Annotated in this window: 62 protein-coding genes (1 of these 62 cut by a window edge); 35 read left to right on the top strand and 27 right to left on the bottom strand. The window is 72.9% G+C overall.

The features are described from left to right. Positions 1 to 982: TRAP transporter substrate-binding protein (locus AACH11_RS16970; RefSeq protein WP_341375440.1), on the top strand; the 982-nt coding region annotated here is incomplete at its 5' end. 1 nt (position 983) lies between these two features. Continuing rightward, positions 984 to 2,921, top strand: a complete 1,938-nt coding sequence (locus tag AACH11_RS16965) for a TRAP transporter large permease subunit (protein ID WP_341375439.1) — start codon at positions 984 to 986, stop codon at positions 2,919 to 2,921. A 139-nt stretch (positions 2,922 to 3,060) separates the two neighbouring features. Here AACH11_RS16965 and AACH11_RS16960 read toward each other — a convergent pair whose 3' ends face one another. Further along, entirely contained in the window at positions 3,061 to 4,632 is a 1,572-nt protein-coding gene (locus tag AACH11_RS16960) for a DUF1615 domain-containing protein (RefSeq protein ID WP_341375438.1), read from the bottom strand. Positions 4,633 to 4,709: 77 nt separating this feature from the next. Here AACH11_RS16960 and AACH11_RS16955 point away from each other — a divergent pair, with 77 nt between their 5' ends. Then, the gene (locus AACH11_RS16955; RefSeq protein ID WP_341375437.1) at positions 4,710 to 5,612 is read left to right on the top strand and encodes an SDR family NAD(P)-dependent oxidoreductase; all 903 of its coding nucleotides are present in this window, start codon (positions 4,710 to 4,712) and stop codon (positions 5,610 to 5,612) included. 149 nt (positions 5,613 to 5,761) lie between these two features. Beyond that, complete coding sequence (locus AACH11_RS16950; protein WP_341375436.1) at positions 5,762 to 7,891, top strand: TonB-dependent receptor; 2,130 nt, start codon at positions 5,762 to 5,764, stop codon at positions 7,889 to 7,891. Between the two features lie 86 nt (positions 7,892 to 7,977). Here the strand turns inward: AACH11_RS16950 and AACH11_RS16945 are convergent, their stop codons facing one another. The 3 genes from AACH11_RS16945 to AACH11_RS16935 all read right to left on the bottom strand — a co-directional run bounded on the left by AACH11_RS16945 (position 7,978) and on the right by AACH11_RS16935 (position 15,173). Then, positions 7,978 to 10,224 (bottom strand): putative bifunctional diguanylate cyclase/phosphodiesterase, encoded by a 2,247-nt coding sequence (locus tag AACH11_RS16945; protein ID WP_341375435.1) that lies wholly within the window; start codon positions 10,222 to 10,224, stop codon positions 7,978 to 7,980. A gap of 162 nt (positions 10,225 to 10,386) precedes the next feature. Then, positions 10,387 to 13,107, bottom strand: coding sequence for a hypothetical protein (locus tag AACH11_RS16940; protein WP_341375434.1), 2,721 nt, complete (start codon positions 13,105 to 13,107; stop codon positions 10,387 to 10,389). A 365-nt stretch (positions 13,108 to 13,472) separates the two neighbouring features. Continuing rightward, positions 13,473 to 15,173, bottom strand: a complete 1,701-nt coding sequence (locus AACH11_RS16935) for an AMP-binding protein (RefSeq protein WP_341375433.1) — start codon at positions 15,171 to 15,173, stop codon at positions 13,473 to 13,475. A gap of 128 nt (positions 15,174 to 15,301) precedes the next feature. Here AACH11_RS16935 and AACH11_RS16930 point away from each other — a divergent pair, with 128 nt between their 5' ends. Next, on the top strand, positions 15,302 to 16,480 hold the full coding sequence (locus AACH11_RS16930) for an AraC family transcriptional regulator (RefSeq protein WP_341375432.1): 1,179 nt from the start codon (positions 15,302 to 15,304) through the stop codon (positions 16,478 to 16,480). Between the two features lie 72 nt (positions 16,481 to 16,552). Here the strand turns inward: AACH11_RS16930 and AACH11_RS16925 are convergent, their stop codons facing one another. Continuing rightward, complete coding sequence (locus tag AACH11_RS16925; RefSeq protein ID WP_341375431.1) at positions 16,553 to 17,074, bottom strand: cyanophycin metabolism-associated DUF1854 family protein; 522 nt, start codon at positions 17,072 to 17,074, stop codon at positions 16,553 to 16,555. Continuing rightward, positions 17,071 to 19,287, bottom strand: coding sequence for a cyanophycin metabolism-associated ABC transporter (locus AACH11_RS16920; RefSeq protein ID WP_341375430.1), 2,217 nt, complete (start codon positions 19,285 to 19,287; stop codon positions 17,071 to 17,073). Before AACH11_RS16920 ends, AACH11_RS16925 begins: the two co-directional genes overlap by 4 nt. A 127-nt stretch (positions 19,288 to 19,414) precedes the next feature. Here AACH11_RS16920 and AACH11_RS16915 point away from each other — a divergent pair, with 127 nt between their 5' ends. The 3 genes from AACH11_RS16915 (at position 19,415) to AACH11_RS16905 (ending at position 24,506) form a co-directional block, all read left to right on the top strand. Continuing rightward, complete coding sequence (locus AACH11_RS16915; protein ID WP_341375429.1) at positions 19,415 to 21,568, top strand: cyanophycin synthetase; 2,154 nt, start codon at positions 19,415 to 19,417, stop codon at positions 21,566 to 21,568. 13 nt (positions 21,569 to 21,581) lie between these two features. Further along, a complete protein-coding gene (cphA, locus tag AACH11_RS16910) occupies positions 21,582 to 24,191 on the top strand; it encodes a cyanophycin synthetase (protein ID WP_341375428.1) in 2,610 nt (869 codons plus the stop codon). Between the two features lie 144 nt (positions 24,192 to 24,335). Further along, positions 24,336 to 24,506: a hypothetical protein gene (locus AACH11_RS16905; protein WP_341375427.1), complete on the top strand. Its 171-nt coding sequence runs from the start codon at positions 24,336 to 24,338 to the stop codon at positions 24,504 to 24,506. 64 nt (positions 24,507 to 24,570) lie between these two features. Here the strand turns inward: AACH11_RS16905 and AACH11_RS16900 are convergent, their stop codons facing one another. After that, positions 24,571 to 25,572: a LysR family transcriptional regulator gene (locus AACH11_RS16900; protein ID WP_341375426.1), complete on the bottom strand. Its 1,002-nt coding sequence runs from the start codon at positions 25,570 to 25,572 to the stop codon at positions 24,571 to 24,573. A gap of 199 nt (positions 25,573 to 25,771) precedes the next feature. Here AACH11_RS16900 and AACH11_RS16895 point away from each other — a divergent pair, with 199 nt between their 5' ends. The 5 genes from AACH11_RS16895 to AACH11_RS16875 all read left to right on the top strand — a co-directional run bounded on the left by AACH11_RS16895 (position 25,772) and on the right by AACH11_RS16875 (position 33,226). Continuing rightward, the gene (locus tag AACH11_RS16895) at positions 25,772 to 26,083 is read left to right on the top strand and encodes a 2Fe-2S iron-sulfur cluster-binding protein (protein WP_341375425.1); all 312 of its coding nucleotides are present in this window, start codon (positions 25,772 to 25,774) and stop codon (positions 26,081 to 26,083) included. Between the two features lie 134 nt (positions 26,084 to 26,217). Continuing rightward, the gene (locus tag AACH11_RS16890; protein WP_341375424.1) at positions 26,218 to 27,141 is read left to right on the top strand and encodes a catechol 2,3-dioxygenase; all 924 of its coding nucleotides are present in this window, start codon (positions 26,218 to 26,220) and stop codon (positions 27,139 to 27,141) included. A gap of 74 nt (positions 27,142 to 27,215) precedes the next feature. Beyond that, positions 27,216 to 28,670 (top strand): 2-hydroxymuconic semialdehyde dehydrogenase, encoded by a 1,455-nt coding sequence (locus AACH11_RS16885; protein WP_341375423.1) that lies wholly within the window; start codon positions 27,216 to 27,218, stop codon positions 28,668 to 28,670. Between the two features lie 109 nt (positions 28,671 to 28,779). Continuing rightward, complete coding sequence (locus AACH11_RS16880; protein ID WP_341375422.1) at positions 28,780 to 30,969, top strand: sigma-54-dependent Fis family transcriptional regulator; 2,190 nt, start codon at positions 28,780 to 28,782, stop codon at positions 30,967 to 30,969. Between the two features lie 445 nt (positions 30,970 to 31,414). Further along, a complete protein-coding gene (locus tag AACH11_RS16875) occupies positions 31,415 to 33,226 on the top strand; it encodes a flavin-containing monooxygenase (RefSeq protein ID WP_423228768.1) in 1,812 nt (603 codons plus the stop codon). A 26-nt stretch (positions 33,227 to 33,252) separates the two neighbouring features. On the opposite strand, the gene AACH11_RS16870 is transcribed toward AACH11_RS16875, so the two are convergent. The 4 genes from AACH11_RS16870 to AACH11_RS16855 form a co-directional block, all read right to left on the bottom strand. Continuing rightward, the gene (locus tag AACH11_RS16870) at positions 33,253 to 34,284 is read right to left on the bottom strand and encodes a TRAP transporter substrate-binding protein (RefSeq protein ID WP_341375420.1); all 1,032 of its coding nucleotides are present in this window, start codon (positions 34,282 to 34,284) and stop codon (positions 33,253 to 33,255) included. A gap of 108 nt (positions 34,285 to 34,392) precedes the next feature. After that, entirely contained in the window at positions 34,393 to 35,745 is a 1,353-nt protein-coding gene (locus tag AACH11_RS16865) for an NAD(P)H-dependent oxidoreductase (protein WP_341375419.1), read from the bottom strand. A 71-nt stretch (positions 35,746 to 35,816) separates the two neighbouring features. Beyond that, the gene (locus AACH11_RS16860; RefSeq protein WP_341375418.1) at positions 35,817 to 37,097 is read right to left on the bottom strand and encodes a TRAP transporter large permease; all 1,281 of its coding nucleotides are present in this window, start codon (positions 37,095 to 37,097) and stop codon (positions 35,817 to 35,819) included. Positions 37,098 to 37,106: 9 nt separating this feature from the next. After that, entirely contained in the window at positions 37,107 to 37,664 is a 558-nt protein-coding gene (locus AACH11_RS16855; RefSeq protein ID WP_341375417.1) for a TRAP transporter small permease, read from the bottom strand. A 139-nt stretch (positions 37,665 to 37,803) separates the two neighbouring features. Between AACH11_RS16855 and AACH11_RS16850 the strand changes: the two genes are divergently transcribed. After that, the gene (locus AACH11_RS16850; RefSeq protein WP_341375416.1) at positions 37,804 to 38,703 is read left to right on the top strand and encodes a LysR family transcriptional regulator; all 900 of its coding nucleotides are present in this window, start codon (positions 37,804 to 37,806) and stop codon (positions 38,701 to 38,703) included. A gap of 194 nt (positions 38,704 to 38,897) precedes the next feature. Here AACH11_RS16850 and AACH11_RS16845 read toward each other — a convergent pair whose 3' ends face one another. The 5 genes from AACH11_RS16845 to AACH11_RS16825 form a co-directional block, all read right to left on the bottom strand. After that, positions 38,898 to 39,986: a branched-chain amino acid ABC transporter permease gene (locus tag AACH11_RS16845; RefSeq protein ID WP_341375415.1), complete on the bottom strand. Its 1,089-nt coding sequence runs from the start codon at positions 39,984 to 39,986 to the stop codon at positions 38,898 to 38,900. Positions 39,987 to 40,070: 84 nt separating this feature from the next. Beyond that, the gene (locus tag AACH11_RS16840) at positions 40,071 to 40,928 is read right to left on the bottom strand and encodes a branched-chain amino acid ABC transporter permease (protein WP_341375414.1); all 858 of its coding nucleotides are present in this window, start codon (positions 40,926 to 40,928) and stop codon (positions 40,071 to 40,073) included. Between the two features lie 27 nt (positions 40,929 to 40,955). Further along, on the bottom strand, positions 40,956 to 41,663 hold the full coding sequence (locus tag AACH11_RS16835; protein ID WP_341375413.1) for an ABC transporter ATP-binding protein: 708 nt from the start codon (positions 41,661 to 41,663) through the stop codon (positions 40,956 to 40,958). Further along, entirely contained in the window at positions 41,660 to 42,391 is a 732-nt protein-coding gene (locus AACH11_RS16830; RefSeq protein ID WP_341375412.1) for an ABC transporter ATP-binding protein, read from the bottom strand. The genes AACH11_RS16835 and AACH11_RS16830 overlap by 4 nt, the downstream gene beginning before the upstream one ends. Further along, entirely contained in the window at positions 42,388 to 43,665 is a 1,278-nt protein-coding gene (locus AACH11_RS16825; protein WP_341375411.1) for an ABC transporter substrate-binding protein, read from the bottom strand. The genes AACH11_RS16830 and AACH11_RS16825 overlap by 4 nt, the downstream gene beginning before the upstream one ends. Before the next feature lie 151 nt (positions 43,666 to 43,816). Here AACH11_RS16825 and AACH11_RS16820 point away from each other — a divergent pair, with 151 nt between their 5' ends. From AACH11_RS16820 to dmpG, 7 genes are all read left to right on the top strand, one after another. Further along, a complete protein-coding gene (locus AACH11_RS16820) occupies positions 43,817 to 44,695 on the top strand; it encodes a LysR family transcriptional regulator (protein ID WP_341375410.1) in 879 nt (292 codons plus the stop codon). A 191-nt stretch (positions 44,696 to 44,886) separates the two neighbouring features. Then, positions 44,887 to 45,813 (top strand): catechol 2,3-dioxygenase, encoded by a 927-nt coding sequence (locus tag AACH11_RS16815; RefSeq protein ID WP_341375409.1) that lies wholly within the window; start codon positions 44,887 to 44,889, stop codon positions 45,811 to 45,813. Positions 45,814 to 45,875: 62 nt separating this feature from the next. After that, the gene (dmpE, locus tag AACH11_RS16810; RefSeq protein WP_341375408.1) at positions 45,876 to 46,664 is read left to right on the top strand and encodes a 2-oxopent-4-enoate hydratase; all 789 of its coding nucleotides are present in this window, start codon (positions 45,876 to 45,878) and stop codon (positions 46,662 to 46,664) included. A 48-nt stretch (positions 46,665 to 46,712) separates the two neighbouring features. Then, positions 46,713 to 47,501: a 2-oxo-3-hexenedioate decarboxylase gene (gene dmpH, locus AACH11_RS16805; RefSeq protein ID WP_341375407.1), complete on the top strand. Its 789-nt coding sequence runs from the start codon at positions 46,713 to 46,715 to the stop codon at positions 47,499 to 47,501. A 113-nt stretch (positions 47,502 to 47,614) separates the two neighbouring features. Beyond that, positions 47,615 to 47,806 carry a 2-hydroxymuconate tautomerase gene (locus AACH11_RS16800; protein WP_341375406.1) on the top strand — a complete coding sequence of 64 codons (192 nt, stop codon included), beginning with the start codon at positions 47,615 to 47,617 and terminating at the stop codon, positions 47,804 to 47,806. A 25-nt stretch (positions 47,807 to 47,831) separates the two neighbouring features. Continuing rightward, positions 47,832 to 48,767, top strand: a complete 936-nt coding sequence (locus tag AACH11_RS16795; RefSeq protein WP_341375405.1) for an acetaldehyde dehydrogenase (acetylating) — start codon at positions 47,832 to 47,834, stop codon at positions 48,765 to 48,767. 120 nt (positions 48,768 to 48,887) lie between these two features. Next, entirely contained in the window at positions 48,888 to 49,988 is a 1,101-nt protein-coding gene (gene dmpG, locus AACH11_RS16790; protein ID WP_341375404.1) for a 4-hydroxy-2-oxovalerate aldolase, read from the top strand. On the opposite strand, the gene glpK is transcribed toward dmpG, so the two are convergent. Then, positions 49,970 to 51,472, bottom strand: a complete 1,503-nt coding sequence (glpK, locus tag AACH11_RS16785; RefSeq protein ID WP_341375403.1) for a glycerol kinase GlpK — start codon at positions 51,470 to 51,472, stop codon at positions 49,970 to 49,972. The genes dmpG and glpK overlap by 19 nt on opposite strands. Positions 51,473 to 51,482: 10 nt before the next feature. Beyond that, positions 51,483 to 52,283, bottom strand: a complete 801-nt coding sequence (locus tag AACH11_RS16780; protein WP_341375402.1) for a DeoR/GlpR family DNA-binding transcription regulator — start codon at positions 52,281 to 52,283, stop codon at positions 51,483 to 51,485. Positions 52,284 to 52,544: 261 nt separating this feature from the next. Here AACH11_RS16780 and glpD point away from each other — a divergent pair, with 261 nt between their 5' ends. From glpD to AACH11_RS16745, 7 genes are all read left to right on the top strand, one after another. Then, a complete protein-coding gene (glpD, locus tag AACH11_RS16775) occupies positions 52,545 to 54,179 on the top strand; it encodes a glycerol-3-phosphate dehydrogenase (protein WP_341375401.1) in 1,635 nt (544 codons plus the stop codon). Positions 54,180 to 54,261: 82 nt separating this feature from the next. Further along, positions 54,262 to 55,233: a TRAP transporter substrate-binding protein gene (locus AACH11_RS16770; protein WP_341375400.1), complete on the top strand. Its 972-nt coding sequence runs from the start codon at positions 54,262 to 54,264 to the stop codon at positions 55,231 to 55,233. 25 nt (positions 55,234 to 55,258) lie between these two features. Next, positions 55,259 to 55,789: a TRAP transporter small permease gene (locus tag AACH11_RS16765; protein ID WP_341375399.1), complete on the top strand. Its 531-nt coding sequence runs from the start codon at positions 55,259 to 55,261 to the stop codon at positions 55,787 to 55,789. Then, the gene (locus AACH11_RS16760; RefSeq protein ID WP_341375398.1) at positions 55,786 to 57,090 is read left to right on the top strand and encodes a TRAP transporter large permease; all 1,305 of its coding nucleotides are present in this window, start codon (positions 55,786 to 55,788) and stop codon (positions 57,088 to 57,090) included. Before AACH11_RS16765 ends, AACH11_RS16760 begins: the two co-directional genes overlap by 4 nt. 115 nt (positions 57,091 to 57,205) lie before the next feature. Further along, positions 57,206 to 59,623: a glycoside hydrolase family 31 protein gene (locus AACH11_RS16755; RefSeq protein ID WP_341375397.1), complete on the top strand. Its 2,418-nt coding sequence runs from the start codon at positions 57,206 to 57,208 to the stop codon at positions 59,621 to 59,623. A 151-nt stretch (positions 59,624 to 59,774) separates the two neighbouring features. Next, a complete protein-coding gene (locus AACH11_RS16750) occupies positions 59,775 to 60,422 on the top strand; it encodes a hypothetical protein (RefSeq protein ID WP_341375396.1) in 648 nt (215 codons plus the stop codon). A gap of 184 nt (positions 60,423 to 60,606) precedes the next feature. Then, positions 60,607 to 61,473, top strand: coding sequence for a hypothetical protein (locus AACH11_RS16745; protein ID WP_341375395.1), 867 nt, complete (start codon positions 60,607 to 60,609; stop codon positions 61,471 to 61,473). Between the two features lie 19 nt (positions 61,474 to 61,492). On the opposite strand, the gene AACH11_RS16740 is transcribed toward AACH11_RS16745, so the two are convergent. Further along, positions 61,493 to 62,329 carry a hypothetical protein gene (locus AACH11_RS16740; RefSeq protein WP_341375394.1) on the bottom strand — a complete coding sequence of 279 codons (837 nt, stop codon included), beginning with the start codon at positions 62,327 to 62,329 and terminating at the stop codon, positions 61,493 to 61,495. Further along, positions 62,322 to 64,511: a putative bifunctional diguanylate cyclase/phosphodiesterase gene (locus AACH11_RS16735; protein WP_341375393.1), complete on the bottom strand. Its 2,190-nt coding sequence runs from the start codon at positions 64,509 to 64,511 to the stop codon at positions 62,322 to 62,324. Before AACH11_RS16735 ends, AACH11_RS16740 begins: the two co-directional genes overlap by 8 nt. A 174-nt stretch (positions 64,512 to 64,685) precedes the next feature. Between AACH11_RS16735 and AACH11_RS16730 the strand changes: the two genes are divergently transcribed. Then, positions 64,686 to 65,780, top strand: a complete 1,095-nt coding sequence (locus tag AACH11_RS16730; protein WP_341375392.1) for a helix-turn-helix domain-containing protein — start codon at positions 64,686 to 64,688, stop codon at positions 65,778 to 65,780. On the opposite strand, the gene AACH11_RS16725 is transcribed toward AACH11_RS16730, so the two are convergent. Beyond that, positions 65,713 to 66,204 (bottom strand): energy transducer TonB family protein, encoded by a 492-nt coding sequence (locus tag AACH11_RS16725; protein ID WP_341375391.1) that lies wholly within the window; start codon positions 66,202 to 66,204, stop codon positions 65,713 to 65,715. The two genes, AACH11_RS16730 and AACH11_RS16725, sit on opposite strands and share 68 nt — an antisense overlap. A 203-nt stretch (positions 66,205 to 66,407) precedes the next feature. Here AACH11_RS16725 and AACH11_RS16720 point away from each other — a divergent pair, with 203 nt between their 5' ends. Then, positions 66,408 to 67,412 (top strand): plasmid replication/partition related protein, encoded by a 1,005-nt coding sequence (locus AACH11_RS16720; protein ID WP_341375390.1) that lies wholly within the window; start codon positions 66,408 to 66,410, stop codon positions 67,410 to 67,412. A 61-nt stretch (positions 67,413 to 67,473) separates the two neighbouring features. Here AACH11_RS16720 and AACH11_RS16715 read toward each other — a convergent pair whose 3' ends face one another. The 5 genes from AACH11_RS16715 to AACH11_RS16695 form a co-directional block, all read right to left on the bottom strand. Beyond that, positions 67,474 to 68,433, bottom strand: coding sequence for an alpha/beta hydrolase family protein (locus AACH11_RS16715; RefSeq protein ID WP_341375389.1), 960 nt, complete (start codon positions 68,431 to 68,433; stop codon positions 67,474 to 67,476). Positions 68,434 to 68,792: 359 nt separating this feature from the next. Continuing rightward, the gene (locus AACH11_RS16710; protein WP_341375388.1) at positions 68,793 to 69,749 is read right to left on the bottom strand and encodes a sugar ABC transporter substrate-binding protein; all 957 of its coding nucleotides are present in this window, start codon (positions 69,747 to 69,749) and stop codon (positions 68,793 to 68,795) included. A 99-nt stretch (positions 69,750 to 69,848) separates the two neighbouring features. Further along, on the bottom strand, positions 69,849 to 71,258 hold the full coding sequence (locus AACH11_RS16705) for an NAD(P)/FAD-dependent oxidoreductase (protein ID WP_341375387.1): 1,410 nt from the start codon (positions 71,256 to 71,258) through the stop codon (positions 69,849 to 69,851). A 6-nt stretch (positions 71,259 to 71,264) separates the two neighbouring features. After that, a complete protein-coding gene (locus AACH11_RS16700) occupies positions 71,265 to 71,576 on the bottom strand; it encodes a MocE family 2Fe-2S type ferredoxin (RefSeq protein ID WP_341375386.1) in 312 nt (103 codons plus the stop codon). A gap of 87 nt (positions 71,577 to 71,663) precedes the next feature. Continuing rightward, positions 71,664 to 72,674, bottom strand: a complete 1,011-nt coding sequence (locus AACH11_RS16695; RefSeq protein WP_341375385.1) for a sterol desaturase family protein — start codon at positions 72,672 to 72,674, stop codon at positions 71,664 to 71,666. 323 nt (positions 72,675 to 72,997) lie between these two features. On the opposite strand from AACH11_RS16695, the gene AACH11_RS16690 reads away from it, so the two are divergent. From AACH11_RS16690 to AACH11_RS16670, 5 genes are all read left to right on the top strand, one after another. Beyond that, entirely contained in the window at positions 72,998 to 74,026 is a 1,029-nt protein-coding gene (locus AACH11_RS16690) for a LacI family DNA-binding transcriptional regulator (protein WP_341375384.1), read from the top strand. A 108-nt stretch (positions 74,027 to 74,134) separates the two neighbouring features. Then, the gene (locus AACH11_RS16685) at positions 74,135 to 75,697 is read left to right on the top strand and encodes a methyl-accepting chemotaxis protein (protein ID WP_341375383.1); all 1,563 of its coding nucleotides are present in this window, start codon (positions 74,135 to 74,137) and stop codon (positions 75,695 to 75,697) included. A 29-nt stretch (positions 75,698 to 75,726) separates the two neighbouring features. Continuing rightward, the gene (locus tag AACH11_RS16680; protein WP_341375382.1) at positions 75,727 to 78,114 is read left to right on the top strand and encodes an FUSC family protein; all 2,388 of its coding nucleotides are present in this window, start codon (positions 75,727 to 75,729) and stop codon (positions 78,112 to 78,114) included. A gap of 194 nt (positions 78,115 to 78,308) precedes the next feature. Continuing rightward, entirely contained in the window at positions 78,309 to 79,070 is a 762-nt protein-coding gene (locus AACH11_RS16675; RefSeq protein ID WP_341375381.1) for a L,D-transpeptidase family protein, read from the top strand. Between the two features lie 115 nt (positions 79,071 to 79,185). Then, positions 79,186 to 79,647, top strand: coding sequence for a hypothetical protein (locus tag AACH11_RS16670; protein ID WP_341375380.1), 462 nt, complete (start codon positions 79,186 to 79,188; stop codon positions 79,645 to 79,647). Positions 79,648 to 79,803: 156 nt separating this feature from the next. Here AACH11_RS16670 and AACH11_RS16665 read toward each other — a convergent pair whose 3' ends face one another. After that, positions 79,804 to 81,199 carry the 3' portion of a sensor histidine kinase gene (locus tag AACH11_RS16665; RefSeq protein WP_341375379.1) on the bottom strand. It continues 71 nt past the right edge of the window, so only the last 1,396 of its 1,467 coding nucleotides appear in the window; its start codon lies beyond the right edge, outside the window; its stop codon occupies positions 79,804 to 79,806.

Raw genomic sequence — 81,199 nt, 5'->3', positions numbered from 1 at the left:
CCTGGGCCTGCTGCAGGCCCTGCCGGCGCAGGCCCAGGCCGCCACGCTGCTGCGCATCGCCAGCGTGGTGCCGAAGAACTCGGTCTACCACCAGCAGCTGCAGCAGCTGGGCGAGGCCTGGCGCGCGGCCCAGGGCGAGGGCGCGCGCTACAGTGTGTTCACCGACGGCAGCCAGGGCGGTGAGGCCGAGATCGTGCGCCGCATGCGCATCGGCCAGCTGCAGGGCGCGCTGGTCTCGGTGGTCGGCCTGCGCGAGATCGAGCCCACGGTGGCCGCGCTGCAGAACCTGCCGCTGGCCTTCCGCAGCTGGGAGGAGCTGGACTTCGTGCGCGAGCGCATGCGTCCGGCGATGGACGCGCGCTTCGCCGAGCGCGGCTTCGTCATCCTGGGCTGGGGCGATGCCGGCTGGGTGCGCTTCTTCTCGCGCAAGCCGGCGCAGCGTCCCGCCGACTACAGGAGCATGAAGTTCTTCGCCTGGGGCGCCGAGCCCGAGCAGCAGGCCATCATGAAGAACCTGGGCTACACGCCGGTGCCGCTGGAGACGGCCGACATCCTGCCGTCGATCCAGACCGGCATGATCGACGTCGTGCCGTCCACGCCCTACTTCGCGCTGGCCAGCCAGATCCACGAGACGGCCGGCCACATGCTGGAGATCAACTGGGCGCCGATCGTCGGCGCGCTGGTGGTCACCCGCAAGGCCTGGGACGCGATGAGCCCGGCTGCCCAGGCCGCGCTGCGCAGCGGCGGCGAGCGCGCCAGCCAGGCCATGCGCACCCGCGCCCGGGCCGAGGTCGACGAGGCGGTGGAGGCCATGCGCAAGCGCGGCCTGCAGATCCACCGCCCCGACGCCGCCCAGCTGCGCGAATGGCAGGCGCTGGCCGACGAGCTCTATCCGCGCATCCGCGGCACGCTGGTGCCGGCGTCCACCTTCGACGAGGTGTTCGCGCTGCTGAAGACCTACCGCAGCGGCAAGGGCCGCTGAGATGGGCGCCCCGTCCGCCACAGGCTGGCGCGCCGCCCTGGCCGATGCCGACCGCGGCCTGGCCGTGGCCGCGCTGCTGGGCATGCTGCTGATCCCGCTGCTGGAGATCGCGCTGCGCCCGCTGCACGGCAGCGGCGTCGAGAACGCACCGGTGCTGGTGCAGCACCTGGGCCTGCTGATGGCGATGGCGGGCGCCCTGGCCGCCGCCCGCCACGGCCATCTGACCCGCCTGGGCGGCGAAGCCGACCCGCTGGCCGGTGGCCCCGACGGCACCCGGCGCGGCCAGCGGCTGCGCGCCCGCGTGCGGGGCACCGTGGCACGGGCCGCCGGCGGCCTGGCCTGTGGCGCGCTGGCCTGGGCGGCCTGGCTCTTCGTCGACAGTGAACGCGCGGCGGCCCAACCGCTGGCCTATGGGGTGCCCGTCTGGTGGCTGCAGGCGGCGATGCCGGCGGGCTTCGCGCTGCTGGGGCTGCGGCTGGCCGGGCACGGTCTGCAGACCCTGGTCTGGCCGCTGGCCGGCGCCTGGGCCGCGCATGCGCTCGACGGCCAGTTGCTGCCGCAGATCCCGGGCCTGCTGCTGACGCTGGCCGCGCTGCTGGCCGGCGCACCGATCGCCGTGGCCATGGGCCTGCTGGCGCTCACCTTGAGCCTGGGTCAGGGTCTGCCGCTGGCCTCGATCCCGCTGTCGCACTACCAGATCACGGTCAACCCCTCGCTGCCGGCGCTGCCGTTGTTCACGCTGGCCGGCGTGGTGCTGGCCCGCTCGGGCGCGGCGGCACGGCTGGGCACGGTCTTCGTCGCCGTCTTCGGCGGTGGCGTGCGCGGCACGGTGGTGGCCTCGGCCGCGCTGTGCTCGGCCTTCACCGCGCTGACCGGCGGCAGCGGCGTCACCATCCTGGCCCTCGGCGGTCTGCTGCTGCCGCTGCTGGTGCGCGCCGGCTACCCGCAGCCGCGCGGCATCGGTCTGGTCACCAGCGCCAGCGCGCTGGGCGTGCTGCTGGCGCCGTCGGTGCCGCTGATCATGGTGGCGGTGATCGCCCGCGTGCCGATCCACACGATGTTCCTGGCCGGGCTGCTGCCGGCGCTGGTGATGGTGGTCAGCCTGCTGCTGCTGGGCGGCTTCCTGAGGGGCACGGCGGCGCCAGCGGCCCGGCACCCACCGCGGACCGCTGGCCACACCCAGGTCACGGTGCCGGCCACGACCGGATCCGCGCCTGGCCGGGCCGTCCAGTGGCCAGCCGGCCCGACCCCGGCCACCGAGGCCCCTGAAGTGCCCCGTCTGGCCACCGCCCTGCGCGCGGCCTGGCTGGAGCTGCTGACGCCGCTGGTGGCCCTCGGCACGCTGGCCAGCGGCCTGGCCACGCCGACCGAGAGCGCGGCCGCCACCGCCGGCTGGGCGCTGCTGAGCCAGGGCCTGCTGCGGCGCGAGCTGGGCCTGCGCGCCACGCTGCGCGCCGTGGCCGACAGCGCGATGATCATCGGCGGCGTGATGCTGATCATGGGCCTGGCCCTGGCCATGACCAATGTGCTGATCGACGCCGGCATCCCCGACGCGCTGGCCGAGGGCGTGCGCGCGCAGGTGCCCGACCGCCACGTGTTCCTGCTGCTGCTGTGCCTGTTCCTGTTCGCCGCCGCGGCGCTGATGGAGATCTTCGCGGCCATCGTCGTGCTGGTGCCGCTGCTGCTGCCGCTGGCCAGCGCCTATGGCATCGACCCGGTGCACTTCGGCATCCTGTTCCTGGCGGCGATGGAGGTCGGCTTCCTGTGCCCGCCCGCCGGCATGAACCTGTACTTCGCCGCCGCCATGTTCCGCCGGCCGATCGCCGAGGTGGCCCGCGCCGTGGCCCCGGCCCTGCTGGCGATCTTCGTCGGCACGCTGCTGATCGCCTGGGTGCCGGGGTTGTCGACGGCCTTGCCGCAGGCGCTGCTGAACCGGTGAAGCCGGCTCGCGCCGCGCCACGGTCGATGCGCCGGCCGCACGCACCGTGGCGATGGCCGGCGGCTGAGCGCGCGGACGGTGGCGGGCTGCGGGCCGGGCGCCTTCAGGAACGCCGGGGACTCCAGGAACGCCAGGGCCTTCAGGGCGCCGGCAGCCGCGGCAGCGCCCCCGGCGCGCCGGCCGCGTCACCCGGCGGCTGGGCCACGGCCGAGGCGGCCGCGTCGCGCGCCAGGCAGGCGCGGTAGCGCATCTCGACGCGGTCGGCGAACCAGGCGGTGGTCAGCTTGCGCGTGATCTTGGGGCTGTCGAGAGCGATGTCGGGCAGGCGCTCGCGCTCGGCCGGCACGTTGCGCTGGGCGGCCAGCGCGTACAGCCGCTCGTAGGTCGCGGTGCGTTCGAAGGCGTGGCTCTTCTCCAGCATCAGGTCGGCTTCCAGGCGCGATTCACTCAGGCCGAGGGCCGGGCGCAGCGACAGCAGCGCGGTCCAGGCCTCGCTGGGCGAGCGGCGGGGCGACAGCGGCTGGCCCTTGGCATAACGCAGCAGGTCCCCGTCCGGCTCCAGCCGGCCGCCGGTCAGGCGCGACAGCAGCACCTGAACGGCGGCGTTGCGGCTGGCGTAACGCCCGGCGTTGAAGTCGGCGAAGCGGTAGATCATGCGCTGGTAGGACACCGGATAGTCCAGCAGCATGGACGCGCCGAAGTAGACGCCGCCGCGGCGCTTGAACACCTCCTGCCGCGCGGTGCCGGCGCGCGGCCACGGATAGGGCCGCTCGCGCATGTGCTGCGCGGCCCAGGCGATGCTGACCTGGGTGCTGCCGCCGGTGCGCACCGGGTTGCCGCCATCCAGCAGGCGCTCGCCGAAGGGGATCTCGCTGACGATGTCCTCGTAGAGGGCCGACAGCTCGCGCTCGGTGCGCAGCGTGTCCAGCCGGCGCTCGTAGCTGCGGCCGTCGGGCGAGGTCTTCTTCAGCGCCAGCGCGAACACCGGCTGCGGGATGCCGTAGGCCGCGCGCTTCTTCTCCAGCTCGCGGCGGGCGATGCGCGCCAGGCCGGTGACCGGCGGATCGGCCTGCCAGCCCGACTCCTGCTCGATGACGGCACTGATCGCGCAGACCTTGTGGGCCTGGGCCGGGATGCGCAGCGCAGCGAAGCTGGTGGCGATGTCGTCGGCCCAGCCGTTGCGCTCGCCGATGCGCGGCGGCAGCACGCGCAGCGCCACCGCCCGCACGTCGGCCGTGCGCACCGGCGGGGCGTCGGGCGGCACGGGCATGGGCACGGGCATGGCCGGGGGCGGCAGGACCGGCGCAGCGGAGGCGGCCGGGGTCGCGGACGCCGATGCCGCGGAGGCCGCCGCCTCCGGCCGTGGCGGGGTGCGCAGCGGCAGGGCCGCGGGCACCGGGCCGCTGCCCAGGCCGCCCGCCGGGCTGGCACTGCCCGCGCCCGCGGCCGCCGGCGGGCGCGCCGCCTGACCCGCGGGCGACGCGGCCACCTCGGGAGCGCGCGGCACCGGCGTCGACGCGGATGCCGCGCCGCTGCCATCGGCCGCGGGAAGACGCCGCTGCTCGACCGGCGCCGGCCCCTTGGGCACGGCCGAACAGCCGGCCAGCAGGACCGCCGCCAGCGCGCCGGACAGGATCGACGCCGACGGCCGCCGCGGCGACGACAGGGACCCGCAGCGGGCGACGGACGACAGGCAGGGCTTCAGGACCATCCGGAGGGCAGGCAGCAGACGTGGAACGGGCTCAGGGCGCGCAGTGTGCCCGAACAACGGCGCTAGGATCGCGGCCCATGCCCACACCCGATCTGAACGGCCGCGTCGCCGTGGTCACCGGCGCCGGTGCCGGTCTTGGTCGCGCCCATGCGCTGGCACTCGCCCGCCATGGCGCGCGTGTCGTCCTCAACGATCTGGCCGCGCCCGATGGCCGGCTGCCCGCGCAGGCGGTGGCCGACGAGATCACGGCCGCCGGCGGCCAGGCGCTGGCCCTGGCCGGCGATGTGCGCGACGCGGCGGCGATGGCCGATCTGGTGGCGCGCACCGTCGCCCACTGGGGCCGGCTGGACATCGTCGTCAACAACGCCGGCATCCTGCGCGACCGCAGCTTCGCCAAGATGGACCTGGCCGACTTCCGCAGCGTGCTGGACGTCCACCTGATGGGCGCGGTCAACCTGACGCACGCCGCCTGGCCGCAGATGATCGCCCAGCGCCACGGGCGGGTGATCTTCACCACCTCCTCATCCGGCCTGTATGGCAACTTCGGCCAGTCGAACTATGGCGCGGCCAAGATGGCGCTGGTCGGGCTGATGCAGACGCTGGCGCTGGAAGGCGCGAAGCACGGCATCCACGTCAACTGCCTGGCACCGACGGCCGCCACCGCCATGACGGCCGACCTGCTGCCCCCGGCGGCCCTGGCCGCGCTGACGGTCGAGCGCGTCAGCCCCGCGGTGGTGGTGCTGGCCAGCGACGCGGCGCCCACCCGCATGATCCTGGCGGCCGGTGCCGGCAGCTTCGAGAGCGCCCACGTCACGCTGACACCCGGCATCCATCTGCCGGACGGCCCGCAGATGGCCGAGGCGCTGCTGCTGCAGCTGCCCGCGGTGCTCGACCGCAGGGGCGAGCAGGTGCCGCGCCAGGGTTACGAGCAGGTGGCGCAGGCGCTGGGCAAGGCCGGCGTACCGCCGGCCGCCGCCTGAGCATGACCGCTGCCGCCGCGCCATCCGCAGTCGGGCTGAGGGCCTGACACGGCGGCGACGCCCGCGGCCCGGATACTGCCGGTCCGCCCCGACGACGGCCACGGCCCGGACCCTGCCCACGGGTGGCCGGCGTGGCCCGCACCCGCACCATGCCTGACCGCCGACCTGCTGCTCCCCCCCACCGGTTGACCCTGCTGGCCCGGATCACCCTGCTGACGCTCACGCTGAGCGGCCCCGGGCTGCCGTCCGCCCGCGCCCAGGCCACGGCCGAAGCGGCCGAAGCGGCTGGAACAACGGCAACGACCGCAACGCCCGAGACAGCCGCAGCCGCGGAAGCCACCCCCGCGCCCGCCGACCGGGTCACCGTGCGCGGCCAGGGCCTGCGCCCGACCGGTGCCGGCCAGCGCCAGGTGCCGGTCAGCGAACTGCAGCAGGTGCCCGGCGGCCTGGGCGATCCGCTGAAGGCACTGCAGTCCCTGCCGGGCATCACCAGCACCCACGACGGCTCCAGCCAGCCGGCGATCCGCGGCTCGCGGCCGGAGGACAACCGCTACGCGATCGACGGCCTGCCGGCCGGCAAGCTGTTCCACCTCGGCGGGCTGACCAGCACGCTGCACCCGGCGCTCGTCAGCCGCTTCGACCTGCAGGCGGCGGCCCATGCGGCGCCCTGGGGCAATGCCACCGGCGGCGTCATCGACGTGCGGCTCAAGGCCCCGCGCACCGACCGGCTGGCCGGCAGCCTGGACCTCGGCCTGCTGGGCGGCGATCTGGTGCTCGACGGGCCGGTGCAGCCCGGCAGCGCGGTCGGCGTGCAGCTGGCCGTGCGCCGCAGCTGGCTGGACTGGGTGGTCCGCCACGCCTCCCGCGGCGACGAGGACGGCAGTGACGGCACCGTCGTCGAGATGCCCGCCTACCGCGACTGGCTGGGCCGCCTGGTCTGGCAACCGCTGGCCGGCCACACGCTGACGCTGCACAGCCACGGCGCCGTCGACCGCCTGGACTACGAGGTGCCCGCCGGCTCGATCGCCGGCAGCCAGCAGCCGGCACTGATCGGCCCCGGCCGCGTGCGCGAGCGCGACCGCACCACGGCCCTGGTCTGGGAGCGACGCGGCCGCGGCGGCGACCAGCAGCGCGTGGCCCTCGGCCAGCGCGATGCCGACCAGGCCAGCCGCGCCGGCAGCGTGCTGGACCTGGATCTGGCCGCCCGCTTCCGCTTCCTGCAGATGGAATGGCGGCCGGCACCGCTGGGCCGCCACAGCCTGAGCCTGGGCCTGGAGCGCACCTGGGCGCGCTGGGACTACCGGATGAGCCTGCGCGATGTGCGCTGCACCGAGTTCGAGCCCGACTGCGACTACAGCAGCGCCGAGCCCGTGGCCGCCGACGACCATCTGCGCGACCGCCACCTCGCGCTGTGGGCGCAGGACCGCATCGCCCTCGGCGAGGACTGGACGCTGCGCGCCGGCTGGCACGCGATGCGCGATGCCTATCTGCAGCGCCAGGTCGGCGAGCCGCGGCTGGCGCTGGACTGGCAGGCCCGCCCGCGCACGCTGCTGAGCCTGGCCTGGGGCCGCCACCACCAGATCCCCGACGGCCTGCAGATCCTGCCGACCTACGGCAACCCGCAGCTGGACCTGCTGCGCGCCAGCCATCTGGCGCTGAGCCTGGCCGAGCAGGCCGACGCCGGCTGGCGCTGGCAGGTCGAGCTCTACCGCAAGCAGCTCGACGGCCTGGTGGTGGCCGATCCGACGACCCGCCAGTACGTCAACGGCGGCAGCGGCCAGGCCCACGGCCTGGAGCTGCTGGTCCAGCGCGAGGCGCGCGAGGCCTCGCCGTGGTCGGGCTGGCTGGCCGTGAGCTGGGCCGCCTCGCGCCGCCGCAACGACCTGACCGGCGTGTCCTTCCGCCACGACCAGGACCAGCCGCTGAACGTGCAGCTGCTGGCCCGCCACCGTCTGCCCTCGGGCTGGAGCCTGGGCGCCCGCTGGGCCTGGCACAGCGGCGCGCCGGACACCGCCGTCATCGGCACCACGACGCTGGCCGACGGCCGCATCCGGCCGGTCTACGGCGCGCTCAATGCCGACCGTCTGCCGTCCTACCACCGGCTGGACCTGCGGCTGGAGGGCCGGCTGCGGCCCGACCTCAGCCTCTACGCCGAGCTGATCAACGCCTACGGCCGCCGCAACGTGGCCGGCTGGGTCTACAGCGCCGACTACGGCCGCCGCACGGCGCAGACGCAGATGGGCCGCATCCCGTCGGCCGGGCTGAAGCTGGACTTCTGAGGCGATGCGGGCCGGGCGACGGGCGCCGGCTCGCCCGGACCGGCCGCCCGGATCAGCCGTCCACTTCGGGCGTGGACATCGGCCACTCAGTCGCGGATCGAGGCCGGCGCGGTGGCGGTGGTGGTGACCGGGGTGGTGGCGGTCACGGTGGCGGCCGCGGTGCACCCCGGACCGTCGACCGGCGGCCGGGCGACGGTCGCGGTGTCCGGCGCCGCGGTGGCGGCACGGCGCCGGGCCAGCCAGACCTGACGCGCATCGCGATCGGTCAGGTCCAGGGCGACCGGGGCATCGGCAGGGGCCTCGCCGCTGCTCGCCGGCATGGCCGTGCCGGCCGGCGCCAGCGCCAGCCGGCCGGCGAGCGTCTGCGCCGCGGCCTGCCGGTGCGGCAGCGCCAGCGCAGCCACCGGCCGGGCCAGCAGGAAGCCCTGCAGCTGGTCACAGCCCGCCTGCTGCAGCGCGGCCCGCTGCTCGGCCGTCTCCACGCCCTCGGCCAGCACCACCAGACCCATCTCGTGGGCCAGCCGGACGATGGCGCGCACGATCAGCGACACCTTGGGATCGGCGTCCATGTTCTTGACGAAACTGCGGTCGATCTTCACCTTGTCGAAGGGGAAGCGCCACAGGTAGGACAGGCTGGAATAGCCGGTGCCGAAGTCGTCCATCGCGATGCGCACGCCCATGCGCGAGAGCTGGCTGAGCACCTCGGCCACCGGCTCGTCCTGCGCGATCAGCAGCGACTCGGTGACCTCCAGCTCCAGCCGTCCGGGCGGCAGGCCGGTGCGCTGCAGCACGTCGGCGATGCGCGCCACCAGATCGCCGCGACGGAACTGGACCGGCGAGAGGTTGACGGCCACGCACAGCGGCGAGGGCCAGTGCGCGGCCTCGCGGCAGGACTCCAGCAGGGCCCAGTCGCCCAGATCGGCGATCAGGCCCGAGGCCTCGGCCAGCGGGATGAAGACCGCGGGCGAGACCATGCCGCGCTGCGGATGGTGCCAGCGCATCAGCGCCTCGTAGCCGATCAGCGTCTGGCCGTCGGCCGCGTACAGGCCCTGATAGTGCATCTGCAGCTGATGGCCGGGCAGTGCCTCGCGCAGGTCGCGGTGCAGCGCGCGCTGCTCCAGCAGCCGCTCATCGATGCGGGCGTCGAAGAAGTGGTGGCGGCCACGGCCCTCGGCCTTGGCCTGGTAGAGCGCCATGTCGGCCTGCTGCAGCAGCTCGCCGGCCGACTGCGGGCCTTCACCCTGCATCGTGATGCCGATGCTGGCCCCCACGCGCAGCGACAGGTGCTCGTGGACGTGCGGCTCCTGCAGCGTCTCGATCAGGCGCTGGGCCAGCGCCGCGGCCTCGGCCGGCGAGGCCACGTTGCGCTGCAGCAGCGCGAACTCGTCGCCGCCCAGGCGCGCCAGCAGGTCGCCGCGCCGCAGCTGCGCGCGCAGGCGGCGACAGACGCCCCGCAGCACCGCGTCACCGGCGGCATGGCCATGGCCGTCGTTGACGTCCTTGAAGCCGTCGAGGTCCAGGCAGTGGACGGCGACGCCGGACGCCTCGCCGCGCGGCTGGCGCACGGCCTCCTCGACCGCGGCCAGGAAGCGCGTGCGGTTGAGCGCACCGGTCAGCGGATCGTGGGCGGCCAGGTAGCGCGCCTGGGCATCGGCACGTGAACGCGCACGCATCTGCTGCCAGGCCCGCCACGCGGCCCAGATGCCCAGACCGATGACCAGCAGCGCCACCAGCGCGGTCAGCTGGGCGAAGGCCAGGCGCAGCGCGGCCGCGCGCTGGGTCTGGTCCAGCGTCAGGCGGGCCACGCCCAGCACTTCGCCGTACAGGCGCAGCGGCACCCAGGCGACGCTGTGCAGCTGTTCGCCATCGGCCGCGGCCTCGGCCTGCAGCTCGACGTGGGTGCGGCGCTCCTGCAGCACCTGCCGGGCCTGCGGCACCGCCGCGCCGTGTCCCAGCGGCCAGACCAGGGCCTCGCGCTGGTCGGGCGGCAGCAGCCGCGGGCTGATCAGCAGATGCCCGTTGCGGTCATAGACCTGCAGATCGGCCACATCCACCGCGTGGCCGAGCACGCGCAGCCGGCGCATGGTCAGGCCCTGGGCCAGCCCGCCGCGCAGCAGCGGGCCGAGCCCCGGCACGCTGGTGGCGGCGAAGCTGGCCCAGGCCTCGGCCTGCTGGCGGGCGTCCAGGCGCAGCTGCTGGCGGATCAGCGCATGGCTGGTCAGGCCGACCAGCCCGACCGCCAGCACCAGCGCGACCGGCCACAGCCAGCCCGGCCGGGCACGCCGGAGCCAACGCAGCAGGCGCGGCAGGAACGAGGGGGCGGAGGCAGGCATGACGGTGAGCGGACGCTGACGTCAGTCTGTCGTCCGTTCCCCCCCGCGCCTTGAGGCCGGCCGGGCCTGCGGGCGCCGCGCAGGTGGCCGGGGCGCGCAGGAAGTCGCGGCGCGGGCGGGCGCCGCACGGCCGCCGCCCTCAACAGTCCTCAGCCGCCAGGCTCAGCCGCCGTGCACCTGCTGGGCGTGGGCGGCCAGTTGCTCGGCGCCCGAGTGGCCGAGCCAGGTGCGCCAGTCGGCGGCCAGGCCACCGCTCAGCCCGTCGCCGACCCCAGCGGCATGGCTGCCGCGCCCGGTGCCGGCGTCGGCCGCCGTGCTGTCCGTGGCGACATCCGCACCGGCCACACAGCCGGCCGGCGCCGCGCCATCGGTCGCGGTCGTGGTCGTGGTCGCCACGGCGCTGTCCTGGTGGCTCAGCAGAAGATCCAGCGCCGCGTCATCGGCCAGGCCGCTGTCGGCCAGCGTGCCGGCGGTCTGGAACCAGACATCGGCCATCGCGTGGGTCTCCCCGTCGGCATCGGTCCACTGGCCGACCAGGCCCAGCGCATTGCCCTGGTCCTCGGCGCCGGAGGCCACGGCCGCCAGGTCCAGGCTGGCGATGCCGAGGGCGTCCAGGCCCTGCAGCTCGCCGTCGTCGCTGACGCCATCCGCGTCGGCATCGACCCAGATCACCAGCTCGGACCAGCGCGCATCGGCGGCGCTGATCAGGCCGTCGCCGTTGCTGTCGAGGTCGGCCAGCGCGGCATAGCCGTCGTCGGCCGTGCGGCCGTCGGCCAGGGTGGTGGCGCTGCCGAACAGCTCGGCGCCGCTGTCGATCCGGCCGTTGCCGTCGAGGTCGATCGCCAGCAGCCCGTCACCGCCGCTGACCCAGGCGGTGGTCTCGGCCTGGCCGTCGGCATCGAGGTCGAAGCCCACGCCGTCGGCCAGCGTCGTCGTCTCGATGCCGTCGCCGTCCAGGTCGAGCACCAGCGGCGTGGTCCAGCCCAGGCTGACCGTCTCGCCCGCGGCGCTGTCGAGCACCGCCCCCAGCGCGTCGGTCTCGACGCGCCAGACCGTCGCCTCGTAGGCCTGGTCGGTGGTGCCGCTGCCGGTGATCCACACCGTCTGGCCGGGCTCGACCCAGATCACGCCGTCGGCATCGGCCAGGATCTGCGTGCCATCGGCGGTGAACACCCGCTCGGTCACGCCATCGGCCGTCACCAGGCCGGTCAGCGCGATGCGGGTGAGCTCGCTGCCGTCGCTGTCGCTGGAGCTGCCGGCCACGCCGAAGCGGACCTGGTGCAGCGTGGTCTCGCCGCTGGCCGCCGCGCCGATCAGCGCGGTCGGCCAGCTGCCGAAGGCGCTGCCGGTCTCCAGGCTGACGACCGTCGAGGTGCTGAGCAAGGTCGCCGTCAGCGTGTCGACATCGGCCACCGGCGCGATGTCGATCTCCAGGGCACGGCTGACGACGGCCGCATCGCCGTCGCTGACCGAATAGTCGAAGGTGGCCGCGCCGTCGGACGCGCGGCCCGTCCGCGTGTCACCGCCGCTGGCCGACACCTCGGCCGCGGGCACGAAGCGCAGGCTGCCGGCGGCGATGTCGGCCGCGCTGATCTCCTGGCCGGCGCTGACCGTGGTCCAGGCGCCGTTGACCAGCAGCTGCAGGCTGCCGGCGCGCGGCAGCGTGTCGATGCTGACGGTGGCGCTGTCCTGGGCCTCGGCGGCCAGGCCGAAGGCGGCCAGGCCCAGCACCAGCGGCGTGTCCTCGGTGGCGCTGGCGGTGGTGGCCGTGCGCGGGTCGTCGTCGACGATCGTCAGGCTGGCCGTCACGGTGCTGGCCGCGGTGTCGGCCGTGGCGGCGACGGTGGCGCTCAGGGTCAGCGTCTCGTCGCCCTCGACCGTGCTGTCGTCCAGCGTCTGCACCCGCACCTGCACGACGCTGACCCCGGCCTGGAGCGTGAAGCGGCCGTCGGCGGCCACCGTCTCCCAGCCCTCGCCCTGGTTGATCTGCAGCGCGGAGACATCGGCCGCCTGCGTGCCCAGGCTCAGCGTGACGACGGTGTCGACCGTGCCGGCCTCGGCCCGCAGCACGAAGACGGCGGCATCGCCCTCGTCGACGCTGGCGGTGCGGCTGGCGTCGCGCTGGCGGCTGCCGCAGGCGGTGCCGGTGCCGGTGCCCGTGACCTGCAGGCTGTCCAGCGTGGCGGCCTGCGCGTCCAGGGCCAGGCTGGCGCTGTCGCTGCCGCTGGCCGTCACCGCACCGGTGGCGCGTTGCACCAGGCGGGCGCTGAGCGACAGCGCCTCGTCCGCGGTCTCGTCGACGGCGGTGCTGATGCTCAGGCTGCCGCGGGCGATGTCGCTGCGGGTCAGCGTCCAGCGGCGCTCCTGGCCGTCGGCATCGGTGACGATCAGCGTGTCGCCGGCCACCGCGCCGGTGGGCAGCGTGATGCTGGCGCGCAGGCGCCCGCCGGTGGCGGCCAGCTCGGCGCTGCTGATGTGGCCATCGTCGTCGCTGTCGGTCGACAGCCGGACCACCGGCGCGGCCAGGCTGCTGCTGGCCGCGGCGGCCACGCCCAGGCTGGCGCTGCCGCTGGCGGTGCTGCTGCCGTCATGGACCAGGCTGGCGCTCAGGCTGGCCGTGGTGGCGGCGGTGCCGGCCGTGGTGGCCAGGCTGTCGGTCCAGACGACGAGGCCCTGGCGGACCTGGGCGCTGCTCAGCACGATCTGGGTCTGCTGGCCGCTGGACGAGACCAGGGTCAGGACGTCACCGGCCACGGCGCCGGACGGCAGGCGGACCTGCCAGGACAGATGGCCGCCGGCGCGCAGCAGCTCCTGGGCGGACAGGCTGCCGTTGCGGTCGAGGTCGGCCAGGGCGGTGACGGTGGGAGCGGAGAGGACGGTCATGTCGGTCGGTACGGCGTACGGTCGAGGAAGATCCCCGGCGGTACGTGCATCACGACAGGACGCTGAAGTGGCACGTCATCTGCGCGCACCACCCACCGGAGAAGCCGCTGCGCAGTGTCGACACGGCGGTGCGCCGCACATCCTCACAAACCGCAAGATTGAGCGGTCCTGGCGGTGACAGGCGCAAGCAGATCTTGCAGCCGTGTCCGGCCGGTGAAGCGATGTGGCCGAACGGCGAACGGATGCAAGCGGATGCAGCCGCACGGACGACCCGCGGCACGCGCCGCGGCCACCCGGCGATCGCCCCCGCCGGCAGCCGGCCGGGCCGCCGCGCCGCGCTGCGCCGTGGCCCTGCCCGGCCCGCCTCAGCGCAGCGCGCGCCGCAGCACCTTGCCCACCGTCGTCTTCGGCAGGCTGTCGCGGAACTCGATGTGGCGCGGGCGCTTGTAGGGCGTCAGGCGCTCGTGGCACCAGGCGCGCACGGCCTCGGCCTGCAGCGCCGGATCGCGCCGCACGATGACCAGCTTGACCGCCTCGCCGCTGTGGGCGTCGGGCACGCCGGTGACGCCGCACTCGGCCACGCCGGGCATCTGCGCGACCACGTCCTCGACCTCGTTCGGATAGACGTTGAAGCCGCTGACCAGGATCATGTCCTTCTTGCGGTCGACGATGCGGAAGCGCCCGTCGGCCTCCATGACCCCGATGTCGCCGGTCAGGAACCAGCCGTCGGCGCGCAGCACCAGCGCCGTCTCGTCGGGCCGGCGCCAGTAGCCGGCCATCACCTGCGGGCCGCGCACCGCGATCTCGCCGGGCTGGCCCTGGGCCACCGGATTGCCCGCGTCGTCCAGGATGGCGACCTCGGTGCCCGGCAGCGGCAGGCCGATGGTGCCGTCGAAGTGGTCCATGTCCACCGGGTTGCAGCTGACCACCGGCGAGGTCTCCGACAGGCCGTAGCCCATGCGCATCGGATTGCCCGTCAGCACACGCCAGCGCTCGGCCGTGGCCTGCAGCACCGCCATGCCGCCGCCGATCGACAGCTTCAGGTGCCGCCAGTCGACCCGGGCCGCGTCCGGATGGTCGGCGATCGCCTGGTAGAGCGTGTTGACCGCCGGGAAGTAGTGGAAGACCTCCTTCGACAGCGTGGCCAGCAGGCCCTTGAGGTCGCGCGGATTGGGGATCAGCAGATTGCAGCCGCCCAGCCGCAGGCCGAGGAACATGCAGGAGGTGAAGGCGAAGACGTGGTAGAGCGGCAGCGCGCAGACGATGCGGAACTGGTGCGGACCGATGGTGCGCCGCGCCGGCTCGAACCAGGCCGCGGCCTGAGCCACGTTGGCCAGCAGGTTGCGGTGCAGCAGCATCGCGCCCTTGGCCACGCCGGTGGTGCCACCGGTGTACTGCAGCACGGCCAGCGTGTCGGCCGTCACCGGCGGGGGCTGCCAGCTCAGGCGCTCGCCTTCGCGCAGCGCCCGCATCAGCGGCACGGCCTGCGGCAGGTTCCAGGCCGGCACCTGCTTCTTGACGTGGCGCACCACGGCATTGACCAGCCAGCGCTTGACCCCGCCCAGCAGATCGCCGACGCCGGTCACCACCACCCGCTGCAGCGTGGGTGCCGGCGCCTGCTCCAGTGCCTGCTGCGCGACGTGGGCGAAGTTCTCCAGCACGATCAGCGTCGGCGCGTCGGCATCGATCAGCTGGTGCGCCAGCTCGGGCGCGGTGTAGAGCGGATTGACGTTGACCAGCACCAGGCCGGCCCGCAGGATGCCGGCCACCACCACCGGGTACTGCGGCACGTTGGGCAGCATCACCGCCACCCGCTCGCCGGGCCGCAGGCCTTGCGCCTGCAACCAGGCGGCGAAGGCGCGCGAGCGGTGGTCCAGCTCGGCGTAGCTCAGGTCCTGACCCATGAAGCGGAAGGCCGGCTGCGAGGCCTGCTGGCGGCAGGCCTCGTCCAGCAGGTCCAGCAGCGTGGCATGGCCGCGCAGGTCCGGCTCGGCCGGCACGCCGGACGGGTAGGCCTGCAGCCAGGGGCGCAGACGCAGCAGGGATTCGGCAGAGGACAGGCTCATCGGGTCGTCTCGTCGGCAGGGGTGCGGGCGGGGCGGATTGTGGGCAAGCCCGCATGGACCGTCTGGTCATTTCCAGCCAGCATCGGGTCATTGTCGGACACAAAACCGCCGTACACGGGTAACCGAGCATGCCGCAGACCCTGATCTCGCCGCTGATGGCCCAGGTGCCGGCCGGCCATCTGGCGGCCCTGGTGGCGCGGCTGCAGGCCCACGGACTGGGCACGGCCGTGGCCCGCGCGCTGGCCACGGCCGGCCTCGATGCGCAGGCCCTGGCCCAGCCCGAGGCCCGCCTGCCGCGCGAGCGCCAGAGCGCCGTGCTGCAGGCGCTGGCGCAGGCCACCGGCCGCGGCGATCTGGGCTTCGAGATGGGGCTGGCGGTGGGCATCGGCCGCCTGTCGCTGGCCGGCGCGTTGCTGGCCAGCGCGGCCAGCCTGGGCGAGGCGCTGCAGCGCCTGGCCCCCGGCTTCGCGCTGGTGACGCCCGGCGTGCGGCTGCAGGTCACGCGCAGCGCCGACGGCGGGCTGCAGGCCCGGCTCGACCCGGCCCAGCCCATGCCCTGGACCGAGGCCTGCGTGGTGCTGGAGGCGGTGGTGGTCGGCGCCCACCGGCTGATGGGCTTCGTGCGCCAGCAGGCGGCCACGCCCTGCCGCATCCTGCTGTCGTGGCCGGCCCCCGCCCTGCCCGCCCATGCCGCGCGCTGGCGCACGCTGGACGGGGCCCAGGTGCGTTTCGATGCGCTGGCGCCGCCCGCGTCCGCCCTGTCCGCCCTGTCTGCGCTGCCCGCCCTGCCGCCAGCGGCGACCACGGCCGATCTGCCCTGGGCGCTGCTGTGCCTGGACGCCGCGGTGGCCGACGCCCCGCTGCCGATGGCCGATGCGGCCGTCGCGGCCGAGGCCGAACGCGCCTGCGCCCGCCGGCTCGCCGCGCTGCAGGCGCGCCAGGACCTGGCCGACTGGACGCGCTGGCTGATCCACGCCACCGAGGAGCGGCAGATCGGCCAGGACGAGGCCGCCGCCCTGCTCGGCATCTCGACGCGCACCTACAGCCGGCTGCTGGCGCGCGAGGGCGTGCGCTGGGGCGTGCTGGCGCGCGAGGTGCGCCATGCCAAGGCCTGCGGGCTGCTGCGCCAGGGCCTGGGCCAGGCGGCGGTGGCCCAGCGCCTGGGCTATGCCGACGTGGCCAACTTCAACCGCGCCTTCCGCGCGGCCGCCGGCTGCGCGCCGGGGCGCTGGCGGGAGGCCGAGGCCGAGGCCCAGGCCCAGGCCCAGGCCGACAGCGCAGCGCCGACGCCGGCCGCGCCGGTCTGAGCGCGGACGGGGTTGAAGACGCGGACGCGGCCCCGGCCCCGGGCCAACACCCGGGCCGGAACCCGCCGAGCGTCAGAGAAAGCGCTCCAGCAGCTTGCGCGAGCGCCGGTCCAGCGCCCGCACGTCGGCGATGCGGTAGCCGATGCCGTGGCTGTCGGTGACCAACAGCGCACCGTCGCCCAGGCGGCGGATGTCCTCCTCGGCCTTGAGCACCAGGTCGGCCGTGCCGCGGTCGGTGCGCACGCGCCAGGTGCTGGGCGTGCCGAAGGTCGAGACCGCCTCCAGCGCCTCGATGCGCGGCGCGAACTCCCGCCGCGCCAGCTCCTCGTCGAGCAGCGCGCGCACCGGGCCGGCCAGCGCGTCCAGGCGCGGGATCCAGCCGGCCTCGTGGCCGTCGGGGCCGACCAGCGACAGGCCGCCGCCCGGGTCCGACAGGCCGAAGGCACGCACCGGCAGCACCGGCAGCGGCTCGGCGTCCGGCGCCCGGCGCAGCAGCAGGCGGCCGTGGGCGTCACGGCTGAGGTCCGGCACGGCGCCCGATGCGGTGGCGGTGACGACGAGGGTCGACGGGGCGGATGCGGTCAGCGGGCTCATGCGGCACTCCGTTCGGCGGCCTGCTCGGCCTGGCGCAGTTGCGCCTCGTGCAGGCGCCAGTAGGCGCCCTGGCGCGCCAGCAGTTCGTCATGCGAGCCGACCTCGACGATGCGGCCACGGTCCATCACCACCAGCCGGTCGGCCTGGCGCAGCGTCGACAGGCGGTGGGCGATGGCGATGGTGGTGCGGCCCTTGACCAGGTTGTCCAGCGCGGTCTGGATCTCCTTCTCGGTCTCGGTGTCGACCGCCGAGGTGGCCTCGTCGAGGATCAGCAGCCGCGGGTCGATCAGCAGCGCGCGGGCGATCGAGATGCGCTGGCGCTCGCCGCCCGACAGGCCCTGGCCGCGCTCGCCGACCATGCTGTCGTAGCCGTGCGGCAGGCGCAGGATGAACTCGTGCGCATGGGCGGCGCGGGCGGCGGCCACGATCTCCTCACGCGTGGCGTCAGGCTTGCCGTAGGCGATGTTCTCGGCCACCGTGCCGAAGAACAGGAAGGGCTCCTGCAGCACCAGGCCGATGTGGCGCCGGTAGTCGGCCACGCGCAGGCGGCGCAGGTCCACGCCGTCGAGCTTGATCGCGCCGTCGGTCACGTCATAGAAGCGGCAGATCAGGTTGACCAGCGTACTCTTGCCCGAGCCGCTGTGGCCGACCAGGCCGATCATCTCGCCGGGGCGGATCTCCAGGTCCAGCTGGCGGATGACCGAGCGGCTGCCGTAGCGGAAACCCACGCCCTGCAGCGTCAGCGCGCCCGTCACCTCGGGCAGCGTCACCGGCTGCGCCGGCTCGGGCACGTTGCTCACGTGGTCGAGGATGTCGAAGATGCGCTTGGCGCCGGCCGCCGCCTTCTGCGTGACCGAGACGATGCGGCTCATCGAATCCAGCCGGCCGTAGAAGCGGCCGATGTAGGCGATGAAGGCGGTCAGCACACCCACCGTGATCTCGTTGCGGCTGACCAGCCAGATGCCGAAGGCCCAGACCACCAGCAGGCCGATCTCGGTCAGCAGCGAGACGGTCGGCGTGAACAGGCTCCAGGTCCTGTTGAGCCGGTCGTTGACCTCCAGGTTGTGGCGGTTGGCGCGGCGGAAGCGTTCGGCCTCGCGCTTTTCCTGGGCGAAGGCCTTGACCACGCGGATGCCGGGGATGGTGTCGGCCAGCACGCTGGTGACCTCGCCCCAGACGCGGTCGATCTTCTCGAAGCCGGTGCGCAGCCGGTCGCGCACGAGGTGGATCATCCAGCCGATGAAGGGCAGCGGCAGCAGCGTGACGAGCGCCAGCGACGGGTTGATCGAGAACAGGATCGCGGCCGTCATGCCGATCATCAGCACGTCGGTGGCGAAGTCCAGCGCATGCAGCGACAGGAAGACGCAGAGGCGATCGGATTCGCTGCCGATGCGCGACATCAGGTCCCCGGTGCGCTTGCTGCCGAAGTAGTCGAGCGACAGCTGCAGCAGGTGGTCGAAGGTGGCCGTGCGCAGGTCGGCGCCGATGCGCTCGCTGACGATGGCCAGCAGCCAGGTGCGCCACCAGCCCAGGCCCCAGGCCAGCAGGGCCGAGGCCAGCAGCCCGCCCAGCAGCCGCCAGACCAGGCCGCGGTCGATGGCCTGGCCGTTCTGGTAGGGGATCAGCACCTCGTCCATCAGCGGGATGGTCAGGTAGGGCGCGACCAACGAGGCGCCGGTGGACGCCAGCGTCAGCACGAAGCCCAGCGCCAGCGGCCAGCGGTAGGGCCGGGCGAAGCGCCACAGGCGCAGCAGCACCCAGGTCGACGGCGGCGCGACCGATTCGGCAGCGAAGTCGGTCTCCTCGGCCTCGGGCTCGGCCAGGTCCTCGTCGCCGGGGGCGGCCAGGCGCCGCAGCTGCCGCTCGAAGGCGCCCAGCAGCTTGAGCGCGGCCGGATCGGCCCCCAGCGTGTAGCGCCAACAGCCCAGACGGGCGTGCGCATCGTGCAGGGACAGCTGGCCGACGCCGGCATGGTCGGCATGCTGCAACTGCAGCGCCGAATCCAGCGGCCAGGCCTGCCAGCCGGCGACCGGCTCGTCGACCGGTCCGGCCAGCAGCCGGCGGTCGGTCAGCAGCAGCTGGCGGCGGGCGAAACGGTCCTGCGCATCCAGGTCAACCTCCAGCCGGGCCAGAACGTTCTCCCCGGGTGCGAGCCCCGCCGGCAGGACGGCCAGGCAGGCCGCGGAACGAGGAGACGGATCGGTGGCTGACATCGGAAGCGACGGGCGGGAAAACGACGGATTGTCCCGTAACGCGCCCACCGCTTCCCCGGCTGACGATCTGGCAGAAATAATCACGGTCTGAGTGCGCCGCTCTCGGCGCCTGACCCGCCCCCATCTGATGACCACGTTTGACGACATCCGCCTGCTGCGCATCACCTATCTGCGCGGCCCGAATCTGTGGACCTACCGCTCGGCTCTCGAGGTCTGGCTGGACCTCGGCACCCTCGAGGAATGGCCGTCGAACCGGATCCCCGGCTTCGTCGCCCGCCTGACGGCCGCCCTGCCCGCACTCGAGGAGCACCACTGCGGCGTCGGTGAGCGCGGCGGCTTCCTGCAGCGCCTGCAGGACGGCACCTGGATGGGCCATGTGCTGGAGCACATCGTCATCGAGCTGCTGAACCTGGCGGGCATGCCCACCGGCTTCGGCCAGACCCGCAGCACCTCGACCACCGGCGTCTACCGCATGGTCTTCCGCGCGCGGGACGAGGCCGTCGGCCGCGCCGCGCTGGCCCAGGGCCACACGCTGCTGATGGGGCTGATCAACGACCGCCCGGTCGACGTGGCCGCCGCGGTCGAGGCCGTGCGCGAGGCCATCGACAGCGCCTACCTCGGCCCGAGCACCGCGCACATCGTGGCCTCGGCCACCGAACGCCGCATCCCGCACCTGCGGCTGAACGACGGCAACCTGGTGCAGCTGGGCCACGGCTGCCGCCAGCACCGCATCTGGACCGCCGAGACCGACCGCACCAGCGCGATCGCCGAAGGCATCGCCGGCGACAAGGACCTGACCAAGCGCCTGATCGGCGCCGTCGGCGTGCCGATCCCCGAGGGCGAGGTGGTCGACCGGCCCGAGGACGCCTGGGACGTGGCGCAGTCGATCGGCCTGCCGGTCACCGTCAAGCCGACCGACGGCAACCACGGCCGCGGCGTCAGCCTGGAGCTGTCGACCCAGGCCGAGGTCGAGGCCGCCTGGCACGTGGCCGATGCCGAGGGCAGCGAGGTCATCATCGAGCGCTACATCCGCGGCGACGAGCACCGCCTGCTGGTGGTGGCCGGCCGCGTGGTGGCCGCCGCCCGCGGCGAAAGCCTGTGGGTGCACGGCGACGGCAGCTCGACCATCGCGCAGCTGATCGACAGCCAGCTCAACACCGATCCGCGCCGCGGCGAGGCCGAGGAGTTCCCGCTGGAGACGCTGAAGCTCGACCGCGAGCCGGTGATCCGCCTGCTGCTGGAGCGCCAGGGCCTGGACGGCGACTCGGTGCCGGCGGCCGGCCGCAAGGTGCTGATCCAGCGCAGCGGCAACGTCTCGATCGACTGCACCGACGACCTGCACCCGGACTTCGCCCGCGTGGTCTCGCTGGCCGCGCGCACCGTGGGGCTGGACATCGCCGGCGTCGATCTGGTGGCCGAGGACGTGCGCCGTCCGCTGGCCGGCCAGGATGCGGCGGTGGTCGAGGTCAACGCCGGCCCCGGCCTGCTGATGCACCTGAAGCCGGCGGTCGGCTCGCCGCGGCCGGTCGGCCAGGCCATCATCGACCACCTGTTCCCGCCCGGCGACGACGGCCGCATCCCGCTGCTGGGCATCGCCGGCGGCCAGGCGCCGCAGGACGTGGCGCGCCTGCTGGCCTGGCTGCTGCAGCTCGCCGGCCGCAAGGTGGGCCTGGCCTGCCGCGACGGCCTGTTCCTGGGCGAGCGCCGCATCGACGACGCCGACGCCACCGACGGCACCGTGGCCGAGCGCCTGCTGCTCAACCGCGAGGTCGACGTGGCGGTGTTCGAGAACGGCGCGGCCACCCTGCTCGACCAGGGCCTGGTCTATGACCGCTGCCGCATCGGCGTGGTGACCGACCTGGACGGCGCCGAGGCGCTGGCGCGCCACGACATCCGCAGCGCCGACGACCTGCCGCGCGTGCTGCGCACGCAGATGGACGTGGTGCTGGACGACGGCGTGGGCGTGCTCAATGCCGACGACCCGCGCGTGGCCGAACTGGCCCGCCATTGCGACGGCAGCGTGCTGCTGTACGCGACCGACGCGGCCCCGCTGGCCGACCACCGCGCCGCCGGCGGCCGCGCCGTGCTGTGGCGCGACGGCCGGGCCTGGCTGTGCGACGGCACGGCCGAGACCGCGCTGGCGCTGCGCCAGGCGCCGGCGGCCGCGCCGGCCGTGATGCTGCCGGCCATCGCCGCGGCCTGGGCCTTCGGCCTCGCGCCGGCCCTGCTGGCCGCCGGCCTGGACACCTTCGACACCCGCGCTCGCGCAGAGACCCGCTGACACCGCCCCGCCCATGCAAGTGACCCGTATCCGCGCGCTGCGCGGACCCAATCTGTGGAGCCGCCACACCGCGATCGAGGCCGTCGTGCACTGCGCGACCGACGAGACCGCCATCGCCGCCGGCGCCCCGCTGGAAGAGCGCCTGCGCGAGTGGCTGCCCGAGCTGGCCCCGGTGCGCCCGGTCGGCGGCGCCCAGGCCGTGCCGCTGGCGCGCTGGCTGGAGCGCACGACGCTGGCGCTGCAGGCCCGCGCCGGCTGCCGCGTCAGCTTCTCCCGCTCGACCGCCACGCCCGAGGCCGGCGTCTACCAGATCGTCGTCGAATACACCGAGGAGAAGGTCGGCCGCCGCGCGCTGGCGCTGGCCGAGCAGATGCTGGCCGCCGCCACCACCGGCGCGGCCTTCGACATCACGGCCGCGCTGGCCGAGCTGCGCGAGATCGACGAGGACATCCGCCTGGGCCCGAGCACCGGCTCGATCGTCCACGCCGCCGTCGACCGTGGCATCCCCTACCGCCGCCTGACCGAGGGCAGCCTGGTGCAGTTCGGCTGGGGCGTGAAGCAGCGCCGCATCTGGGCCGCCGAGGTCGACTCCACCGGCGCGGTGGCCGAGTCCATCGCCCAGGACAAGGACCTGAGCAAGCGCCTGCTCGCGGCCGCCGGCGTGCCGGTGCCGCGCGGCCGGCCGGTCCACACGCTGGACGAGGGCTGGGCCGTCGCGCAGCAGATCGGCCTGCCGGTGGTGGTCAAGCCGCAGGACGGCAACCAGGGCAAGGGCGTGACCGTCAACGTGGTCGACCGCGCCCACTTCGAGATCGCCTACCGCGCCGCCGAGGAGATCGGCACGCCGATGGTCGAGCAGTTCCTGCCCGGCCATGACTTCCGCCTGCTGGTGGTGGGCGAGAAGCTGGTGGCCGCCGCCCGGCGCGACCCGCCACACGTGATCGGCGACGGCGTGCACACCGTGCGCCAGCTGGTCGACACCGTCAACACCGACCCGCGCCGCGGCGACGGCCATGCCACGCCGCTGACCCGCATCCGCCTGGACGACATCGCGCTGGCCCGCCTGCAGCTGCAGGGCCTGCAGCCCGATGACGTGCCCACGCCCGGCCAGCGCGTGCTGCTGCGCAACAACGCCAACCTGAGCACCGGCGGCAGCGCCACCGACGTCACCGACGACGTGCACCCGGAAGTCGCCGCGCGCGCCGTCGAGGCCGCACGCATGATCGGCCTGGAGATCTGCGGCGTCGACGTGGTGTGCGAGAACATCGGCGTGCCGCTGGAGCAGCAGCGCGGCGGCGTGGTCGAGGTCAATGCCGCGCCGGGTCTGCGCATGCACCTGGCGCCCAGCTACGGCAAGCCGCGCGCGGTCGGCGAGGCCATCGTCGAGCGCCTGTACCCGCCGGGCGACGAGGGCCGCATCCCGGTCGTGGCCGTCACCGGCACCAACGGCAAGACCACCGTCACCCGCCTGATCGCCCACCTGTTCACCGCCGCCGGCTACTGCACCGGCATGACCAACACCGACGGCGTGTGGATCGACGGCCACCAGATCGACAGCGGCGACTGCTCGGGCCCGAAGAGCGCCCGCAACGTGCTGGCCCACCCCGACACCGAGGCCGCGGTGCTGGAGACCGCGCGCGGCGGCATGCTGCGCGAGGGCCTGGCCTTCGACCGCTGCCAGGTGGCGGTGGTGACCAACGTCGGCGCCGGCGACCATCTGGGCCTGAACTACATCACCACCGTCGAGGACCTGGCGGTGCTCAAGCGGGTGATCGTGCAGAACGTGGCCGAGACCGGTTATGCGGTGCTCAACGCCGCCGATCCGATCACGCTGGCGATGGCCGCCCACTGCCCGGGCGAGGTGATCCTGTTCGCCCGTGACGCGCAGCTGCCGGCGCTGGTCGCGCACCGCGCGCTCGGCCGCCGCTGCGTGTTCATCGAGGGCAACGACATCGTCGCCGTCGAGGGATCGGCGCGCGCCAGCGTGCCGCTGCGCGAGGTGCCGCTGACGCGCGGCGGCGCGATCGGCTTCCAGGTCGAGAACGCGCTGGCCTCGGTGGCCGCGGCCTGGGGCTGCGGCCTGCCCTTCGAGGCGGTGCGCGCCGGTCTGGCCAGCTTCGTCAACGACGCGCAGAACGCGCCCGGCCGCTTCAACGTGATGGACATGCACGGCGCGACCGTGATCGCCGACTACGGCCACAACCCGGACGCGATGCGCGCCCTGGTCGGCGCCGTCGACGCGATGCCGGCGCAGCGCCGCTCGGTGGTCATCAGCGCGGCCGGCGACCGCCGCGACGAGGACATCCGCGAGCAGACCGGGATCCTGGGCGCCGCCTTCGACCACGTCATCCTCTACCAGGACGCGGCCCAGCGCGGCCGTGCCGACGGCGAGGTGCTGGGCCTGCTGCGCGAGGGCCTGAAGGGCGCGCCGCGGGTGCAGGGCGTCGACGAGATCCGTGGCGAGTTCCTGGCCATCGACCATGCGCTGGCCGCGCTGCGCCCGGGCGACCTGTGCCTGGTGCTGGTCGACCAGGTCGAGGAGGCGCTGGCGCATCTGCGCGAGCGCGCCGCCGGCCCGGCCGACGCGGCGGCCGCAGCGCTGGCGGCGGCTGCCGCCGGCTGAGCGGCAGCGGGCGCGGGCGCGATGGAGACGGGCCGGGCGGCACCCACACTTTTTTGTGTCGGCTCGTCAACCACCCCAGTTCCAGACGCGTTACGGCATCACATCCCAATTGATGACGTGGCCTTCCAGCCCGTCCCCTGCTGAATGCCGACTCGCCATCCGCTGCCCGTCACGCCGTCCAAGCAGGCCCGCCCCAGTGGCCAGGGCCCGCTCGACGAGCGCCGTGACTCCAAGCATGAGAGCCCGTTCCACGACGGCCCCTGGTCGGTGCGCCGCTCGATGAGCCGCGAGCGCCTGGCCGACCGCAAGCGCTGAGGCGCGGCGGCCCGCCCGGGCCCGTGCATCGACCCGGATCCACCCCACGCGGTGGATCCCCCCATCAGGCCCTGCGCCCCCGCGCCGGGCCTTTCGTTTTTCCGCCGCCGCGGGCGGCCATGCCGGGTTCGGACCCGGACACCGCGCCCGGCGCCTGCGCGGCGGCCGCCGTCTCCCGCAGATCGCGCGCATGGGCACGCACCACCTCCAGGAAGGCCTGCAGCACCGGGTTGGCGTCACCGCGGCGCCAGACGCAGCTCAGCTCGATGTCGTGCAGATGGGCGCTGTCCAGCGGCCGCCAGACCACGCCCGGCAGCCGCAGGTGCGCACTGGAGGCCGTCGTCACGCAGACGCCGAAGCCGCCGGCCACCAGGGCCACGGCGGTCAGCACCTCCTCGACCTCGAACTCCACCCGCGGCTCGGCGCCCTCGCGCGCCAGCGCCTGCAGCACGCGCTGGGCCAGGCCCGGCACCGGCATCTTCGGGTAGAGGATCAGCGGCACGCCGTGCAGGGCGGACAGCGGCACCTGCGCGCGCGCGGCCAGCGGATGGTCGGCCGGCACGGCCAGGTGCAGCGGCTCGCGCTGCACGGTCTCGATCACCAGATCGTCATCGGCCGGCAGCAGGCGGTTGAAGCCCACGCTGATGCGGCGCTCGCGCAGCGCCTCCAGCTGTTCGGCCTTGCTGAGGTTGTGCAGCACGAGGCGCACCTCGGGCCGCTCGGCGTGGAAGCGCGCCAGCAGCCGCGGGATCACCTCCAGCACACCGGAGCCGAAGATGCCGATGTCGATCTGGCCGGTCAGGCCGGCGCCGGCGCGCTGGGCGCGGTCGCGGGCGCGCTGCGCCAGGCTCAGCAGATTGGGCACCTCGGCCAGCAGGGCCTGGCCGGCCTCGGTCAGCGTCACACCCTTGGGCGTGCGCACGAACAGCGGCGTGCCCAGGTCGTCCTCCAGCGCGCGGATCTGGCGCGTGAGCGGCGGCTGGGTGATGTGCAAGCGCTCGGCGGCGCGGCCGAAGTGGCGCTCCTCGGCCAGGGCCAGGAAGTAGCGCATCTGACGCAGGTCCATCGACAGCTCCGGGAGAACCCTCAAAAACCATACTGCAGCGGTATCGTGCCGCCGGAAATCGGTATTGGACAGTATCGCCGGGGCCGCCCATCATCGGCGCCATCGATCCTGCACACCGCCCCGGCGAGCCCGCCGCGGCCGGCGGCAGGTCCGAACACAAGGCCGGACCACCGGCCGGACAGCCCCAGGAGACCGACCGATGCCCCGTCACGCGATCCGCATCCTCGATACCGGCGAGACCTATGCCTGCGACACGCAGCGCAACCTGCTGTCGGGCATGGAGGCCCTCGGCCGCCGCGGCATTCCCGTGGGCTGCCGCAACGGCGGCTGCGGCATCTGCAAGGTGCAGGTGATGTCGGGCGACTATGCGAAGGGCCTGATGAGCCGCGCCCACGTCAGCGAGGACGACGAGCGCGCCGGCCGCGTGCTGGCCTGCCGCGTCCAGCCCTGCAGTGACCTGGAACTGCAGGTGATCGGCGCGATGCGCAAGTCGGTCTGCCGCACGGCCTGATGCCGCAGGCACGCGGCCCGCGCGCCGCGGCGGCCTGATCCCCACCCCGAACCGCCTGCCAGCGCCGTCGCACGATCTGGCGCAGGCCCGGTCACGCCCCTGAATCCAACATCCATCCACAGGAGACAGACACCATGGCCTTCCACGGAGTGCTGCGCCCCGGCCACGCCCAGATCCGCGTGTTCGACCTCGACGAATCGGCCGACTTCTACAGCCGCGTGATGGGCCTGCAGGAGACCGGCCGCGATGCCCAGCGCGTCTACTTCAAGTGCTGGGACGAGCGCGACCACCACAGCCTGGTGCTGCGCAAGGCCGACCGCGCCGGCATCGACTGCTTCGCCTTCAAGGTGATGGACACGCCGACGCTGCGCCGGCTCGAAGGCCGGCTGAAGGAATACGGCGTGGCCACCGAGCGCGTGCCGGCCGGCGAGATGCTGGCCACCGGCGAGCGCGTGCGCTTCCAGATCCCGACCGGCCACATGATCGAGCTCTACGCCGACAAGCAGCGCGTGGGCAACGGCCTGGGCGACCTCAACCCCGAGGCCTGGCGCGAGGACACCCGCGGCATCGCCCCGCTGCGCATGGACCACGCGCTGCTGTACGGCGGCGACATCGACGCCGCCCACCGCCTGTTCGCCGAGGTGCTGGACTTCGGCCTCGTCGAGCGCGTCAAGCTGGAGGACGGCCAGACCGATCTGGGCGTCTGGCTGAGCATCAGCAACAAGGCCCACGACATCGCGCTGGTGCGCCATGCCGAGGACGGCAAGCTGCACCACGTCAGCTTCATGCTGGAGACCTGGGAGCAGGTGCTGCGCGCGGCCGACCTGATGACCATGCACCGCGTCTCGATCGACATGGGCCCGACGCGCCACGGCATCACCCGCGGCACGACGATCTACTTCTTCGACCCGTCCGGCAACCGCATGGAGACCTTCGCCGGCGGCTACCAGTGGTACCCCGACCATGACCCGATCACCTGGACCTGGGAGGAAGTCGGCCGCGCGATCTTCTATCACGACCGCAAGCTCAACGAGGCCTTCCTCTCGGTGGTGACCTGAAGTGACCCGTTATCCGGACGGCCTGCGCTGAGCCTTCCGGGCCGCCTTCCATCCGCCTCTCGCACGATCCCACCATGCCCGATTTCCTGAACTTCATCCACGGCGAGTTCGTCGCCACCGGCAAGACCTTCGACAAGCGCGCGCCCGTCGACAACCGCGTGATCGGTGCCGTGCACGAGGCCGGCCAGGCCGAGGTCGACGCGGCCGTGGCCGCCGCACGGGCCGCCCTCAAGGGCGAGTGGGGCCGCATCAGCGTGGCCCGCCGGGTCGAACTGCTGCATGCGCTGGCCGACGAGATCAACCGCCGCTTCGACGACTTCCTGGCCGCCGAGCTGGCCGACACCGGCAAGCCACGCAGCCTGGCCGCCCACATCGACATCCCGCGCGGTGCGGCCAACTTCAAGGTCTTCGCCGACCTCGTCAAGAACGTGCCGACCGAGTCCTTCGAGATGACCACGCCCGACGGCGGCACGGCCATCAGCTACGCGCTGCGCACGCCGGTGGGCGTGGTCGGCGTGGTCTGCCCCTGGAACCTGCCGCTGCTGCTGATGACCTGGAAGGTGGGCCCGGCGCTGGCCTGCGGCAACACCGTCGTCGTCAAGCCGAGCGAGGAGACGCCGGCCACCGCCACGCTGCTGGGCGAGGTGATGAACGCGGTGGGCATCCCCAAGGGCGTCTACAACGTGGTGCACGGCTTCGGGCCGGGCTCGGCCGGCGAGATGCTGACCCGCCATCCGGACGTCGACGCCATCACCTTCACCGGCGAGACGCGCACCGGCGAGGCCATCATGGCCGCCGCGGCCCGGGGCGTGCGCCCGGTCAGCTTCGAGCTGGGGGGCAAGAACGCGGCCATCGTCTTCGCCGACGCGGACCTGGACGCGGCGGTGGCCGGCGTGATGCGCAGCGCCTTCGAGAACTGCGGCCAGGTCTGCCTGGGCACCGAGCGGGTGTACGTGCAGCGCCCGCTGTTCGAGCGCTTCGTGCAGACCCTGGCGGCCAAGGCGGCAGCACTGAAGATCGGCCCGTCGGACGAGCCCGGCGTCGGCCTGGGCCCGCTGATCTCGGCCGAGCACAAGCGCAAGGTGCTGGGCTACTACGCCCGCGCCCGGGCAGACGGCGCCACCGTGGTCACCGGCGGCGGCGAGCCCGACATGCCGGCCCATCTGCGTGACGGCCACTGGGTGCAACCCACCATCTGGACCGGCCTGCCCGAGAGCTCGGCCGTCATCCGCGAGGAGATCTTCGGCCCCTGCTGCCACATCGCCCCCTTCGACACCGCCGACGAGGCGCCGGCCCTGGCCAACGCCACCGACTACGGCCTGGCCACCTCGGTGTGGACGCGCGACCTGTCGACCGCCCACCGCATGGCCCGCGGCATCGAGGTCGGCCTGTGCTGGATCAACAGCTGGTTCCTGCGCGACCTGCGCACGCCCTTCGGCGGCGCCAAGGCCTCGGGCATCGGCCGCGAGGGCGGCGTGCACTCGCTGGAGTTCTACACCGAGCTGCGCAACGTGATGGTCAAGCTCTGAGGCGACGGACCGGACGGACCAGCGCGGCGGGCCGGCCGCCGGAGATTCCCCGATCGCCAGCGTGGCGGCACTGGGCTACGGTGGGCGCCCCCGTCCGGAGGTTCCGCGGATGCCCACCTATGTTCCCGCGCCGGCCGACCGGCAACGCGCCCACATCGCCACCGTGATGGCGGTGGCCGAGCGCGGCCCCGGTGCCACGGCCGCCGCCCGCCATGACGGCCTGATCCGCGCCAGCTGGCAGCGCTGCGTGCACGAGCACCGGCTGGACCCGGGCCGGCTGCAGGAGGCCGTCATCCTGCCCCAGGCCCGGCTGCGCGAGCACCAGCAGCAGCTCGACAGCTTCCTGTCCATCGCCCGCCACGGGCTGGAATCGCTGTACGCGCAGGTCGCGGGTCAGGGTTACGTGGTGCTGCTGACCGATGCACGCGGCGTCACCGTCGATTTCATCGGCGACCTGTCGCTGGAGCCGCACCTGCGGCGCGCCGGCCTCTACCTGGGCTCGGACTGGAGCGAGCACCATGCCGGCACCTGCGGCGTGGGCACCTGCATCCGCACCGGCCAGGCGCTGACGGTGCATCTGGACGACCACTTCGACGCCACCCACATCCCGCTGACCTGCACCGCCGCGCCCATCTTCGACACCCAGGGCCGGCTGCAGGCGGTGCTCGACATCTCGCAGCTGTCCAGCGGCCTGCCCAAGGAGAGCCAGCACCTGGCCTTGCAACTGGTGCGCGCCTCGGCCGCCCAGGTCGAGCATGCCGCCTTCCTGCAGCGGCACCGGCGCGATGCCGTGCTGCGGCTGTCGCACGCGCCGCAGTTCCTGGCCGTGCAGCCGGACTATCTGCTGGCCGTCGACGAGGACGGCCGCATCGTCGGCCACAGCCGGGCGGCGCAGCAGCTGTTCGAGGCCGGCGCGGCGGGCCTGGGCGCATCGCTGAGCCGCCCGTCGGCGCTGATCGGCCGGCCGCTGGACACGCTGCTGGCGCTCGACCTGGAGACGGTGGCGCGGCTGGCCGACGGCCGCGGCAGCGCGGCCGACATCGGACAGGGCGGCCGCGATGCCGGCACCGGCGCGCAGCCGGTGCAGCGCCTGCACGCCGGCGCCGACGGCCGGGCCCAGACGCTGTACCTGCAGGCCGCGGCGCCGTGGCGGCCGGGTGCGGGCGCGCGCACCCGCGGCGGCCTCGACGCGGCCGGGCCGGGCCGCCACACCACCGAAGCCGGGCCCCTGGCCGCGCTGTCGGCCGGCGATCCCGCCCTCGACGCCCAGCTGGCCCGCGCCGCGCGCCTGGTCGACAGCCCGCTGGGCCTGCTGATCCACGGCGAGACCGGCAGTGGCAAGGAATGGCTGGCGCGCGCGCTGCACGCGGCCAGCCGGCGCGCGGCCGCGCCCTTCATCGCCGTCAACTGCGCGGCGATCCCGGAGACGCTGATCGAGAGCGAGCTGTTCGGCCACCTGCCCGGCAGCTTCTCGGGCGCGGGCAGCCGCGGCAAGAAGGGCCTGATCCAGGAGGCCGACGGCGGCACGCTGTTCCTCGACGAGATCGGCGACATGCCGCTGGCGCTGCAGGCCCGGCTGCTGCGCGTGCTGGCCGAACGCGAGGTGCTGCCCATCGGCGCCACCCGCCCGGTGCCGGTGCGCCTGCACGTGCTGGCCGCCACCCATTGCGCGCTCGACGAACTGGTGCGCAGCGGCCGCTTCCGCGAGGACCTGTACTACCGCCTGGCCGGCGCCGTGCTGCGCCTGCCACCGCTGCGCGAGCGGGCCGACCGGCTGGCGCTGGCCGAGCGGATGCTGGCCGACCGCATGCCGGGCGACGCCGACGTCCGCGATGACACGGGCTGGCGGCTGAGCCCCGAGGCCCGGGCCGCGATCGCCGCCCACGCCTGGCCCGGCAATCTGCGCGAGCTGCGCAACGCGATGGACTACGCGCGTGCCATCGGCGATGGCCGGCTGGTGCGGCGGGAGGATCTGCCGGAGGCGGTGCAGTGGGCGGGGGAGGTGGACGAGGTGAACGACGAGGTCGAGACGGACCGTGCGGGCGTGAAGGGCACGCCGGCGGCACGCAACACGGCGCCCGTCCAGGCTCCGCCAGCCCGGTTCACGCCCATCCAGGCACTGCCCGCCGGCCGCACGCCGCGGCCCGCCTCGACGCCAGCCACGGCCCTGCCGGACGCCGACCTGCCCGCCGCGCTGGCGGCCGCGGGCGGCAACGTGTCCGCCCTGGCACGGCAGCTGGGCTGCGCCCGGATGACGATCTACCGCAGGCTGCGGCGCCTGGGCGCCGTCACGGACTGAGGTGGCCGAGGCGGTCAACCTCCACCCCGCGATCCAGGAACCGCAGGACCACGGACGCAGGCCCGCCGCAGCCGTGCGTCGCGGCCGCCTCGCCCACGCGCGCGCCACATCACACGGCCGGCCGGCCCGCTGGGATCGGCGGCTCCGCCTCGGTGACGTCACATCCGGGCCGATGCACTGTCACACCCCCTTGTCACATCGACCGTCACACCCGGTGCCGGTGTGACGCTGCCCGGTGCCGCCCCGGCTCAGCCACACGGCAAACGCCTGGGCCACACCGGTCACACGGCGGTTCGCCAGCCCCCGGCACGCCCCTTGCGCTGATCCGCTCACGCGGTCCTGACCCGGCCGCGCCACGACCGCCGCGGCACGTGATCCGCGGCGGCAGCCCACCGAGTGACACGGCAAGGAGACTCCACCCATGAACCCCGCCGCACCTTCCGGCATGCCCGCGGACGCGACGCCCGGCGCCCGCGCCCAGGCCTGGCTGACCCGCTTCGAGACCAGTCAGCGCGACGGCCCGCCCGCCGCCACCGCCGCCCTGTTCGATGACGCGTGCTACTGGCGCGACCTCGTCAGCTACACCTGGAACATCCGCACCTTCGAGAGCCGCGAGGCCATCGCCGACATGCTGGCCGCCCGCGCCGCCGACGTCGCACCCTCGGCCTTCGCGCTCGAAGGCGAGGCCACCGAGGCCGGCGGCGTGGTCGAGGCCTGGTTCACCTTCGAGACGCGCGTGTCCCGCGGCCGCGGCCTGCTGCGCCTGAAGGCCACGCCCGACGGCGACCGCGCCTGGACGCTGCTGACCACCATGGTCGAGCTCAAGGGCCACGAGGAGAAGAAGGGCCCGCGCCGCATCAAGGGCGTCGAGCACGGCATCCACCCCGGCCGCAAGAGCTGGCTGGAGCAGAAGGACGAGGCCCATGCCCGGCTCGGCCACGAGGAGCAGCCCTACGTCGTCATCATCGGCGGCGGCCAAGGTGGTATCGCGTTGGGTGCGCGGCTCAAGCGCCTGGGCGTGCCCGCGCTGATCATCGAGAAGAACCCGCGCCCCGGCGACAGCTGGCGCAACCGCTACAAGAGCCTGCACCTGCACGACCCGGTCTGGTACGACCACCTGCCCTACCTGCCCTTCCCCGACGACTGGCCCGTCTTCGCGGCCAAGGACAAGATCGGTGACTGGCTGGAGCACTACACCCGCATCATGGAGCTCGACTACTGGGGCTCCACCGTGGCCGAGAAGGCCGAGTGGGACGAGGCCACCCAGAGCTGGACCGTCCGCGTGCTGCGCGACGGCCAGCCCCTCACCTTGCGGCCCAGGCAGCTGGTGTTCGCGCTCGGTGTCTCGGGCTATCCCCACATCCCGCAGATCCCCGGCGCCGAGCGCTTCGAAGGCGTGCAGGTGCACTCCAGCAAGCACCGCACGGCCGAGCAGTGGCGCGGCAAGAAGGCCGTGGTGCTGGGCTCGAACAACTCGGCCCACGACATCTGCGCCGCGCTGTGGGAGAACGGCTGCGACGTGACGATGATCCAGCGCAGCAGCACCCACATCGCGCCCAGCGACTCGCTGATGGAGCTGGCCCTCGGCGGCCTCTACAGCGAGCAGGCGCTGGCCCAGGGCATCGACCACCACAAGGCCGACCTGATCTTCGCCAGCGTGCCCTACAAGATCATGCACACCTTCCACATCCCCGTGTACGAGGCGATGAAGGTGCGCGACGCCGACCTCTACGCGCGGCTGGAGAAGGCCGGCTTCCTGCTGGACTTCGGCGAGGACGGCTCGGGCCTGTTCATGAAGTACCTGCGCCGCGGCTCCGGCTACTACATCGACGTCGGCGCCAGCGAGCTGGTGGCCGACGGCCGCATCAAGCTGCGCAGCCGCGTCAGCATCGAGCACATCAACCCGCGCAGCGTGACCCTGACCGACGGCAGCGAGCTGGAGGCCGACCTGCTGGTCTACGCCACCGGCTACGGCTCGATGAACCACTGGCTGGCCGATCTGGTGTCACCCGAGGTGGCCGACCGCGTGGGCAAGTGCTGGGGCCTGGGCAGCGCCACCACCAAGGACCCCGGCCCCTGGGAAGGCGAGCTGCGCAACATGTGGAAGCCCACGCAAGTGCCCCAGTTGTGGATCCACGGCGGCAACCTGCACCAGTCCCGCCACTACTCGCAGTTCCTGGCGCTGCAGTTGAAGGCGCGGCACGCGGGGCTGGACACGCCGGTGTATCAGTTGGCGCCGAGTCATCATCGGCGTTGAGCGCGCCGCGGCCGGCGCGCCGATCGTCAACGGGATGCGCGCAGGCGCTGGACCTCGGCGGTGACCTCGGCCACCAGGGCCTCGCCGATGTCCTTGGCCAGCTTGGCCGAGACGGGCGCCAGGTGGCGGCGCATGCGCTCGATCTCGGCAGCACTGGGCTCGGTGACGACGGTGCCGCGGGACTTGAGCGAGGCCGTGGACTTGGCCTCCATCTCGCGCGAGACCTGGCGCTGGTAGGCCCGCGTCTCGGTGGCGGCCTCCGTCAGCAGCTTGCGCTCGGCCTCGTTGAGCCTGGCCCAGGCCTTGCCGCTGGCCAGCACGATCAGCGGGTTGTACTGGTGGCGCGTGATCGACAGGTGCTTCTGTACCTCGTTGAACTTGTTGGCGTCGAAGACCGCGGTGGGGTTCTCCTGGCCGTCCACGGCCTTGGTCTCCAGCGCGGAATAGACCTCGGTGAAGGCCATGGGCGTGGCGTTGGCGCCCAGGCCGTTGATGGTCTCGATGATCATCGGCGACTGCGACACGCGCACCTTCAGGCCGGCGAAGTCCTCCAGCCTGGCCACCGGACGGCGGCTGTTGCTGAGGTTGCGGAAGCCGTGGTCCCAGTAGGCCAGGCCCACCAGGCCGGCCGGCGCGTGCGTCATCAGCTTCTGGCCCACGGGACCGTCGAGCAGCGCGTCGGCTTCGGCGAAGCTGTTGAACAGGAAGGGCATGTCGAAGACCGCGAAGGGCTTGGCCAGGCCCACCATCAGACCCGGAGGCAGGGTGGTCATCTCGATGGTTCCGCCCTGCAGCGCCGACAGGGTCTGGATGTCGCCGCCCAGCGTGCCGCCAGGGAACAGCTTGACCTGCATGCGGCCCTTGGACCTGGCCGCCACCAGCTCGGCAAAGCGCTGTGCGCCCGCACCCATGTGGCTTTCCTTGGGCTGAACGAAGGCGAACTTCAGGGTGTGCTCGCGGATCTCCTGCGCGGCGACAGGCGCCGCGAAGACGGCCAGCAGCGGGGTGGCGATCAGGACGTGGGTCAACAGACGACGAACAAGGGGTCGGGCACGCATGGGTCGGTCTCCTGGAGGCTTGTGCTTGGAAAGAACATCGACGGCAGGGCACAGGTGAGGCCGGTCATGGACGCCCGGCGTCAGCAGTGCCACATCAGCGCAGCGCCATCACAAGTTCAGCTCCTGGCGGAACAGCGCCTCCTGCGCGCGGCGCACCTGCACGGCCTGCTTGCTGCCGTCGTACTCGACGTCGTCCCAACTCACGATCTCACCGGCAGCGATGTCGCGCTTGAGCACCATGTTGTGTGCCAGGCCTATGGGCAGCGCGCGGCGGCGCAAAGAAGTGGCCGTGGGCATCAGCTTGCCGTAAACGGTGAAGCCGCCTTCGCCGTCGAGCTTCTCGCCGGCCTTGAGCGCGCGCTTGGCGGTGGCGCCCACGTCACCACGCCACTCGCCGGTGGCGCCGGTGGCCTCCTGGCGCACGGCGATGCTGGCCACCGAGATGCCCAGCTCCAGGCCGATCAGGTGGTAGGGCTTGTACATGGCGGCGTAGCGGCCGCTGGCGTCGGTCTTCAGGCCGTACTGCTGGAAGCAGTCCTTGACGTAGGGGCTGGGCGCCTCGAACACGGCGTACACGCCCCAGCGCAGGTCGCGGAAGACCGGGCGGCCGTCGCGCTCGAGGGAGCTGACCACCTCGACCATGCCCTTCCTGGGCAGGATGCCGCCCTCATCGGCAGGACGCAGGATGTGCGGCAGGTCGTCGACGCCCACGGGCGGGAAGACCAAGCCGTCCTCGGGCGGCGAGAGCTCGCAGCCGTTGGCCACCGCCGCCATCTCCAGCGCCGACTTGGTGCCGTCGAGGAAGCTGTTGAACATCTGGGCGTTGAAGTCGCCACCCGCCACCTGGTCTCGGCTGAAGCCGTAGTGGCCCCACACGGTCTCGGGCGTGCTGGCATGGTAGATCGGCAGGTACTTGGTGCCCTTGCCGGCGCACACCACCTCCATGCCGATGGTGCGGGCCCAGTCCACCAGCTCGGCGATGAGGGCCGGCTGGTCGCCCGAGGCCATGCTGTAGAGGATCCCGGCCTCGGCGGCCTTGCGCGCCAGGTACGGGCCGGCCAGCACGTCGGCCTCCACATTGACCATGATGATGTGCTTGCGGTGCTCGCAGCACATCAGCGCGTGGGCGATGCCGGCCGCGGGGCTGCCGGTGGCGTCGATGACGATGTCCACGGCGTCGCTGGCGATGACGGCGCGCGCGTCGTCGGTGATGAAGGTGCTGCCGTCCTTCCTGGCCTGGGCCAGCGAGGTGGCCGAGAAGCGCGGCGTGTCCCAGCCCACGCGGGCCAGCGAGGCGCGGGCACGGTCGGGCGAGAGGTCCACCACGGCGGTGAGATGGATGCCCGGCGTGCGCGGTGCCTGCGACAGGTACATGGAGCCGAACTTGCCGGCGCCGATCACGGCGACGCGCACCGGTTGACCGTTCTGCGCACGGGCCTTGAGCTTGCGGATGAGGGACATGGACTGGGGTCTCCGTCAGGGGGCAGGAAGGAGCGGTTCGCCGCTCCGGGTCAGGCGGGCCGGCCGGTGGCTCAGCCCTGGAACCAGCGCAGCGGCACCATCACCAGCTGCGGGAAGAACACGAGCAGGAACATCACGGCGGTCTGCGCGGCCATGAAAGGCCACACGCCGCGGCTGACCTCGTCCATGCGCAGCCGGCCCACGCCGGCGACAACGTTGAGCACGGTGCCCACCGGCGGGGTGATCAGGCCGATCGCGTTGTTCATGATGAAGAGCACGCCGAAGTACACCGGGTCGATGCCCGCGGCCTTCACCAAGGGCATCAACACCGGGGTCATGATCAGGATGGTGGGCGTCATGTCCATCGCCGTGCCCACCACCATCACCAGGGCCATGATGGCCAGCAACAACAGGGTTGGGTGGCCCAGCAGAGGCTCCAGCAGACTGACCACCTGAGAGGGCACGTCGGCCACCGTGATCAGCCAGGCGCTGACCATGGCCGCCGCCACCAGGAACATGATGACGGCGGTGGTGCGCGAGGCGCTGACGAAGACCTCGGTGAGCTGGTGCCAGCGCAACTCGCGGTAGACCACGGTGGACACGAACAGCGCGTACACCGCCGCCACCACCGCCGCCTCGGTGGGCGTGAAAACACCCATCTTCAGGCCCACTACCACGATGATCGGCAGCACCAGGGCCCAGGTGGACTCGCGCAGCGCGGTCCAGCGTTCGGCGGCGGTGGCACGCGGCGGCGGGGTCACGGCCTCGCGCCGCGACAGCAGGCCCCAGGTCAGCGCCAGGGCCAGCGCCATCAGCAGGCCCGGCACGATGCCCGCGAGGAACAGCTTGCCGATGGACACGTTGGCCGCCACGCCGAAGACCACGAAGCCGATGGACGGCGGAATGACCGGCGCGATGATGCCGGCCGCGGCGATCAGGCCACCGGCGCGCGCCTTGTCATGCCCGGCGCGGGCCATCATCGGCAGCAGCAGCGAGGCCAGCGCCGCGGTGTCGGCCACCGCCGAACCCGACAGCGCCGCCATCAGACAGGCCGCGACGATCACGACGAAGCCGAGGCCGCCACGACGGTGGCCCACCAGTGCCAGCGCCAGGTTGACGATGCGGCGGCTCAGGCCGCCGACGTTCATGATCTCGCCGGCCAGCATGAAGAAGGGGACGGCCAGCAGCGGGAAGCTGTCGGCACCGTTGATCACGTTCTGCGCCAGGATCTGCGCGTCGAACAGGTCCTGCTGCCACATCAGGGCCACGCCCGAGGCCAGCAGCGCATAGGCGATGGGCGTGCCCAGGGCCATCACGGCCAGCAGGGATCCGATGAAGAGGAAGACGGTCATGACGGCTCCTCAACGACGCCAGGCCACGCTGCGATCGAGCTGGAGGTCCGTGACCTGCGCCAGATCCTCGGACTCCTGGACCATCACCAGCTCGCTGTCGGCGAGATCACCCGCCACGGTGCGGGCGACCTGCCGCAGCAGCAGGCCCAGGGCCAGCACGCCGAAGACCACGCCGGCGCCGTAGAAGCCCGCCATCGACAGGCCGCTGACCGGTGCGCGCACCTGCCAGTTGATGACCGACTGTTGCCAGCTGCCTACCAGCAGGAGTGCGGTGATCACGATCATCAGCATCTGGCTGGCGAGCAGGCAGGCCCGACGGCCGCCGCGGCCCAGACGAGAGACCAGCAGGTCGCTGCCAAGGTGGGCGTGCCGGTCGATGGCGGTGACCGCGCCCAGCAAGGTCATCCAGACGAACGCCCAGCGGGCCAGTTCCTCTGACACGGTGATGCCGCCGTCGAAGGCATAGCGCATCACCACGTTGCCGAACACCAGCACCACCATCAGCGCCAGCAGGGTCGCGCCGGCGAGGTCCAGCGCCCGCGTCCCCGTGTGTCTCCATGAACCCATGCCTGTCTCCGTTGCTGTCGTCCGGCACCTCTGCGGGTGCGGTGTCACGCATCGATGTGCGTCATGACAAGGGCACGATAGCTTCTAGATTTCTGCAAGAGAATGCAGAATCAAGAACACCCGTTGTGCAAGGAACCGCATGCCCGATTTCGACTGGAACGATCTGCGTGCGTTCCTGGCCATGGCCAGGACAGGCCGTCTGACCGTCGCCGCGCGCCAGCTCGGCGTGGACCACAGCACGCTGAGCCGGCGCATCAGCGGCCTGGAAGCCGCCCTGGGTGCGCCGTTGTTCGAACGGCGCCCCGTGGGCTTCGTGCTCACCTCCGAGGGCGAGCAGCTGCTCCCGGACGCCGAGGAGATGGAGGCATTGGCACTGCGTCTGCACGGGCGCCTGAGCGAAGCCGAGCAGAATCTCTCAGGCAGCGTTCGCGTGGGATCGCCCGAGGGCTTCGGGACCTACTTCATCGCCCCACGATTGGCGACTCTGGCGGCGAGTCACCCGCGGTTGGAGATCGAACTGGTGGCGACACCCCGCAGCTTCAGCCTGTCCAAGCGCGAGGCCGACCTGGCCATCACGATGACGCGGCCCGCCCAGGGTCGCGTCTACGCGCACAAGCTGGTGGATTACGCCCTGGGGCTGTACGCCAGTCCGTCCTACCTCGACAAGCATGACGCCATCCACCAACGCGAGGATCTCGCGGCACACCGATGGATCGGCTATGTCGAGGACCTGATGTGGACCGACCAGCTGGATTACCTGCCGCAGGTGCAACGCGGCCTGCGTCCGCACTTGCGCGTCTCCAACGTGATCAGTCAGATGACGGCCGTGGCCGGCGGCGCTGGCCTGGGCGTCCTGCCCCATTTCATGGGACGCCACCACCCGGACCTGGTCCCTGTCCTGGCAGACAAGGTGCGGCTGATACGCAGCTACTGGCGCGTCACGCACGAGGACACGCATGAGCTCGCACGCGTACGACGCACGACAGAGTTTCTGGACGATCAGGTTCAAGCGGCTGGCGACGACTTCTGGCTGGACTGAGCGCTCGGACTGGTCGCACGCACGGTCGCTCTGCCCCGTCAGGCGAGGCGGACGGGGAACGCACGGCCTTCGGCAACCCAGCCACCCACACACCGGAATCGGCGGGTGCCGGGCGTTGCCCGCCTCGCGGGCTCGGCCAGGGTGAAGCGGACGACCCCGCGCCCGCTGATGCTGACGGCGACGAGCCCAGCGCCTCATCGCCGAGGCACATCCTCCACCCCCTCACCCACCAACCACCGCCGCGTCGGCAGCAGCTCGATGCCGCTGCGCTGGCGCAGCCAGCCCCACAGCCCCTGGCGGAAGCCGATCACCACCGTCACCGCCAGCAGGCCCAGGCCGATCTGGTACCAGGTGCCGTAGTCGGCCAGGAACTTGTTGAGCAGCCAGAAGAGAACGGCGCCCAGCATCGGCCCTTCCAGCGTGCCGATGCCGCCGACGACGACGATGAAGATGGCGAAGGCCGTCCACTGCACGCCGAAGGCCGCGTCGGGGCTGATGCGCAGGTTGCTGACGAAGTACAGCGCGCCGGCCGCGCCGCAGCCGGCGGCGGCCACGACGTAGACGGCCAGCTTCATGCGCGCCACCGCGATGCCCTGGCTCTCGGCGGCCACCTCGTTGTCGCGGATGGCCTGCAGGGCCAGGCCGCGCTGGCTGCGCAGGAAGACGTGCAGGCCGACGATGCACAGCACCACGCAGGCGAGTGCGGTGCCGTAGGTCAGCAGTTCGCGCAGGTCGCGGTCCATGCCGCGCAGCGCGGTCAGGCTGGTGCCCGAGCCACCGCCCACCGCGGGGATGTTGGCCAGGGTCAGGCGGAACACCTCGGCGATCACCCAGGTGCCGATGGCGAAGTAGCCACCCTGCAGCCGGAAGGCGATGCGCGAGACCGGCACCGCCAGCGCCGCCGCGGCCACGGCTGCCAGCGGGATCGCCAGGAAGGGGTTGAGCCCGGCCAGGTTGCCGAGCGCCAGCATCACGTAGCCGCCGAGGCCGAAGAAGGCCTGCTGGCCGACCGACACCATGCCGCCGTAGCCGGCCAGCAGGTTCCACATCATGGCCAGGATGAAATAACAGGAGAACTCGACGAACTCCCGCATCCACGACGACTCGCCCCACCAGGGCAGGCTGGCGGCCATCAGCACCCACAGGGCGAAGGCGATGGCAGCGCCACGGCTGGCGGGCGTGGCGCGGCGCACGCGGGCGGGGCCGGTGGCCGGCGATGCCTGACCGTGATCCTGAGGTGAGTCCTGCGGCAGAACCGGGACATGGGCAGCGTGGGAGGACATGCGGAGGGCGGGACCGGCGGGTCCGGTGGTGGACGCCGACGGCAAGGCCGCGGCGCCGGGTGAGTCCAGGGGTGAGATCACGCCTCAGCCCCGGGTCCTGGGAAACAGGCCTTGCGGGCGCACGACGAGCACCGCCAGGAACACGAGATGGCCGAACCCGACGCCCCAACCGGGATCCGCCTGGAAGCCGATCTGCTGGGTCACGCCCAGTACCAGCGCACCGATCAGCGTGCCCCACATCGAGCCCATGCCACCGATGATCACCGCCTCGAAGGCGAACAGCAGCAGGCTGGGCCCGTCGGACGGCGCCACCGTGGTGCGCAGGGCCTGGAAGGTGCCGGCCAGCGCGATCACCGCGCCGGCCACGCCTGTGGCGGTGGCGCACACGCGCCGGGCGTCCAGCCCCATCAGCTCGGCGATGTCGCGGTCGTCCGAGACGGCGCGGAAGGCACGGCCGGTGGCCGTGCGGGTGAACAGCCACTGCAGCGCAGCGGTACAGCCCAGCGCCGTCAGCAGGATCAACAGCGGCAGCAGGCCGACCGAGACCTCGCCCAGCTGCAGGCTGCGGGTGGCCAGGTCACCGGCGTCCAGGGCCCGTGGATCGGCCGAGAACAGCTCCTGCAGCGCGTTCTGCACGATGATGCTCAGGCCGAAGGTCACCACCAGCGAGGGCAGCGGGTCCTTGCCCAGCACGCGGTTGAGCAGGCGGTGCTGCAGCAGCCAGCCCAGGCCGAAGCCGGTCGGCACCAGCAGCAGGCCGACCCACAGCGGGTTGCCGCCCACCCGCGGGGCCAGCGCCACCGCGCCGAAGGCGGCCAGCACGATGAAGTCGCCCTGCGCGATGTTGGTCAGGCGCATGACGCCGAACATCACCGACAGGCCCTGCGCGAACAGCGCATACAGCCCGCCCAGCAACAGGCCTTGCACGATCACGTCGATCATGAGGAGCTCCTTGAAGAGTGGTCGGTGTCAGACACCGAAGTAGGCGGCGCTGATCTGCTCGCGTGAGAGCGCGGCGCTCAGCCCGTGCAGGGCCACGCGCCCTTCCTGGAAACAGTAGACGCGGCGGCTCATGCGCTGGGCCAGGCCGACATCCTGCTCGACGATGACCACGCTCATGCCCTCGGCCACGATGGCCGGCAGCGCGTCGTAGATCTCGCGGATGACGATCGGCGCCAGGCCCAGCGAGAGCTCGTCGCACAGCAGGGCCAGCGGGTTGCTCATCAGCGCACGGCCGATGGCCACCATCTGCTGCTGGCCGCCGGACAGCGCGGTGCCGGGCTGGTGGCGCTTGTCCCTGAGGATCGGGAACAGGCGGTAGAGCCGCTCCAGCGACCACGGGCCGGCGCGACCGGCACGCTCGCCCATGCGCAGGTTCTCCTCCACGCTCAGGCTGGGAAACAGGCGCCGGCCCTCGGGCACCATGGCCAGGCCCTGGCGCACGATCCGGCCCGGCGGCAGGCCGCCGATGGGCCGGCCCTGGAAACGCACGGCGGCCTCGGGTACCTGCACCAGGCCGGTCAGCGCCTTCAGGAAGGTGCTCTTGCCGGCCCCGTTGGCGCCGATGACGGCCACCACCTCGCCCGCGTCGAGCGAGAAATCGATGCCGAACAGCGCCTGGGCATCGCCATAGCCGGCCTGCAGGCCGGCGGTCTGGATCAGCGGCGTCGTGCTCATGACTCCATCCCCATGTAGACGCGGCGCACGTCGGCATCCTGCATCACGGCCTGAGGAGCCCCCTCGGCCAGCCTGGCGCCGAAATTGATGACGAACAGGCGGTCGGCGATGGCCAGCAGCGCGTGCACCACGTGCTCGATCCACACCATGGTCACGCCGGCGGCCTTGATGCGCCTGAGTTCATCGACCAGCTGCTGCGCCTCGTGCTCGGTCAGCCCGCCGGCGATCTCGTCGAGCAGCAGCAGGCGCGGCCGCGTGGCCAGCGCCCGCGCCAGCTCCAGCCGCTTGCGGTCCAGCAGCGTCAGCGCGCCGGCCGGGCGGTTGGCCTGGGTGCGCAGGCCGGTCTGCTCCAGCACCTGCTGCGCGAGATCCCAGGCCGCGCGCTCGGCCAGGCCGGCGCCGAAGCAGGCGGCCGTCACCAGGTTCTCGAACACCGTCATGTGGCCGAAGGGCTGCGGCACCTGGTAGCTGCGGCCGATGCCGGCGCGGCAGCGCTGGTGCGGGCGCAGCGCGGTGATGTCGCGCCCGTCGTACAGCACCTGGCCACGGTCGAGCCGGACGTCGCCCGAGATCAGGTTGAACAGTGTGGTCTTGCCCGCGCCGTTGGGCCCGAGGATGCCGAGGGTCTCGCCCTCACGCACCTCGAGCGTGATGTCGTCGGTGACGGTGACCGCACCGTAGCGCTTGCTGACGCCCTGCAGACGCAGCAGCGGAGGCTGCGCGGTCATGCGCCGTACCGGACGGGTTCCAGCGCCGCCTGCCTGGGGATCTGCGGTGCCAGCGTGTTGTCGACGATCAGCAGGTCCATCGCCTTGCCCCGCTTCTTCCACTGGCCGACGACCAGCGGCGTCTTGCTGATGCCCGGCACCGGGCCGGTGCGGAAGTCGACCGGCCCGACGGTGGTCGTCAGCTTCGTCGTGAACAGGGCCTGACGGATGGCCTGAGGGCTGCGCTCGGCCGAGCGCCTGAGCACGTCGATGGCGACCTCGAACAGGGCCTGCTTGAAGCCCAGCGTGACGATCCAGGGCCGACCGGTGGCGGCGGTATAGGCCTCGGCCAGCTTCTGCGAGCTCAGGCCGCTCATCGTCGACGTGTACGGAAAGCCCGGGCTCCACATCAGTTCGACCGTCAGGCCCTCGGCCCGGTCGCCGAAGGCGGCGACCGCGGCCGGGAACTCGGTGGCCTTGGCCACCGTCACCACCTTGGGCTGGAAGCCCTGCTGGCCGGCCTGGTTCCAGAAGTTGGCGAAGTCCGGCGGCGGCACCACGCCGGTGACGATCTCGACCCCCTGCTGCTTGAATTCCCGGATGAAGGTGGAGAAGTCGTTGATCGGCGACTGGAAGCGGCCGCGGTCGACCAGCTTGAAGCCCTTGGCCTTGAGCGCGGGCGGGAAGCCCATCTTCGCGTCGCCCCAGGCGTTGCCGTCCTCGTCGTTGGGCCACAGGGCGCCGACGGTGCGGGCGCCGCCGGCCTGGCCCCACAGCGAGGTGAAGCCACCGACCACGTCCTCCAGGCCCCAGAAGAAGTGGGCGGTCCACTCGAAGCCGGTCTTGGGATCGCCCTTGCGGCCGAAGAAGTAGGGCTGCCACGGCGCGTCGTTGGTGATGCAGGGCGTGCCGTTGAGCTCGCACTGGTCGGCCACCGGATTGCAGGTGGCCGGCGTGGCCGAGGCGATGACCAGATCGACCTTGTCGCGCAGGATCAGGTCGGCCGCGGCCGAGCCGGCCTTGTTCGGGTTCGACTGCGAGTCCTTGACGACCAGCTCGACGGTGTGGCGCGTGCCGCCGATCAGGATGCCGCCGGCCGTGGCCTTGCGGAACTGCTCGATGGTGAACCTGTCCGGCTCGGCGAAGGCCGCCAGCGGCCCGGTCTGCGGGCTGACATAGCCGATGCGCACGGTGGGGCCGGCCGCCTGCACCCAGGGCGCATGCAGCAGGGCGGGGGTGGCGAGGGCGGCGGGCGCGGCCTTGATCAGGGCGCGCCGCGACAGGGTCTGCGGCATCGTTCGTCTCCGTTCGGGGGTCGGGTGGTGCGGGCTCGCCGACCCTCGCGTCCGGGGTGGCGGCACCGTCTGTTGCGGGATGGATGTTCCGGCCCCGGACCGGCGGGTGTCCAATATCGATGCGCTCTCTTTCCATACCCGGGAGGTATCGTTGGAACTCCGCCACCTGCGTTATTTCGTCGCACTGGCCACGACCCAGAACTTCACCCGCGCCGCCGAGCTGCTGCACATCGCGCAGCCGCCGCTGTCGCGCCAGATCCAGCAGCTGGAGGAGGAGCTCGGCGTCACGCTGATCGACCGCAGCGCGCGGCCGCTGGCGCTGACCCGGGCCGGCGCCTTCTTCTTCGAGCACGCGGTGCAGGTGCTGGCCCGCATCGACGAGCTGACCCAGGCGACGAAGCGACTGGGCGCCGGCCAGCGGCGCTGGCTGGGCATCGGTTTCGTGCCCTCGATGCTCTACGGCCCGCTGCCCGGCGTGATCCACGACTACATGGCTGCCCATCCGGAGATCGAGGTGGTGCTGACCGAGCTGACCTCGGTGCAGCAGGTCGAGGCGCTGCAGGCCGGGCGCATCGACATCGCCTTCGGCCGCGTCGCCATCGAGGCCGATGGCCTGAGCAACACGCTGATCGAGGAGGAGCCGCTGGTGGCCGCGCTGCCGACCGCGCACCGGCTGGCACGCGGCCGCAAGGTCAGCCTGCAGCAGCTGGCCGAGCACACGGTGGTGCTGTATCCGGCCCAGCCGCGGCCCAGCTTCGCCGACCATGTGCTGGCGCAGTTCCGCGTGCACGGCTGCCCGGCCGGCCGCATCTACGAGACCAACGGCCTGCAGACGGCGGTCGGCCTGGTGGCCGCGGGCGTGGGCGTGTCGGTGGTGCCGCGCTCGGTGCAGCGGCTCAAGCGCGACGACGTGGTCTACCGCCCGCTGTCGGATTCGGGCGTCAGCGCGCAGATGCTGATGACCACGCGCAGCGGCGACGGTTCAGCCGACCTGATGGCCCTGCGCGAGGCGGTGCTGGCCGCGGTCTGAGCCGGTCGCCTCCATACCCGGGAGGTATCCAGCCGGGATGCAAAGGTATTGGACGCTGTGCCTGCCGGCTGAAATGATGCCGGCACGGCCTCGCCAGACACGCACATCGACGTGCCGCCGGCCGTACCTCAAGCCCCGCCACCTGCCGCCGTGGATGGTCCGCGACGCCGGGGCTCAGGAGACATCCGACCATGGCCATCACCGGCGTCATGCGTCCCGGGCACTGCCAGCTGCGCGTGCTCGATCTGGACGCGTCCATCACGTTCTATCGCGACGTCATGGGTCTGCAGTTCATGGGCCGCGACGGGCGCGACCGCGCGTTCTTCAAGTGCCTGGACGAACGTGACCACCACAGCCTGATCCTGCGCCAGGCCGACCGCGCGGGCATGGACTTCTACGGCTTCAAGGTGCGCGATGCCGCCACGCTGGCGCGCCTGGACAGCGACCTGAGGGCCTACGGCATCTCGACCGAACGCATCCCCGAAGGCGATCTGCCCGAGACCGGCGAGCGCGTGCGCTTCCAGGCCCCGACCGGCCACCAGTTCGAGCTCTACTGGCGCAAGACCGACGTCGGCAACCACCTGGGCTGCCGCAACCCCGAGGCCATCATCGAGGGCCGCAAGGGCATCTCGCCGGTGCGCCTGGACCACTGGCAGATCCACGGCGCCGATCTCGACGGCAGCCGCGACCTGTTCTGCGACGTGCTGGGCTTCAGCCTGGTCGAGCGCATCCTGGGCGAGGACGGGAAGCAGGACATGGCCGTGTGGCTGACCTGCTCGGCCAAGGCCCACGACATCGCCTTCGTGCGCGACGAGCGCAACGACACGCTGCACCACGCCAGCTACCTGCTGGAGACCTGGGAGCAGGTGCTCAAGGCCGCCGACGTGATGACGGTGCACCGCGTGTCGATCGACATCGGCCCGCTGCGCCACGGCATCACCCGCGGCACCACGATCTACGCCTTCGATCCGTCCGGCAACCGCTTCGAGACCTTCTGCGGCGGCTACGACTTCTACCCCGACATGCAGCCCACGGTGTGGACCTGGGACGAGGTCGGTCGCGCGATCTTCTATCACACGCGCGAGCTCAACGAACGCTTCCTCACCGTCGTGACCTGAGGCCGGCCACCCGGACGCCGCCCGCACGTTCCTTTCGATCCGCCTGCCACACAACGCCCATCATGAGTGACTCCGACCTGTCGATCCGCGCCCTCGGCGACGAGCTGTACGACGCCCTGCGCGCCGCCCGTGCCATCGAGCCGCTGTCGGCCCGCCATCCCGGCCTGACGCTGGAGCAGGCCTACGGCATCCAGCAGCGCCTCAATGCCCGTCGGCTGGCCGATGGCGAGCGCGTCGTCGGCCACAAGATCGGCGTCACCTCGAAGGCGGTGATGAACATGCTGGGCGTGCACCAGCCCGACTTCGGCCTGCTGACCGACGCGATGCTGGTGCACCAGGGCGACGCCATCGACAGCGCGACGCTGATCCAGCCCAAGGCCGAGGGCGAGATCGCCTTCGTGCTCAAGCGCGACCTGAGGGGCCCGGGCGTGGGCGTGGCCGACGTGCTGGCGGCCACCGAATGCGTGATGCCCTGCTTCGAGATCGTCGACTCGCGCATCCGCGACTGGAAGATCACCATCACCGACACGGTGGCCGACAACGCGTCCTGCGGCGTCTTCGTGCTCGGTGACCGCGCCGTCAGCCCGCTGAAGCTCGATCTGTACGCCTGCGGCATGGTGCTGGAGAAGAACGGCGAGGTGGTGCACACCGGCGCCGGGGCGGCCGCCCTCGGCTCGCCGCTGAACGCGGTGGCCTGGCTGGCCAACACGCTGGGCGCCCTCGGCATCCCGCTGAAGGCCGGCGAGGTGATCCTGTCCGGCGCACTGGCGGCCATGGTGCCGGCCGTGCGCGACGACCACATCCGCGTCTCGATCGGCGGCCTGGGCGCGTGCTCGGTGCGCTTCGCCTGAGCACGCGCCCCTCTCCATCCCGTTCACCGCCCTGTTCCGGAGCCCGCCATGGCCCTGACCGCCGACACCATCGCCGCCCTCGCCGCCCATCTGGATGCCTGCCAGACCCAGGTGCGCGACACACCCAAGATCACCGACGAGCACCCTGAGATGGACTGGCAGGACGCCTATGCCATCCAGGCCGAGCTGCTGCGCCTGAAGCTCGCCCGCGGCCGTCGCGTGGCGGGCCTGAAGGCCGGCCTGACCTCGTTCGCCAAGATGAGGCAGATGGGGGTCACCTCGCCCGTCTTCGGCTGGATGACCGACGACTACGCCGTGCCCGAGGGCGGCGAGGTGCGCACCGCCGAGCTGATCCACCCCAAGGTCGAGCCCGAGATCGCCTTCGTGCTGAAGAAGCCGCTGAAGGGCCCGGGCTGCCACATCGCCGCCGTGCTGGAGGCCACCGACTTCGTGCTGCCCGGCATCGAGGTGATCGACAGCCGCTACCGTGACTTCAAGTTCGACCTCAAGAGCGTGATCGCCGACAACACCTCGGCCGCGCGCTTCGTCGTCGGCGGCCGACCGATGCGGCCCGAGGACTGCGATCTGCGCACCTGCGGCGTGGTGATGGAGAAGAACGGCGTGCCGGTGGCCTTCGGCGCCGGTGCGGCCGTGGTCGGCCATCCGGCCACCGCCATCGCGATGCTGGCCAACCACCTGGGCGAGCGCGGCCAGGAGATCCCGGCCGGCACGCTGATCCTGTCGGGCGGCATCACCGAGGCGGTGGCCGTCGAGGCCGGCGACAGCGTGCGCCTGCACGTGCAGGGCATGGGCTCGACCAGCCTGCGTTTCATCTGACGCGGCCGCACGGCTGACCCGGTCGGCCGGTCACGGCCCCGGACCCAGCCCGCCACAGGACCCTCATTTCGGCCGTCACTCCCATCCCGTACATCCCGCATCCCGGAGCCCCCATGCCATTCGCCCAAGTGTTCATGATCGAAGGTCGCACCGAAGATCAGAAGCGCGCCGTGATCGAGAAGGTCAGCGCCGCCCTGGTCGAGGCCACCGGCGCACCGAAGGAAGCCATCCGTGTCTGGATCCAGGAGGTGCCCAAGACCAACTGGGGCATCGCCGGCCAGACGGCCAAGGACCTGGGCCGCTGAGCCCGCACCGCACCAGGACGCTGACATGACCCGCAAGATCAAGTGCGCCCTCATCGGGCCCGGCAACATCGGCACCGACCTGCTGGCCAAGCTGCGCCGCAGCCCGGTGCTGGAGCCGGTGTGGATGGTGGGCATCGACCCGGCCTCCGACGGCCTGCAGCGCGCCCGCGACGCCGGCCTGAAGACCACCGCCGACGGCGTCGACGGCCTGCTGCCCCACCTGCGCGCCGACGGCGTGCAGATCGTCTTCGACGCCACCTCGGCCTATGTGCATGCCGAGAACTCGCGCAAGGTCAATGCCGAGGGCGCGCTGATGATCGACCTGACGCCGGCGGCCATCGGCCCCTACTGCGTGCCGCCGGTCAACCTGGCGCAGCACGTGGGCTCGGGCGAGATGAACGTCAACATGGTCACCTGCGGTGGCCAGGCCACGATCCCGATGGTGGCCGCCGTCAGCCGGGTGCAGCCGGTGGCCTATGGCGAGATCATCGCCACCGTCTCCAGCCGCTCGGTCGGCCCGGGCACGCGCAAGAACATCGACGAGTTCACCCGCACCACCGCGGGCGCGGTCGAGAAGGTGGGCGGCGCCAGGAAGGGCAAGGCCATCATCATCATCAACCCGGCCGATCCGCCGCTGATCATGCGCGACACCGTGCACTGCCTGATCGACGAGGCGGCCGGCGCGCCCGACCGCGCGGCCATCACCGCCAGCGTGCACGCGATGCTGGCCGAGGTGCAGCGCTACGTGCCCAGCTACCGCCTGGTCAACGGCCCGGTGTTCGACGGCCAGCGCGTGTCGGTCTTCCTGGAGGTCGAGGGCCTGGGCGACTACCTGCCGAAGTACGCAGGCAATCTCGACATCATGACCGCCGCCGCGGCCCGCACCGCCGAGCTCTTCGCCGAGGAGATCCTGGCCGGCCGCCTGCGCCTGGGCGCCGCCGCCGAGCCGCTGCCGGCCTGAGCGGCCGCCGCGCCACGGGCATCGCACGCCTTCGCCTGACCCCGCCCGACCCCGCCCGACCCGGCGCCGGGCCCCGCCGCCGTACCCCGGCATCCGTCACCGCATTTCGCCCGTCACACCATGGACCTGCAAGGCCGCCACATCACCCTCCACGACATGACCCTGCGCGACGGGATGCATCCCAAGCGTCACCTGATGACGCTGGCGCAGATGGTCGACATCGCCACCGGCCTGGACGCCGCCGGCGTGCCGCTGATCGAGGTCACCCATGGCGACGGCCTGGGCGGCGCCTCGGTCAACTACGGCTTGCCTGCCCACACGGATGAGGCGTATCTGGGCGCCGTGATCCCGCGGCTGACGCAGGCCAAGGTCAGCGCGCTGCTGATCCCCGGCATCGGCACCGTCGATCACCTGAGGATGGCCCACGGCCTGGGCGTGCACACGATCCGCGTGGCCACCCACTGCACCGAGGCCGATGTCAGCGAGCAGCACATCGGTGCCGCCCGGCAGCTGGGCCTGGACACCGTCGGCTTCCTGATGATGAGCCACATGGCCGGCCCGAAGCAACTGGTCGAGCAGGCCCGGCTGATGGAGGGCTACGGCGCGCACTGCGTCTACGTCACCGATTCGGCCGGCCACATGCTGCCCGAGGACGTCAGCGCCCGCATCGGCGCGGTGCGTGCGGCGCTGAAGCCCGAGACCGAGATCGGCTTCCACGGCCACCACAACCTGGCCATGGGCGTGGCCAACAGCGTGGCGGCCATCCGCGCCGGCGCCACCCGCATCGACGCGGCCGCGGCCGGGCTGGGCGCTGGCGCGGGCAACACGCCGCTGGAGGTGCTGGTGGCCGTGCTCGACCGCATGGGCCTGCACACCGGCGTCGATGTCTGGCGGATCCAGGACGTGGCCGAGGACCGGGTGCTGCCGATCATGGACTTCCCGATCCGCATCGACCGCGATGCGCTGACGCTGGGCTACGCCGGCGTCTACGGCTCGTTCCTGTTGTTTGCCAAGCGGGCGGCCGCCCGGTACGGCCTGTCGGCGCGCGACATCCTGGTCGAGCTGGGCCGGCGCAAGATGGTCGGCGGCCAGGAGGACATGATCGAGGACACCGCGCTGACGATGGTGCGCCAGCGCGAGGCGGCCGCCGCGACGGCCAGGGCGGCCACGGCGACTGTCAGCGCCGCCACGGCCCCGGACGCTCAGCGCGCCGTCGCCTGACGCACGGCATGCGCCCACTCGTCCATGCGCGCACGGGCCTGGGCGCGTGAGAGCGTGGGGATGAAGCGGCGGTCGACCTGCCACTGGGCCTGCAGCTCGTCGAGCCCGGCATAGACGCCGCAGCTCAGGCCGGCCAGATAGGCCGCGCCGAGCGCGGTGGTCTCGATCACCTTCGGCCGCACGACGGGGATACCCAGCAGATCGGCCTGTGTCTGCATCAGCAGGTCGTTGACGCAGGCGCCGCCGTCCACGCGCAGCTCGGTCACCGGGGCCGCGCCATGGGCCTGGGCGTCGCGGTTCATCGCCTCCAGCAGCGCCGCGCTCTGGAAGGCGATGCTGTCGAGCGCGGCACGCGCGATGTGGGCCACCGTGCTGCCGCGGGTCAGGCCGACGATGGCGCCGCGCGCCTCGGCATCCCAGTACGGTGCGCCCAGGCCGGTGAAGGCCGGCACCATGATGACGCCGCCGGCATCGGGCACGCTCTCGGCCAGGCGCTGCACCTCGTGGCTGGCGTCGATCGCGCGCAGGCCGTCACGCAGCCACTGCACGACCGCCCCGCCGATGAACACGCTGCCCTCGACCGCGTACTCGGCCGCCGGCCCCGGCTGGGCGGCGGCGGTGGTGATCAGGCCGTTGTCGCTGCGCGGCGCCTGGCTGCCGCTGTGCATCAGCATGAAGCAGCCGGTGCCGTAGGTGTTCTTGGCCAGCCCCGGGCGGAAGCAGGCCTGGCCGAACAGCGCGGCCTGCTGGTCACCGGCGATGCCGCCGATCGGCAGCGTCAACGTGCCGCCGTCGGGCAGGCGCAGCGTGGCATCGCCGAAATGGGCGCTGCTGGGGCGGACCTCGGGCAGCAGCGCGCGCGGGATGCGCAGCAGGGCCAGCAGCTCCTCATCCCACTGGCCAGCGTGGATGTCGAACATCAGCGTGCGCGCGGCATTGCTGACGTCGGTGGCATGCACGCGGCCCTGGGTCAGCTGCCAGACCAGCCAGCTGTCGACGGTGCCGAAGGCCAGCTCGCCGGCCTCGGCCTGGGCGCGCGCGCCGGGGATCGTGTCCAGCAGCCACTGCAGCTTGGTGCCGGAGAAGTAGGGATCGATGCGCAGCCCGGTCTTGCGCTGCACCAGCGCCTCGGCGCCCTCGGCGCGCAAGCGGGCGCATAGCGGCTCGGTGCGGCGGTCCTGCCAGACGATGGCGTTGTGCAGCGGCTCGCCGGTGTCACGCCGCCACAGCAGCGTGGTCTCGCGCTGATTGGTGATGCCGATGGCGCGGATGGCCTGCGGCGCGGCCACGCCGCGGGCCAGCACCTCGTCGAGCGTGGCGCGCAGCGAGGACCAGATCTCGCGCGGGTCGTGCTCGACCCAGCCGGGCTGCGGGTAGATCTGGCGGAACTCCCGCTGGGCCTGGGCCAGGATGCGGCCGTCGGCATGGAACAGGATGCTGCGCGAGCTGGAGGTGCCCTGGTCCAGGGCGAGCAGGCAGGTCATGATCGTCTCCTCATTCGGGTCGTTCGGTGCGGGCGGCAGCCGCCGGCGCATCGGCCACCAGACACTCGACGCCCGCCTCGGCCAGCAGCGCGCCGAAGCCTCCGGGCGGCGGCTGGTCGGTGCAGATCAGGTCGATCTCGTCGAGGCGGGCCAGGTGGACCATCGCCGGGCGGCCGAACTTGCTGTGGTCGGCCGCCATCCACACCTGGCGCGACTGGCCGATGATGGCGCGCGCCACCATCACCTCGCGCAGGTCGTAGTCGCGCAGGCTGCCGTCGTCCTCGATGCCGCTGATGCCGATCAGGCCGATGTCGACGCGGAACTGGCGGATGAAGTCCATCGTCGCCTCGCCGACGATGCCGCGGTCGCGCGCGCGCACCACGCCGCCGGTCACGATCACCTCGCAATCGGCGTTGTCGGCCAGGATGGCGGCCACGTTCAGGTTGTTGGTGATCACGCGCAGGCCCTTGTGGGCCATCAGCGCGCGGGCCACCGCCTCGGTGGTGGTGCCGATGTTGAGGATCAGCGAACTGCCGTCGGGCACGCGCTGGGCGATGGCCCGCGCGATCGCCGACTTGGCGTCGGCATGCAGCGCCTGGCGCTGGCGGTAGGCGATGTTCTCGGTGGTGGACGCCGGCAGCCGCACGCCGCCATGGAAGCGCGACAGCAGCCCGGCCTCGGCCAGGCGCTGCACATCGCGCCGCACCGTCTGCAAGGTGACGCCGAACTGCTCGGCCAGGGCCTCGACGCTGGCACTGCCGCGGGTGCGCACTTCGTCGAGCAGGGCGGTCTGGCGGGGATTGGGCGTCATGGCGGGGCAGCGGCGGGGCCGGTGCGCACCGGCCTTGAAAACGAACCGAAGCGAGCGTAAACGAAGCCTGTTGTCCGACAACGAGGGTAAACCCCGAGCAAAATGACAACGCTACCAGCGTAAAAAGGAAAAAGAAACGAACAGCTTCGATCAACAACCCGAACAGCAACGCGCTGCACCGGGCGCCGGGCCGAAGCACTCGTCCGATCTCATGCCCGGTGCGCCGATGCGCCCACCGCCCCCGCCCAGGAGCCTCCACCCGTGTCCGCACCGTCTCGTCCGGCCCCTGCCGACCCCGCCCTGCCCCTGCCGGCGGACACCGACGTGCTGGTCGTCGGCGGCGGCATCAACGGTGCCGGCATCGCGCGCGATCTGGCCGGCCGCGGCTGGCGTGTGACGCTGGTCGAGCAGGACGACCTGGCCTCGCACACCTCGTCGGCCTCGACCAAGCTGATCCACGGCGGCCTGCGCTATCTGGAATACCGCGAATTCGGCCTCGTGCGCAAGGCGCTGCAGGAGCGCGAGGTGCTGCTGCGCAGCGCGCCGCACATCATGTGGCCGCTGCGCTTCGTGATGCCGCACGACCCGGCCATGCGCCCGGCCTGGCTGATCCGCCTGGGCCTGTTCCTCTACGACCACCTGGCCCGGCGCGAGGTGCTGCCCGGCTCCACCGGCGTCGACCTGCGCCGCCATCCGGTGGGCGCGCCGCTGCAACCGCAGTGCACGCGCGGCTTCATCTATTCCGATGGGTGGGTGGACGATGCCCGCCTGGTGGTGCTCAACGCGATGGACGCGGCGGAGCGCGGCGCCCGGGTGTCGACGCGCACCCGCTGCATCGATGCCCAGCGCCAGGCCGACCACTGGCAGGCCCGGCTGCAGACGGCCGACGGCCAGATCCACACGCTGCGAGCCCGCGCGCTGGTCAACGCCGCCGGCCCCTGGGCCGAGCAGTTCCTGCGCGGCGTGGCCCGGCCGGCGGCCGGCGAGACGCTGGCCACCAAGAGCCTGCGCCTGGTCAAGGGCTCGCACATCGTCGTGCCGCGCTGCTTCGAGCACGACCACGCCTACATCTTCCAGAACCCCGACAAGCGCATCATCTTCGCCATCCCCTACGAGCGGGACTACACGCTGATCGGCACCACCGACGAGGAGCTGCACGGCGACCCGCGCGGCGCCGCCATCTCGCCCGCGGAGATCGACTACCTGTGCACCCAGGCCAGCCGTTATTTCCGCCGCCCGGTGCAACGCTCGGACGTGGTCTGGACCTATGCCGGCGTGCGGCCGCTGCTCGACGATGCCTCGGGCGATCCGTCGGCCGTCACCCGCGACTACCTGCTGGAGACGCAGAACCAGGGCGGCGCACCGCTGCTGAGCGTGTGGGGCGGCAAGATCACCACCTTCCGCAAGCTGGCCGAGGATGCGGCCACCGAGGTCGGCCGCCTGCTGGGCGAGCCGCGCAGCGCCTGGACCGGCCAGGCCAGCCTGCCCGGTGGCGATCTGTCGGCCTGGATCGGCGCCGCCCGCCGGCCGGACACCGATTTCGAGCGTTTCGTCAGCGCCCTCGGCGCCCGTCATCCGTGGCTGCCGGCCGCGCTCGTCCGCCGCTGGGCCCGCGCCTACGGCAGCCGGGTCGAGACGCTGATCGGCGAGGCCGCTGCACTGGCCGATCTGGGCCCCGAGATCGCCCCCGGCCTGCACGAGGCCGAACTGCACTACCTGCACGACCATGAATGGGCCCGCAGCGCCGACGACATGCTGTGGCGCCGCAGCAAGCTCGGCCTGCACCTGCCGCGCGAGGCCCATGCGGCCGTCACGCGCTGGTTCGCCGCAGGCGCGGCGCGTGCCGGCGCCACACCCACCGGCGGCTGTGCGCAGCCCCAGGCCGCCCTGCCCTGAGCCGGCGCGCGCCGCCACCCCGATCCCGCCGATCCCGACCCCGAACGCCCGGCCCACGGGCACCCTGCCAGAGGAGACCACCATGAGCACCTTCACCCGCCTGACCACCGCCCTGCTGCTGGCCGGCCTGAGCGCCACCGCCGCACAGGCCGCCGAGACGATGCGCCTGGCCCACGGCCTGAACGACAAGCACCCGGTGCACCAGGCCATGCTGCGCTTCGCCGAGCTGGTCAAGAAGAAGACCAACGGCCAGATCGAGGTGAAGGTGTTCGCCAACGGCACGCTGGGCCAGGAGCGCGAGACGCTGGAGCAGGTGCAGAACGGCGTGCTGGAGATGACCAAGGCCAGCGGCTCGCCGCTGGAGACCTTCGCGCCCGAGTACAAGATCTTCAACCTGCCCTTCGTGTTCCAGAGCAAGGAGCACTACTACAAGGTGCTGGACGGCCAGATCGGCCAGTCCATCCTGGAGGCCTCGCGCAGCCGCGGCTTCATCGGCCTGACCTTCTACGATGCCGGCTCGCGCAGCTTCTACGCCAAGAAGCCGATCAACACGCCCGACGACCTGAAGGGCCTGAAGATCCGCGTGCAGCAGAGCCCGACGACGATCAAGATGATCCAGGCCCTCGGCGCCTCGCCCACGCCGATGGCCTGGGGCGAGGTCTATCCGGCCCTGCAGTCGGGCGTGGTCGACGGCGCCGAGAACAACGTCACCGCGCTGACCACCGGCCGCCACGGCGAGGTGATCAAGAACTTCTCGATCACCGAGCACCAGATGGTGCCGGACGTGCTGGTGGTCTCGGCCGCCAAGTGGGACAGCCTGTCCAAGCCGCTGCAGGAGGCGATGCGCGCCGCCGCCCGTGAGTCCTTCCTGTACCAGCGCAGCCTGTGGACCGTGGCCGAGCGCACCGAGGCCGAGGCCGCGCAGAAGCTGGGCGTGAAGTTCAACACCGTCAACAAGGCGCCGTTCATCGCCAAGGTCAAGCCGATGATGGACGAGGAGCGCAAGAACGCCCGCATCGCCGGCCTGCTGGACCAGATCGCTGCCCAGCGCTGATCCTGCGCCCACTGTCCGTGGAGTCATGATGCTCATCGTGCGCCGCCTGATCGACCGCCTGTTGCAGGCCGGTCTGATCCTCAGTTTCACCGTGCTGTCGGTCTGCGTGATCTGGCAGGTCTTCAGCCGCTACCTGCTGGGCAACCCCTCGACCTGGACCGAGGAGACCTCGCGCTTCGCGGTGATCTGGCTGAGCCTGCTGGGCACCGCCTACGGCTGCGGCCGCATGGAGCACATGGCCTACGACATGCTGCGCGAGAAGCTCTCGGGCGACGCGCTGCTGACGCACATGCGTGCGGTGGCGGCCTGCGTGCTGGCCTTCTCGGCCGCCGTCTTCGTCTACGGCGGCGCCCGGCTGGTGCTGCGCGCCGGCGAGTTCGGCCAGCTGTCCTCGACGCTGGAGGTGCCGATGAGCTGGGTCTACGCCTGCATCCCGATCGCCGGCGTGTGCATGGTGTTCTACCAGATCGCCATCCTGGTCGACCCGGCCGCCTTCCGCCATGCCGACGAGGTCGAGCAGGCGCTGGACCATGCCAACAAGGAGCTGCCGGCATGACCGCGCTCATCATCCTCGCGGTGGTCTTCACCGCGCTGCTGGTCTTCGGCGTGCCGGTGAGCTTCTGCATCGGCATCGCCACGCTGCTGGCGCTGTTCACCGTCACCCCGACGATCGACACCGCGCTGATCGTCTCGGCCCAGCGCGTGGCCTCCAGCCTGGACAGCTTCACGCTGGTGGCCATTCCGCTGTTCATCCTGGCGGGCACGCTGATGAACACCGGCGGCATCGCACTGCGCCTGATCGATCTGGCCAAGGTGCTGGTGGGCTGGCTGCCCGGCTCGCTGGCGCAGATCTCGGTGGTGGCCAACGCGCTGTTCGGCGCCATCTCCGGCTCGGCCGTGGCCAGCGCGGCCAGTGTCGGCGCCACGCTGTCGCCGCTGCAGCGCCAGGCCGGCTACAACATGCCGATCTGTGCGGCGGCCAACGTCGCGGCCTCGCCCTGCGGGCTGCTGATCCCGCCCTCGGGCGCGCTGATCGTCTACTCGCTGATCTCGGGCGGCACGCCGATCGACGTGCTGTTCGTCGCCGGCTACATCCCGGGCATCCTGATGGCGGCCTCGGTGATGATCTGGCTGCACATCATCGCCCGGCGCGGTGAGCTGCCGGCCGACATCCAGCGCTACACGCTGAAGGAAGCGGCCGTCATCTTCTGGCGCGCGCTGCCGGCACTCGCCATGGTGGTCATCATCATGGGCGGCATCGTGGCCGGCGTCTTCACCGCCACCGAGGCCGCGGGCGCGGCCGCGCTCTACACGCTGATCCTGGCCCTGATCTACCGCAGCCTGACGCTGAAGAAGCTGCTCGACGCGATGCTGGGCGCGGCCGTGGGCACCGCGGTGGTGATGCTGATGGTCGGCGTGTCGATGACGATGTCCTGGCTGCTGGCCAGCACCGGCGCGGTGACGATGATCGCCGACGCGATCACCGGCTTCTCCGACAGCCCCTGGGTGCTGCTGCTGCTGTTCAACGTGCTGCTGCTGCTGCTGGGCACCTTCCTGGACATCACGCCCGGCCTGCTGATCCTGACGCCGATCTTCCTGCCGGTGGCGATGAAGCTGGGCATCTCGCCGGTGCACTTCGGCATCATCATCACCTTCAACCTGTGCATCGGCATCGCCACGCCGCCGGTGGGCAGCACGCTGTTCGTCGCGGCGCGGGTGGCCAAGGTCTCGCTGACCGAACTGACGAAGCCGCTGCTGCCGATGTTCGCCTTCATGATCGCCGCGCTGATGCTGGTCACCTACGTGCCCGCACTGTCGCTGTGGCTGCCGCAGGTGCTGCTGGGCAAGACCGGCTGACAGCCCTCCGGCGCGCCGGCACCTGACGTCCGGCGCACCCCCTCCTTCCGACCCTCGACACGCGCGGCCCGAGCGCCGCCGTGCCGCCCGTACCCGACCGCACCGAGCTCTCCCCATGCGTCTCGACCGTCCGCCCCGCTTCAGCCGCGATGCTGCCCGCAGCAGTGCCCATCACCACGTGCTGCGTGCCGACATCGGCCCGGCCGAGGCCCATGTCTGGGTGCTGGAGGAGGACATCGTCCGCCTGATGGTGCTGCCCGACGGCCTCGTGCACGAGCCACGCACCTGGGCCATCGCCCCCGGCCTGGCCGAGCTGCCGCCCGAAGGACGCGACCGCCAGGACCTGAGCGGCTTCAGCCTGCCCGCCCACACGCTGATCGCGCGCGACGGCGAGCTGTGCATCCGCACCCGTGACCTGGAGCTGACGATCACGCTCGACGGCCTGCGCTGCCGCTGGCTGGTGCGCCAGGGCACCGACTGGCTGCCGGCCGCCGAGGACCGCGCCACCCAGGCCTGGAACTTCGGCTGGTGGGACGAGCGCGTCTACCACTACCTGGCGCGCCACCGCGACGAGCAGTACTTCGGCCTCGGCGAGCGCGCCGGCAGCGCCGACCGCCACGGCCAGCGCTACCGCATGTGCAACCTGGATCCGATGGGCTACGACGCCCGCAGCACCGATCCGCTGTACAAGCACATACCGTTCTACCTGAGCCGTCGGCGCAGCAGTGGCGCGTGCATCGGCCTGTTCTACGACACCCTGGCCGAGTGCACCTTCGACATGGGCCGGGAGATGGACAACTACCACGGCCACTACCGCCACTTCGTCGCCGAGCACGGTGACCTCGATCTCTACATGATCGGCGGCCAGGGCCCGGCCGACATCACCGCCCGCTACACCTGGCTGACCGGCCGCCCGGCCTTCATGCCCAAGTGGTCGATCGGCTATTCGGGCTCGACGATGAGCTACACCGATGCGCCCGATGCCCAGGCGCGGATGCAGGAGTTCCTCGACCGCTGCGCCGAGCACGACATCCCCTGCGACTCCTTCCACCTGTCCTCGGGCTACACCTCGATCGACGGCAAGCGCTACGTCTTCCACTGGAACCGGGAGAAGTTCCCTGATCCGGCCGCGTTCGTGCGCAGCTATCTGGACCAGGGCGTGCGCCTGTGCGCCAACATCAAGCCGGCCCTGCTGCACGACCACCCGCGCTTCGCCGAGGCCGCCGCGGCCGGCCTGCTGGTGCAGGATGCGGACGGCCAGCCCACCGCCGTGCAGTTCTGGGACGACACCGGCGCCTACCTCGACTTCACCAACCCGGCCACGCTGGACTGGTGGAAGGCGCGCGTGACCGAGGCCCTGCTGGAGCCCGGCATCGCCTCGACCTGGAACGACAACAACGAGTACGAGATCTGGAGCCCGCAGTCGCGCATCCACGGCTTCGGCCAGAGCCGCCCGGCCATCGAGCTGCGCCCGCTGCAGACGCTGCTGATGATGCAGGCCTCGCAGCAGGCCCAGCAGGCCCATGCGCCGGACGAGCGGCCGTGGCTGATCTCGCGCTCGGGCGCACCGGGCATGCAGCGCCATGTGCAGACCTGGTCGGGCGACAACTACACCAGTTGGGACACGCTGCGCTGGAACATCCGCATGGGCCTCGGTCTGGCGGTCAGCGGCGTGTCCAACACCGGACACGACATTGGCGGCTTCTCCGGCCCGGCGCCCGAGCCCGAGCTGCTGCTGCGCTGGGTGCAGCACGGCATTTTCCTGCCGCGCTTCTCCATCCATTCGTGGAACGACGACCGCACCGTCAACGAACCCTGGATGTACCCGCAGATCACGCCGATGATCCGCGCGCTGATCGCGCTGCGCGTGCGGCTGACGCCTTATCTGTACCAGCTGCTGTGGCGCTCGCACAGCGCCTACGCGCCCATCATCCGGCCGACCTTCCACGATTTCCCGGCCGACGCGCAGTGCTGGGAGGAGAACGACGACATGCTGCTGGGCGCCGACCTGCTGGTGCCCTCGGTGGTCGAGCCCGGCGCCACCACCCGCCGTGTCTGGCTGCCGGCCGGCGCCGACTGGTGCGACTTCTGGAGCGGCCAGCGCCATGCCGGCGGCCAGTGGATCACGCTGGACGCGCCGCTGATGAGCGATCGCCCGCCGCTGCTGGCGCGCGCCGGCAGCGCCATCCCGCTGAACGTGGCGCAGGCGCATTTCGCCCGTCAGGACGATGCGCGTGGCTTCCAGGTCTTCCCGCCGGCACACGGTGAGGCCGTGTCCGAGTGCTTCGAGGACGACGGCCACAGCACGGCCTGGTCCCGCGGCGCCCACGGCTTCTGGCGTCTGGGCCAGGAGGCGACGGCCGACGCGCTGAGGCTGACGGTCGGGCGCGTCGGCCCGACGCCGCCCGCGGCCACGCCGCTGCAGCTGCGGGTGCCGCAGGCCGATGGCCGGACGCTGGCGATCACCGGCGCCCGCGTGCTCGACGAGGCCACCGACGGCGGCTGGCGCGTGCTGACGGTGCAGCCGGACTGAGGCCGGCAACACGGCCTGCAACACGGCAGGCACCGGCAGGCACCGGCCGCATGGACGCTCCGCAAAAGCGGAGCGAGGAGTCGGACACATCCGGCGCACACCGGAAAGGGTATAAACTGTTTATACCTTTTTCAGCCGTGAGGTGTTCTCCATGTCGCAACGCCGTTCTGCCCCTGCCGAGTCCGCTCCGTCCGTCGCGCTGACCCCGGCCGCCCAGGCCGCCGCGGCAGCCGCCACCTCGGCGGCCGAGACCGCCGTCGCGGCCCAGCCGCTGAAGACCGCCAAGGCGGCCAAGACCCCGAAGGCGGCCAAGGCCGATGTGCCCGCCGCGCCCGCGGCCAAGCCGGCCAAGGCGCAGAAGCCCGCCAAACCGGCCAAGGCCACCAAGCCGGTGAAGGCACCCAAGGCCACCGCCGCCGAGCCGCCGCCGGCCAAGGCCGACAGGCCGGTCAAGGTCGAGAAGGCCCCCAAGGGGGTCAAGGCCGACAAGATCGAAAGGACCGAGAAGATCGAGAAGGCGGACAAGCCCGTCAAGGCGCCGAAGGAGGCCAAGGCCGCCAAGCCCGCGCCCAAGCTGCGGGCCAAGCCGGTGCGCGACAGCTTCACCATGCCCGAGGCCGATTTCAGCCTGATCGACACGCTCAAGGCCCGTGCACTGTCCCAGCAGCGCGTGGTCAAGAAGAGCGAGCTGCTGCGCGCCGGTCTGCACGCGCTGGCCGCGCTCGAGACCGGCGCCCTGGTCGGCGCGCTCAACGCACTGGAGCCGGTCAAGCTCGGCCGCCCGCGCGCCGAGGACTGACCTCCGCCAGCGGCCGGCTGCCCGCCGGCCTGTTGCGCAGGGCCGGGCCGATCCCCGCCGACGGTGGATCCGCCCGTCCCGCCACCCTGTCGACGGCGCGCCTCCCCGCGGCGCCCGTGCCCCTCAGGTCGCAGGTGTTCGCGGCCTGCCTTCCACCGCCGTACCGGCTCCGGAGAGACCTGCCATGGACGGGATGCCCGATTCCGCCACCGCCACGCTGTGGTGGTGGTGGACCCTGCGCACGATCGCGCTGCTCAACATCGTCGCCTGGCTGGTGCTGGCGCGCTGGCTGTGGCGCGTGCGCGCCCACTGGCCGCCCGACGACTGGGCCCACGGCCGCGCCCAGTGGCTGCTGGCCGGCGGCTATGTGCTGGGCTGCGCCTGGCGCTCGCTGCTGCCGGTGTTCGACGTGCCGCGCATCGTGATGGTCGACAGCGTGCTGTCGAGCGTGCTGGTGGGCCGCAGCGTGGCCACCGTGGCCGAGCTGTGCTTCGCCGCGCAGTGGACGCTGCTGCTGCGCCAGGCCGCCCGTCTGACGGGTCATGTCGGCGCCCGCCGGCTGTCACGGGCCGTGCTGCCGCTGATCGCCACGGCCGAGCTGTGCAGCTGGCATGCGGTGCTGACCACCGCCAACCTCGGCCACGTGATCGAGGAATCGCTGTGGGCGCTGACGGTGGGCGCCATCGTCGCGCTGCTGCCGGCGCTGTGGCCGCAGGTCAGCGCCGGGCTGCGCCGGGTGCTGGCCCTGTGGGGCGTGGCCGGCGCGGCCTATGTCGGCTACATGGTGGCGGTGGACGTGCCGATGTACTGGGCCCGCTGGCAGGCCCAGCGGGCGGCCGGCCATGCGCCGCGCGAGCTGGAGGCCGGCGTGATCGACGCCGCCTCGCGCTGGACCGTCAGCCACGACTGGTCGATCTGGCACACCGAGGTCGGCTGGATGACGGCCTACTTCAGCGTCGCCGTCTGGCTCAGCCTGGGCCTGGTGGCCGCGGCCCGACCGGGGCCTGCGGGCGCCCCCACCGGCGGCGCCCGGCCGGACGGCCGGGGCTGAACCGCCAGCGGCGCGCCGGTCAGGCCGGCGAGCGCGCCGGGCGCGGGCGCCGCACCGCCGCCGTCACCCCGGCCAGCAGCAAGGCCAGGCCGGCCAGCGCCAGGCTGTCGGGCACCGGGATGGCCGCCACCCGGACCCCGTCGAGCAGCACGAAGGGCGGCAGGCCCGTGCCACTGCCCACGGCCAGGAAGCTCAGCATCTCGCTGGGTGCCGTGGCCTCGAAGCGCAGCGTCTGCAGCATCCAGCCCGAGAAGTAGCCATTGTCGGCGGTGGCGTACACCTGGGCGCTGTGGCCCAGCACCGCGTCGTCCAGACCGATCGTCCAGTGGCCGGCCACCGCCTGCACATCGCCGGCCAGATCCTGCTTGCCCATGGCCTGCCAGAAGCTCAGCGCATAGGACTGGCCGGGCTCCAGCCCGTCCAGCCGCGTCAGCAGCGGTCCGAAGTTGTAGTAGTCGGTGTCGGTGGCCAGAAAATTGCCGCCGTCGGGGCTGATCGACGCCGCGATCAGATGCACCGGACCCCCGGCCCCGAAGATGCCCCCGGTCGCCAGACCCAACATCGTGGACGAGGAGACGAAGGTGTAGCCCGAGGCCGTGGTCCAGCCGCTCAGGTTGTCGGTCACGCGCGCCGGGGCGTCCGCGATCTGCTCGAACGAACCGTTGGTCACCAGCAGCGCGGACGCCGTCCACGGCGCGGTGGCGGCCAGCACGCCGGCCAGCAGCCGCAGGCCGCGGCCCACGGTCGGGCGGACGAGCGGCGGCCCGAGGGCGGCGGTGCCGCCGGATCGGGCCTCGCAAGGCCGGTGGGTATCGGTGTGGGGGGCGGTGTGGGGTTCCGTCTGACGGTCAGGCATGGCCGATCTCCTCGATACGGGCAGGGGGGGAAACCAGGGCCGGAGCCGGCGGGACGGGCGCGGCCGCGGCGCTTCGCCGCCCGCCCTCGTAGGCCGCGGACCAGACCTCGAAGGCCGCCGGCGGCATGGCCCGCGCATGCAACCAGCCCTGCTGCAGGTCACAGCCGAGCGCGGCCAGGACGGCGGCCTGGGCGGCCGTCTCCACGCCCTCGGCCACCACCTCGCGGCCGAGGGCGTGCGACAGCCGCAGCACGGCCTCCAGCACCGCCCGGGCCTGCGGGTCGGTGGCGATGTCGACCACCAGACTGCGGTCGAGCTTGACCTGCTGGGCCGGCAGCCGGCGCAGCTGCGCCAGGCTGGACCAGCCGGTGCCGAAGTCGTCGATCGAGATCCACACGCCCGCGTCGACCAGGTCCTGCAGCTGCTGCTGCTCGCCCGGGGCGTACTCCATCATCGCCGTCTCGGTGATCTCGAGGACCAGCCGGCCGGGCGGAATGCGGTGCGTGTCCAGCTCGGCCAGCACGCGCTGGGCGAAGTCCGGCTGGCGCAGCTGCTGCGGCGACACATTGATCGCCAGCCGCCAGGGTCGGCCCTGGGCCACCCAGTGGCCCAGCAGCGCACAGGCCTGTTCCAGCACCCACTGACCGATGGCGCCGATCATGCCGAAGCGCTCGGCCACCGGGATGAAGTCGGCCGGGCTGATCATGCCGCGCTGCGGATGGCGCCAGCGCAGCAGCACCTCGACGCCGTGGATGCCGGCATCGGCCGTGCGCAGCTTGGGCTGCACCTGCAGGCTGAACTCGTCACGGGCCAGCGCCTGGCGCAGGCCCTGCTGCAGATCGACCTGTGCGCCGGCACCCTCGATCATGCGCGGCTCGAAACGCCGCCAGGTGCTGCCGCCGCTGCGCTTGGCCTCGTACATCGCCGCATCGGCATGGGTCGCCAGCTGCTCGGCCGTGCCGTCCTCGGGATGCAGGGCCAGGCCGATGGAGGCCGACAGCGTGATCTCGTGCTCCTCCGCCCGGATCGAGGCCCCCAGCGCCTGCAGCAGCCGCTCGGCCAGCTGCGGCGCCCGCTGGGCGACGTCCGGGCCTTCGAGCAGCACGACGAACTCGTCACCGCCCAGCCGCGCCAGCGTGTCCCGGTCCTGCAGCGGCGCGGCCAGACGCCGCGCGACCACGCGCAGCACCGCATCACCCACCGCATGCCCCCAGGTGTCGTTGACCGGCTTGAAGCCATCCAGATCGACGAACAGCACGGCCAGCGGCAGGATCTGGCCGCCGGACGGCGCCAGCGCCGCGCGGCTGAGGCGATCGGTGAACAAGGCCCGGTTGGGCAGGCCGGTCAGCGGATCCTGGAAGGCCAGGCGGTGCAGCTCGGCATTGGCGTTCTGCAGATCGGTGTTGGCCTGCTGCAGCGATTCACGCAGGCGGCGCTCCGCGCTGTGACGCCGCGCATCGTTGACCGAGGTGGCCAGGGCCACCCCCAGCAGCAGCAGCGAGCCGGTGCCGATCAGCGCCAGCATGCCCTGGCCCCGCAGGCCGTCCTGGCTCAGGCAGACCGCACCCACCGGCAGCTGCACCGCGGCCATGCCGGTGTAGTGCATGCCGGCGATGGCCGCCCCCATCACCACCGAGGCCACCAGCTGCACCGCCAGCCGTTCGCGGCCACGGTAGCGCCGCATCAGCATCACGATGGCCAGCGCCGCCGCCGAGGCCACCCAGGCCACCAGCACCGAGGCCAGCACCAGCGCCCGGTCCCAGACGATGCCCGGCAACAGCACCAGGGCGTCCATGCCGATGTAGTGCATGGCGCTGATGGCCGTGGCCATGGCCGTGGCCCCGCCGACCAGGACCCAGCCCCCCAGACGGTCGCGCCGCGCCATCGCCAGGGCGATGCCGCCGGCCAGCACCGCGGCCAGCCAGGACAGCAGGGTCGCGCGCGGCGCGAAGCCCAGCGGAATGCCGGCCTCGAAGCCGAGCATGGCGACGAAGTGCATCGACCACACGCCGGTGCCCAGCGCCAGCGCGCCACCGATCAACCACAGGCGGGCGATGTGGGGTTCATTGCCGCGCATGCGCCGCGCCAGATCCAGCGCCACATAGGACGCGCAGGTCGCGATCACACAGGAGGCCAGCACCGCGAGCGGGTCGTGGTGCGTGGAAAGCAGGGCAGACGCCATGCGCAGATATCGGCCCGCCGCCGGCGAGGTTGAGCGGCCAGCGGGCAAGTCCCGATGCGGTGCGCGGGCCGTCTCGGGATGATCCGCGCCCGGCGCGCTGCTTGCTTGCGCGTCCCCCCGATGCCGTCACCGCCTGCCCTGCCGCTCCTGTCGCCCGGAACCGCCCCCGGCCCCGTGCCCGTCGCACCGCCCGGGTGCGGCACACGCACGGTCGCGTGGCGCTGCGCCCAGCACCGGGCCGACACGCTGGAAGACCACCTCGAACGCCTGGGCGACTGGCAACTGGACTACCAGCAGCTGGGCCGCGGCCGCTTCCACGGCCGCCTGACCGAGCTGCGCGTGCCGGGCCTGCAGGTCTTCGCCGAGCACACCAGCCATGCGCTGCGCCAGCGCGGCCTGCTGGGCGCCGACAGCCTGGGCCTGGCGCTGCGGCCGCGGGCAGCCACGGCCGCCCCCGCGAGCCTCAGCCAGAACGGCTGCCCGGTGCGGGCCGACGAGCTGCTGGCCGTGCACGACGGCGAGGTCGACCTGCGCACACCCGACGACTGCCTGCTGCTGGGCGTGGTGGCCGAGACCGCCGCACTCGATCGGCACTTGGCCCGCCACGGCCTGGACCGGCAGGACCTGCCGGCCCTGCGCCCCGGCACCGTGGCCCCGGTCAGCGTGCCGCCGGCCACGCGCGAGCACCTCCAGCGCGTGCTGTGGCAGGCCCTGACCGGCCTGCAGCCGATGGCCGATGCCGATGCGGACACCGCGCCCGGCCCGGTGGGCGCGCCGCAGGCCGAGGCCGTGTTCGACGCGCTGTGCGACGCGCTGCTCGGCCTGAGCGTGCCGCAGGAGCTGCCGCGTGGCCGTGCGCGGCAGGATCTGGTCGACCGCGCCACCGCCTGCATGCTGGCGCAGATGCACGAGGACCAGGGCCCGCAGCTGGGCGCCATCGCCGCGCGGCTGGGCGCCAGTCCGCGCACGCTGGCCTATGCCTTCGACCAGGTGCTGGGCCTGTCGCCGATGCAGTACCTGCGCACGCTGCGGCTGAACCTGGCGCGGCGCGCGCTGGTGCGCCGTCGCGCCGACGAGTCGATCTACGACATCGCCACCCGCCACGGCTTCTGGCACTTCGGCCGCTTCTCGGGCGACTACCGCCGTCAGTTCGGCCAGAGCCCGTCGCAGACGCCGCAGCGCGATGCGCGGACGGCACCGCTCAGGGCTGCCAGCTCTCCCGCGCGGCGCCCATCGACTTCGGCAGGTGCACCGGCAGCACCAGCGTGACGGCCTGAGGCGCGGTCTGCGGTGCGATCACCGGCGGTGCGAAGCGCATCGCCCGCGCGAAGTGCATCACCTCGCGGTCCATGTCGGGATTGCCGCTGGACGTGTGCAGCCGCACCTTCTGCACCTCGCCGACGGCCGTCACGTGCACGTACAGCAGCGCCGGGCCGATGATGCGGCCGTCGGCCCGGCTCGACGGGACCCGCAACGGCGGCTGCTCGACCATCGTCAGCTGCTCCAGCACCACGGCCGTCTCGGGCCAGGCGGACGGCGCTGCCGCGGGGGGGGCCGGAGCCGGGGCCACCACCGCTGCCGCCGACGCCCCCTCGCCCTGCGGCGCCACCGCACATCCCCCGAGCGAGAGCAGCAGAGCCAGGGCGGAGACAACGGGCCGGATCGTGGACGAACGTGCCAACAGCAGCATCATGACAAAACAGAAATGAGAATTGAACTCATCCATGTTATGTCGTTCGCCGCCATCGTCACATCCCCACGACAGTGCAGGCCCGCGGCCCGGCACCCGGGACTGCCTAGAATCGCGCCCCTTCGCCGTCCGCGCGCCCGGGCGGCCGCCTGCCGCGCCGCGCGCGCCGGGCGTTCCGGCGCCCAGCCCTACCGACCGCCGCCCGCATGAACATCGACGTCCGCGAAGACCTCAAGGCCTACATCGACCCCCTGACCCCCGAGGAATACGAGGCGCTGGAACGCAGCCTGCTGGCCGAAGGCTGCCGCGACGCGCTGATCCTGTGGGGCGATGTGCTGGTCGACGGCCACAACCGCTACGCGCTGTGCCAGAAGCACGGCCTGCCCTTCCGCACCCAGCAGCACCCGGGCCTGCACTCGATCGAGGACGTGCACCTGTGGATGATCGACCAGCACCTGGGCCGGCGCAGCGTCAGCGTCTACCAGCGCGGCGTGCTGGCCCTGCGCAAGCGCGAGATCCTCGGCGCCCGCCGCGCCCGCGCCCGGGAAGAGGCCGGCCTGCCGCCTGAGCCGTCCGAGGACACGCCCGCAGCCGGCGGCCTGAAGCTGGCCAGCGGCGCCGGCTCGGCCGCGGGCCTGCCGGCTGAGGCGCCGGCCGCCGGGACCGCCGGGGCCGCCGGGCCGGACACCCCGCCCTGGGCCGACGGCAGCACCGATGCCACCGTCGGATCCACCACGGGATCGGCCGCCGGCACGCCCGCCACCGAGGACGACGAGGCCGCGGGCGATGCCCTCGACACCCGCGAATCGCTGGCCCGCGCCGCCCGCCTGAGCAGCGCCCAGGTGGCCCAGATCGAGAAGATCCAGCAGCACGCCACGCCCGAGCTGCTCGCCGCCGTGCGCGCCGGTGACGTGTCGATCAGCGCCGCCGCCACGGTGGCCACGCTGCCGGCCGAGCAGCAGGTCGAGGCGGTGCAGGGCGGCAAGGTCGCGCTGCGCGAGGCCGCCAAGAAGGTGCGTGACGGCAAGCGCAAGCCGAAGGGCGACAAGGCGGACCCGGCCGATGCAGCCGACCCGGCCGGCGACGCCGCCCAGACCGCCGCGGTGATGGCCGCGCTGCGCGAACAGGTGGCCACGCTGAATGCCGAGAACACGCAGCTGAAGGCCGAGGTCGCGCGCCTGGAGGCGCAGCTGCAGCAGCTGCAGGGCTGATCCACGCCGCGCGGCGCCGCCGTCCGCGGCGCGCCGTGGCCGTGCGCCGCCGCGATACCGCTCAAGGCGCCGCGGCGCCCTGCGGGAAGAGCGTGCGCAGGAAGTCCTGCACCCGGGGTGTCCAGCCGGCCATGTCCTGGTCGATGCCGCGGTGGCCATCCTCACCCGAGGGCGGCAGTTGCTCGAACCGGGCCGGGGCGCCGCCGGCCGTCCACGCCGCATGCCACTGGCGCGGCACATCCGCTCCCCAGTAGCGGTCGTTGACCCAGTACAGCCACAGCATCGGCACCTGCGCGGTGGCCGCCAGGCGCTGCCACAGCGCGCCGATGCGTTCGGGCTGGCAGGGCCGGCCCGGATTGAGCCGGGGATCGCCGCCACTGCCCCCCGACAGATTGATGCCACCGACCAGGCCGTCCGGCGCGGCCGCCACCGTGGCCACCGCCGTCTGTCCGCCCACCGACTGGCCCATCACCACCCAGCGCCGGGCATCGATCCACGGCAGCTCGCGCGCCAGCGCCACCGTGGCCAGCACCTGGTGGACGGCCGCCGCGTGCATGGGCTCGACCTGGCGGTCACGGCAGGGGCCGCTGGCCTCGGGGTCGAAGTCACCGTAGGTCTCGCCATAGCCCACGCGCGTGGGCACCATGACGACGAAGCCCTGGCCGACCAGCCAGCGCGCCAGGGCCTCGGGCCGCATGCGGCCCTGGACGGCCCGCGTCTGCTGTGGCGCACGGCCGTGGTTGAACACCAGCAAGGGCCGCGGCGCCTCGCCCGGCGGGCGGTAGACGGTGACGGCGATCGTGTGCGTCTCGCGCCGGCCCTGCAGATCCTGCACGGTGACGGCGAGCGGCAACACCGTCTCGCGCAGATCGGCGGCCAGGAGACGGACCGCGGCCCGGGCCGCCGGTGGGCCGTCGGCGTGGCGCTCGGCCGGACCTTGGGACCGCGCCGGCACGGGCGCACCGAGCCAGACGAGGGCGCACAGCGCGAGCACCGGACAGCGCGGACGGGCAACGGGCATGACGGACCCCGGGCAGTGACGATGCCGGGTTGTACCGGATCCGGCGGGCTGCGGCTGCGGCTGCGGCTGCGGCTGCGGCTGCGGCTGCGGCTGCGGCTGCGGCTGCGGCCAGCCCGGCCGCAGCGCTGCGGGCCCACCGGCCCGACGGGACCGGCCACCGTGGAAAACCCGGGCCGGTGCGTTCGGACGCGGCGCGTGTGGGTTCCACGCACCGCACGCACCGGCCCGGCACAAGCCTCACGCCTCACGCCTCACGCCGCACACGGCGCACGGCACAGGCCGGACCTGGCCGTGGCCGGTCCGGACAGCCCCTCAGGACATCCGTTGTGGTCGTCCGCCGATGTCGTCCGTCAGGGACGTCAGTTGCGCCCCATGTAGCGCGCCATGTTCTCCGGCGTGACCAGCTCGAAGGGCACGTTGACGAACTTGTCGACCGGCTGCCTGCGGCTGAGCTTCAGCGCCGCGTCGAGCGCGCCCTGGCCCTGGGCCGCGGCGTTCTGGAACACGCTGACCTTGAGCTCGCCGGCCTTCATCGAGGCCAGCGCGTCCGGCGTGGCATCGATGCCGGCGACCACCACGTTGGGCGTCAGCTTGCGCGCCGCCTTCAGGGCGTTGAGCGCACCGAGCGCCATCTCGTCGTTGTTGGCGACGATGGCGTCGAAGCGGGTGCCGGCGGTCAGCCAGTTGGTGGCGATGTCCTGCGCCTGGGTGCGGCTCCACTTGCCCTCGCGCTTGTCGACGACCTTCAGGCCTTCGCAGCCCGGGCTGCCGGCCACCTTCTCGACCGCATCGGTGCGGGTGCGGGCGGCCTCGTGCACCAGGTCGCCCATCAGCACCAGGACCTGGCCCTTGCCCTTCAGCAGCTTGCAGACCTGCTGCGCCTGCACCGTGCCGCCGACGCGCTCGTCGCTGGCCACCACCGAGACGCCGGCCGGCAGGCGGTCGAAGTCCGAGGGCTTGAGGTTGACGTAGACCAGCGGCACCTTGGCCTCGGTGGCCATCTTCGTCATGCGCGGCGTGGCATCGGTGTCGACGGCCTGCACGATGATGGCGTCGAACTTCTGCGCGATCATGTTCTGGATCTGGCTGAGCTGGTTGCCGACGTCGGACTTCGCATCCTCGAACTGCACGGTCACCTTGCCGCCGGCCGCCTTGTGCGCGGCCTCGTCGATGCCCTTGCGCAGCAGGGTGCGGAAGGTGTCGTTGTAGTCGACCATGGTGACGCCGATCTTCTGCGCCTGGGCGGCGGGCGCCGCGACGAGCGCGGTGCTGCCGATCAGCGCGGACAGGGCGAGGTTCAGGGTGGTGGCGCGCATGGTGTGTCTCCTTCGTGGGTGGGGGCGCGGGAAGGGCGGCCGCATCGAGGCGGCCGTCAGGGAACGCAGGTCAGGGAACGCTGGTCGGGGCCGCGTGGATCAACGCGGCCACAGGCTCTTCAGCGGCACGGCCGCATCGGCCAGCACGGCGGGATCGGGGCGGATGCCGGCGTCCATCAGCCGCTCCAGCAGCCGGATGTCACGGGCGATGGCCTGGCCCGGCGCCAGCCCGGCCGCCGCGGCCAGACGGCCCTCGCCATCGAGCTGCAGCAGCAGCGTGGCGCCGGGCCCGGACGGCCGCTCGATCCAGGGCCGGTCGGCCTCGGGCCGGCCCGCCACCTGCAGGCCGTGGCCCAGCTGATCGGACCAGAACCACGGCCGCTGCACCAGGGGCGCGGCCTCGCCCAGCATCGCGCCGGCCGCGTGCACGCCCTGCTCGCGGGCGGCGCGCCAGCTCTGCGAACGCTGCGGCGCCGTGTCCGGCGCGGTCTGCACGGCGGCGCAGTCACCGGCGGCGAACACCGTCGGATCGGCCGTGGCCAGGCGGGCATCGACGACGATGCCGTCCGCGCAGGTCAGGCCGGCCGCCTCGGCCAGCGCGGTGGCCGGCTGCACGCCGATGGCCGCCAGCACGCAGGCCGCCGGCAACTGCCGGCCGTCGCGCAGCTGCACGCTGTCGGCCGTCACCGCCTCGACCGCCGCGCCGGTGATCACCTGCACGCCGGCCGCCTCGTGCAGGGCCTGCAGGCGGCGGGCCAGCGCGGCGGGCACGACCCGGCCCAGCAGCACGGGCCCGGTCTCGACCACGGTGACGCCCAGGCCCAGGCCGCGCAGCAGCGCCGCGCTCTCCAGCCCGATCAGGCCGCCGCCGACGATCACCGCCTGCGGGGCGGAGGCGGATGTGGGAGCAGCGTTGGCGTCGGCCGCGAAGGCGAGCGCGGACCTTGGGGCGGAGCTGGCGTCGGCCGCGGACGCAGGGGCGAATGCGCGTGACGCCGCCGCCGCGAGGGATGCGGAGGCCGCGACCGCCGCGGCAGCCGATGTGCCCGCCGCGCCACCCGACAGCGCCCGTGCCGCCTCGAACAGGGCCTGCGCATCGGCCAGCGTGCGCAGCACCCGGGCCCGCGCGCCGCCGGGCACGGCCAGCGGCCGCGGCACCGCGCCGGTGGCCAGCAGCAGGCGATGCCAGCGCAGGCGGCGCCCATCGGCCAGCCGCAGCGTGCGCGGGCCGCGGTCGATCGCGGTCACGGCCGTGCCGAGCTGCAGCGTGATGCCGGCCTCGGCCAGCTGCGCCGTCTCGGCCATCGGCCGCCACGGCGTGCCGTCGTCCGCCGGCTTGGACAGCGCGGGCCGCTCGTAGGGGCCGACCGGCTCCTCGCCGATCAGCACGATGCCGTGGGGCCAGCCGCGCTGGCGCAAGGTCAGCGCGGCCAGCGCGCCGCATTCACCGGCACCGACGATGACCATCGGGTCGGCGGCAGCGGACGGCGGCAAGGGGGCGGTGTCCATGGCGGCTCAGACCTCGATCTGCACCAGACCGTCCGCGCAGCGCGCCGGCCAGGTGCGCAGGTTGCGGCAGGCCGGCATGCGCGTGGCCTCGCCGCTGCGGTAGTCGAACTCGCCGCCGTGCTTCGGGCATTCGATGGCGTAGTCCATCACCAGGCCGTCGGCCAGATGCACGGCCTCGTGGGTGCAATGGCCATCGGTGCAGTAGTAGTCGTCGGCCGGGCCGCGGTAGACGGCATAGCTGCGGCCGGCGTGGTCGAGACGGCGCACGCTCTCGGCGTCCATCTCGGCGGCCGGGCAGACGGTGATCCAGTCGGGCATGGGAATGTCTCCTTGTTCTGACGGTCAGGTTGAGGCTTGCGCAAGCCGCGGCCCGGTCGGGGCCGCACGCCCCGGCCTCGCGGCGGCTCAGGACGAGGCCGTGTTCATGCGCTCGCGCTTGCGGCGGAAGCGTTCCTGCATGCGGGCTTCGCCCTCGGGCGAGCCGTCGTGCCAGGAGCCGGTCCAGACGTCCAGCGGCAGCACGCCGTTGTCGCAGTAGTTCACGTCGAAATGCTTGTGGTGCAGGTAGTGGGCATAGGCGCTGGTGTCCATCAGCGGACGGCCGTCGGCGCCGAACGCCAGCTTGTCGAAGCCGATGTGGCCGACCACCGCACCGAAGCCGGCCAGATGGAAGAACCAGACCGCCAGGAAGGGATGGCCGGCCATCACCAGCACCCAGGCGGCGACACCGAAATACGCCAGGCTCTCGACCGGATGCATGGACAGCGAGGACCACGGCGACGGGTTGACCGAGTTGTGGTGCACCGCATGCACCCAGCGGTACAGCGGCCCCCAGTGGATCGCACGGTGGATGACGAAGAAGTGCGCCTCGTGGATCACCGGCGCCAGCGCCACCAGGGCGATGATCTGCCCGGGATGGCTGTCCCAGTCCCGCTGCGCGATCCAGCCGTTCGCATAGCCCCACAGCAGCGCGACCTCGATGGCGGTGCCGATGGGCACCGAGATCAGCAGCGTGCGCAGCGCGTTGTCCAGGTTCTGGCTGCGGAACCAGAACACGTCGGACGGCTGCTCGGCCGGGAAGCGGCCGTTGTACTTGAAGCGCCGGTCCTGTGCCCGGCGGTGGTACCAGCGCCACTCGATGGCACCGTAGAACAGCGCGATGCCCATCATGTTGGCCACCAGCAGCGGGCCGATCCAGCCGATGTCCAGCGTGCGGCGGGTGGCCTCGTCGGGGATCAGCCAGCGCCACCACAGCAGCGCACTGGCCAGGAACAGCGCGTTCCACGGCCACAGGTAGCCGATCAGCCACGACAGTGCGCGGGCCGGCTGCGGCGGCCAGATCGGGGAGGCACGCAGCGCCGTGGCCGGAGCCCAGTCGCCGCGCTTGTTGCGGGTGCCGAATTGCAGATCGTCCATGATGGTCCAGGGGCAGGCGCGCCGGCTCGGATCCGAGGGTGCGCCGGGTGTCGAAGTCCGGTGCCGTGATGGTCGGGCGGGCGCCCCCTGGCGGGCAAGGCGGGCCACCCGATCGAATCTCATTTCGTCTCATGGCGTTTCATCACACACCGCCGGCTCTGAGACGATTGCGCTGTTTCTGCAGGGACTTACCCGCAGATCCAGGCATCGCGACACCGCATTCGTCTCAGCCGGCGCTAGGCTGACGGCGCCGCCGCACGCGCACGGCCACCGGCCCTGCGCCCGGCCGCCCGCTGCCCTGTCGTGACCGCTGTCCTGCCCCCATGCCCCGCCCCACCCTGCGCGATGTCGCCACCGCCGCCGGCGTCTCCCTGGCCACCGTCAACCGCGTGCTGGCCGAGCCGCACAAGGTGCGCGAGGCCACCCGGCTGCGCGTGACGGAGGCCGCGCGCACGATCGGCTTCCACGGTGCCGGCCTGCTGGCGCGCCAGGCGGTGGCCGCACGGCCACGGCTGCGCCTGGGCGTGCTGGTGCAGACCCCCCACCGCCCGTTCACCCACGGCCTGCGACAGGCGCTGGAGGACGCGGCGGCGGCCTGGCCCGGCGCGCAGCTGCAACTGCGGGTGGACGTGCTCGACGACCTCGGCCCCGAGCAGCTGGCCGAGCGTCTGCAGGCGCTGGCCGACACGGTCGACGCCCTCGGCCTGGTGGTGGCCGAGCACCCGATCGTCGGTGAGGCGATCGCCCGCCTGATCGCGCGTGGCCAGCCGGTGATCGCGCTGGTGACGCCGCTGTCGGGCCCGCAACCGGTGCCCTATGTCGGCCTGGACGGCTGGAAGATCGGCCGCATGGCGGGCTGGACCTTCGGCCACCTGTGCCGCACACCTGGCCCGTTGGGCATCCTGGTCGGCACCCACCGCTACCGCAACCAGGAGCTGGCCGAGAGCGGCCTGCGCTCCTGGCTGCGCGAGCACGGCGACGGCTTCACGCTGCTGGAGCCGCGCTCGACCTTCGAGTCCGATGCCATCGCCCGCGAGATGACCGAGGCGCTGCTGCGCCGCCACCCGGATCTGTGCGGCCTGTACGTGGCCGGCGGCGGGGTATCGGGCATGCTGGCGGCGGTGCGCGACAGCGGCCGCGCCGGCCAGCTGGTGACCGTCGGCCACGAGCTGCTGCCGGCCATGCGCGCCGGGCTGATCGACGGCAGCCTGTCGCTGGCCATCGCCCATCCCTTCGCGGCCCTGGCCCAGGCCGCCATCGGCCAGCTGGTGGCCGCGGTGCAGGGCGACAGCGCCACCGCCGCGCGCTCGGTCATCGTGCCGATGGAGATCCACACGCGCGAGACGCTGTGAGCGGCGGCGGCCACGCCGGATTCAACCTGGCGGACGGTTGTCCGATAACCACGGGCACGCCGCCCGGCGCCTGCATCCCCCTGGCTCACTCCGCGACCCGCTCACCCGATGACCCTGACCCGACGTTTGCTGACCCTGTGCCTCGTGGCCGTCACCGCTTCCGTGCTGCTGGGCGCCGCGGCCATCGGCTCCATCCGCAAGACGATGCTGGAAGACCGGCGGGCCCAGATCCGCACCATGGCCCTGATGGGCGAGGCCATGCTCCAGCACTACCAGGGCCTGGAGAGCACCGGCAAGCTGACCCGCGCCCAGGCCCAGGCCGCCGCGGCCGAGGCCCTGACGCACCTGAACCACGACGGCAAGGCCTACTACTTCGTGCGCGAGGCCAACGGCTACCTGTGGGCCCACCCCAACGCCAGGATCCGGGGCACGATCCCGACCTCGCAGGCGAAGTCGCTCGACGGCCGGCCGGACGGCGTCGTCTATGCCGAGGCGATGGCCGCCGCGCCCGACGGCGTGGGCCTCGTCACGTTGCTGGTCAAACGCCCGGGCGGCGAGGTGCTGGAGCCCAAGATCAACGGCGTCAAGGCCTTCGCCCCCTGGGGCTGGTGGGTCGGCTCGGGCTTCTTCGTGGCCGACATCGACGAGGCCTTCTGGGCCGAGGTGCGGCTGTTCGCCGGCCTGTGCCTGGGGGCAGTGCTGGTGCTGGGGCTGCTGTGCTGGCGCTTCACCCGCGCGATCCTGGGCTCGATCGGCGGTGAGCCGACGGATGCCGCCCGCCTCAGCGAGCGCATCGCCGCCGGCGACCTGCGGGCCGAGGCCACCGAGCCGAGCGATGCCGCCGCGGGCCATGAACACACGCTGATGGGCGCGATGGCCCGCATGCGCCAGCAGCTCTCGGGCACCGTGGCCGCCATCCGCAGCAGTGCGGCGGTGATCGACCAGGGCTCGCGCGAGATCGCCGACGGCAACAACGACCTGTCGCAGCGCACCGAGGAGCAGGCTGCCGCGCTGCAGCGCACCGCCTCCAGCCTGGAGGCGCTGACCGAGGCCGTGCAGCACAACGCCGATCATGCGGCGCAGGCGCGCGAGCTGACGCGCGCCGCCGCCGAGGTGGCCGGCCGCGGCCATGCGCTGTTCGCCGACATGGTCAGCAACATGGAAGGCATCAGCGAGAGCTCGCGCAAGGTCAGCGAGATCATCGGCACCATCGACGGCATCGCCTTCCAGACCAACATCCTGGCGCTGAACGCGGCCGTCGAGGCCGCCCGCGCCGGCGAGCAGGGACGGGGCTTCGCGGTGGTGGCCGGCGAGGTGCGGGCGCTGGCCCAACGCAGCTCGGGCGCGGCACGCGAGATCAAGCAGCTGATCGAGAGCGCCGGCAGCCGGGTCGACGGCGGCACGCGCCTGGTCAACGGCGCCGGCCAGACCATGACCGAGATCCTGGCCAGCGTGCAGCGCGCGGCGGCCCTGATCGACGAGATGGCCGCCGCCTCGACCCGCCAGAGCGCCGACATCACCGAGGTCAGCCAGGCCGTGCGCGAGATCGACCGCGTGACCCAGCAGAACACCGCACGGGTGGAGGAGGCCGCGGCCGCCGCCATGAGCCTGGCCGAGCAGTCGCGCCGGCTCAACGACAGCGTGGCCCGCTTCCAGGTCGCCCAGGCCTGAGGCGCGGTACAGCGGGCACACTCGGGCGGGTGAGCCCGCTCCCACCCACCCCCGCACCGCCCCCCGCGCCGCCCATACGGCCCGTCCCGCCCGCCCTCACCGCCTGGCGCGATCCCCGCCGCTGGCCCGCCCACCTCGTCAACGGCCTGTCGGTGGCCCTCGGCATCGGCCTGATCCAGGGCCTGGGCGGCCTGATCGGCGGGCCGACGGTCGCGCTGCTGATGTCCGGCGGCGCCGTCTGCACCTCGCTGCCCGACACGCCGAACGCGCCGCAGCGCACCTGGCGCCGCGTGCTGCCGGCCGCCGGCGTCGTCACCACGGTGACGCTGGCCACCACGCTGCTGCGCGGCCAGGCCCACGGCGTGGCCGCGCTGGCGCTGCTGATCGCCGTCATCGGCGCGCTGACCCAGCTGGCCATGGCCTGGGGCCTGCGCGCTGGCGCGGTCGGCTTCGCGGCCACGCTGTCGCTGGTGTTCGCGCTGGCCGGCCACGGGCCCGGCCAGCCGCTGGACGCCGTTGTCCACACCGGCTGGACGCTGGCCGGCGCGCTGCTGTATGCCGGCTGGGCCCAGGTCGTCAGCCATGGGCTGCGCCGCCGCTACCGCAGCCTGGCGGTGGCCGAGGCGCTGCGCGCGGCCGCCACCCGCCTGCACTCGCGCGCGCAGCGCATCGCCAGCGCCCACCCGGACGACGACGACACGCTGCGCGCCTCGATCCAGGACGACGTGAGCCTGGCCGAGACGCTGCAGGCCGCACGCGACCGGGTCTTCGCCGCACGGCCCTCGCCCCAGGCCCGGCGCCTGACCGATCTGGTGCTGCGCCTGATCGAGCTGCGCGACCTGCTGCTGGCCAGCCGGCTCGATCTGGCCCTGCTGGGCGACGACGCGGCCGCCCGGCGCTGGCGCGAGGCCATCGCCGCCAGCCTGCGCCCCGCGGCCGATGCCCTGCAGGCGCTGGCCGACGCCGTCGCCGGCCACGGCCCGCTGCCGCGGCTGGACGCCCTGGCCCTGCAGCAGCGGCTGCAGCACGACCTGGCCCAGGTGCCGGTGCCCGACGACGATCCGCGCCTGAGCCTGCTGCGCACGCTCGGCCACCGCATCGGCCAGCTGGGCATCGAGGTCGAGGCGCTGATCGAGCGCACCGGCGGCCCCGACCGCCCGAGCCCGCTGAGCCCGGCCGAGCTGCAGCACTTCGTCTCGCCCGAGGGCTGGCCGCTGGCCGCGCTGCGGCCGCACCTGAACCTGCGCTCGCCGGTGCTGCGCCATGCGCTGCGCACCGCCCTGGCCACCAGCGCCGCCTGGCTGCTGGCCCAGGCCCTGCCGTGGGCGACCCATCCGTACTGGCTGGTGCTGAGCGTGGCCGTGGTGCTGCGCGGCAACCTGGAGCAGACCCTGGCGCGCCGCAACCAGCGCCTGAGCGGCACCGTCATCGGCTGCCTGCTGACGGCCGGCCTGCTGGCCCTGCACCAGCCCGGCTGGCTGCCGTGGATCTTCCTGGCGGCCGTCGGTGTCGCCCATGCCCACGTCAACCACCGCTACCGCGTGACGGCCACCGCCGCCACGCTGCTGGCCCTGCTGCAGCCGGTGATGATGGACCCGGGCAGCCACCCGGCGCTGGGCGAGCGCCTGGCCGACACCGCCATCGGCGCGCTGCTGGCCTGGGCCGCCTGCTTCGTGCTGCCCTCGTGGGAGCGCCGCAGCCTGCAGCGCCAGATCGACGGCCTGCAGCAGGCACTGGCCCGCCATGCCGTGGCCGTCACCGCCTGGCCGACCGAGGCCGGCGCACAGCTGGCGCTGCGCCTGAGCCGCGCCCAGGCCTACGGCGCGCTGGGCCAGCTGGCCGCATCCGCCCAGCGCGGCCGGGCCGAGCCGCGCTGGGCCCGCGTGCCCGAAGCCAGCTTCGAAGCCGTGCTGAGCCATGGCTACACCCTGATGGCGCTGCTGGGCACCGTGCAGCACACGCTGGCCCGCCAGGGCCTGCGGGTGCAGGCGACACCGGTGCGGCAGGCGCTGGACGAGACCGCACAGGCCTGCGCGGTGGCGCTCACGACGGGCTCGCCCGGGGCGACGGAGTCGGGGTCGGGGCCGCAGCCGCAGCCACAGCCACAGCCACAGCCACAGCCACAGCCACAGCCGCAGTCGGAGTCGGCCGCCCTGGCCGATCCCCGGCCCGCGGAGCCGGCCGGCGGCCGGATCGACGCGGCGACCACCGCCGATCCCGGCGATCCCGGCGATCCCGCTGATCCGACCGCCCCCTGCACCGCCGCCACCTGGCCGGCGCGCGACGGCACGATCGCGCTCACGCCCTGGGTGCTGCGCCGTCTGCGGCTGTGCCGGGCCGAGGCCCAGGCGCTGGGGCACGCGGCACGGCGCCTGACGCACGATGCCCTGTCCGCCGGACCGGCCGGCCCGACCTGATCCGGTCACCGACGGACCTGGCCGTCGATCACCGGGCGGACGCTGCGGGCCGGCGCCCCGGCCCGACCCCGACCGGCCGGTGCATCATGCCCAGCCTGGCGGCCGCCCGCCGCGGGATCCCGGCACCGTCCGCACGGCATGCCGTTTGCTGGGATCCCGCCCAAGCCCGTCCAAGGCCGCCCCAGGAGAGCCCCATGCACCTGTTCCGGACACGATCTGGCCAGCGGCCTGAGCGCCCGGCCCGCAGCAGCCGCTGGCCGTGCCTCGGCGCGGCCGTCATCGTCTGCTGCAGCGGCTGGGGCCCACCCGCCGAGGCCCGACCGACCGCCGAAGCCCGGCCCGAGCCGACGGCCCGGGCCGCGCCGGCCAGCCTGTCCGAGGCCCACCACGGCCTGAGCCGCCCCCCCGAGGTGCTGCCCGCGCTGGTGCTGGACCTGCAGCGGCGCTTCCCGCAGCACGTCGACGGGCAGGTCGTCGTCATCGATGCCGACCGGCAGGAACTGCTGCTGGTCGAGCAGCTGGAGGTGACCGACCGCTGGCCGATCTCCACCGCCGAGGCGGGCCTGGGCGGCCGGCGCGACAGCCGGCAGACCCCGCCCGGCGCGCACCGTGTGGCCCGCAAGATCGGCCACGGCCAGCCGACAGGCACCATCTTCCGTGCACGGCAGGCCACCGGACGCCAGGCCCGCGTGCTGACCGCGCCGGGCGCGCGCAGCGGCAAGGATCTGGTGACCTCGCGGGTGATCTGGCTGGACGGCCTGGAGCCCGGGCGCAACAAGGGCGGGGCCGTCGATTCGCTGCAGCGTCTGATCTACATCCACGGCACCGACGAGGAGGGCCGGCTGGGCACGCCCGCATCCCTCGGCTGCATCCGCATGCGCAACCAGGACGTCATCGAGCTGTTCGAGCGGGTCCGGGAGAACACGCTGGTGTTCATCGCCCCCCGACTGGGCTGACGAGGCCTCCCCATTCGGCACGAGAAGGCCGGCCCGGGCACGGCCGGCCGGGGGCGCGCAGCCCGCGAGAATCCCACCCCTCGCACAAGGGACAAGATCCCGGGGAGGGACGGGCATGCTGCTTCGACGGATCGCCATCGGTGGGGCGCTGATCCTGCTGTCGATCGTGATCCACACGCTGGGGCGGCAGCTGCCGTGGCGGGACTGGCTTCAGCCGGCCCACACGGTGCGCCGGCCCCTGGTCTTCGACAACGGCTCGGTGCGTGACGGCCTGCGTGCCTCGGAGGGCGCACGCCTGCGCCCGGCGCCGCAGGCGGCTGCGGGGGCGCTGCGCAAGTGCGTGCGCGGCGAGCGGGTCACCTACAGCAACCTCGGCTGCCCGGACGGGCACCAGGAGCGGGCGGTGGCGGCCGACCGCGTCAACGTGATCGAGTCCGGCACCCGTGCGCCGGGAGCGGCACCGGCCGGTGGCGGCAGCGCACAGGCGTCGCTGCGCCAGGCGGTCGATCTGCCGCGCGACGAGCGGCTGCGCCAGCGGATGGTCGAGCAGGCGGTCGAGGGCGAGCGGCCGCGCTGAACGACGGGCGCGACGGTGGCGACGCCGGCGCTGTCGGCAGCCACCAGCGGCCAGCCAGCGGCCACAGCCAGCGGCCACAGCCAGCAGCCAGCAGCCACCCGCCGCTGGCCTGGGCCGCCCGGCACCGGCCGCGGCCTCCGGCCCGGCCGCGGACGCTCAGGCTGCCGCCGGGGGCGGCACGGCGCCGGCCGTCGACAGCAGCAGCATGGCCTGTGCGCCTTCACCGCCCGGGTTGTCCAGCACCAGACGGCCGCCCGACAGCCAGGCGATGCGGGCCACCAGGGCAAGGCCCTGTGCGGCGCCCTGGGCCAGGCCCTGTGCAGCGCCCTGGGGGCCGGGATCGGTCCAGATCGCCGGATCGGCATCGCGGAAGGCCTGCAGGACCGGCGCCGGGAATCCCGGCCCCCGATCCCGCACGATGATCTTGATGCCGTCGATGCCGAAGACCGGGCGCAGCTGCACCCGCACCGGCCCCGTCGGCGCACCGTGCTGCAGCGCATTGCGCAGCAGCTGCACGATGGCCAGGCGCAACAGGTAGCCCACGGCCGCGACCTCGATCGGCCGGACCGGCAGATCGAGCTGGATGCGGCCCCGCTGCGTCGGCGCCAGATCGCCCACCGCCTGCTGCAGCAGGCGTCCCAGGTCACAGGCCCGCGTGGGCAGACGCGAGCGCTGCTGGCCGAGGCCCTGCGGCAGCAGCCGCGCATCCAGGGTGGCCAGGGCCCGCCGCAGGGGTTCGTCCACCAGCCACCAGGGCTGGTCCAGCGAAGGCGCCGCCGGATCGCGGCGCAGCTGCTCCAGCTCCTGCCGGGCGTCGGCCAGCGGCTGGGCCACGTCCTGAGCCAGCAGGGCGATCCAGCTCGTCTGCGCCTGTTCGTTGCGGCGCGCGCGCTGCAGTTCCTCCTGCATGCGGGCCATGCCTTCACGGCGGCCCAGTTCGCGCTGCAGGCGATCCGACGACAGGCGCTCGGCCCGCCGCAGCTCGTCCAGGACCAGTTCAGCGAAGGCCAGGGTGCAGCCCACCGCATTGACCGTCATGCCGCTGGCGATGACGATCAGCTGCAGCGGATCGGGCGATCCCACCAGCGGCAGCGAGAGCGCGATGCGCAGCCCCAGCCAGCCCAGCAGCAGCAGGCAGGTGGCGGCCGACAGCGCCCGGATCACCCGCGCGGGCACACCGGGCCAGGTCGTCGCCAGGGCATGGGCGCAGCCGGCGATCCACAGATGACCCAGCGCCAGGCAGACGGTGGTCAAGGCCGCCCGCGCCGGCAGGGCGGCCCAGAGCGTCAGCAGCTGGTGGGCCGTCAGGTAGAGCAGCAGCAGCACGGCCCACAGCGACAGCTGCGAGCGGCGTCCGCCGATGGCCTGCAGTGCCTGGGCCTGGAACAGCACCGAGCCCAGGGCAGCGCAGGGCCCGATCCACTGCAGACCCCGTGCCTGCAGCGGCTGGAACAGACCCATGCCCAGACCGGCCAGCCCCAGCAGCGCCAGCCCCGTCAGCCACAGCTCCGCGGGCAGATGGCGGCTGCGCCGCCGCAGGAACTGCCAGCCA

It is taken from the genome of Pseudaquabacterium rugosum, from assembly GCF_038066575.1.
Lineage (GTDB): Bacteria > Pseudomonadota > Gammaproteobacteria > Burkholderiales > Burkholderiaceae_C > Pseudaquabacterium > Pseudaquabacterium rugosum.
Note: the sequence above shows the minus strand (reverse complement) of the source record. Positions and strands in the feature narration are given on the sequence as shown.

Excerpts from the sequence above, each read along its gene's own strand:
- AACH11_RS16815 (WP_341375409.1), top strand. The coding sequence starts at position 44,887 with ATGGCCATCACCGGCGTCATGCGTCCCGGGCACTGCCAGCTGCGCGTG.
- AACH11_RS16925 (WP_341375431.1), bottom strand. The coding sequence starts at position 17,074 with ATGAGCCCGCTGACCGCATCCGCCCCGTCGACCCTCGTCGTCACCGCC.
- AACH11_RS16920 (WP_341375430.1), bottom strand. The coding sequence starts at position 19,287 with ATGTCAGCCACCGATCCGTCTCCTCGTTCCGCGGCCTGCCTGGCCGTC.
- dmpG (WP_341375404.1), top strand. The coding sequence starts at position 48,888 with ATGGACCTGCAAGGCCGCCACATCACCCTCCACGACATGACCCTGCGC.
- AACH11_RS16930 (WP_341375432.1), top strand. The coding sequence starts at position 15,302 with ATGCCGCAGACCCTGATCTCGCCGCTGATGGCCCAGGTGCCGGCCGGC.
- AACH11_RS16875 (WP_423228768.1), top strand. The coding sequence starts at position 31,415 with ATGCCCGCGGACGCGACGCCCGGCGCCCGCGCCCAGGCCTGGCTGACC.
- AACH11_RS16735 (WP_341375393.1), bottom strand. The coding sequence starts at position 64,511 with ATGGCGTCTGCCCTGCTTTCCACGCACCACGACCCGCTCGCGGTGCTG.
- AACH11_RS16765 (WP_341375399.1), top strand. The coding sequence starts at position 55,259 with ATGATGCTCATCGTGCGCCGCCTGATCGACCGCCTGTTGCAGGCCGGT.
- AACH11_RS16950 (WP_341375436.1), top strand. The coding sequence starts at position 5,762 with ATGCCTGACCGCCGACCTGCTGCTCCCCCCCACCGGTTGACCCTGCTG.
- glpK (WP_341375403.1), bottom strand. The coding sequence starts at position 51,472 with ATGACCTGCCTGCTCGCCCTGGACCAGGGCACCTCCAGCTCGCGCAGC.
- AACH11_RS16825 (WP_341375411.1), bottom strand. The coding sequence starts at position 43,665 with ATGCCGCAGACCCTGTCGCGGCGCGCCCTGATCAAGGCCGCGCCCGCC.
- AACH11_RS16715 (WP_341375389.1), bottom strand. The coding sequence starts at position 68,433 with ATGCCCGTTGCCCGTCCGCGCTGTCCGGTGCTCGCGCTGTGCGCCCTC.
- AACH11_RS16830 (WP_341375412.1), bottom strand. The coding sequence starts at position 42,391 with ATGACCGCGCAGCCTCCGCTGCTGCGTCTGCAGGGCGTCAGCAAGCGC.
- AACH11_RS16955 (WP_341375437.1), top strand. The coding sequence starts at position 4,710 with ATGCCCACACCCGATCTGAACGGCCGCGTCGCCGTGGTCACCGGCGCC.
- AACH11_RS16685 (WP_341375383.1), top strand. The coding sequence starts at position 74,135 with ATGACCCTGACCCGACGTTTGCTGACCCTGTGCCTCGTGGCCGTCACC.
- AACH11_RS16710 (WP_341375388.1), bottom strand. The coding sequence starts at position 69,749 with ATGCGCGCCACCACCCTGAACCTCGCCCTGTCCGCGCTGATCGGCAGC.
- AACH11_RS16745 (WP_341375395.1), top strand. The coding sequence starts at position 60,607 with ATGGACGGGATGCCCGATTCCGCCACCGCCACGCTGTGGTGGTGGTGG.
- AACH11_RS16700 (WP_341375386.1), bottom strand. The coding sequence starts at position 71,576 with ATGCCCGACTGGATCACCGTCTGCCCGGCCGCCGAGATGGACGCCGAG.
- AACH11_RS16695 (WP_341375385.1), bottom strand. The coding sequence starts at position 72,674 with ATGGACGATCTGCAATTCGGCACCCGCAACAAGCGCGGCGACTGGGCT.
- AACH11_RS16725 (WP_341375391.1), bottom strand. The coding sequence starts at position 66,204 with ATGATGCTGCTGTTGGCACGTTCGTCCACGATCCGGCCCGTTGTCTCC.
- AACH11_RS16705 (WP_341375387.1), bottom strand. The coding sequence starts at position 71,258 with ATGGACACCGCCCCCTTGCCGCCGTCCGCTGCCGCCGACCCGATGGTC.
- AACH11_RS16940 (WP_341375434.1), bottom strand. The coding sequence starts at position 13,107 with ATGACCGTCCTCTCCGCTCCCACCGTCACCGCCCTGGCCGACCTCGAC.
- cphA (WP_341375428.1), top strand. The coding sequence starts at position 21,582 with ATGCAAGTGACCCGTATCCGCGCGCTGCGCGGACCCAATCTGTGGAGC.
- AACH11_RS16860 (WP_341375418.1), bottom strand. The coding sequence starts at position 37,097 with ATGACCGTCTTCCTCTTCATCGGATCCCTGCTGGCCGTGATGGCCCTG.
- dmpE (WP_341375408.1), top strand. The coding sequence starts at position 45,876 with ATGAGTGACTCCGACCTGTCGATCCGCGCCCTCGGCGACGAGCTGTAC.
- AACH11_RS16835 (WP_341375413.1), bottom strand. The coding sequence starts at position 41,663 with ATGAGCACGACGCCGCTGATCCAGACCGCCGGCCTGCAGGCCGGCTAT.
- AACH11_RS16720 (WP_341375390.1), top strand. The coding sequence starts at position 66,408 with ATGAACATCGACGTCCGCGAAGACCTCAAGGCCTACATCGACCCCCTG.
- AACH11_RS16870 (WP_341375420.1), bottom strand. The coding sequence starts at position 34,284 with ATGCGTGCCCGACCCCTTGTTCGTCGTCTGTTGACCCACGTCCTGATC.
- AACH11_RS16690 (WP_341375384.1), top strand. The coding sequence starts at position 72,998 with ATGCCCCGCCCCACCCTGCGCGATGTCGCCACCGCCGCCGGCGTCTCC.
- AACH11_RS16840 (WP_341375414.1), bottom strand. The coding sequence starts at position 40,928 with ATGATCGACGTGATCGTGCAAGGCCTGTTGCTGGGCGGGCTGTATGCG.
- AACH11_RS16865 (WP_341375419.1), bottom strand. The coding sequence starts at position 35,745 with ATGTCCCTCATCCGCAAGCTCAAGGCCCGTGCGCAGAACGGTCAACCG.
- AACH11_RS16895 (WP_341375425.1), top strand. The coding sequence starts at position 25,772 with ATGCCCCGTCACGCGATCCGCATCCTCGATACCGGCGAGACCTATGCC.
- AACH11_RS16965 (WP_341375439.1), top strand. The coding sequence starts at position 984 with ATGGGCGCCCCGTCCGCCACAGGCTGGCGCGCCGCCCTGGCCGATGCC.
- AACH11_RS16780 (WP_341375402.1), bottom strand. The coding sequence starts at position 52,283 with ATGACGCCCAATCCCCGCCAGACCGCCCTGCTCGACGAAGTGCGCACC.
- AACH11_RS16935 (WP_341375433.1), bottom strand. The coding sequence starts at position 15,173 with ATGAGCCTGTCCTCTGCCGAATCCCTGCTGCGTCTGCGCCCCTGGCTG.
- dmpH (WP_341375407.1), top strand. The coding sequence starts at position 46,713 with ATGGCCCTGACCGCCGACACCATCGCCGCCCTCGCCGCCCATCTGGAT.
- AACH11_RS16740 (WP_341375394.1), bottom strand. The coding sequence starts at position 62,329 with ATGCCTGACCGTCAGACGGAACCCCACACCGCCCCCCACACCGATACC.
- AACH11_RS16900 (WP_341375426.1), bottom strand. The coding sequence starts at position 25,572 with ATGGACCTGCGTCAGATGCGCTACTTCCTGGCCCTGGCCGAGGAGCGC.
- AACH11_RS16800 (WP_341375406.1), top strand. The coding sequence starts at position 47,615 with ATGCCATTCGCCCAAGTGTTCATGATCGAAGGTCGCACCGAAGATCAG.
- AACH11_RS16850 (WP_341375416.1), top strand. The coding sequence starts at position 37,804 with ATGCCCGATTTCGACTGGAACGATCTGCGTGCGTTCCTGGCCATGGCC.
- AACH11_RS16855 (WP_341375417.1), bottom strand. The coding sequence starts at position 37,664 with ATGGGTTCATGGAGACACACGGGGACGCGGGCGCTGGACCTCGCCGGC.
- AACH11_RS16845 (WP_341375415.1), bottom strand. The coding sequence starts at position 39,986 with ATGTCCTCCCACGCTGCCCATGTCCCGGTTCTGCCGCAGGACTCACCT.
- AACH11_RS16890 (WP_341375424.1), top strand. The coding sequence starts at position 26,218 with ATGGCCTTCCACGGAGTGCTGCGCCCCGGCCACGCCCAGATCCGCGTG.
- AACH11_RS16750 (WP_341375396.1), top strand. The coding sequence starts at position 59,775 with ATGTCGCAACGCCGTTCTGCCCCTGCCGAGTCCGCTCCGTCCGTCGCG.
- AACH11_RS16960 (WP_341375438.1), bottom strand. The coding sequence starts at position 4,632 with ATGGTCCTGAAGCCCTGCCTGTCGTCCGTCGCCCGCTGCGGGTCCCTG.
- AACH11_RS16915 (WP_341375429.1), top strand. The coding sequence starts at position 19,415 with ATGACCACGTTTGACGACATCCGCCTGCTGCGCATCACCTATCTGCGC.
- AACH11_RS16945 (WP_341375435.1), bottom strand. The coding sequence starts at position 10,224 with ATGCCTGCCTCCGCCCCCTCGTTCCTGCCGCGCCTGCTGCGTTGGCTC.
- AACH11_RS16795 (WP_341375405.1), top strand. The coding sequence starts at position 47,832 with ATGACCCGCAAGATCAAGTGCGCCCTCATCGGGCCCGGCAACATCGGC.
- AACH11_RS16905 (WP_341375427.1), top strand. The coding sequence starts at position 24,336 with ATGCCGACTCGCCATCCGCTGCCCGTCACGCCGTCCAAGCAGGCCCGC.
- AACH11_RS16675 (WP_341375381.1), top strand. The coding sequence starts at position 78,309 with ATGCACCTGTTCCGGACACGATCTGGCCAGCGGCCTGAGCGCCCGGCC.
- AACH11_RS16755 (WP_341375397.1), top strand. The coding sequence starts at position 57,206 with ATGCGTCTCGACCGTCCGCCCCGCTTCAGCCGCGATGCTGCCCGCAGC.
- AACH11_RS16760 (WP_341375398.1), top strand. The coding sequence starts at position 55,786 with ATGACCGCGCTCATCATCCTCGCGGTGGTCTTCACCGCGCTGCTGGTC.
- AACH11_RS16880 (WP_341375422.1), top strand. The coding sequence starts at position 28,780 with ATGCCCACCTATGTTCCCGCGCCGGCCGACCGGCAACGCGCCCACATC.
- AACH11_RS16670 (WP_341375380.1), top strand. The coding sequence starts at position 79,186 with ATGCTGCTTCGACGGATCGCCATCGGTGGGGCGCTGATCCTGCTGTCG.
- AACH11_RS16770 (WP_341375400.1), top strand. The coding sequence starts at position 54,262 with ATGAGCACCTTCACCCGCCTGACCACCGCCCTGCTGCTGGCCGGCCTG.
- AACH11_RS16885 (WP_341375423.1), top strand. The coding sequence starts at position 27,216 with ATGCCCGATTTCCTGAACTTCATCCACGGCGAGTTCGTCGCCACCGGC.